The following is a 112052-nucleotide window of genomic DNA, read 5'->3' on the forward strand; positions in this document are numbered from 1 at the left end:
CTATGAAAGGCCTGGGCCTGCGTCGCATCGGTCACTCGGTTGAACTGGAAGACACCCCTGCCGTTCGCGGCATGATCCACAAGGTAAATTACCTTGTGCGTGTTGAGGGAGAGTAATCCATGAAACTTAATACCTTAAGCCCGGCCCCGGGCTCCAAACCCGCTGAAAAGCGCGTTGGTCGTGGTATCGGTTCCGGTCTTGGTAAGACCGGCGGCCGTGGCCACAAAGGTCAGAAATCACGCAGTGGCGGTAGCGTCAAGCCTGGTTTCGAAGGCGGTCAGATGCCCATGCAGCGTCGTTTGCCGAAATTCGGTTTTACGTCTGCTAAATCATTGGTCTCTGAAGAAATACGCCTGGCTGAACTTGCCAAGGTTTCCGGTGACGAAGTCACTATGGAAACGCTGAAGCAAGCCAACGTGCTGAAGGATGCAACGCTACACGCGAAAATCATCCTTTCAGGCGAACTGAACAAGGCAGTTACCGTTCGTGGAATCAAGGTCACCAAAGGTGCCCGTGAAGCGATCGAAGCTGCTGGCGGCAAGGTAGAGGACTAAATGGCCAAGTCAGGAAATATGCCGGCGATGGGCAGCGGTCTGAGTGAACTGTGGGCGCGTTTGCGCTTCGTGCTCCTCGCCATCGTGGTGTACCGTATCGGTGCCCACATTCCCGTTCCCGGTATCAATCCTGACCAGCTTGCTGCCTTGTTTAGGGAGCAACAGGGCACCATCCTGGGCATGTTTAACATGTTCTCGGGTGGCGCCCTGGAGCGCATGAGCGTCCTCGCTTTGGGCATAATGCCTTATATTTCTGCGTCGATTATCATGCAGCTGATGACTGCGGTCTCACCCCATCTTGAACAGCTCAAGAAGGAAGGTGAGTCCGGCCGCCGCAAGATTAGCCAGTACACCCGCTACGGCACGGTGATACTGGCTCTTGTCCAGGCTACCGGTATGTCGGTCGGTCTGGCTAGCCAAGGCATCGCTTACAGCGCTGACTTCAGCTTCTATTTCACCGCCGTGATTACGTTTGTGTCAGGCGCGGTGTTTATGATGTGGCTAGGTGAGCAGATTACCGAGAAGGGCATCGGCAACGGTATTTCGTTGCTGATCTTCGCTGGTATCGTCGCTGGGCTGCCCAGTGCCGTGGGGCAAGCGTTTGAACTTGCTCGTAACGAAGGGGCCTGGAATGTCCTTCCGCTGTTAGCGCTGTCAGTGCTAGGTATTGCCACCGTCGCGTTTGTGGTGTTCATTGAGCGCGGTCAACGCCGCTTGAAAGTGAACTACCCACGTCGCCAGGTTGGCAACAAGATGTATGCAGGCCAAAGCAGCTACCTGCCTTTGAAAGTGAATATGGCGGGTGTTATTCCTGCGATCTTCGCGTCCAGTATCCTACTCTTCCCGGCTTCTATTGGTCAGTGGGTAGGTGCAGGTGAAGGTATGGAGTGGTTACAGCGTGCATCACAAGCATTAGCCCCTGGGCAACCGCTTTACATCTTGCTTTTCGCGGCGGCAGTGGTATTCTTCTGCTTCTTTTACACAGCGCTGGTCTTCAATCCGAAGGATGTAGCTGACAATTTGAAAAAGTCAGGTGCGTTCCTGCCGGGCATTCGCCCCGGCGAGCAGACCGCTCGCTATATCGACAAAGTCATGACGCGTCTGACTTTGTTCGGTGCCCTGTATATCACTGCGGTTTCCTTGATGCCCCAGTTCCTGATCGTTGCGTGGAATGTGCCATTCTTTTTTGGCGGCACCTCGCTCCTGATCGTGGTGGTGGTCATCATGGACTTCATGGCTCAGGTGCAGTCACACCTCATGTCGCATCAGTATGACTCGGTGATGAAGAAGTCCAACCTGAAAGGCTACGGTAGCGGCGGCATCATGCGCTGAGGCGCCGCCTTACGATTGGCGCGCCGCGAGCCGTTTTTGGAGAAAGAACGATGAAAGTTCGAGCTTCCGTAAAGAAAATGTGCCGTAACTGTAAGATCATTCGTCGCAATGGCGCTGTTCGCGTCATCTGCATCGAACCACGGCACAAGCAGCGTCAGGGTTAATTCCTACGTTGTTTTAAGTGGGTGTTCGGCATACCCCTTGCCTTAGGGCATTTAAAGGGGTATGCTGTTGCGCCTTTTGTAGATGAATAAACGAGCAAGCCGCTCAAATTTCGGAGTAAGCTGATGGCCCGTATTGCAGGCGTCAATATCCCGGACAACAAGCATGCGGCGATCTCGCTGACCTATATCTTCGGGATTGGCCGTACTCGCGCGCAGCATATCTGTGCTGCTGCCGGTATCGCGCTGACTACCAAGATCCAGGACCTATCTGGCGAAGAGCTGGATACCCTGCGTTCTGAAGTTGGTAAGTACACCGTAGAAGGCGACCTTCGTCGTGATGTTACGCTGAACATTAAGCGTCTCATGGACTTAGGCTGCTACCGTGGTCTGCGTCATCGTCGTAGTCTTCCGCTGCGTGGTCAGCGGACCAAGACTAACGCGCGCACCCGTAAGGGCCCGCGTAAGCCGATCCGCAAATAATACGCAGGCTCTTTAATAGAGAGCCGGCGTAACGACAGGAATAGACATCAACATGGCTAACCCGCGTAGTAACCGTAAAAAGGTTAAAAAGCAGGTAGTGGACGCCGTTGCGCATATCCATGCCTCTTTTAACAACACGATCGTGACGATCACAGACCGCCAGGGCAATGCTCTTTCTTGGGCAACTGCCGGTGGTTCGGGTTTTCGTGGTTCTCGCAAGAGCACCCCGTTCGCTGCTCAAGTAGCAAGCGAGCGTGCAGCGACTGCTGCAGCCGAGTATGGTGTGAAAAACGTAGACGTACTGGTTAAAGGCCCAGGTCCCGGTCGTGAATCCGCCGTGCGCGCACTCAATGCCGCAGGCTTCCGCGTGCAAAGCATCGTAGACGCGACGCCCATTCCCCATAATGGCTGCCGTCCGCCTAAGAAACGCCGCGTTTAAGGAGACAGATTCATGGCTCGTTATATTGGACCGAAGTGCAAACTGTCTCGTCGTGAAGGCACCGATCTCTTTTTGAAGAGTGGCGTGACTCCCTTCGAGAAAAAGTGTAAATCCGAGCAAATCCCGGGTGTACACGGCCAGCGTCGTCAGCGTCTTTCAGACTACGGCTTGCAGCTTCGTGAGAAGCAAAAAGTACGTCGCATGTATGGCGTACTCGAAAAACAGTTCCGTAACTACTACAAAGAAGCTGCTCGCCTGAAAGGTGCGACCGGTGAAGTATTGTTGCAGTTGCTTGAATCCCGACTGGATAACGTCGTCTACCGTATGGGTTTCGGCTCGACTCGCTCTGAAGCGCGTCAGCTCGTTAGCCACAAGGCGATTTCCGTGAACGGCCGCACCGTTAACGTTGCTTCCTACCAAGTGAAGCCGGGTGACGTTGTTGCTATTCGCGAAAAGGCGAAGAACCAGGCACGTATTCAAAACGCGTTGACCATTGCGGCCAACCGTGGCGATATCCTCTGGATTGAAATCGACGCCAAGAAGATGGAAGGCACTTTCAAGGCTCTGCCTGAACGCGGTGACCTGACTGCCGACATCAACGAAAACCTGATCGTCGAGCTGTACTCCAAGTAAGCGGCGTTAATTAATCTGCTTCTTGAAGCCTGGGCGGGATAGCAAAGCTAACCGCCCAGATGCTCTTGAGTACGGTTCTTAAGAACTCAGTATCCGTTTGGCAGCCTGAAAGGTGTTCATATGCAGCGTTCAGTGACAGAGTTTCTTCGTCCTCGCGACATCAAGGTCGAAGAAATCAGCGCACATCATGCCAAAATCGTTCTCGAACCGTTCGAGCGTGGTTTTGGTCACACCCTGGGGAATGCACTGCGTCGCATTCTGCTTTCGTCTATGCCCGGCGCTGCCGTGGTAGAGGCTGAAATTGCGGGTGTAGAGCACGAGTACAGTGCGCTCGAAGGGGTGCAGGAAGATGTCATCGAAATCCTCCTGAACTTGAAAGATGTTGCGATCAAGATGCACAGCCGCGATGAGGCGGTGCTCTCGCTGAACAAGCAGGGCCCAGCCGTCGTCACTGCTGGCGACATTGCGCTTGATCATAGCGTCGAAATCGTCAACCCGGACCACGTCATTGCACACGTCAATGAAGGTGCCGAGCTGAAAATTCAGCTTAAGGTAGCGCTGGGTCGTGGCTACGAACCGGCTGACGCCCGTGGCTCTGATGAAGAGACCCGTGCTATTGGCCGCCTGCAGCTGGATGCCACCTTCAGCCCTGTCCGCCGCGTTTCCTACTCGGTTGAAGCCGCTCGTGTTGAGCAGCGCACCGACCTCGATAAGCTGATTATCGATCTGGAAACCGACGGTACTTTGGATCCGGAAGAGGCTATCCGTCGCAGTGCGACCATTCTGCAAGAGCAGCTGGCCGCCTTCGTCGACCTTGAAGCTGATAAAGAGCAGGAAGTCGAAGAGGAAGAAGATCACGTTGATCCAATCCTATTGCGCCCCGTAGACGATCTTGAGTTGACCGTTCGCAGCGCGAACTGCCTAAAAGCCGAGAATATTTACTATATCGGTGATCTTATCCAGCGCACAGAAGTTGAGCTGTTGAAGACACCGAACCTCGGTAAAAAATCCTTGAATGAAATCAAGGACGTTTTGGCGGCGCGCGGCTTGTCCCTCGGCATGCGGTTGGAAAATTGGCCGCCCGCTAGCCTGAAGGACGACAAGGCCACCGCGTGAGTGTCGACTTGAGTCCCAGTTTGGTAAGGAATTACAACCATGCGTCATCGTAAGAGTGGTCGTCATCTGAATCGCACCAGCTCGCATCGTCAGGCCATGTTCAAGAACATGTCTGTCTCGCTGGTCGAACATGAAGTCATCAAGACAACCCTGCCCAAGGCCAAGGAACTGCGTCGCGTTATCGAGCCGCTGATCACCTTAGCCAAGCAGGATAGCGTTGCGAACCGTCGTTTGGCGTTCTCTCGCACACGTTCCAAAGAAGCCGTTGGCAAGCTGTTCAATGAGCTGGGTCCGCGTTACGCCGAGCGTCCGGGTGGCTACATCCGTATTCTCAAGTGCGGTTTCCGCACCGGCGACAACGCGCCTATGGCGTACGTTGAGCTAGTAGACCGTCCGGTTGCTGAAGAAGCCGCTGCTGAAGAGTAAATCTTTAGTTGCTGCCTCTTTAAAGCAGAATGAAAACCGACCCAGCTGGGTCGGTTTTTTTATGCCTGGCGTATCGAGTAATGCCGCTATAAACGTTAAATTGTCCGACGAGCGTGCTAGTCTAGAGTGAATTGACGGGGCCATTGGCGCTGCAGTTGTTTACCCTTGGGAACTGATTCATGGCGCATTATTCAATGCGGGGGTGTACGCGTGCAAGCCGAGGAAGAAGTGTGCGTCTCGTTTCCAGCGTAAATGAATCATCAAGGGGCAGACATGGTGACGAGGGGAGTAAACGATAACAAGGCGTCGAGGGCATGGCTAGCGGTAACGATGTTACTGCTATTGATCATCACCACCTCGACCGTGCAGGCGAATCCACGTTACGCAGGTATTGTGGTCGACCTTGATAACGGTGAAGTTTTATACGCAGAAAATGTGGATGCACCGCGTTATCCTGCTTCGCTGACCAAAATGATGACGCTGTACATGACCTTTGAAGCGCTGGAAAGTGGCACTTTAACGCTCAATGAGCCCCTCGCTGTTTCTGCCCAGGCCGCGGCCATGCCCGCTACCAAATTATGGCTTTCTGCGGGCAGTACGATTCCTGTCGATACCGCTATCCGCGCCCTGGCTGTGCGTTCGGCGAATGATGTCGCCGTTGTGGTGGCTGAAGCATTGGGCGGTAGCGAGCAGCGCTTTGCGCGGCTTATGACCGAAAAGGCGCGAGAGTTAGGTATGACAGCCACGACCTTCCGCAACGCCTCGGGACTTCCTGATGACCAGCAAATTACCTCCGCGCGGGACATGCTCACACTTTCGGTGCGTGTCATGCAGGATTTTCCACAGTATTACCATTACTTCGGTCTTCAGGAATTTACTTATCGCGACAAGCGCCACACCAGTCATAATCGGCTGGTGCGCGACTATCCCGGTGCCGATGGTTTAAAAACCGGCTTTATTCGTGCCTCTGGCTTTAACGTCGCGACGACAGCGGTGCATGATGGCCGGCGGCTGGTTGCCATTGTGATGGGAGGGTTTAGCTCTTCATCGCGTGATACTCATATGGCCGATTTACTCGACCGAGGCTTTATGCGCGCTGAGCTGCGCGATCAGCGTACATGGGTCGCCAATACCAGTTTCTCTCAGGAGTTTATGGGGTTTGGTGGTTCTACACCTCCCGTGGCACCCCCCAAGGCGCCAACACCTGCGCCAAGCCAAATGCTTGCCAGTATTGAAACGACCACGCTGTCACCTGCCCCCAATACCAGCGTAGACGAGCAACTGGCCACGATCACCGTTGAAGGCCCGGCCGAGGCGTCCCGCGCGTCTAACGCTGACCCTTTGCAGGACTTTATTCAAAGAGAGCGCTTGGTGGAAGCTCCCCCGACCGGCGCCTGGGGTATCCAAGTGGGTGCATTTAGCCAGCAAGGGCAGGCTCAACAGCTGGCCCAACAAGCGGCCCAGCGCTTAACGCAAAACTTGGCCGGACGCGTGGAGGTGGATACGCTTGAAGGCCAAACGCCGGTATACCGTGCTCGCCTGGTGGCTTTGGATGAGCACCGCGCCCGTGAAGCCTGCCGTGAACTACAACTGCAAGGCATGGAGTGCATGGTGGTCAACGCAAGCCTTTAAGCCTTGTTTTAAATGTCAAAAAACCCCACCAGCTTTTATGAGCTGGTGGGGTTTTTTTATGGTTGATGTCACGACCCACTACGGCTTTTCACCAGTGCACACGTACGCGCGCAATCGCTTAGGCTAGGCAAAGGCGTACGCGTTCATTGCCAGCACGCCATGCTCAACGCTGCGGTGGAGCGGTGTGACATCACCGCCTGCGCCCATGGCTACCAGTAACGGCTGAAAATGCTCGGGCGTTGGATGATTCCTGCTCGCTTCGGGGGCCGTTTGCCAGGCAAGCAACGCCTCACGGTCATTGTTCACAAGCTGGGTGTCGACCCACTCTGCAAAAGCGCCGACCCAGTTGGGCATTGGGTTATCAAGCGGCATGGTTTCGTAAAGGTTATGGGTCAGGCTGCCCGACCCGATCACCAGAATACCTTCTTCACGCAGTGGCGCCAGGCGCTTACCCAGCTCAACCAGCTTGTCGTTGGACCAACGCACAGGCAGCGATAGCGTAACGACAGGAATATCCGCCTTGGGAAACATCAGCGAAAGAGGTGCCCAGGTGCCGTGGTCAAACCCTCGTTCCACTTCTGAGGCGCCCAGTAATTTGGCCAAGCGGTTGGCCAGTGCAGGCTCGCCAGGTGCTGGGTACTGCTGCTCGAACAGTTCGCGGGGAAAGCCGCCGAAGTCATGAAGGGTTTCTGGCCAAGGGCTGTTACTGACTTTCAGCGTCTGACTTTCCCAGTGCGCCGAAACCACAATGATCGCCTTGGGCGTCAGTCGCTTGCCCAGCGAACGTAAAAAGTGATGGGCAGGCGTAGGGGTGAGGATCAGCATGGGAGAGCCGTGGGATATAAAAAGACTGGGTAGCATAACAACGTCTCCTGGCAGAAGGCCCTGGCAGTGACCAGGGCGCGAGCAAAGGCATGGCGGAGAAAAGGTGATAGATAAACTCGTTTGGGTGCGCCTAACGCGATTAGCTAACGCGGCGGTTCAGTGTAAAGCTGCCGCCGCCTAAACCTGCCTGCACGAGCAGGGCAACGGTCCAGAATGCCGGGAACTCCCAACCACCGCCAGCGTTGGTAAACGCCCAGCCGTTGCCAAGATGCACGGACGTAGCACCCAGCAGCAGAGGAATCATTGCAAGGCTAATCCAGCGCGTATAAATACCCAGAATCAAGGCCAGGCCGCCGCCAACTTCTCCCAGAATCGTTAAGTAGGCTATAACGCTTGGTAGGCCCAGTGACTCAAAGTAGGCGACCGTGCCCGGCAGGGTAAACACAAACACCTTGGTCAGGCCATGGGCGAGTGCCATCACGCCAAGTGATAGTCGCAGCAGAGCGATGGCGTGGGGTTGAAGGTTCGTGCTCATGGTGGAAGAAGATGCATTCATGGGGTATCTCCATTGGGCAGTGCTGAAAGTTCAATGGGGACACTTTACGTTCATTGACGGCAGAGATAATCCACGCGTACCAAACATCACTGTTGCGAAATAGGCGACAATCCCATCTCCTGCTCCCAGTAAGGCGGGCTACCCCAGGCGTCCGTTAACAACTCAATAAACCGCTCTACCTTGGCAGGTAAAAAGCGTCGCGCAGGGTAAATGGCATGAATATCCAGCATCTTGGGGGGGATGTGCGGCAGTACCTGAACCAGCCGCCCAGCGATAATGCTCTCCGTTACCAAAAAGCTGGGTTGATGAGCGATACCGATGCCTGCCTCGGCGGCATGGGTTAAAACATCGCCATTGTTGCTTTCAAGCGGGCCTTGGGGTGTCAGTGTCATATGTTCAAAACGCCAGTTGCTATTGGCTAAATCGCTGCGGTAACGCAGGCAGCGGTGGTGCGCAAGCGCCTCTGCATTTGCCGGCACGCCATGGGTTTCAAGGTACGCCGGAGATGCGCAAAACAGCATTTGACAGCGCGTCAGGCGCCTGGCGATCAGGCTTGAGTCGGGCAGGTTGCCAATACGAATGGCCACATCGTAGCCCTCTTCGAGAAGATCCACGCGGCGGTCACCTAAATCCAGGCGTACATCCAGGCCAGGATATGCCACCATAAAGCGCGCCACCAGCGGGGAGAGGTGGCGCATGCCAAAACTCATGGGGCCGTTGATGCGTAAACGGCCGCTTATTTCAGAAATGCCGCTGCCTACGTCGGCGGCAGCCTCATCAAGGGCCTGTAAAATCGCTTGGGCATGCGCAAGGTAGCGCTCGCCCTCGGCGGTTAAATGCAGGCGCCGCGTGGTGCGCTGAATAAGCCGCACCCCGAGCGTCTCTTCAAGGGCCATGACAACGCGTGATACCCGCGTGCGGGAAAGATCCAACGCCTCAGCGGCCCGCGTGTAGCTGCCAAGCTCGGCAACTTTGACAAAAGCGGCAATATGGTCGAGCTGGTTCATGGCCGAGCCAACGCCCGTGCGGCCTGGTAAGGGTCAGGCTGGCCACAAATGGCGGAGATAACCGCCAAGCCATTGGCACCGGCTGCAACGACCTGCTGGGCGTGTTCAGCCTTGAGCCCGCCAATGGCCACGCTTGGCAAGGTGCAGGCCGCGGCTAATTGAGCCAGGCCTTCAAACCCCAACGGTTTAGCATGGTCCTGCTTGCTTTGGGTGGTAAACACCGGGCCCAGGCCCACGTAGTCGAGCAGGGCCACGGGGGCTGCGTGAAGCTGCTCAAGCGTATTAATCGAAAGCCCGATAATTGCCTCTGGCCCCATGGCTGCCCGTGCCTCTTGAACCGCTGTATCGCTTTGGCCGACATGCAGCCCATCGGCGCCGCTTTGCAAGGCAACGTTCAAGCGGTCATTAATCACCAGCGGTACCCCGCTACCCGCCAGGGCGGCTTTCAAACGCTTGGCCTGTTCAATCATGTCGGGATCGCTTGCGTGTTTATCGCGCAGTTGAACAAAGCTGACGCCCCCTTTGACGGCCTCAATCACGGTGCGCTCTAGCCCTGCGGCTTTACAGAGTTGAGCGTCAGTGACCAGATAAAGCGAAAGATCAAAACGCATTAGCCTTCCTCCAGCCCGGTAAACTGACGGACGTCTGTAGGTGTTAGCTGATACAAGGCGTCCAACAGGGCTACCTGAAAACTACCCGGGCCTGCCGCCTGTTGTCCAGCGCGGCTACCCGCGATAGCAAAGCTTGTAAGTGCGGCTAACGTGGCGTTCAAGGGAGCTCCGGGGCTGGCCGCTACAAAGGCGGCAACGGTGGCACTTAACGCACAGCCAAGCGTAGTGACACGCGGCATAAGCGCATGCCCGCCGCTCAGACGCCAGTGCTGAGTGCCATCGGTAATAAAATCCTGCACGCCGGTCATCGCGACAATACAGCGCTGCTGCTTGGCGAGGTTAATGGCGGCCTCACGCGCTTCATCCGTAGAGGCCGTGGCATCCACCCCACGGCCCGCGTGGGTCAAGCCGGAAAGCGTCATGATTTCTGAGGTATTGCCACGGATCACGCTGGGCTTAAAAGCCAATAGCGTTTGTGAAAGCGTTTGACGGTAGTAGGTGGCGCCCACCGCAACCGGGTCCAATACCCAAGGGGTATTGCGCTCGTTGGCCGTTCTGGCGGCAAGCTGCATACCTTCTGCCCAGTGTGGTGAAGGTGTACCGATATTGATCGAAAGTGCCCCGGCCAAGCGAGTAAACTCAGCGACTTCCTCAGTTGAATGCAGCATGGCTGGGGAAGCGCCAACAGCCAGCAGGCAGTTAGCCGTGCTGTTCATCGCTACAAAATTGGTAATACAGTGCACTAACGGCGTGGTGCGTTGTACAGCGGAAAGCGCGTCGCTCAGCGGGAGTGATGTCATGGCCACCTCACAGCGTAGATCGGGTGTGATGACACCGCGACTTCCTACGCCGGTATTATCCGGTTCAGGTTCTAAGGGTGCATCTCAGCTTGAGAGTCTCAAGCGCCCCTGTCGTCAGGCTACTATCCTTGCCTTGGGCGGTGCTGTAAAGCGCAGACGATGTGTAAGGGGAGGCCGGTAGGGTAAGCGGGGCTGGAATAATGGCTGTTCTGCCCTCATGGTATGTCATCACAACGGCATCATGCGGTGTGAAACGGTTAGCGATAGGCTTGTACACGGTATGGTTTTTGTCAAAGATAACCGCTCAATCAATTCATTTAACAGCATAATTCCCACAAGGAGCCCAAGATGACTTTGCAAGGTGAACAGCATAAAGGCGTTCGTCCGGCCCCTGCGAAAACCCAAGGGTTTCGCTTAAACCATACGATGCTGCGGGCGAAAGACCCCGAGCGTTCATTGGCCTTTTACTCCCAGGTATTTGGCATGCAGGTGCTGCGTCGGCTGGATTTCGAAGAGATGCAGTTTTCGCTCTACTTTCTGGCGAACCTGGAAGCCAACGACCAGGTGCCGGAAGATACCCAGGCGCGTACGGCCTGGACCTTCAGCCAAAAGGGGCTGTTAGAACTTACCCATAACTGGGGCACCGAAGACCAGGACGATTTTGCCTACCACGATGGCAATGCCGAACCGCAGGGCTTTGGACATATCTGCTTTAGCGTGCCGGACTTGGAAGCGGCCCAGGCGTGGTTTGATGAGCACGATGTGACGTTCATAAAGCGGGCGGACCAAGGCAAAATGCAGGGCGTCATTTTTGTGAAAGACCCGGACGGCTACTGGATCGAAGTTATCCAGGCCGACCTAATGGCGGCGATGGGCGACTGATATGGCACACTTGCTGTTTCGGCTGCGCTACGTTACCGATGAAGAAGCCATGGAAGTCCGCTCACTACTGGCAGAACATGGTTTTGATACCTATGAAACGCAGGCCGGTTTTTTCCGCTTAGGGGTGGACGCTATCTGGCTGCGTGATGAAACCCAGCGTGAGGCGGCCGAAGCGGCACTGGCGGTGTATCAAGCCGAGCGCTTCACCAAGGCTCGGCAAGCGCACGCCGAGGCCGTGAGCCAAGGCGATGCACCTACCTTATGGCGCCGCTTGGCGGCGCATCCCTTTCAGGTCACCCTGGTAATAGTGGCGGTCGTCATGGTGGTACTGCTTACGCTGCTGCCATTTCTTGGCCTGACACGTTAATCAAGCCGCAGGTGCCCGCGTTTTAAGTAGAGTTTGACCCCTTCGCTGCCCGCGCTAAGTTGGGGAGCGGCGCCGGGAGGGTAGCGACACCAGCTGCCCGTCGGGTATTCGGTATCGCCGTCGCACAAGGTGCCTTCCAGAACAAACGCTTCCAGGCCACCGCCCAGCGTCGGGTAGGCAATCGTCACGCCCGCCTCCCACCGCTCCAGGCTGGCGCGCTCCTGGTGAAAGGTATGCAGCATTTTATAGGTAATGCCTAGGCGACGGTCCGGCTGCCAAGGTAAACGGTGAGCAGGAACGGCCAGTTGAAGAATGTCATTGGCTGCAAACTGGTGAAGCTTCACCAGGATGAGCGCGCCCTCATCGCCTATGTGCGGGGTGTGGCCCGTACCGATAGGATTACGCAGATAGGTGCCCGCGGGGTAGCGGCCGTGTTCATCACCGAACACGCCCTCTAGTACAAGGATCTCTTCCCCGCCGTCGTGGGTATGTGCGGTGAACTGACTATTGGGCGCGTAGCGTACCAGGCTGGTCGCTCTGGCGACTTCCTCGCCGATGCGATCAAGCATCATGCGTGTGACGCCTGCACTGGGCGAATCGACCCATTGATATTGGTCCGGCGTTACGCAGGCAAAGTGGCTAAAGTCGGCGTTAAGGCGCATGGTGTTGGCTCTTTGCAGTGGGGGGATCGCGGTAGTGCAAGTCTCCTTATCCACCACCCAAAATGCAATGCATAAAAGAGCGCTTTAATGACGAGCCTTTAGGAAGGCTCGTGGCATAAAGGCGGTTTTTTTTCAGGGCGTCGCCGCAAGCGTCGTCAGAATATGGTGGGCGGCCTCAATACGTGCCTGGTTGGGATAATTGCGGTTGGCGAGCATCACGATGCCTATTTGCTGGCTGGGTACAAAGGCGACATAAGCGCCAAAGCCATTGGTTGAGCCCGTCTTGTTAAACCACACATCGTCATCTGCCGGTAACGGTGGCTGAAGCTGCTCGGCCTCGTTCGCCTCCAGCACCATCTCCATTGAATTGCCTGCTTGTAGCTGGTCAAGCGACACAGGGTAGGCATAGCGCTCCCAACCGAGGCCTTGGGTCATATCGCCCACGTTGACGTAACCCATCCGGGTTGCTTCCAGTGCTTCGCGCAGCGGTTCATCCACCGCTGAGTTGTCCATGTTGGCGTTAATGAACGCCAGCATATCGGCGCTATTCGACTTTACCCCGTAGGCCTCTGCATCCAATACGCCGGGGTTCACCCGAATCGGCTCACCCTCTTTTGAGTACCCGAAGGCGTAGTTCGCCTGCGCGTCTTCAGGTACCTGCAAGTAGCTGTGTTCAAGGCCGAGTGCTGAAAACACGTGCGCTTCCATCAACTGGGCGTAAGGTTTTCCAAGCCGCTGGGCGGTCAGGTAACCGAGTAATCCAATGCTCGGATTTGAATAGAGTCGATGGGTGCCGGGCGCATACGTCGGTGCCCACTGGCGGTAGTAGGCGACCATGTCGTCTTCGTTGTTGACGCTATCTGGAAACTGCAACGGCAGCCCACCCGCCGTGTAGGTGCCCAGTTCCAATAGGCTGATGTTATCAAAGGCGCTTCCTTCAAGGGCTGGCAGGTACTGGCTGGCGGAGTCAGAAAGTGACAGAGCACCGCTGGCCTGAGCGTAAGCCGCCAGCGTCGCCGTAAACGTCTTGCTGACGGAACCCAGCTCAAACAGCATATCGGTAGTTACCGGCACGCCAGCCTCTTGATCGGCGACCCCATAATTAAAGTAATAGGGTGTGCCCCTAACGCTCACCGCTACGGCCATGCCCGGGATACTGTGCGCGTCCATCAAGGCTACGATAGTGTCGTTGACCACCGACGCCACCGGCAGACTGCGCGGATCATCATTCGCATAGCCAAAAGCGCTGATAAGAAACGAACCTGCCACAATAAGCGCATTCTTTGCTGTTAACATCTTGTTCATCAGAAAACCCGTTACGTGTTGTTGGTTAACATCGGGTGTTGGCCCCGCTGATTCGTTGCTTACGTTACGGCGAACCGTACAAGGTGACAAACAGCGATATTTTGCATAAGCCATTAGAAAAATTTGGGGGTCTGTGTCGTGCGTCCCTACTTACCACTAAAAGCCCTGCGTGCCTTTGAAGCGTCGGCCAGGCACCTGAGTTTTACCCGAGCGGCTGCCGAGCTATGCGTGACGCAAGCGGCCGTAAGTCATCACGTAAAACTGCTGGAGAGCCAGTTGAAGGTAGCGCTGTTCACCCGCCTGCCGCGCGGGCTGATGTTAACGCAAGAGGGCGAAATGCTACTGCCGGTCCTCAAGGCGTCGTTTGATCAGATTACGCACACGCTGGATCAATTAGGCGAGCAGAACTACCGGGAGGTATTGAATGTGGGCGCGGTGGGCACGTTCGCCGTCGGCTGGTTGTTGCCCAGGCTTGCTGACTTTAAGGAGCGTTATCCGTTTATTGATCTGCGCCTTTCGACCCATAACAACCGTACGGATATGGCTGCGGACGGGTTCGACTTTGCTATCCGCTTTGGAACGGGCGCCTGGCACGGTATTGCGGCCCAGCCCTTGTTGCCAGCCTCGCTGTCGGTCATGTGCACGCCTGACATCGCCACCCGGCTAAAGACGCCGGCTGATGTCGTGGGTGAAACATGGCTACGCTCTTATCGCACCGATGAGTGGACGCAGTGGCTACTGGCGGCGGGGTTATCAAGCAGTGTTTCTGTGCCAAGAAGTATCGTGTTTGACTCTTCTATTGCCATGATAGAAGCCGCACAGCAGGGTGCAGGCATTGCCCTGGCGCCGCCTTCAATGTTCTCACGCCCGCTCACCAGCGGTGCTTTGGTACAACCGTTCAGCACCGCGGTGAGTTTAGGCGGGTACTGGCTGACGCGCTTACAGTCGCGGCCAGAAACCCAGGCCATGGCCTGTTTTAGAGAGTGGCTGACCCTGGCAACCAATGCCTAGTGGCTATGGCTATGCTCGCTGTGATCATGCCCGTGGTCATGGTCATGGTCATGGTCATGATCGTCATGTGCATGGTCGTGGCCGTCATGCGCATGGTCATCATGGCCCGGTTGGGCCAGTGCTTCGTGCAGCACTACCGCATTGTGGCGCATCATGCCAAGGTAAGTGCTCGCTTCGCCCTCGGAAGAGAGCGCATCGGCATACAGTGTTCCGGCAATCGGCAGGCTCGTCTCTTCAGAAAGTTGCTGAATGACCGCAGGATTGGTCATGTTTTCATGGAACAGGGCTTGTACGTTCTGGTCGTTGATCACGTCCACCAGCTCGGCCATGCTGGCGCCGCTGGGTTCTACTTCGGTTGATAAGCCGGTAGGTGCCAAAAAGTTGACGCCGTAAGCATTCGAGAAGTAGCCAAAGGAGTCGTGGCCAGTAATCACGCTGGTTGAGGCCGGGATCTCGCTGATGAGCTCACGAATTTCAGCATCGACTTCTGCCATGCTGGCCAGGTAATTATCGGCGTTAGCTTGGTACTCATCGGCGTTAGTTTCATCGGCCTCAATCAACCCGTCACGAATATTGGCAACGTAAATCCGCGCTTGGGCCATATCCTGCCAGGCATGAGGATCAAATTCACCATGCGCATGGTCGTGTCCGTGATCATGGTCGTGTCCGTGATCATGGTCGTGGTCATGCCCGTGGTCGTGCCCATGATCATGGTAGTCGAGCTTGTTAATGCCATCGGTGGCCGTTATCAATGCGCCGTTGTAGCCGCTGGATTCAATGAGCCGCTCCATCCAGCCTTCGAACAGTAGGCCGTTGAATACCACAAGATCCGCTTCTGTCAGTGCGCGTGCATCGCTTGGGCGAGGGGAGTAGACGTGCGAATCACCGTCAGGCCCCACCAGCGATGTTACTTCAACGTGCTCACCGCCCACGTTCTCGACCATATCGGCCAGGATGGAGAAGCTTGTCACCACCTGAACGCGGTCTGCTGCGATGGCCGCGGGCAGTGCCAACATGGCGGATACGCCAACCAATAAGCGCGAAGATAACCGTAAAGACATACCGACTCCTGTTGAATGATGTTACGTAGATGCCTCAGCACTGAGCGGGGCTGTTTTACGCCTTAGCCGGGCAGCCAGGCTGTGGTAGCGCCCAAACATCGCCGAGAAAAGATAGCCCACGCCGGCCAGCAGAATAATGCTCGGCCCCGAGGGAATATCCAGATGAAAAGAGAGCAGCAAGCCACCGGTACTGGCGACCATGGCGATCACAACGGCAATCGCCATCAAGCCTTCAAGGCGCCTACTCCAAAAACGCGCGGCAGTGGCGGGCAGCATCATTAAACCTACCGCCATCATCGTGCCCAGCGTTTGAAAGCCCGCCGTCATGTTGAGCACCAGCAAGGCTAAAAACACGCTGTGCACCCAGCCGTTGCGGCGGTTTTGGCCGCGTAAAAAAAGCGGGTCCAAACACTCCACCACCAGCGCGCGGAAGATGATCGCTAGGGTCACCAGAATCAGCGTGCTGATGCCTGCAATCAGTAGTAATGCAGTGGCGTTAACGGCCAAAATCGACCCAAACAGAACGTGGGTTAAGTCAACGCTGCTGCCTCCCATCGAGATCAGCATGACCCCCGCCGCCAGCGAGATAATAAAAAAGCTCGCCATGGCCGCATCTTCACGCTGGCCGCCTATCTTCGATACTGCCCCGGCAAGTAGCGCCACCATTAACCCGCACAATACGCCGCCAATACTCATAATGGGCAGCGAGAACCCGGCCAGTAAAAAGCCGATTGCCACGCCCGGCATAATGGCGTGCGCCAAGGCATCGCCGATCAGACTCATGCCGCGTAGCACCAGAAAAACGCCCAAGGGCGGGGCCGCAATGGACAGCGCTAACCCACCGACCACCGCGCGGCGCATAAAGCCGTAATCAAACGGCGCAATCAGCCACGTATTAAGCAGTTCCAGCATGGTGCTCCCCCAGTGTAAAAGGTACTGCCTGGGCGGGCAGTGGCTGATGATGTAGTTCACTGGGTGCCACCCAGCGGGCATGGCCGCCGTTTAACATCAATATTTCATCGGCCAAGCGGCGTAAATGGTCCATATCGTGCAGAACAATAATAATCGTCGTACCGTCATCGGCCATCTGGCGCAGGATACGGATTAAAATATCGACCGTGTCGCTGTCCACGTTGGCAAAAGGCTCATCCAGCAGTAACAGCTCGGCTTCCTGCATTAACGTACGCCCAATCAAGGCCCGCTGGCGCTGGCCACCGGAAAGCTCGCCTAACGGGCGGTGAGCCAAGTGCGAAATACCCAAGCGCGCCATGATGTCGCGACCTTTACGGTAGTGCGCCGCACAGTAGCCTTTTAGTGCCCCATGGCTTGGCCAACTGCCGGTCATGACCAACTCCTCCACGCTCATGGGAAAGGTTAAGTCCAGCGCCAACTGCTGGGGCAGCCAGGCACGGCGCTCAGAAGGAACGCTGCATATGACGTTGCCACCTGCCGGGCGAAGTTCGCCCATAATGGCCTGGATCAGAGTGCTTTTACCGGCCCCATTGGCACCCACTAACGCCGTAATAGCCCCCGGCCTGATATCGCCATCCACATGCTCAAGCACGGTGCGATGCCCCTGGGCCAAGTGCAAATTCTTAAGCTGTAAGCGTGATGTTGTGCGCTGACTCATTTAGGCCACCCACCAGCCCACACCACCAGCGCCCACAGCGCCACAAGCGGTATCGTCACCAGTAGCAGCCGTTTCGTGGCCGACAATGACATTAAAGAGAAGTGGCAAGGCCCCTCCCGGTTATGGCGGTGCGTGCGATGACTCACAGAGTACCCTCTTAATAATAGAATAAGTTATAACATAACAATTGGCGAAGCCAAAAAAATTGCTGAATATTTTACGTGCTTACCGCGTCGTGACAATGACAAACGCGCTCACACACTCATCCCAAAGTAACTTATCCACAGGGCGTTTTAGTAACGCCATGTAGCGCTAATCTGCTGGGGAGAGACCAGCAGCGCATATTCACCGTCCATCGTCACTGGGCCAAGCGAAACGCGGGCGGGCTGAAAACGGTTAATAGCGGATGACGCCTGGTTGGGCTGGGTCCAAATCTGAAGCTCATTGACCAGCATGCCCATGGCAAAGTTCATCGCCCCGTCGCGCTCGCGGCCATCGGCCGCAATAATACCGCCCGCAATGCTGTTGATCACCAGTGAGTTCACCCGCTCACCCCAGCCACGGCGTGCCCGCTCGGCCTGGGCAAGTTCCAACCCCAGCGCTTGCACACCGCTTAGCTCACCACGGGCTTTTAAACGCTCGTACTGCGCCAACGCCGCCTGGTGTGGCTGGCTATCCAGCAACACCCCGCCAAGCGCCAAGGCTGATTTCACCACACCGATCCGCGCATCAAAACGGTCATCGCGGTCGCTTGCTTCGCTGGCCTGGTAAGCATCCACTACAAGGCTTGCGCCATAAATACCTGTCCAGCCCCACTCCCACATATTGGCCTGCCGCGCACCGCGCTCAAATACATCGTCGTAACCCGCCCACTCATCGGTTGTTTGCGCCAAGGCTGGCAGTGCCACAACGCACAGCAGTACGCCTAAAAGAGGGTGTAAACGCATCGGGAAAGTCCTGTCATCAAAGGGGGATGGCATTAAGCGTAGCATGTACGTGAAAGGCGGTTTGCGCGGCGGCTAATCGCTAAGTATGACTAAGGTCAATGGCGCTTAAAGGCGATCCCCGCACAGGCGGGGATGAACCGTCAGTAGTCGATATGAGCGATAATGGAAAAGTTGATCCCTGCGCGAGCGATAATGAGTTGGGGGTATTTAGATGGCCATCCCTCCATCGCGGGTGCGCTAACGGTTACTGCCGCGCTGCTTGAATGGGTTAATACTTGAAAGGTGGCGAGGCTTTAGCGCTGCCTTGAAATTAACGCTAGCGTTCAGCTTTAAGCAAAAGAGCCTCAATGGAGGCTCTTTGTCATAACGGTGCTGGAACCGCTTATTTGTCCTTGTCCCAGTGTTCAAAGGCGCGCTTGTCATCGGGGAGCCGGACAATGTCACCGATGTTGAGATCAGGAAGGCCTTTAATATGGTGGCCTTTGGTGTCCATGATGGCGGCAACGCTGCCAATACTAACGGCGTCTTCTTCTCGGTAGGCTTCCACTTTTACGTGGACAATTTTGCCTTGGTAGCGGGCGGATAAAATATCGCCGGTGCCAATGCGGGCGTGTTCATGGTGGTCGTTAGCAAACAGTTTGGATACGCTGTCTTTGCCGGGGTCTTCCCATTCGATATGTCGATGCATCGTGGTTTCCTTGTAAGTGGGCCGAAAAACACAAGTGTAGTTTGGTTTTTATTAGTTTTGCTAGTTATGGGTTAATGGGACCTTTGCCAATATGCTGAAACATAAAGGTTAAGGCCGCAGGTAGACTGGCACGCCAAACGCGCCAAGTGTGCCCGCCGGGGTAGAGGTCCAAGCGTACATCATTAGGTTGAATGCGTTCCATGGCTTGGCGTAGCTTACGGGCGTGAAACTCGGCGTCGTACACATCGCTGCGGCCTGCGCTAATGTAAAGTGGCACGATCGGGATGTCGCTCTCTTCTGCGCTGGGCCGGGGCGTTACGTTAATGCGATACGCTTCAAGGTAAGCGGGGTAGTTGAGCTGGTCCCATAAAGCCGTATCAAAATGGCCTTGTTCATCCAAGAACGCGGGATGGCGGTGTGCTGAGGAGTTGCTCGGCGGATACGGAAGATAGCTTGCCGGGCTTAGCGCTGCGGCGGCGGCAAACATCTCGGGCTTTTCCAGGGCAAAATTAAGCGCGCCAAACCCTCCGGCGGATAGTCCGCCTACGCCGCGAAGCGCTCGCGTGGCGCCCACTCGGTACTGGTTTTCAACATGCGGCATCAAGTCGTTAAAAAAGGCGCTGCGGGCGGCCTCATTATGGCCGTCTACCCACCAGCTGCGACTACCGGGCATGATGAAAACGGCCGGCGGAATGTGTCCAGCGCGAATCAAACGATCAGCAGTTTGGGCAAGGTTGCCCTTGGCTAGCCAGTCTCGTTCGTTGCCAAAAGAGCCATGGAGCAGATAAACCACTGGGTAAGGCTCGGCGGCAGTGGCGTCATAATGGTCGGGTAGATACACGGTGTAAGGGTAGGCGTGGCCCAGCGTGGGCGAGTCAAAGGTGGCGTAGTGCACCTCGCCAGCAACGGCGGTGTTAAACAGGCTCCATAGGCCCGCCAGGGCTGCCAGGCTGGTCAACAAGGAACGTAACAACCCGTGAAATACACTTGAAAATGAGAAGAGCGACAAACAGCCTCCGGGAATTATCGCAAGGTTATAGCGTCGTACACCGTACCCGCCGAGACTGTTCAGCGCAGGCGAATGTCAGGCATACACGGAGCAGGTATGCATAAAAGGATAGAGGAAATTTACTGGTTGCGTGCATACGGCTGCGTGGCCGTGTTTTTATTTCATTTGCTGGACCACGTTAATCAGCGTGTGGATAACCTGGCCACCGACCTGATGCGCCTGCCGCTGGTATTGGGCACGCCGATCTTTTTGTTCATTTCAGTGTTTGTGTTTGCCATGCGCTATGGCAAGGCAGTGCCGCCTGGCTTTTTGGCCCAACGGGTGAAGTACGTCATGCTGCCTTATCTGGTATATGGCTTTATCTACTCGACGGCCGAGTGGGTTCAGCTGTATATGGCAGGGGAGCCAGTAGGCTTTGCCGCCAATGCGCTGGAATACTTTGTTTTCGCCGGGTGGCACGGTTATTTCTTGATTATCGCCATGCAGTTTTATATCGCTTATTGGCTGTTTACCCGCTGGCAGCTGTGGCGCTTTAACCCGGTGCCGTGGCTGTGGGTGAGTTGTTGGGTGAGTATGACGTACTGGGGAGTAGCGTATTGGCTGGGTGTGGCGCTGCCGGGGTATCTGCTCTGGGTGGCGCCTCTGGGCTGGATATATCTGTTCTTTCTGGCCCTGGTGTTGGTGCGTTACTACCCCTTTGATAGTGGAGCCCAGGCACCGCTGCGGCCTTTATGGATGCAGTACCTGTCGTGGCCTTTGTGGTTGGTCGTGTTGGTTTGCTTGCTGGTCGCGGCCAGTGTGGCGGGGTGGTTGCAGTTCTCCTCCAAGGAGGTGTGGGTGATACCGCTGTTCATGCTCTCAACGCTTGTAGCGATGCGTTATTTAAAAGACATTACAGCGCCTCGCTGGGTGCGCTATATCAATCAGTATTCGTTTGGTATTTACCTGGCGCACCCCATGTTTTTTGCCATTACCGATGCGTTGGTGATGCCGTTGGCGTTGCCTATCACGGTTTACGTGCTGTTGCTGATAGTGATGGGTGCCACGGGCTCTATCCTGCTCAATAAAATGGCGAACACCACAAAAGCCGGGGCCATGATGTTTGGCAAGCGGCTAAAAGTGTAGGGCGTTGACGCGCCGTGCGGTGGGCTGGAAGCTGAGAGGGGCGCTCAATGTCTTTTTATGCGCCAATTAGGTGCGCTTATACTTATATTTGATCTATTTTGGGTCAAAAAAACAGGTCAGCGTGTGTTTAGAAGCCTCGGGAAATATTTATGCGTCATAGAGAGGCATGCAGGCGCATTTTTTATATACTTTAAAACAACAGGTTAGTGATTTCGTAGGACATGTTGGTGCAGGGTTGGCATGTTCTCTGCATTATATTTGTCAGCGGCTAGCCACCGTAGGCAGATGCCTCTCGGCGTGCTACAACAATAGCCGGTTTGAAATGATCGCTAGGCGATGTGTGATTCAATTTCAGGCAAACGTTAAGCGAATAAAAAGGATAGGCCTGTCAGGCACGCACTTTATTAAATGACGGGGTTTGTCTAATAACACTTTTATCGATAGCTTACTGTTACATGCTTTAAGCCACGCCCATATCGGAGGCACAATGTCAGCCAAGACTCTCGCGCTAATTGAAGAACATGATGTTAAGTGGGTGGATCTGCGTTTCACCGATACTCGTGGTAAAGAGCAGCACGTTACCGTGCCTGCCCGCGATGTAGACGAAGAGTTCTTCGAGAATGGCCAAATGTTCGATGGCTCCTCAATCGAGGGCTGGAAAGGCATTAACGAATCCGACATGATCCTGCGCCCGGAAGACGGCACTGCTTTCCTCGACCCCTTCACCGAAGACGCTACTCTGATTTTGCGTTGCGATATCATCGAGCCTGCCACGATGCAGGGCTATGACCGTGACCCGCGTTCTATCGCTAAGCGCGCTGAGGCGTACCTGGAGTCTACCGGCCTGGGCGATACTGCTTTCTTCGGTCCGGAGCCTGAATTCTTTATTTTTGACGAAGTACATTGGAAGTCTGATATTCAGGGTTCCATGTACAAGATTTCTTCCGACGAGGGCGCCTGGGCGACCAGTAATCAGGTAGAGGGCGGCAACCTGGGGCACCGTCCGCGCGTTAAAGGCGGTTACTTCCCGGTTCCTCCGGTCGACAGCTTCCACGATATCCGTGGCGCTATGTGTAACACCCTGGAAGCGATTGGTCAGACCGTTGAAGTTCACCACCACGAAGTGGCGAATGCGGGGCAGAACGAGATCGGCGTTAAATTCAATACGCTGGTGAAGAAGGCGGACGAAGTTCAGGAAATGAAGTACGTGATCCACAACGTGGCCCACGCGTACGGCAAAACCGCGACCTTCATGCCCAAGCCGCTGGTTGGCGACAACGGTTCTGGTATGCATATTCACCAGTCGTTCTGGAAAGATGGTCAGAACCAGTTTGCCGGTGATGAGTACGCAGGCCTGTCGGAAATGGCGCTGTATTACATCGGCGGTGTGATCAAGCACGCACGCGCTCTGAACGCCTTCACCAACGCCTCTACCAACTCGTACAAGCGTTTGGTGCCGGGGTTTGAAGCGCCGGTTATGCTGGCTTACAGTGCCCGTAACCGTTCCGCCTCTATCCGGATTCCCTATACGGTAAGCCCCAAAGGCAAGCGCGTTGAAACCCGCTTCCCTGACCCGACCGCTAACCCGTACCTGTCGTTTGCTGCCCTGCTAATGGCGGGTATCGATGGCATCAAGAACAAGATTCATCCTGGCGATGCCATGGACAAGAACCTGTACGACCTGCCACCAGAAGAAGGCAAGTTGGTACCGACCGTTGCCAACAGCCTGGACCAGGCCCTGGAAGCGCTCGACGCTGACCGTGCGTTCCTGACCGAAGGTGGCGTGTTCACCGACGATATGATTGATGCCTACATCGGACTCAAGATGGAAGAAGTGGAGCGTATTCGCATGACCACGCACCCCATCGAATTTGATATGTACTACAGCTGCTAATAGCGGTGTAACGCGATAGCTTTGAAACCCCGCTTCGGCGGGGTTTTTTATTGCACTTAACCAGTGAAAGGGTGCGCCTTAACGGTGCTCCATGCACTAAAATGGTGCATGTGATGGATCGACCATGGCAGGCTGCGCGCTTAACGCTCGTTGAATCAAGGCCTGGCGCGCTTTTTGCAGTTTCTCTTAAGCATTGAACATTTTTATCAGCGATATTCAGGACACGTCATGTATCAGCGTTTACTAGAACATCTCTCCATGGCAGTGCTGCTGCTGGACGGTGAGCTCCGCGTACGCTGGATGAACCCTGCCGCCGAAGCGCTGTTGGCAGTAAGCTTTAGCCGTGTGCAGGGGAGCAGCCTGGATACCCTGCTGGGCGGTGATGAAAGTATCGACCAGGTGTTGGCCAAGGCGCGGGATGCCTTTCATCCCTACACCCAGCGCGAGGCGCGCATTACCCCGGTTAACGGTGACGCGCTGACGGTGGATTACACCGTGACGCCCCTGTCGGCAGACGAGCTTCTGCTGGAAGTAGAGCCTCGTGACCGCTTGATGCAAATTTCCCGCGAGGAAGCGCTAACCACGCGCCAGGAAACCATCAAAGTGCTAGCCCGAGGCTTGGCCCATGAAGTGAAAAATCCGCTGGGCGGCATCCGCGGGGCGGCTCAGCTATTAGAGCGTGACCTGGATAAGCCTGAATTGCGTGAGTTTACCCATATCATCGTGGAGGAGGTTGACCGCTTGCGTGATCTGGTGGATTCGATGCTTGGCCCGAATCGCATTGTTAAGCACGCGCCGGTGAACATCCACAAAGTGCTGGAGCGGGTAAGAACGCTGCTGGTGGCTGAACATCCGAATATCACCATCCACCGCGATTACGACCCTAGCCTGCCGGACCTTTCCGGGGATGAGGCGCAGATGATCCAGGCCGTGCTTAACGTGGCCAGGAACGCCGTGCAGGCCATGAGCGATGCCGAGACCCCTGTGCCCGAATTGATGCTGCGCACCCGTGCCCGGCGTCAGTTCACCCTGGGTGCTGAGCGCCACCGGTTAGTGAGCGAGGTGGGTGTGATCGATAACGGCCCTGGTATCCAGGAAGGACTTAAAGAGACGCTCTTCTACCCGATGGTGTCAGGGCGTGCTGAAGGCAGCGGGTTGGGGTTGTCCATCGCTCAGTCGATCCTGCATCAGCATCAAGGGTTGATTGAATGTGACTCACGTCCCGGGCACACCGAGTTCCGCTTACTGATTCCATTGGTTATTAATTGTACCGGAGAAGCATCATGATAGAGGCGACACGTAACGAGGTTGCACGGGTGGTCGTTGTGGATGACGATCGCGCTATCCGCTGGGTGCTTGAACGTGCATTGGCACAGCCGGATCTTGATGTAGAGTGCATAGAACGCGCCGATACCGTACTGGAACGACTGCTGACAACCCCACCGGATGTGCTGGTGACTGACATTCGCATGCCGGGCATTGATGGGCTGGATCTTATGTCGCACATCCGTGAGGCGCACCCGGATTTGCCGGTCATCATCATGACCGCTCATTCGGATCTCGACAGCGCAGTGGCCTCTTATCAAGGCGGTGCGTTTGAGTACCTGCCCAAGCCGTTTGATGTGGATGAAGCGCTGGCGCTTGTGCGCCGGGCGGTGGCTCATGCGCGCGAGCGCCAACGGCCGATCAGCGTTCCCGAAGGTTTGAACGCAGAAATCATTGGTGAAGCGCCGGCCATGCAGGAGGTGTTTCGGGCCATTGGGCGACTCTCTCATTCGCATATTACTGTGCTCATCAATGGCGAGTCGGGCACCGGTAAAGAGCGTGTAGCCCAGGCACTCCACCAGCACAGCCCCCGGGCGGGCAAGCCGTTTATTGCCCTGAACATGGCGGCCATCCCGCGTGATCTGATTGAGTCTGAACTGTTTGGCCACGAGAAAGGTGCGTTTACCGGGGCCGCTGCCCAGCGCCAGGGGCGCTTTGAGCAGGCCGACGGCGGCACGCTGTTTCTGGATGAGATCGGCGATATGCCGGCTGAAACCCAAACTCGCTTGCTGCGCGTATTGGCCGACGGTGAGTTCTACCGAGTGGGCGGGCACACCCCGGTCAAGGTTGACGTGCGGATTATCGCCGCGACGCACCAGAACCTTGAGTCGCTGGTGGATGACGGGCGCTTTCGTGAGGACCTTTTCCATCGCCTGAACGTTATCCGCATTCACTTGCCGCGCCTTGCCGAACGCCGTGAGGATATCCCACGCCTCACACGGCATTTTCTTGCTGAAGCCGCCAAAGAACTTGCCACCGACATCAAGGTACTCACGGCCGAAACCGAGGAGCACCTGACGCGCCTGGCGTGGCCGGGTAACGTGCGCCAACTGGAAAATATCTGTCGCTGGTTAACGGTAATGGCGTCTGGGCGTGAAATTCTGGTGGAGGATTTACCGCCAGAGCTACGCTCCCCCCAGGCAACTGAAAGCGGCGGTCATGGCGAATGGCGCAGCGCCTTTCGGGAATGGGCCGACCGTGCTCTGGCCGAAGGGCATACACATCTGTTGGAAGAGGCCGTACCCGACGTTGAGAAAATTCTGATTGAGACGGCGTTAAAGCACACCGGTGGGCGTAAAGGAGAAGCAGCAGAATTGTTAGGCTGGGGGCGCAATACACTAACGCGTAAATTAAAGACGTTGCTACCCGCCCTGGCAGACGAATAACGCTGCCACTGTGCGCGCTAAACGAGCATTGATTGCTTGGTAAGCGCTTGGCACTGCGTTAGAAAACGCTCAAAGTCGCTCAGTATGGTGTCCAGGCTAGCGTGAAGACGATGGTCGTCATCGACCATCCGTAACGAGAGTTGCTGTAATCGGGCGCGTTCAATAACGGGGCCGGGCAGCACGACATCATCCTGCCTGCCGTGGATGATATGGGTAAGCTGAGCCTGAATCATCGGCGAGGTTTCAGGGTACGCCGGTAAGCCAAGCGCAGGGGCAAGTAAAAAACAACCTAAAAGGGGATGCTGAGCGCTAACCGCAGCGCTCAGCCATCCTCCCAAGCTAGAACCCGCTAGCACACACGCTGCGGGATTATCATTGCGTTTTGACAGAGTATCCAACAGGTGATCCAGCCGCCTGGGGGGCTCTGCCATGCCACGGTAATCCATAACGACCGGCTCACAATCATCGAGCGTTTCGGCGATCCCTTTGAGTGCCTGAATTTTCAAGGCACCAGGCCCGCTTTCCATGCCGTGTGAAAGATAGACGGTCATCATTATGGTTATTCCGCTGCTCTTTCAATCGCCTGGCCGCCTTCCGAGATATCCTCTCCCGCGCCATGAATCGTATTACAACCGCTGATCGCCAGCAGTGTGGTTAATAGCACTACACCCATCGCCCATGTGCGTTTCATTGAATGATCCCTTCTTGTTGATCAGAAATAGTCGTGAGTAGAAACAGTCCTGCGTAAAACCATTCTTGCATAAAACAGTAAGGCTGCCATCAGCAACGCAGTAGCCCATACCAAGCGCGCCTTCGAAGTATCTTGCCTTCTCTTTATATTAGCCAGCAATAACACGTTAGGGTAAGAAGTAGTACGTTTTTGCCGAAATAAAGTGAGCAATAGCCAAACGTTCAGCTTCCCAAGTGGTGATTGGTGTCACGGTGACCATTCGATGAGCAGGTATTTTTGTCGCATGTGCCTTTTTTACACACGGCTAAAGAGGGTTTTCGTTGTTTTTAGGAAAGTGTTTTTTATTTCAAACTTTTGATTTTGTTTGTTTTTTGTTTTTATGTTGGCAGTTGGCCTAAAGCCTGCAGTATTATGAGTAGGAACAACATGAGCGGATTGATAGGAAGCAAGGGAAGGCAGGAGCCAAGTAGAAGAACAGGACGTTAAAGGACATTCACCCGCTCATTTGTATTAGCATAAGGATATGCTAATCGTCGAGGCCAGGGATTGGCTGAGATGCAAAATGACCATTTCGCGTAAGCGTTGTGGTTTTTTTGCGTTGTGTGTGTTTTTTAAGTTGTTGAAAATTATAAAATTGTTGATTCCTGGCTATAATTTGCAAAAGATTTGTACAGATGACGCCGCCGATTTAGTCTATCCTTGCAGCACACTAAATCTAAGCGGTTAGAACATGCCAATGCAGTAGCCGCGCATTTCAGGAACAAGCGTTATGGCGATGGGATTGATGTTATGCATGTTTGTGCTGTTCTTGGTGTTTTCCGCCATCGGGTTATACATGATGTTTAAAAGTTCTTTTATGGTCACAACAGACAACCACGAAGACATACCGCCCGATATTTGATGGTTACCGCCCAACGGCGCGTTCTAAAAAGAATACGTACACTAAGCGATCATGCCCACGCAAGTGGGCATGATCGTTTGGGGTGAGCATAACGCGGCGGGCTACTGTTTCTGCCAGCGGCCACGGCCTCTGTCGGGCACCATGCGTCCGAAGTACAGCAGGCCAAAGACTAACCAGCCGACGGTTAAAATAGCCGAAAATCCCAGTATGGCGAGCGCACCAAACTCGCCTATCAAGGGCAGAGCAGCAGCGGTAAATAACCCACCACCTACCACCGGTTCAAACATAAGCTGCTTATAGCCAAAGCTCTCAAGCGCGCCGGATTTATTGCTGGGGTCCGCCATTCTCATCAGCAATAAGCCCGTCACCGTGACCCCCATGGATTGTCCAAAGTCTCCAATGCCCCGCTCAAACCAGCCTTCTGGAATCACTCGGGGGGCAATCACGATAAGAACGAATAACCCCCAGGCAATGCCGGCGACGGCAAGCAGTAAAAAGGGCAGGAAGTATTCCCCCAGGGTGGTGAGTGACAGCGTGGCAAGTGCTGCGACAATGGTGAAATCAAGCGCGGTGCCAGCAATTCGCGCCATGGTGCGTGTGGAAACATGGTGCTCCAGGCCAAAGCGCGTGATCACTAACTGGACGATGACGCCGCCAATCATCGCGATAGGAAATAGCGGCACGTGCGCTAATATCTCAAGGCCTCCATTGCTTGCCCAGGTGACCTGCTCGATCCACTGTAGGCCAGAGAGCAGCAGCCAACCTATTAAAATGGCAATGCCCACCAACCCAATATGCAGGCTAAGCGGGTCAGTAGTTCCTGCTTCATGCATGAGGTCTTTTTTAAATTCGCTAAACTCTTCAGTAGAAGGGCGACTGTCCTCACGGATCATGTCATCAGGTTCATCGTTCTCGTTGCTGGGCGTAATGATGTTGCGGCGCGCGGCAATGTTAATCATGAGCGTGCCAATGAGTACACCGGAAACAATGCCCACGGTGGCGAGACCAAGTGCAAGGTCAGCGCCTTCTTCAAACCCCAAGTCAGCGAACGTATCGGCCATGCCAGCGGCCGTACCATGGCCGCCTTCAAAGCCAATTTCAATAAGGGCACCCGCCATGGGGTTCATATTAAACAAGGGGGCAAGTATCAACAGCGCCAGCGTCAGACCCACCACGTATTGGCCCCACGCCATTGTTTGTCCAACAACGACCTGGGGGCCTGCGCGCAGCCAGATAGTACGAATGCCAGGAATCGTTTTACCGATAAAGAGGGCAGCAAATACCACGTTGATCAAAAGGCCAGGTAGCGCAGACCAGCTCTCTTGTACATACGCGGGGAAAAGGCCGGGGCTCTCTTCAAAAAAAGTAGGCAGCAAGCGGCCGATAACGTCCGGGCCCATCAATAAAAGCACAAGACCAGCAATGACGGAACTGGGTAAGAACAGCCTACGTAGCCAACCAATCCGAAGCCGCAGCGCATTACTTGCGACGAGCGCGAGAGAGATAATCACCAGTGCAATAAAAAGTTCACCAACCGTCATGGTCATCACATCACTCCTTAATGAATGCGAGAGGACGTATGCCGTCTTCACAAGACCAAGTAAATGACAGGGTTGGTTTTAACGTAGTGCGTCGTGGTTAAATTGGCGAATAGTTAATGCTTAGCCTGCCCAATAGAGGCTAAGTAGAGCAAAGCCATAACCCATAGCGGCGCCTGCAAGAACATCGCTAATGTAGTGGAGCCCGAGGCCAACACGGGAAACGGCAATTAGCAGGGCCAGTGGCACCACCAAAGGAAGTAGCCACGGCGTATGAGCCGCCACCAGTACGCTAAACATTACGGCGTGCATGGTGTGGCCACTGGGGAAACTGTAACGGTCACGCGCAGGCTCACCGCAATGCACGCCACCCAGGTAGGTAATAAAGGGCCGCTCGCGGCACAGGCGCGTTTTGATTAAGCGATAAGCCGCCATCGCCAGCAGTGCGATGCTGGTGTATTGCACCATACGCCAGATTCCATCCGGCTGTAGCCAAGGCTGAGCGGCTATCAGCAGTACCCAGATAGGCCAGTCACCTATTCGGCTGGCGGCTTGCAAGAGAATTCGCCACGGGCGAAACAGGTTGAGCCGTGTCACCCGCTGGCAGAGGCGCCACTCCAGTAAATCAAGACGATCGAATACGACAAGCGGGCGCGGACGCATGGTAATTCTCCTGGGCTTGCTGAAGGTACTGTATAAACTGGTCTGCAATGCCCGACCAGCTTTGCTCAAGTGCGCGAAGGCGCGCAACACGCCCTAGCCGTGCATGGTCGGCGGGGTGTTGGCAAAGCTCGACGGCCGCTTGCTGAAACGCGTCGCCATCATCAAGCGCTATCGTCATTCCGTTTTGATCATTTTCGATCAGTTCAGCGCTTGCTGCGTATCGATAGGCCACAACAGCCAGACCACTGGCCATGGCTTCCGTAATCACATTGCCCCAGGTTTCTGACAGCGAAGGGAAGACAAAGATATCGGCGCTGGCATAGTGGCGGGCTAATTCATGTTTATCGACGAACCCGGTGAAGTGTGCATCAGGTAGCGCCTTTTCAAGCTGCGCACGCGCTGGGCCATCACCCACAATGACCTGGGCCATATCCGGGCGCACTTCACGCATGGCTTGCAGTGTTTCCTGGAGTAGCGTGAGGTTTTTCTCAGCGGCTAAACGACCGACATAAATGGCCACGGGCTGATGGTCACTCACTCCCCATTGACGGCGTAACGCGCTATCTCGAAAAGTGGGTGAAAAGCGCTCTCCGTCGATTCCACGCGACAGCACTTGAACGCCGTGGATGCCTTGGCGGCGTAGCGTCTCGGCTTGTAAATGGGTGGGGACCAGCGTGGTGGTACAACCATTATGAAAGTAGCGCAAATAGCGCCGCGTGGCAGAGGATAACCAGGACACGCCGTAATCGTGGCAGTAGTGGTCAAAGTTGGTATGCCAGCCCGCCACCAGAGGAATATTGAGTTGCCTCGCCGCATGTCGTGCCGCCCAGCCAAGCGGGCCTTGGGTAGCAAGATAGATCGTATCAGGACGGTACTTACGCCAGAAGCGGCGCAGCTTAGCGGGCGTTACCAAGCCTACCTGTACTTCCGCATAGCCAGGTAAAGCGACAGATTTAACCTGCATTTCCTGGGCAATATGCGTAGCGCTTCCGGGTACTTTGGGGCGTGGGCGAATCACATCGACCGTTACGCCCTGCTGGTGCAGTTCGTGGTTAATGCGGCTTAGCGTGTGCGCAACGCCATTGATATCGGGTGACCACGTTTCACTCACAATACATAGCCGCATAAACGATATGCCCCTTAATCATATTTTAACTTAGTGTGGTCGGTAACGATGACATTGCCAAGTCAGGACAGTGAAAAACTAGTGACATAAATATCAATCGCCGTTTATTTAACTATTGATAGGCCTGCTTTTAACGACGTTATTATTAAGAGATTACAACCTGATAAAAGCGACTGAAAGAGGAATTTTATAATAAAAGATTCGTTGGTTATTTTTTTACCGCTGGGTGAGCTGCAGTGTTATTAGGACAATAGGGTTGTCACGGACAACTAAAAAGAGTCGTGGCGCATGCCACTACGTTTTGTGATTTGGCTTGAGCATATTGGTAGTGCGTTGCTAAGAAGTGATATGTTTAATTAGGCTCTAATAACGTTTTAATAAAGAAGATTTGCCATGCCCGGATGGGTATTTATGAATGAACACGGGTTTACATGGCGATGAAGCTGGGCGAAATTGGCGGCGCCTGGAACAAGGAACGGAAACATGATGATCAACGACTGGATAAATGCGGGGCTCTTGATAGCTTTTCTGACGGTCGCGCTGGCCTCTGGTTTTATCATGCGGAAAAGAAAGAGCTGGTCCCACAGCATCTCCGTTCACGTTGTTCTGTTCGCCGCGAATGCGGGTTTCCTGCTGACTCTGAACAAGACCATCAATCAGATACTGGTCGACAGAAAGGTCTCCGCCATAAAGCCGGATATCATTGACGACCTGACCTTGGTGGCTATTGGTCTGACCGCCATGCAGCAAACCTTCCTGCTGATTAACCGCCTGACGGCCGATCAGGTAACGAAGGGAAGCGATAAAACCTCGGCCACAAGCATCGCTCGCATCCTTAAACTTGCAATGGTGCTGGTGTTACTGCTTTTGTTCGGTGAACATCTGGGCCTGAGCTTTTCGGGCCTCTTGGCCTTTGGCGGCTTCGGCGGTATCGCCATCGGTATTGCCGGACGGGATGTTCTAAGCAATGTTTTCTCCGGCGTGATGCTCTATTTCGACCGCCCCTTCAAGTTTGGCGACTGGATTCGTTCTCCAGACCGTAATATTGAGGGTACCGTCGAGGAAATCGGTTGGAGAATGACGAAGATCATCACCTTCGATAACCGCCCGCTCTTTGTTCCTAACTCCGTTTTCTCAACGATCAGCGTCGAAAATCCGGGGCAGATGCATAACAGGCGCATCAGTACTACGGTCGGCCTCAGGTACGAGGATGCCGACAAGGTTGCCGCCGTCGTCAACGATATTCGCGCGATGCTTCAGAAGCACGACGGCATTGATTTCACGCAGACTCTCCTCGTCTACTTCAACGAATTTGCGGATTCCTCACTAAATATTATGGTCTATGGTTTTACCAAGACCACGAAATGGGCGGAATGGCTGGCGATCCAACAAGATATCTACCTTAATATCATCACCATCGTGCATAGTCATGATGCCGATTTTGCCTTCCCCTCTCGGACTGTCTATCTTGAGAAGGATTAAACTCATTTAAGGCCCTTCGGTAGGCTTGCCGGTGAAATCCGTCACCGGTTTGTCTATGGGCTGGTCCAGCCGCTCGGAAAAAGCCCGTAGGCCAGCCAGAACCGGTTTAAGGGCATACCACAGCTCGTCATCTTTGAGCATGTGATATACCCCGGTGATGCCGGGGGCGGTGTCTTTTTCTTTGTCTTGGCTTCGTGCTTGCTCCTTGTGCTTGGCCTTGTCCTCATGGCGATGGTTACCAACCTGCTCAATTCCCTCTTTAAGCGCAAACATCACTTGGTAAAACCGATCTGGCGGTAGCGTTGAAAGCGTCATCACGATGACCGATAAGTTTTGAATAGTGTTAAGCGAGCCAGGTTTATTTAACCCGTCTACCACAATACGCATTAGCTCATGATTAGAGGCAACCATGTCATTGGCAAACCGCAGCAGACCGTGCTCATGGAGCGTTTGCACCAGCCTATCAAGTTCCTCCTGAGCATCCGGGCCGATAGTAGGCGGCGGCACGTCGTAGGAAATTCGTTCGGCCATCACATTTTCCTCGGATTGGTTTGCTGGGCAGGCGGAAGCTGGTAGTCATCCTTTGCCCATTTGACCTCGACCGCAACGCCCTTATTGGGCGTACGGTGGCCGTAGCGGTAGTTGTTACTGGGGAGCGGGAGGGCGGTGTGTTTGTCGAGCACTTCAAGCTTTACGGCAACTTCCTTATAAGCAGGTGTTTGCACATCAGGATCGTTATGCTCCCCGGTCAGCGAGTTAACCCCCAGTTTGCCGAAGTGAATGGGCATAAAAAGAGTTTTCCCTGCGGCACGCTCAGTGACAATAGCTGGAAACTCAATGCTATCCCGACGTGAAGCTATCTTGACCCACGTACCGTCTTCGATCCCGCGCTCGGCGGCAAGCTCGGGGCTAACTTCAACAAACCCATGGGCTACCTGGTCACAAATACCCGGTGAGCGGCCAGTCTGATTGGTTCCCTGAAACTGTTCCAACAGACGACCGTTGTTCAACATCAGGTCGTACTCTTTATCCGAGGCCTCTGAAGGCTCTTTCCACTCCAGCGGAAACAGGCTAGCTTTGCCATCCTCCGTCGGAAATCCATCGGTATACCGCAGTGGCGTATCGGTGCCGTCCTCGGCAACCGGCCAGAGCAACGACTTCCAGCCTTCCAGGCGCTCGTAGCTGACCCCGGCGAACATGGGGGATATAGATGCACACTCTGCCATGATTTCGGCGGGATGGTTATAGCCCCAGTCGTGGCCCATTCGCGCGGCAAGGTCCGTTAAAATACGCCAATCCGGGCGGCTGTCGCCCAGTGGGTCAAGCACTTGATAAAAGCGCTGAATACGCCGCTCGGTATTAACAAAGGAGCCGTCTTTCTCGACGCTGGGGCAGGCGGGCAGCACGACATCGGCAAACTCCGCGGTACGGCTTAAAAACATGTCCTGCACGACCATAAAGTCGAGGCATTTCAAATGCGGAATGGACGTTATGGGTATTGGAGTCGGAGAAGGCCGTTTCCTCGCCAATAATGTACATGGCTTTAAGCTTGTCCTCGGCGGCGGCTTGCACCATCAGGAAGTTGCCATAACCGATTTCACTGGAGAGCTGTTCAGGCTTAACGCCCCAACCTTTGGCCCACCGCTTACGGGCATCTTCGTCGGTGACCTTTTCATAGCCTGGGTACATGTTGCGCAAGCAACCAAAGTCGCTGGCGCCTTGCACGTTATTATGGCCGCGCATGGGATAACCGCCGGTACCTGGCTTGCCGTAGTTACCAGTGACCAGCAGCAAGTTGGAAAGCGCGGTGCTGGTATCCGAACCGTGGCTATGTTGAGTAATTCCCATGGCCCATAGCAGGCAGACACGTTTTGCCCGGCCGATTAATTCAGCGGCCTCAATCAATTGCTGTTTGGGAATGCCGGTTTTCTGTTCCGCAAAATCAAGCGTAAACGGCGCCAGCGATTCACGATACTCATCGACGTTATTGACCCAGCGCCCGAGGAATTCATGGTCGGCCAGGTCGTTATCGAACATATAGCGTGATAGCGCCGACGCCCAGATTAAATCGGTGCTGACATTGGGGCGCATGAAAAGATTCGCCCGCTCGGCCATTTCATGTTGGCGCGGGTCGAACACCACCAGCTTTTGGCCGTGCAGCTTCTGTGAGGACTTGATGCGCGAGGCAATCACTGGGTGGTTTTCGGCGGTATTGCTGCCTACCAGCATCACTACTTCAGCCTGCTCTATATCCTTGATAGTACCGGCATCGCCACCGTAACCCACAGTGCGGAAAAGCCCTTTAGTCGCCGGGTTTTGGCAGTAGCGGGATGAGTTATCCACGCTGTTGGTGCCAATGATCAGCCGGGCAATTTTCTGCGTTAGGTAGGCCTCTTCGTTGCTGGCTTTACTGGAGCCAATAAAGCCCACACTCTGTGGGCCGTGGGTGTCGCGCACGCTTATCAGTTGGCTCGCCACCAGATCCAGCGCTTCGTCCCAACTGGCTTCACGGAACTGACCCTTTTCCCGAATCAGCGGTGTCGTGAGGCGTTTTTCACTGTTTACAAAGTCCCAGGCAAATTTGCCCTTGATGCAGGTGGAGATACCGTTAGCCGGGGCATCTGGCGTGGGCTGAACCTTAAGAATGTTGCGATCACGGGTCCACATCTCAAACGCGCAGCCTACACCGCAGTAGGTGCATACCGTTTTTGTACGTTTGATGCCCGGCTCGCGCAAAGCGGCATCCAGTTCTGAAACACCGGTGATGGGTGTGGCGCTGGTGGTGTTTTCGACTTCCTTAACTATTTCAATCATCGGCCGCTTAAGCGACCAGGGCAGTGCGGTCAGCGGGCCTGTCTGGCCGTACATGCTGTTTTCCTGCAGCGCATTACACGGACAAACCGTTACACAGTGGCCGCAATGTACGCAGCTTGAGTCGTTGATCTTTTCGCCACCGTCCCAGAGTACGCGCGGGTCTTCGCTGGAAAAGTCGATGCTCAGCGTCTCATTAACTTCGACGTTTTGGCACGCTTCCACGCATTGGCCGCACAGAATGCACTGGTCCGGGTCGTAGGTATAGAAAGGGCTAGAAGTATCTTTTTCATGAGGCTTGGACGTGAATTCGTAGCGCTGGATGGGGATCTGCATTTCTACCAGCGCATTGTGCACCGTGCAGTCGCCATTGTTGTTCTCGCACACGGTGCAGTAAAGCTCGTGCTTGGCTAACAAGCGATCCATTCCTTCATGGCGAGCGGCTTCGGCCTCTCTGTCTTGGCTGGAAACGTTAAGACCCTCTTCGGTACGCAGCGTACAGCCTCGTTTTATCTCGCCGTTAACATGGACCCAGCACGTATCGCAGGTTTCGATAGGCCCCAGGGAGGGGTGATAGCAGACGCTGGGTAAGTTAATGCCTTGGGCTTTTAGAAAGTCGATTAGCGGTTCATCGGCGTTGCCGGTTAATGTTTTATCATCAAACGTAATCGTGCACGGTCGGTTCATGTGGGCATTCCTCCATGGATCCCTTGTTTTTATCCTGGTATCAATCCTCTTTAATGCGCAGATGTATTGGTCAAAAGGTAGTCAAGGGGGGGAGGGTTGTAAAAGCGGGCGGCCCGGGATTGAACTTAAGTTAAAGCGTGAAAGGGGAATAAAAGTGGCATGAATGAGTATTCCGGAGATGCCGCGGCCTTCTGTATTAGCGCATTTATAGTGACAGCCAACGGCGATTTTAGATAAGTAAGCGCTTATATTTGATTGTTCGCTAAATCACTCGTTTCCGGATTTGTGAGGACAATTGCTCAAAGGCAATCACGACCACCAGAATGAATAAAATAATAGTCAGTGCGCGATCAAAATTGAAAAGCCGCATGGCAGCAGCTAACTCAACACCGATGCCGCCAGCCCCGACCAGGCCTAACGTAACCGCTGAGCGCAGGGCCTTTTCGACGCTATATAGGCTAGTCGCGGTCATGGAAGCCAACGTCTCCGGCAAAATTGCGCCGCCGATCACTGAAAGCTTACCCGCACCGGTAGCGCTAAGCGCTTCAGAAGGCCCTGGGTGGACTTCTTCGATACGCTCCGAGAAAAAGCGCGCTGCAAAACCAATGGTGTCCATGATGATCGCCAACACGCCGGCCATGGGGCCCAAGCCAACGGCCACCACGAAAATGAGCGCCCAAATCAGGTCCGGAATGGTGCGCATCGTCGAAACAATAAACCGCGTTAGGGTACGAACCCAGGAGGCGGGGGTGGTATTACGTGCCGACAGCAAGGCAAACGGTAGGCTAAGTATTACCCCAATGGTCACGCCCACAATGGCAATGTTTAGCGTTTCAAACATCGACCATGCCAATACATCCAGATTGCTGAGATCGGGGGGGAAGGCGCGACCCAAAAAATGGCTCAGATTGACGACCCCGCGCAGCAAGCGCTCAAGCGTGACATTGGTCGCCATAGCCCCTTGAATAAACAGGGCTAAAAACGCCAGGGCAATACCCCAGGTAAACAGTGACGGTCGCTTAAATCGGGGCGGCAACGCCGTCGCAAGCGGACGATTAGTAGGCATGGGCTGCTCTCGGCAGTTAGTGGGTAACGGGTGTTAAACGAGTAGGGGTCGAAAGCAGTGGTTGATCGACACGGGTCTCGCCTTGATACAGTTGCTGCATATCGTCTAATTCGACCTGTTGGCGTGGCGAGTCCAGAACAATTCTTCCTGCTTTCATCCCTACAATACGGTCGCCGTATTGCTGGGCGAGCTCTAGCTGATGCAACGTGCAGAGCACCGTCATGCCTCGCTCTGTCACGACATCCAGCAATAAATCCATGATTTCACGGCCGGCTTTAGGGTCGAGGCTGGCAACAGGCTCATCTGCAATAATAATTTCGGCATCCTGCATAAGTGTTCTGGCGATGGCCACGCGCTGCTGTTGGCCGCCTGAAAGTGCCCGACACTCAGCCTGTGCTTTATGCGCCAACCCTACTCGCTCAAGCGCCGCCATCGCCCGTTCGCGCAGCTCATCACTGGCGAAACAGGCAAGGCTGGTGAGAAGTCCTAAACGCTGCTGGCCAAGTGCACCGTATAAAACGTTTTGAAAAACACTCACGTTTTGCACCAGATTGAACTGCTGGAACACAACGCCTATTTTCTGGCGCAGCCTGCGCATTTGGGCTGTCGACAGGCGCGTTAGCGGCTCGCCAAGGATGTGGATACTGCCTTGGTCGTGAGGTGCTAAACCATTGAGACAGCGCATCAGTGTCGATTTTCCGCATCCATTGGCGCCCAGCAAAATAACGCATTCGCCTTGGGCAACACTGAGATTTAAGCCGCGTAGTACGTGAAGCTTTGCGTAGTATTTATGCAAGTCAGTAATCGTGATCGCATTCATACAAAAACCTCCTGCGTTACTGCCAGGAGGGGGAAGTTATAGGCTATCATGTTGAAACCTTTAAACGGCACGTCCCTGTGCATGTTGGGTACCTAACCGTTAAAGGGGAATGCCCGCGGCTTCGTACGCTTGACGGACTACGTCGTAATCTTCATTGGTGCGGTCAAAGCCCAGTGATGAGTCTCGGTTTAAGAATTTGCCTTCGTTGCGCTCTGTGGCAATCAGTGCACTCCACAGCGTATCGGCATTGGCATTTAGCGTGTCACGCAGTGCTGTTTTGCAGGCATCATCTAAAGAACCCCGCATAACCACCGGGTCGCCAGGTAGTACGTCGCTAGTGGCGATAACACGGTATTCGCCGTTAGGATCCATGGCTTGAATCTCATCAATGTCGCGATTGCCGCCGCCCATGGCATCGACATCGCCATTGATCAGAGCAGCAATACGCGCGTCGCCAGCCATGATGATTTCCAGGTCCCGGTTAATATCCAGCCCGGCATCCACCAGCATTTGGCTTGGGAAAATATGTCCACTGGTAGAGCCAACATCCTTTAGCGCTACGCGATTGCCTGCTAAATCTTCAAGAGATTCGATATCGCTATCGGCGGGCACATAGAAGCTGCTGCCATAGTGTGGGCGCTCGATGGCGAACAGGATTTCAATATCGCTTTCGCGATCGAACAGCACGAACTCCGAAGGACCGGCAAATACCAGGTCTACATCGTCATATTGAAGCGCTGTGCCCGCCGCTGTACGGTTGCTTAGGCTAAACATTTTAAGCTCAAGGCCGGTCGTTTCCTCAAACGCCTCAGCGAAGGGGCCAAACGCTTCTGCCAGTGGCCCCATGCCTTCAATACCCGTATCGGCCATGCGCAGTGGGTTAGGGCAAATGCCGCTTAAATCTTCATTGGCATAGGTGGTGGCGGTTGTTGCCAGCGTTGCGGCGGTGGAGAGTGCAAGCGCGAGGAGTGACTTGTGCATTGTGAGCTTCCCAAGAGAGGAGATATCAGAGGCGACGCAGCTGTAGCTTGCCTAGCATGGAGTGATGGCTCCATAGAGTGGCAGCTGTTGATGACACTTTGGTGTAGCGAAGATGACGGTCTTGTCTCTATCTCATGACATGGTGGTTGGAACAGTGAGGGCTATTTAGTCTGCCTGTTGCCGTGAGTGAAATGAGGTAAAAGGCTATTTTTGTATCACTTAAGCTAAGGTAAATGAGTGCGCTGAAATGACATGCATAAGGACCGTCACCAATTTGTCAGGCTTTTAGGGCACGCTATCGTTTTGCTATAACGCTTATATAAAAGGAACCATACTGATGCGTCTTATTCCTCACAGTATTGCGCTAGGGATAGCGGCGGGGCTGCTGACTACCTCGGCGTATGCTGCGCCCTATACGCTGACCATTTTTCATACCAATGACCTGCACGGACGTACCGACCACTACCCTCAGCTCATCACCACGCTGGACGAGGCGCGCGAGCAATTCGGCTATGGCTTGCTGCTGGACGCTGGGGATATCTTTTCGGGTACGCTCTATTTCACCGAATACCAAGGGCAGGACGCCGTTGAGTTCATGAATTTGATGGGCTATGACGCTTTCGTGCCCGGTAACCATGAGTTCGACCTGGGCGATCCGGAAGAGGGCCATCAGGCTCTTGCGGCTTTCTTTGCTGCCGCAGACTTTCCTATTGTGGGCGCGAATCTGGATTTCTCTACCTCGCCGGAGTTTGCCGAGCTATTAGGCGGTTCGATCAGCGCTGGGATCGAATATAAGCCTAAGCCCGGGCATCTGTACGACGGCATTGTGGTAGAGCAAGGTGGCGAGCGAATCGGCATCTTCGGGCTAAGCACGCAAGGCAGCGAGATCGTCTCCAGCCCTGGTAAGGTAACCATTGACGATTATAGGGCGGCCGCTGAAGCGATGGTGGAAACGTTTGAAGCCCAAGGGGTCAATAAGATCGTCGCGCTTACTCACCTGGGTTACGACAGCGACCCGAGTATGGGCAACGACCTGTTACTTGCCCAGCACGTGGAGGGGGTGGACGTGATCATCGGTGGGCACAGCCATACTCACTTGCAAGCCCCTGTTATGCTGACCGAAAACGACCGGGGCGAGCCGATGGCGCCCACCGTGATTGGTCAGGCAGGCGAGTACGGTCAGCATCTGGGCGTCATGCAGGTAACGTTCGATGATAATGGCAACGTACTGGAGGCCAACGGGGAGCTGCTTGCCACCGCCGAGCGCGAGCCAGACGCCGAAGCTGCTGCCCTCTTGGCGCCGTATACCGCGAAAATTGAAGAAGTACGCGATACACAGGTGGGCGCTCGGGTGGTTTCAGCCCTGCCTAACCCCCGCCACGGCAAGGGTGATGAACAAAGCGTGCGTGCCGATGAAACGGCGCTGGGCAATCTGATTGCCGATGGTCAGCTTGCTGCTGCCCGCAAGGTGAACCCGGAAACCGTGCTGGCCATTCAAAATAGCGGCGGTATTCGTGAGCCCGTCGCCCAGGGTGATGTGAGTGTGGGTGAGCTGGTTGCCGTGCAGCCGTTTGGCAATCGCCTGGCGCTGGTGAGTGTGACGGGCGCGGAGCTTTTGGAAACGTTCGAGATCGGACTGGCAAATGCCCCGGATGAAAGCGGCGGTTTTCTGCAGGTGTCGAACGGTACCGAGTTGGTATATGACAGCCGCCAACCCGTTGGTGAGCGCGTTGTAAGCTTGAAGGTGACGCAGAATGGCACGTTGCAGCCGGTAGACCCTGAAAGTACCTACACCATCGCCACCAACCATTTTACCGCAGCTGGTGGCGACAGCCATACCGCGTTAGAAGCCGCCTATGAGGATGAGCGCAGCACCATTGTCGGCAATACCGACTGGGAAATGTTGCGTGACCATATGGTTTCGTTAGGTGACGTGGATTATCAGGTTGAAGGGCGCATCACTGACCAGGCTCGCCAGCATTAAACGTGGATGACGGGCCGTCCGGACGTTACGCAGAGGCGGCCCTTATTCAGAGTCATGAAAGCCAGGCAGAAGCTTGGTCACTCATCGATAAGCGTGGCAAAACTACCGAATATCGCCCGCTTGCCATCAAACGGCATTGGATTGATATCCGGCTGTAAGCGCGGGTCCTTCATGACCTTGGGCATCGCCTCATCATGCACGGCGCGGGATGGCCATTCGATCCACGAAAAGATAATGGTTTCATTATCCTTGCGCTGAACAGCCATGGAGTAAGAGGTGATTTCCCCTTCGGGGACATCCTCGCCCCAGCACTCGACTACCCGCAGCGCGCCATGCTCTTTGAAAACTTCGGCAGCAACACGGGCGTGCTCGATGAATATTTCTTTATTAGCCGTGGGCACGGCCGCGACGAAACCATCAATATAGCGTTGAGTGGTGGTGCTCATGATGCTTCTCCAGTCTGGGCTTTGGGCGGGAGTTCTCGAATGGGGCGTACTTCAATGCTGCCGAGTCTCGCGGGTGGAATGCGGCTGGCTAGCTGTAGTGCCTCGTTTAAATCACGCGCTTCGAGCAGGTAAAAACCGGCCAGCTGTTCTTTGGTTTCCGCAAACGGGCCGTCGGTAATCACTGTCTCGCCATTGCGTACACGCACCGTGGTAGCAGTGTCTATTGGCTGCAGCGCTTCACCGGCTAGGTAATTTCCTTGAGCACTCAATCGCTCTACCCCCGCGATGCACTCCTGATTAAGGTCATGCCACGCCTGGTCGCTCATGGCACTAATAAGTTGTTCCTGGTAGTACACTAAGGCCGCATATTTCATGGCGTTTCTCCTTCAGTAGAAAGGCAACTATCCGCCGACACATTGATCATCCACTGCACGCCAAAGCGGTCAGTGGCCATGCCAAACCCTGCAGACCAGAATGTTGGTTCAAAAGGCATGATCACCTCTCCGCCTTCGGCAAGCCGTGTAAAGGTTAGGGAGGCTTGCTCGATCTCCTGATACTCCAGCTGAATCTGCACGCCTTGTGGTGGCATGTACTGTTCAGGCGCCATGTCGGCGCCCATCAAGCGACGACCGCGTAGGTTCAGCGAGGCGTGGATGATGCGGTCATGCAGTGAAGGGGGGACATGTTCCGCTGCTGGGGTTTCTGCGTAAGTCAGCAAGCACTCTATGTGGCCGCCGAGCACGTCGGCATAGAACTGCATGGCTTCCCGGCAGGTGCCAGGAAAGGCGACATACACATTCATGGCATCCGGTACGCGAGCATGGTCGTGATGCTTATCCAGGCCTGCGCCGGGCTCAAACTCCTCAAGTGTAAAGTAGCGCCTTAGCTCAAGGAGTACGTTGCCGTCGGCATCCAGCGTTGGCCACTGTTGTGCCCACTCCAAAGCGACGTCAAGTGAAGGTGTCTCCAGCACGCTATAACCAGCGATACGCTCACTGGCAGGAGCCAGAGGGCCGGGGAGGATAGTGGGAGTGCCGTTATTGAACTGGATCAGGCAGCCATCGCTTGTTGGATGTAAGCCGTTGCCGCTTACGAGTACACCGGCTTGCATCATGCGCTCGTTGTAATCAGCCATGGCGGCAAGCATTTCCTGGGATGGCATAACGCCATTTTCGGTGGCCGCATCGGCACGCCGTATCAGCATGAATTTCATTGAGAGTCTCTTTTATTGTGGTGGATACTCTCTAGACGTCTGGCGTGTTCGCAAATCGACAGGCCTGCAGATTATTTTTTTATAACAAGGTTTTTATAACGATGTTTTATAACGATGCTTAAAGTTCGGCTAATTTACTAAGCAAAAAGCGTTTTTCCGGATCCTGAGTAGTTAGTGTCAGCGCCTTTTGGTAGGCATCGCGCGCTGCGTCATTGTTACCCTGTCGACGTAGCAAATCCGCCTGTGCCGCATACAATAAATAGTAGCGAGAGAGTTGAGGATGATGAGATAGCTCATCAAGCAGGCTCAATCCGGTTGCTGGGGAATCATGCATGGCAACGGCCACCGCGCGATTCAAGGTCAGGACAGGCGATGGGTAATGGCGGCATAAAGCGTCATACAGCCGGACAACCCGTGCCCAGTCGGTTTGCCCAGGGTCATGGGCTTGGGCGTGTACGGCGGCAATTGAGGCTTGGAGGGTATAAAAACCAACAGGGGTAAGGGCGAGTGCCTGTTCGAGCCACTCAATACCTGTGTGAATTTCCTTCTGGTGCCATAAGCGCCTGTTTTGCGCTTCCAGTGTGACCAGGCCGCCTTGTTGATCCTGGCGGGCATCCCGGCGGGCGTTAGTAAGCAGCATGAGTGCCAGTAGCCCAAACACTTCACCCTGGGGTAGCAACGCTGCCAGTTCCTCGCCAAGACGTAGCGCCTCGCGGGTCAGGCTGATATCGACCACCGCCGTGCCGCTACTGCTTGAATAACCTTCATTGAAAACCAGGTAAATAATCTGGAGTACGTCCGGCAAACGCTCGGGCAATGCCTCCGGCGCAGGTACCGCATAGGGAATATGCGCATCGCGAATCTTGCGTTTTGCCCGTACGATGCGCTGTGCCACGGTTGAAGGTTTCATCAGTAGGGCACGGGCGACTTGTTCGGTGGTTAGCCCGCACATCTCTCGTAGTGTTAGCGCAAGGCGTGCTTCTATGCTTAAGCTTGGGTGGCAGCAGGTAAACAGCAGCCGCAGTGAGTCATCTGCGATAGCGACATCGTCGAATTCCCAGGTTTCTTCCATCGGTAATAGCAAATGTGCCCGGCGTCGTGCTGTACTGCGTCGACGAATTTGATCGATTCCGCAGTAATAGCCGGTGCGGATCAGCCACGCCTGAGGGTTATCGGGGGAGCCTTTGGCAGGCCACTGTTGAACCGCGGCTACAAAGGCATCTTGCATGGCTTCCTCAGCAAGCTCGAAATCGCCCAGCAGACGAATCAGGGTCGCCTGAACACGTCTGGCATGAGTACGATAAAGGGTGTCGAGTAAGGAGGGGGGAGCACGCATGGTAGAAGACCCATTCGCATCTATAAACGGGGGCGCTAAGCCCGAGAGGAATCAATGCTGCTTTTCAAACCTAGCCCATAGAACCCCTTTTTCGTACTGTTTTTATTTAGGGCCTTCGTAAAAGGTCGAATCAAACTTCTGCGCGCAGGCTAGTTTGTCTGTTTCTTGGGGGCTGCGCTTTGGAAGTAATGGGAAGGCCAGGTTAGGAGATTAGGGGCAGATTACGCCTCGTTGAGCAAGGCAAGAAGCTGTTGATGACTTTGGGAAGGGGCGATCAGTAGGCTCTGCCTTAAACAGGATGCCTCCGCCTGTCCCTGTATGTCGGTCACCCTCAAGCCAATTTCCTGTGCTATCAGAATGCCAGCGGCCACATCCCACCATTCAAGTTTAGCGCCTTGCGACCAGAAGGCATCAAAGCGGCCTAACGCGACGTAAGCAATTTCCAAAGCGGCAGAGCCCGGGCTTCGGATACCCGATACGTGCGGCATGATGGCAGCCTGTTGGCGTATGCTGAGGTCGCAATCGCCCTTCCCATGATAGGGCGGGCAGGTTGCAACCAGCATTTCTGTCAGTGGGCAGGCGCTTGGGCATATTAAACGGTGGTCATTTAAATAGGCACCCTGACCTTTTTCAGCCCAGATAAGCTCATCCAGCAACGGGTGGTAAACCGCTCCCATGATCAGTTCGTTGTTCTGTTCTACTGCAATGGAGACGGAGAAAAACGGCACGCCGTGGAGAAAATTGTTGGTGCCATCCAGCGGATCAATAATGACGGTCACATTGCTATTGTTAGCGGGCGAGGCGCCACTCTCTTCCCCCAAAAAGCCAACCGCAGGGAAATGCTGGCGTATGTGGTCAATAATTAACCGCTCTGCGGCTTGATCATGGTGCGTTACAAAATCCGAAGCGCCTTTGCGCTCGAAGACAATTCTATCAATGCCTGAGTAGCCTTCGGCCAACAGGGCGCCCGCTTCCCTCGCTGCCTGCTTGACGGTAGCTACTAATAAACGCGTGTTCTCATGCATCTGGATGGCCTTTGGAGAAGGTAGGTTAATGGGCCCGGATTACATAGCCATGCTTGCTCCTGAACGTAAAGAAGAAGGCGTTTGCCTACTCTGGCCGTGATGTGTGGCCTTGGTCACCTTCAATCCCCCGTGCGCAGGCCGGTCGCGCTATTAAACGGGTGCAGCGCTTTGCGGGTGACATAGAAACGTAGTGTTTCGCCTTCGTTGACCGGCGGCTGGCCACTCACCCGAATCACAGTGGGCTGGTCGCTGTCGGCGAGCCGCACGTAAAGGTGGCTTTCGGCGCCGGCGGCTTCAAAAAGCTCAAGCGTGGAGTCGACCACCAGGTGGGGGGCATTGGGTGGCGATAGGCGCATATCGTCCGGGCGAATGCCGACTGTGTCGGTCTCGGCGGGAAGATCGTCTAGCAGGTCATGGGTGCCGCGCGTTTGCAGGTATTCAAGCGGCACCATGTTCATCGCAGGCGAGCCGATAAAACCTGCTACAAACATCGACGCAGGGCGCGCGTAGATCTCCATGGGCGTGCCTACCTGCTCGATTTTGCCAGCGCTCAGTACCACCAAACGGTCGCCCAGCGTCATCGCTTCTAACTGGTCGTGGGTGACGTAGAGGCTGGTGGTCTTCAAGCGCCGTTGAAGCTGCTTGATCTCCACCCGCATCTGCACACGCAGCTTGGCGTCCAGGTTGGAAAGCGGTTCGTCGAACAGGAAGGCCGCGGGCTCGCGCACTAATGCCCGGCCCATGGCCACCCGCTGGCGCTGACCGCCGGAGAGCTTGCGCGGTTTGCGCTCCAGATACTCTTCGATTTCAAGCATCTTGGCTGCTTTACGTACCCGTTCTTCGATCTCGGGCTTTTTAAAGCCACGGTTTTTCAACCCGTAAGCGAGGTTGTTGTACACCGTCATATGCGGGTAGAGCGCGTAGTTCTGAAACACCATGGCGATATCGCGCTCGGCGGGTTCGAGATTGTTGACCACTCGATCACCAATCTTGAGCGTACCGTCGGTAATCGTTTCAAGCCCGGCCACCATGCGTAACAGTGTGGATTTACCGCAGCCCGAAGGCCCTACCAGCACCACAAACTCACCGTCTTCAATCGCAAGATCGACGCCTTTCACTGCCTGAACATCGCCAGCGTAGGTCTTTCTAAGCCCTTCCAAGGTAATGCTAGCCATCTTATTTCTCCGTCTCGGTCAGGCCTTTCACGAACAGTTTTTGCATAAACAGCACCACTAATACCGGCGGCAGCATGGCAAGCGTCACCGTCGCCATAATGAGGTTCCAGGCGGGTACGCGGTCGGACGAGGCCATCAGGCGCTTGATGCCCAGCACGATGGTGTAGAAGTCTTCGTCGGTGGTGACCAGCAGTGGCCACAGGTACTGCACCCAGCCGTAAATAAACATGATCACGAAGAGAGCGGCGATATTGGTGATTGATACCGGCAGCAATATGTCCTTGAAGAACTTCATCGGCCCGGCGCCATCTACCCGGCTGGCTTCCATCAGCTCTTCGGGCACGGTCATGAAAAACTGACGGAACAGGAAGGTCGCGGTCGCCGAGGCAATCAGCGGAAGCGTAAGCCCCGCATAGGAGTTCAGCATGCCCAGGTTGGCCACAACGGCGTAGGTGGGGATGATACGAACTTCGACCGGTAGCATCAGGGTGATGAAAATGATCCAGAACGCCAGCATGCGAAACGGGAAGCGGAAATAGACAATCGCAAAGGCGGAAAGAATCGAAATGGCGATCTTACCGATCGCGATTGTCAGCGCCATGATCAGCGAGTTACCCAGCATCAGCCAGACCGGCGGCGTGCCGCCTACCTGCCAACCGGAGCTGAGCATCTGTCGGTAGGATTCAAACATGTTGTCGCCGGGAAGCAGCGGCAGCACTCCACGCACGAAGGCGCTGGATTCGTGGGTTGAGGCGATAAAGGCCACGTATACCGGAAATGCCACCACCAATACGCCTGCGATGAGCACTAGGTGGGTCAGAATGTTTAGAAAGGGTCTGTTTTCAACCATGTTTACTTCCTTAACGCACTAGTAGTTGACCCGGCGTTCCACGTATCGGAACTGGATAAACGTCAAGATAATCACGATGCCCATCAACATGACCGACTGGGCGGATGAGGAGCCTATATTCAGTCCCGCTACGCCATCGGTGTAGACCTTGTAGACCAATGTCATGGTGGCTTGGCCAGGTCCGCCAGCGGTGGTGGCATCGATCACCCCGAAGGTGTCGAACATCACGTAGTTGATGTTGATGATCAGTAGGAAGAAGGTGGTGGGCGATAGAAGCGGGAGCACGATGGTCCAAAAGCGCTTAAAGGGGCCCGCGCCATCAATGGCTGCTGCCTCCATGAGCGACTGCGGAACCGACTGCAGCCCTGCCAGGAAAAACAGAAAGTTATAGGAGATCTGCTTCCAGGCGGCGGCAATGGTGATCAAAATCATTGCTTGAGTGCCCGAAACGCGGTGATTCCAGCTGATACCGAACCAGTCGAGCAGATGCGGCAGGAGGCCGATGGTGGGGTTGAACAGAAACCACCACAACACACCTGCTACCACAGGGGCGACGGCGTAAGGCCATACCAGAAGCGTGGTGTAGAACTTGGCGCTCTTCAGCACACGATTGACGCAAACGGCCAGTAGAAGCGCCAGACTCATGGAAAGCACCGTCACCGAGATAGAAAAAATCGCGGTGCGCCCCAGCGCATTCAGGTAGCTGGGGTCGGCTAGAACGCGTGCATAGTTCTCCAGACCGACAAACGTTGTTTTAAAGCCGAATGCATCGGTGCGCTCGAAGCTCGATTTAACCGCTTGGCTTGCCGGCCAGATAAAAAACACCAGCGTAATCGCCAACTGCGGCGCTAACAGTAAGAAAGGGAGCCACCGGTTTTGATAGGTGGAACGTTTGGTCTGCATGACACATCCTGTCGTACGGGCGTTGGTGCGGCTGGCCGCTGTGCTCAGCTGCCAAGAAGTAAGCCATCCCATAGGCCCCGGTGACTTGGGCGTATGGGATGGCTCCTATAACAAACCCCGGCTATAAAAGCCGGGGTTTGTTGACAAGTAACGAGAAGCGCTTAGTTATTGGCTGCCTCAAAGTCGCGCAGGATCTGATTGCCGCGGCTTGCCGCGTCATCCAGGGCCTGCTGGCCGCTCTTGTTGCCCGCCAGCACGGCCTGGAACTCTTCATCCAGAACCATGCGCACTTGGGGGTAGTTACCAAAGCGCAGGCCTTTGGAGTTTTCCGTCGGCTCGTTCAAGTTGATCTGCTCAATAGCGATATCCGCGCCTGGGTTCTCATCGTAGTAACCCTGCTCTTGGCTCAGCTCATAAGCGGCAGTGGTAATCGGCAGGTAGCCGGTGCCCTGGTGCCACTCGGCCTGAACGTCAGGCAAGGAGAGGTACTCAAGGAATTCAGCAACGCCGGTGTACTCGTCGTCTTCATGGCCTGAAAGCACCCACAGAGTCGCGCCGCCGATAATCGAGTTTTGCGGTGCGCCGTCTACGTCGTCGTAGTAGGGCAGCATGCCAAAGCCTACGTCGAAGTCGGAGTTAGCCAACACATCGGCGCGTGACGCTGACGAGTTCATGTACATCGCGCAGTCGCTGGAATAGAACGAGGGTGCCGCGTCCGGGCCGTTTGCTGGGCCTGCGTAGCTGTAAACGCCGCTATCAGACCACTCTTTCAACTGGTCCCAAAAGCGCGCCTGTACGTCGCCGTTAAAGGCAAACTCGGTATCCATCCCGCCGAAGCCGTTTTCCTGGGTGCCGATGGACTGATTGTGCAGCGCTGAGAAGTTCTCAAGGCCGACCCAGTTGGCCGCATAGGCCATGGTGAAGCCGCAAGAGGCTGCGCCTTCATCGACAATCTGTTGGCCCATCTCGCCCATCTCAGCCCACGTAGTAGGCGGTGATTCAGGGTCGAGGCCAGCCGCTTCAAAAATGGTTTTGTTGTAGTAAAGGATTGGCGTGGACGAGTTGAACGGCATGGAGAGCATGTTGCCGTTGGTGTCGGTGTAATAACCGGTTACCACAGGCAGATAATCAGCCGGGTCAAAGGTGTTGCCGTGCTCTTCCATCAGCTCAAACACCGGATAGATAGCGCCTTGGGCGGCCATCATGGTGCCGGTGCCCACTTCGTAAATTTGTACGATGTGAGGCTGCTCGCCTGCGCGGAAAGCGGCAATGGTGTTAACCATGGTTTGTTCGTACTCACCCCGGTAGGAGGGCGTAACACGGTACTCATCCTGAGTGGCATTGAAGTCTTCGGCAAGCGCGCTCAAGCGCTCGCCCAGCTCGCCGCCCATGGAGTGCCACCAAGTGATCTCGGTAGCGGCGTGGGCGGAAACACTCAGCGTAGCCGCGGTGATACCGGTAGATAACGCGCGTAACATAAAACGAGACATGTAAGCTCCTTTTGGGCCTGGCGCGAGCCAGGTGGCACAATGCGTTTTTTAAGATTTGTGGGTGCACTGAACAATAATGAGTGTAGATGACATTTTGATGAATGCTAACTGGACCAAGGTTTTATAAAGGCTTTGGGTTTTATCCAAGGGCGTTGGTAGTAGGCGCACTGCGAGGGCGGTGATAGGGTTGAGACAACGTGCATAACCAATGAGAGTCGTATGAGTGACGCAATAGCGCTATTAACCAAACTGGTCTCTTTCGATACTACCTCCCGTGGCTCTAACCTGGCGCTGATCGAGTTTGTCGAAGCTTATCTTGAAGAGTACGGCGTCGCCTCCGAACGGGTGATGAGCCCCTGCGGCACCAAGGCGAACTTGATTGCCCGTATAGGCCCTGACGCGCCGGGTGGGGTGATGCTCTCCGGCCATACCGATGTGGTGCCGGTGGAAGGCCAGCCCTGGTCGACAGATCCTTTCGCCCTGCATGACGGCCAAGACGGTAAGCTTTACGGGCGTGGCACCTGTGATATGAAAGGCTTCATTGCCTGCGCTCTTGCCATGGTGCCCACGTGGGTGAAGGCGCCCTTGCAGCAGCCGGTCTATTTTGGTTTTTCCTATGACGAGGAGGTTGGCTGTGTCGGTGCGCCTGCGCTGATCAAGCGCTTCTACGAGCACTACTCAACCACCGCGCATGTCATTGTCGGTGAGCCGACCAGCATGCAGCCCGTAGTGGCCCAGAAGGGCGCCACCAATCTGCGTACCACCGTCGTAGGGCGCGAAGCGCACAGCAGCCAGGTCAATCAGGGCACTTCGGCCATACATGTAGCAGCACGCTTGGTTACCTTTATCGAAGACACCATGGCGGCGTTGGTGAAAGAGGGCAAAGTGGATGAGGCGTTCAACGTACCCCACACCAGCCTCCACGTTGGCAAGATCAAGGGCGGTACGGCGATCAATATCATGGCGCGTGAGTGTCAGTTCGAGTGGGAAATACGCCACCTGCCCACCGAGACGTTTGATGAGGTATTCGCTCGTTTTGAAGCGTATGCCGATACGTTAAGTGCCGAGCTAAGGGCGCGTGGCAAGGACGTACAGATTGTGACCGAGCCGCTGAATGTAACGGTGCCAGGCCTGGCCGACCGAGATAACCACGCCGTACTGCGCTTGGCTAAAGACCACCTGCCCGGTACCTGCTGCAATCACGCAGTGGCCTACGCCACCGAGGCGGGGCAGTTTCAAGGCCAAGGGTTGCAAACGATTATTCTGGGTCCGGGCAGTATCGCTCAAGCGCATCAGCCGGATGAGTATATTGAGAAAAGCGAACTTGAGGCATGCCTAGCGTTTATGGGCCGCTTGGGAGACGCGCTACACCAACCCTATCATGCTGATTAGACAAGCACTTGGAAACGTCGTGGGGAAAGGTAGCTGGGAACGTGTTTGAAAACGGTGTGAATGGACGCATTTCAACCCACCCGCTCAACGGGTGGGAGCCTCCTCCACGTTAATGATGCTGGTGGTTCTGTTCGAAAAGCTCGGCTTTGGCATTGCGCATCACATCTTCACACGCTTGCTGATGCGCCAACTGGGTTAACAGCTGCTGGGTCACTTCAAACCCTTTGCCCAAGCAGGTATCCATTTCCTCTTGGCTGACCTGAGGAGAAACATGACAATTAACCTTCAGCGTCCGACCAACACCGTCCAAACGGTCGGCTATCGCCCGCAGTCGCCAAGCGACTCGCTCTTTCCAGTTGGCTGATTCTTCTGCGCCTTCGTTTACGCTAAACGTGCACTGCCATTCGGGTTTATAAACCTTCATGAGAACCTCCGCTGCATTTGGAAAGAATATTGGGGTCGTGTTTCGTACTCCGTAAGTCAAAAAAAAATCTTGCTCAATCACTATACGCTTAACATGGGGCCAAAATCGAACGAAAACATGGGCCATGTGTAGGACGGTTTTAAGGATTATCGGTTAGGCTTAAGTGACCGTGATATATGAGCCTTTCTATGATGTCTCTAATTGAAAAAAGTTGCCCTTGCGGTACAGGATTGTCGACTGACGCGTGCTGTGGCCGTTACCACGATGGCGCGCCAGCCCCTACCCCGGAAGCGTTAATGCGCTCTCGCTACAGTGCCTTTGCGCTGAATCTATGCGACTACGTGCTTGCCACTTGGCACGTGAGCACTCGCCCTGAAGCGCTATCACCGGACCTTAACACCGAGTGGAAAGCTCTCACCATTGTTAAAGCAGCATCCGAAGAGACGCCCCCTGATGCTGATAAAGGTTGTGTTCATTTTCGCGCTTATTTCAAAGAGCGTGGCCGCTGGCACATGCTTGAAGAAAACTCGCGTTTCGTGTTTGAGCAGAGCCGGTGGTGGTACGTGGATGGTACGCCTGAGGTCGTGCGTCTCAAGCCGCGGCGTAACGATCCCTGCTTTTGTGGTAGCGGCCGAAAATTAAAGCTATGTTGCAAAGAGTAGCTATGCGTTAACTAATAAAAACGAGGGCTTGATGTCATGGCATATAGTGGCAGGGGACTCGCTCGTTATTGCATCACATTAGGGTTTGTCAGTGGGTTGTTATTGTGGGGAACGACGTTCGCGTTTGCTGAAAATCGGTACCCGGATAGAGAAATTACCGTTGTCATTCCCTTTGGTTTAGGAGGGGCGACCGATGTGTTGTTTCGGGATATTTTTGACACGGCACAAATTTATCTAGACCAGCCTGTGCTTGTGGTTAATATGCCCGGTCGTGAAGCCATGCGGGGCGCTCAGTATGTCAAAAATGCCTCGCCCGACGGTTATACGTTGCTCGGTAGCCATCAAACGATTGATCTTTCGTACTTGGCAGGGCTCGCTTCGTTTTCCCACGCTGACTTTGCGCCGGTGTCACTGCTGGTTCGCACGATTAATATTCCCGCCACGTATGCAGGGCATGCGGCTCAACAAGCCAGTGATATTGACGCGTTAGTTCAGACTTCCTCAGCCCCGCTCAAGTTTGGCGTTATCGCTAACTCCACCGACCACTTGTTCTGGCTGCAGTTTTTTGAACAAAGCGGTATCTCGCTCTCGGATGTACAGTTGGTTCATTTTCCTGATACGGCCTCTGAGGTAGAAGCTTTGGTGGCTAGAGAAATTGATTTCGCCATGCTTAACCTGCCCTCGGCGGGCACTCTTTTTGTCTCGGGTGCCCTGGTACCGCTGGCCGTAGCGGGAAGCGAGCGACTCTCTGGGTTGCCTGACGTTCTTACGCTTCGTGAGCAGGGAATTGATCTGGTCCATACGAGCGACCGAGGTGTGTTTGCGCCTGCAGGAACACCGCCGGGAGAGCTTGCCGTTTTGAACGATGCGTTAGCTTATGCGCTTGCCAGCGAGCCATTACGTCATCGGATTACACATGAGTATGGCTCATTAATTGATTATCGATCGCTAGGCACTTATCGCGATTATTTAGATGAGCAATTTAATGAGCTGGTATCACTCACAGAACGGGTACACTTTGGACGATGAAAGATATCAATGCCAAGGCCTGATGGGGCGTAGAACCATGCGGATAAATACGCGCCAATTGGCGTTGGAAACCCTGCTACTTATGATATCGGCAACCCTCGTTTGCATGGGAGTCGTCGGGGTAGTGGTAGGTCTCAGTGTGCCGACACGGCCATTTTTTGCAACGCTAGTGCCGGATGGAGCACTGATCACTCTGCTGGTCGGTACTGCGCTGATAGCGTCGCTTCAGGGGTGGAGAAAAACAAAAGTTATCAGCATTTTATCTCTGTTTTCGGTCATCACTTACACCTTGGTACATAATAGCCTGGAAGGCGGTCGAGGCGACTCATGGCTCAGCAATGGGCCGCGTATCACCAGCTTGTCGGCTGGCTTTTTTTTAATGATTGGGGTGTGCTTTTGGGTGGGGCTTTCTAGCGCATGGCGGCGCTGGTTATGGATAGCCGGTGGGCTAAGCCTGTGGGGGCTTGCCCTTTTTGTGGTTGGAAAGCTATGGCTTGCGCTAAGCAATGCTTCTCCTCTCTTTTCATCGTCGCCCATGACCGCATTGGTCATTATCTGCTTTTTAGGTACCGCCATGCTGGCAGCAGGCTTACGGGGTAAGCCGCAACGTCTAAATCCAGGCCGGGTGACCGTCGTCGCCTCGCTATGGGGCGTTACGATCAGTTGTTTTATCTGGCTATTGTTAAACGCCTATCAACAAACGTCGCTGCAACAGCAAGCCGCCTATCTATTGGATAACGTTCAACTCAATATCGAGCGGGCAACACAAGACCGCTTGCGATTAATGCAACGAATGGCAGAGCGGCTGAGCGCCATGGGCACAGACTGGGATGTGAACCTGCTGGATAATGACGCACAACACTACCTGCGGGACATCCCCAGTATTAGCGCCATTGCGATAGTTGATCAGCAGCAGTTGACCTGGGAGTGGGGAGTGGGGCGGACGGCTGAAATGGAACGATGGCTACATCAGCAGTTGGAGGAAGAGCAAACACGTGCCTGGATGCAAATTCCGCTCGGTCGTCCAAGGATGTTGATGACGGATACCAGCCGACCCCACGAAGCAATATTTGTTATCCCGGTTCCCGCTAACAATCATTACCTATTCGCCAGTTTTAACCTGGCCACCATGTTGGAAAACGAGTTGCGCCTTGAGGTGGGCCCTTTCCAGGTGAGAGTGAATCGTGATGACATGCCGCTGATGAAGTTACACCCCGCTGGTTTTGCTGCCGACCGTATGGAAACGCCAGAGCTCGCGCTGGCGTCACGCTATATCGGCTTGCCCGGCGGCATTAACTTGGCGCTTTATGCCTACCCAGGTAACCAGTACAACTGGCATCAATTGAACCTGCTGTCGTTTGCAGTTGCGTTAGGCAGCTTGCTGCTTAGTGGTTTGTTGGCTTTTAGTCTTGGCGTTGTGAGCGTCAGTGTTTCTCGTGCCCGCGAGCTTGTTCAGACGCGTCAGTCACTGGAAGACCAGCAGGCGATCCAGCACATGATTGCCCAAGAGCAGCCCCTAAAGGAAACGCTGGAAAGCCTGTGTCTTATGTTGGAGCGCGAGTTACCTTCGGCAATCTGTTCTGTCATGTTGGCTAACGATACAGGTGCTCACCTGGAGTTCATCGCGGGAAACCGACTGCCCGCCGCCTACCGCAGCGCGATACAGCGCATTTTGATCAGCGCAAATAATGGCGCTTGTGGTAGTGCCGCCTACCAGGGGGCAACGGTTATATGCGCTAATATTGCTGAGGACGAGCGCTGGCGGGGCTATCATAGCGTTTCCAAACAGGCCGGGCTTGCCTCCTGTTGGTCGAGCCCTGTCTACGGTGGCGAGGGCCAACTGGTGGGCACTATTGCGGTTTACTACCCAAAGTCCAGCACCCCAAGCAGTGCCGATACGGTGCGAATTGAAAAAGCGGCTGGCTTGATGGCGCTGGCTGTTGAGCGTTTTCAGGTGCGGCGCTCGTTAGAGGAGAGCGAGCAGCGCTATCGCTCATTGTTTACCCATCATCCTGATGCGGTATTTACCCTGGATGAGGCGGGCTGCTTTGTAACGGCCAATGCCACCTGCGCGTCACTGACCGGTTACTCGGTTGAGGAAATGCTCGGCAAGCCGTTCACCTTTTTTATTGCTGAACAGGATGTGACGCGCGTAGAGGCCTATATCGAAACGGCCCTGCAAGGGGGGATTTACCGATATGAACTCAATCTGAAAGACCGCGCGGGTCGTTTGCATCAATTGGATATTATTCATCTGCCGATGGTGGTGCATAACACCGTGCAAGGGGTGCATGCCATTGCTCAGGAGGTGACGGCTGCTCGTCAACAGGAGTCTCGCCTGCGTATCCTGGAACGCAGTGTGGAAGCCAGCGTTAACGGCATTGTGATCGCCGATGCTGGACAACCTGATTTGCCCATTATTTATGCCAATAAAGCGTTTACGTTAATAACGGGATATCGCCAGGAGGAAATCCTTGGTAAAAACTGTCGCCTGCTTCAGGGGCCTGGCAGCGATCCGGCGGTTATCCAACGCATTCGTGCTTGTATTAATGAGCAGAAAGACGTCAACGTCACTATCTGCAATTACCGCAAAGATGGCACGCTATTCTGGAATGATCTGTATATAGCGCCGGTACGCGACCAGGACGATCAGGTAACGCACTTTGTCGGCGTGCAGCAAGATATTTCCGAGCATAAAGCGTACGAGGCGCGTTTGGCTCACAATGCTTCACATGATGACCTGACCCGCCTGCCTAACCGTACATTCTTTGAGGAAATGCTGTTAAAGCAGTTTTCTACGCTGGGTAAGGATAAAAAGCGTCTGGCCGTGCTGTTTGTGGATCTGGATGATTTCAAGCCCATTAACGACAACTTGGGGCATGCAGTGGGTGATCAGGTGTTGGTCGAAGTCGCCCGTAGGCTTATCAATGCGGTCAGGCCTGAGGATACGGTTGCCCGTATGGGCGGGGATGAGTTCGTTATTCTGCAAACGGCGATTAACGACGAGTCTGACGTTGTTGATTTGGTGGAGCGGTTGCTGCCTATGTTAGCGCGCCCTTACCGTATTGAATCCCAAGAGCTTTACCTGACCGCGAGTATCGGTATCGCGATGAGCCAGCCAGATACACTTCAGCCAAAAACGCTGATTCAACAAGCCGATATGGCGATGTACAAGGCCAAGCAGCAAGGGCGTAATGCCTACGAGTGGTTTACCCACGCGTTTACCGATACGGTTAGCGAGCGCATGGTGCTGCGTAATGATCTCCAGGAAGCCATTGAGCGCGAAGAGTTCGCACTGCATTACCAGCCGTTAATGAATCGGGAAGGAAAGCTTGCCGGTGTAGAAGCGCTACTGCGCTGGGAGCATCCGGAAAAAGGCTTTATCTCTCCCGCGCGGTTTATTCCGCTGGCAGAAACCACCGGGCAAATTATTCCGATCAGTGAGTGGGCACTCCAACGTGCTTGCCAGGATATGCAGTCACTGGCGCAACAAGGGCTGGGTAAAATACGTGTGGCGGTTAACCTTTCACCGCTCCAGTTCCAGCGCTCCAATTTTCTTGCCACGCTGCGCCAAACCCTGCTAACCACCGGCCTACCGGCTGAACAGCTGAGTCTGGAACTGACCGAAGGTATTTTGACGGATAACGCCGAAGGCGCGATCGATACGCTGCATGCCCTGTGCAGTATGCATATTGGCGTGTCGATTGATGATTTTGGTACGGGCTATTCAAGCCTTAGTTATCTTAAGGACCTGCCTATTAGCACGGTGAAAATTGACCGCAGCTTTATTAATGAGCTCACCAATAGCTACGATGACGCAGCGATTGTGCAAGGGATTATCTCCATGGCTCACCACTTGGGGCTCAAGGTCGTGGCTGAAGGAGTGGAGACTGAAGAGCAGTATCAGCGCCTGCTGGGCTATCAGTGTGATATTTTCCAGGGCTATCTACTGGCCAAGCCGATGCCAGTGGAAGCCCTGCAAGCCTTTATTGCCCATTTATCCCCCTAAGGAGCTGGGATGTCGTTACCCTCAACCCCTTGGTATGTTTACTTATTAGAGTGCCGACGCGGGACTTATGTGGGCATCACCAACAATATCGCCAAACGCTATCGCGCCCACTGTGCGGGCAAAGGGGCGCGTTATACCCGTGCTAACCCACCGGTTGCTCTGCTGGGCGCCCAGCCGTTTGAAGATAGGGCCGCCGCCAGCCGGGCAGAGTATCAGTTGAAACAGCAAACCTCTGTTCAAAAACGTCATTGGGCAACGCGCTGGCCGCTTTCGATAGAAGTGGATTAAGCTAACGTAAAGCTAAAGCGCTCGTTTTTATACGAGCCTGCCCGCCTTTCCCGGTTATTCAGGAGCCAACATGCTGACGTTTTTCTCTGAGGATAGTCGTTTGCGCCAGGCGCGAACGGAGCTTCATGACGGGGCACTTGTCAGCCCCTTTGAGTGCCCCGAGCGTGTTGACCTGGTGCTCGAACAACTGCGCCAGGCCGGTTTCGAAGTGCGCGCTCCTGACGCCTATGGCCTGGAGCCGGTATGTGCGGTTCACGATGCCAGTTACGTCAGCTTCCTTAAAACCTGCTGGCAGGCATGGCAAACAGCCGGGCATAGCGGTGAGGCGATCCCCAATATCTGGCCAGCGCGCACCCTGCGTCAGGATAAAATTCCGCTCTCGGTGAGTGGCCAGCTTGGCTACTACGCGCTTGCGGCGGAAACCTCTATCTGTGAAGGCACCTTTGAAGCGGCCATGGCGAGTAAGGACGCCGCGTTGGGTGCTGAGGAATATACCTTGGCCACGGGAGAGCCCAGCTTTGGGTTGTGCCGCCCGCCGGGGCACCACGCTGCATTTGACCAGTTTGGTGGCTACTGCTTTTTTAACAATGCCGCGATTGCTGCCCAGCACGCGCTGGATGCAGGCCGACGCCGCGTGGCGGTGCTGGATGTCGACTTCCACCATGGCAACGGCACCCAACAGATTTTCTATGCGCGTAACGACGTTCTATTTGCTTCGCTACATGGCGACCCTGATGTGACCTTTCCCTACTATCTAGGCTACGCCGATGAAACCGGTACGGGCGAAGGGCAGGGCTTCAACCTCAACTACCCGATGGCGCCTGGCACCAGCGTAGCCACCTGGATGCAAACGCTGGAGCAGGCGCTTATTGCCATCAAAACCCATGAGTGTGAGCTGTTGATCGTATCGCTCGGCGTGGATATCTTCGAAGGCGACCCTATTAGCGCGTTCACTTTCAAGCGCGATGACTTTATTGCCTTGGGCAAGCGTTTGGCAGAAGCCGGTCTACCCACCACCTTTTTAATGGAGGGAGGCTATGCGGTTGAAGAAATAGGTGTCAACGTCGTCAATGTGCTACAAGGGTTTGAGCAGATAAACTCGCGAGATAGATGACAGCTGGCCTTTATTAGGGCAGGCTAACGCCCCCACTAACGGGCAGGGAGCGCAGGCGTGGCAGTTTACGGCGGTATTCAGGGACATGAATTGGAGCGTTGGCTTAATGCGTTAACCAACGCGGCCTACGACCGGCGCTGCCCGCTTTCCAAGGTGCATGGCGGCAATGCCCGTGCGCGCACCGCCCGGCAGGATTTACTCTACCTTGCCCATGCCTTTCGCGGTGGTAAGTGCAGCCGTGAAGTCGTGGCCGACGGCCTGGGTCGTTGGTGTCAGCACTATCTCACCGAAGCCGAATGGTACGTACTGGTAGGTGATAGTGCGAAGCCTCGCACCACCCGCCAATCCCCCGTGTCTTCCAGCGTTTCCCATGACGAAGTGGATGATGCACTTGAGGTGTTAAGGCAGCACCGCGTGGGCTGAAATAGCCCATGACGCGGGGCAAATCGCGCTGATACAATGGATGCATGAACAGTGCTTCTGCCACTTCCGTTACTGCTTCGCTCGACGACCCCTTCTACTACCTGACGAACTTCCGCTTCGTGCTGGGGTGGGTGGGTGAGCGCCACGCTGACCTTCTAGATACCGACGAACTCACCTTTATAAGCCGCTTTGATACGCTGCCGCGCTCTTCCCAGGCGTTGCTTACCCGTATGGTAATGCGCAAGGGCGAGCTGTTCCGGCTTTACAAACTCAACTACCCGGAAATAGGCGACACGGCAGATGCCCTCGCACCTTTGGCCTCGCTTGGTTGGGTGGATACTGCCCCGGCGCTGAGTGTGAATGAGCTGTTTCATCAACTGCGCTTGGCCGAGCTGCGCTCAGCCTTGGCAACGCCTATACGCGATGCGGGGCTGCCCGCGTCTGCTGGCAAAGCGGTACTCCAGGCCACGCTAACGCCCCAGCTCACTGAGATAAAACCGTTAACCGAGTGGTGGCCAAAAGCGTCGGACAGCATCGTGCGCCTTAACGTAATGGACGTGTGCGACCGGTTACGGCTGATGTTCTTTGGCAACCTGCGCCAGGACTGGGCCGAGTTCGTGCTGACGGAGCTTGGGCTTCAGCGGTTTGAAAAGGTACCGTTCACCGCCGCCTCGCGTGCCTTTCAGAAACGCGAAGAAGTGAATGCTTACTTCGTCTTGCATAGGCTTAGGCAGCGTCTTGAAGAGGGCGAGCCACTTGAACATCTACAGCATGAGCTACCGCCCAAACCCGCTAACGCCTGGTTAGCGACTCGGCATGCCCGCGTGGTGTTGCAGATGGGCCGCGAAGCGGAGCGCAGTGGCCAAACCGAGCAGGCCATTTTACTTTATGCACAAGCGGGTAGCAGCGAAGCCCGCGTTCGCCAGCTGCGCGTATTGGAGCGGTTGGGTAGGTATCAGGAGGCATTTGAGCTGGCAATGGATGCCCAGCGACTTACGCCCAATGAAACCGAAGCTCAGGCACTCGCACGGTTGCTGCCTCGGCTGCGTAAAAAGTTGAAAATGGAGGCGCAGCCGCCGGTGCATGAGCCCGCCTACACGCGCTGGGAGTTAACGCTTCCCGGCCCTCAGCCGGTAGAGCGCGCCGTTGGGCAGCACGTCGGCACGCCTGAAGCGCCGGTGTACTATGCGGAAAACATGCTAATCACCGGCTTGTTTGGCCTGCTCTGTTGGCCCGCTATCTTTGCTCCTCTGCCCGGGGCGTTTTTTCATCCGTTTCATAGCGGGCCCGCAGATCTTTATCGTGAAGATTTCGTCGCCCGACGGCGTGGTTTATTTGATGAGTGCCTGGCACAGCTAGAGGATGGCAGCTACCGGCGGACGATTCACACCACCTGGCAGCAAAAACACGGCCTGGCGTCCCCCTTTGTGCACTGGCCATTGCTGGATGAAACGCTTTTAGCGCTGGCGCTTGAGTGCCTGCCCGCCGCCCACTTGAAAGCCTGTTTTGAACGGCTTTTACAAGACATTAAAGCTAATCGGGCAGGGCTGCCTGACTTGATCCAGTTTTTACCCAACGCACCGAAGAATGAACCCCGCTATCGGTTTATCGAAGTGAAGGGTCCTGGTGACCGGCTTCAGGATAACCAGCGCCGCTGGCTGGCATTTTTTCATCAGCATCGTATTCCGGTTGCAGTATGTTACGTGCAGTGGCTGGCTGACTCGCCAGGTACGTTATGAGTAGCGCTGCGGAGTATCGGATAGCCGTTCGCGCACTGTGTGATTTTACCGCCCGCGAGGGTGACTTGGACCACCGCTTTACCCCGTCACCCAGTGCTCAGGAAGGTATGGCCGGGCATCGCCTGGTCGCCAGCCGCCGAGGCGATGACTATATTGCCGAAATGCCGCTTTCCGGTACCTACAAAAGCCTGGCCGTCACCGGACGCGCTGATGGGTACGATCCTGCCGAAAACCGTTTGGAGGAGGTCAAGACCTACCGCGGTAGCCTTGAGCGCATGGCCGATAACCAGCGCGCGCTGCATTGGGCGCAGGTGAAGATCTACGGCGCGCTGTTATGCAAAGCGCGCGAGTTGGAGGAGGTCACGCTCACGCTGGTGTATCTGGATATCGCCACTGAAAAAGAGACTTTGCTTAGCCAGAAAGCGCGAGCATCTGAGCTTGAGACGTTTTTTATCACCCAGTGTGAGCGCTTTATTGCCTGGGCCGAACAGGAAGCAGCGCATCGTGAAGCCCGCGATGCAGCGTTAAACGACCTTCAATTTCCTCATACTACGTTTCGCCCCGGCCAGCGCGAGCTAGCCGAAGATGTTTACAAGGCCGCCAGCACCGAGCGCTGCCTACTGGCCCAGGCGCCTACCGGGATCGGCAAAACGTTGGCCACGCTGTTCCCCATGCTCACCGCCATGCCGCGCCAGCAGCTTGATCGGATTGCTTTTCTGACCATGAAAACGCCCGGGCGCCGCTTGGCGTTGGACGCCCTGGCTCAGCTTCGCCCTTCTGGACAATCCGCCGAACATTCTGATAACAGCGCGCCGCGTGTGCTGGAACTCATTGCCCGTGAAAAAGCCTGCGAGTACCCCGGAACCGCCTGCCATGGTGATGCCTGCCCGTTAGCGGCGGGCTTCTATGACCGCCTGCCCGCTGCACGCCAGGCCGCCGTGGCTGAAAGCGGGTGGGACCGCGAAACGCTGCGCAAGTTAGCGCTTACTCACAGTGTCTGCCCTTATTACTTGGGCCAGGAACTGGCGCGCTGGGCCGATGTGATTGTGGGCGACGTTAACCACTGGTTTGATCGCCATGCGCTGCTCCATGGCTTGGCACAAGCTAATGATTGGCGAGTGGGACTCTTGGTGGATGAAGCGCACAACCTGGTTGAGCGGGCACGTGGAATGTACAGCGCCGAGCTTGACCAGCAGCGTTTTAATCGCGTTAAGCGTAGCGCCCCGAAAGCCCTGAGCCGCTCATTGGCAAGCCTGGGTCGGCAGTGGCAGGCCGTGGTGAAAGACGTCGCCGAAAGTAAGCCGGATGATACGGAACGGGAAGGCTATCACCTGCTTGAGTCGCTACCCGATAAACTGGTGGGCGCCCTTCAGAACGCTGCCGCCTCGATCACCAACCACCTGGGCGAGCACCCCGAAGATATCTCTTATGAGCTCCAGGAGCTGCTGTTTGAGGCGCTGGCCTTTTGCCGCTTGGCAGAGAGTTTTGGCGACCACTCGCTGTGTGATGTAACGCTAAAAGGGCGAGGGAAGGCGCTAATCGGTCTGCGTAATCTGATACCGGCGGACTTTTTAGCGCCACGCTTCAAGGCCGCGCATAGCACCGTGCTGTTCTCCGCCACCCTAACGCCTGCCCATTATTACCGTGACCTGCTGGGCCTGCCAGCGAACATGGTATGGCGCGAAGTGTGCTCGCCCTTTGTGGCCCGCCAGCTTGAAGTGCGCATTCGGCGGGATATCTCGACGCGCTTTCGCGACCGGGAGGCGTCGCTTGCGCCGATGGTGGCCGAAATGGCCCAGCAGTACGAGCAGGCGCCGGGCCACTACCTGGCATTTTTTAGCAGTTTCACCTACCTCAATGCCGCGCTTAAGCGGTTTTGTGAACAGCACCCTGACATCCCTGCATTTGCCCAAACGCCGGGCATGCGTGAAGCCGAGCGCGAAGCGTTCTTGCAGCGTTTTACGCCGGGTGGGGAGGGGGTCGGCTTTGCGGTGCTGGGCGGCGCCTTTGCTGAAGGCATCGACCTGCCCGGCGACCGACTGATTGGCGCGTTTATCGCAACGCTTGGGCTGCCGCCGTTTAATGCTTTCAACGAAGCCCTTAAAGCGCGCCTCACGGCACGGTTTGGCCAGGGCGATGACTACACCTACCGCATTCCGGGGATGATCAAGGTAGTACAAGCCGCCGGACGGGTGATCCGCAGCCCCTCTGATGAAGGGGTTGTGGTATTAATGGATGATCGTTTTGCCCACACCCGCGTGCAGGCGCTGTTACCCAGCTGGTGGGCGGTAGGCGGATCATCATTTTGATAACCAACGTGATAACCAGGGACGCAAGTGAATGGCGGATTTGTTGTGGTATCAGTATGCGTTGATCGGGCTGATTTTTGCCTGGAGCGGTTTTGTTAGAACCAGCCTGGGGTTTGGCGGTGCTGTGCTGGCGTTGCCGTTTCTACTGCTGGTCGTTAACGACCCGCTGCTTTTCCTGCCGATTATCGCCATTCATCTACTGATCTTCTCCAGTTGGATTGCCTGGCAGGGCAACCGTCAAATAAAGCGGGAGAGTAGCAACGCGCCGGTACAAAGCAATATTGATTGGGGCTATTTACTAAAAGCCCTCAAAATCATGATCATTCCCAAGCTGGTTGGCGTGGTGGGCCTGTTAACGCTGCCTGCCAATATCATGACCAGCATCATTTTCGGCATCGTGCTGGTCTATGCCATTGGCTATGTGCTCAATAAACCGTTTAGAAGCAACAACAAGTACGTCGACTATATACTGCTGGCCCTGGGCGGCTATGTCAGCGGTACGTCGCTGATTGGTGCGCCGCTGATCGTGGCGGTGTTTGCCTCGCATGTCGCCAAGGAGCAGTTGCGCGATACCATGTTCGTGCTGTGGTTCATTCTGGTCGTGATCAAGATGATCTCGTTTGTGTTTGCCGGTGTGGACCTACAGCTGATCCACCAGCTATGGCTATTGCCCTGCGCGTATGCCGGGCACCTGTTGGGTGAGCGGGCGCACCGCTATATCATCAAAGCCGATACGGGCGTGTTCTTCCGGGTGCTGGGCGCGGTGCTGATCTTTGTCAGCATCATTGGGCTGGTATTTTCGCCTTCTTGATTCTCGCCTTCTTGATTATCGGCTTGGCATGAAAACGTTGCTACCGCTTAAAGCGTGCTGTCGGCGCGTAGCAACGTCCTGCTCAGGATCACCAGTATCACCGCCAACACGCAGCAGAGCACGGCCATGCCGGTATAAACATTGCGCAGTGACTCAAGCCAGGTAACCGCAGGGGCGACCGCAATGGGCGAGATAAACTGACCAAGAAAGAAGGTAGCGGTAAAGCCACCAAACACGCGGCCACGCACTCGCTGTGGCGTAATACGCATTAGCCAGGCCGTGGTGTTGGGCATAAAAGCGCCCAGGCCAAGCCCCGAAATGGCCGCACCGACAATCGCCATGGCATAACTCTGCGTAAGGCCCACCACCATAAAGCCCAGCGCGGCCAGTACAAAGCCCGCTATATAGATCGTCATGACCGACAAAAAGGGTTTGTAGTTGCCATAGCAGAACGACACGATGCTGGCGGTAAAGGCAGCGGTCGAGAGCGCAATGCCGATGGCTAAACCGCTGACCTCACCCTGCTCTGAAAGCAAAAAAGGCAGCTGCGCCGGGAACATATAAAACATCATCATGCTCAGCATGCCCGCCAAATAGGCAATCCCGGTGCGCATATAGTCGACCTTGACCGGCGCGTTGACGCTGCCTGCCTGCGCATTGCTCTGGAGCTTAGGCGCCTTGAGCATCGTCCAGGCATAAGGCAGTAGAAACACCCCGGTTAGGTAAAGCAGGAAAGGCCCCCGCCAGCTCCAGTCGGAGAGTAGCCCACCCAGATTAATAAACACCACGCCACCGAGCGCCATGCAGCTACTTTGCAGACCCAAAAAACGCACTCGCTCGGGGCCATCAAAATAGTCGCCAACTAACGTAGTACTAATACTTAAAATACCGGCCACGGCGATGCCCATCAGCGCCCGTGATGCTAACAACAGGTTCACGCTATCAATCAAGAAGCCCGCCCCACCCGCCAGGCCATAAATGGACAGCATCATCAGGAGTAGCGGCTTGCGCCCAAACCGGTCGGCCAGATAGCCCATTAGCGGGCTGAACAGCGTAATCATCAGCGCAGGAAGCGTCAGGATCAGTTGAATCAACACCTGCGGATGATCCGAAAAATGGCGGCTGATACCCGGCAAAGCAGGCGCAATAATCGCGCCCGACATCACCGTCATGGTGCTGGCAAACAGCAGTACGGCTTTGGTATGGGTTAAATGGTTGATGGTGAGCTTCCCTGGATGAACATCAAGATGGCAAAGGCACTGATGATAGCACTGTCGTTAGCAAGCTACTATTTTACGTCAGGAAGTAAGGGAGGGGGCGGCCCGCGTTGGCGAGTGTTAGTCGAGTTGCATAAAAGAGAGGTTGGGGAGACTGCGAATTTCAAGCGAACTTGCGTGTGCACAGAGGCTGATGGTCCAGCCTTGCTGCTGCCATTGCCAGGCATGAACATTGCCCCTAGGGGCTAGCCGCTCAAGACGGGTGCTCAATACATGGCTTGAAGGAGTGCCGGACAGGCTATCCAGCTTGAACAGCGCTTCGTGGAGTGTCCATGCGCGGTAAAAGGCGTCTAGAGGTACAGCGGACTGATGTATCTTGCGGCGTACGTCGGCCTCAGGCAGGCACGCCACCAGCTCGGGTAGGCGTTTTTTATGTCGCAGGCGAACATGCTCTATATCAATGCCCACAGGGACCGTGGCGATACCGGCAATCACGCGGTTGTCGCGGTGGGCGAGACATGCTTTCCACGGAGGCGGAAGTGCTGGGTGCCACGGCGCACCGCCGCCTCTAGGCGACCACTCGCTAACAGGGCAGCGGTAGCCGCGAGCGTCGGCAAGCTGGGAGAGAAGCTCTCTGCCCAGCGCCGATAAACAAGCCCCGCTGCTGTGAGCGGGGGCTTGGGCCAACACAATGTCTAAATACGCGGTCATTAGTCGGCTAGCGTGACAACGTCACCTCGCAGCGCGACACCGGCCATAAGCGCCCCTGCATGGCACTCATACTCACTGGTCGAGGACATCGGCTGACGGTCATAAAAACTCTCAATGTTAACCACCGCATTACCGCCTTCCGCTTTGACGCGGTCTTGCAAGCTAAGAAGCGCCGAGAGCATGACCCACTCGCAGGCTTCTACATCAGACTTGTTGAAAGCATTGGTCTTTTTATTTGTGACGGCAGGACCATGCTCGGCGGTAATCTCGCCGTGCGGAGTGTCGCCAAAGATAAATTGAATATTGGAATCAAGCCGTGCTCTCGCATCGGGCGTGTTCATTGCGTCCTCAATAGAGAGCATGTGTGTCGTGTCGCGCGCATGGCTCGTCGTGCTTACTAGTAGAGCGCCTAGTAGCACCCCCATTAACATCATTCCTCGGCTCATTTAGCGTTCCTTCTTGCTGGGTTTAAGTACCTGAGAGCAGGTAGTGTGAGTGGCACTGAGTCGTAAGCGATATCAGGGCCAGCGGCGGAAGATCAACGAGGTGTTGATGCCTCCAAAAGCGAAGTTATTGCTCATGACATAGTCACAGTCAATGTTCCGTCCTGGGCCGTTCAAGTAGTCGAGTTCTGCACAGGCATCATCAAGGCGGTCAAGATTGGCGGTGCCGTGGAACCAGCCTTCCTGCATCATCTTGATGGCGACCCAGGCTTCCAGCGCACCGCAGGCGCCTAGCGTGTGGCCGGTGAAGCTTTTAAAAGCGCTAATGGGCAGGTTTGAGCCGAACACCGCGTGTGTCGCATGACTCTCGGCAATATCGCCCCGCTCGGTGGCCGTGCCGTGGGCGCTGACATAACCAATCTGCTCGGGCTGCAAATTTGCATCCTCCAGTGCCTGGCGAATCGCTTGCTCCATCATGCTGGCATCCGGCTGGGTAACGTGGCGGCCATCGCTGTTGGTACCAAAGCCCACAAGCTCTGCGTGAATGGTGGCTCCCCGTGCTTGGGCGTGCTCCAGTTCCTCAAGGATCAGCGTGCCTGCCCCTTCTCCGATCACCAGACCGTCGCGCTCGGCGTCAAAGGGGCGCGGCGAGGTGTGCGGCGCGTCATTGCGCGTACTGGTCGCAAACAGCGTATCGAAGACGGCCGCCTCGGAAGCCGAAAGCTCCTCGCAACCACCGGCAATCATGGCGGTCTGGCGTCCGAAACGGATGGCTTCGTAAGCATAGCCGATGCCTTGGCTGCCAGACGTGCAGGCACTTGAGGTGGTATAGATCCGCCCGCGCACCCCGAGAAAAACGCCGATATTGACCGGTGCGGTGTGGGCCATCATACGAATATAGGAGTTGGCGTTCAGGCCATCGGTCGACTTATTGATCAACATGTTGCCAAAGTCGGCAATGGCGTCGGGCTCCCCAGCGGAGGCGCCGTACGCGATCCCCATCTGGCCACTGCCTAAGAGCGGCGTATCCAGCAGGCCTGCATCTTCCAGCGCCAGCTCACTGGCACGCGTGGCCATCTGCGCGCCGCGGCCCATGCTGCGCAGCGCCCGGCGATGATAATGCGCAGGCAAGGTAACGTCGCGCACGGGCGCCCCAAGGCGCGTATTGAGGCCGTCATAACTTTCCCAGTCATCCATGTGGATAACGCCGTTTTGCAAACGCTCAAGGCGAGCCTTGATGCTTGGCCAGTCGTTGCCGATCGGCGAGAAACCGGCCATGCCGGTCACTACCACACGGCGCCCCAGCCCGCCCTGGCGTTGTACATTACTTGCCATCAGCACATCCCTCCGTTGACGGCGAATACTTGCCGAGTAATATAGCCAGCATCGGCTGAACATAAAAAGCCCACCGTGGCTGCGACTTCTTCGCTGGTACCGGTGCGTTGCATGGGAATTAACTTGAGCGCTTCCTCGGTAACCAGGTCGTCGGTCATGTCGGTGTCGATCAAGCCTGGGGCAACGCAGTTGACCGTAATGCGGCGTTTCGCCAGTTCCACGGCCAAGGCTTTCATGGCACCGATCAGCCCGGCCTTGGCAGCGCTGTAGTTGACCTGGCCACGGTTGCCCATCATGCCTGAAACCGAGGACATCACGACGATGCGGCCGGGCGCCCGGCGGCGAATCATCGGCATGACGAGGGGCTTCACAACGTTATAGAAACCGTCGAGATTGGTGTGGATCACGCTGTCCCAATCCTCATCAGAGAGCGCGGGGAAGGCGGCGTCGGCGGTAATGCCCGCATTGCAGACAACACCGTAGTAGGCGCCATGCGCTTCGATATCGGCGTCCAGCGCCTGCTGCGCCGCGGCCCTGTCGGCAACATCAAAGCACAGCACGCGGGCGTTGCGGCCCATATCACGAATCTGGTTTGCGACGGCTTTTGCCTCTGCCTGACGCTGACGGCAATGTACGACGATATCGAAGCCATCCCGCGCCAAGCGTAAGGCGATGGCTTGGCCGATACCGCGGCTTGAACCGGTAACCAGGATGGTATTCGTCATTGAGTTTTTCCTTGTTGCATCATTTCCAGCGCCTGTTGCGTATCGGGCTGAAACACGTTGAGTGTGGCGTTAGCGATCAGCTGTTGCTGAGCATCCAGCAAGCGCCCCTGAAACGCGCCCAGGCCATTATCTGCCCGAAAATCGAGCTCTACTTCGATGCGTATCGGCTGGTCGAAGTTAAAAAACGGCTGCTGGCACTGATAACGGCGCGTGCCGAGTAGAAAGCCAATTTTCGGCGTATCGCCTGACGTCACGGACTGCACACCCGCCCACGCGGCAACGGCCTGGGCAAGCCACTCTAACCCGACCCAGCCGGGAATGCCGTCTGGTGTGGCAAACAGGTCGTCGGGTTGAGGTACGACGCGGGCATGCAGGTGTTCGTCACCCACGGCCAGTAGCGTATCCAGAAGGCACATGCCTAAGCGGTGTGGCACGTACGGCGCGATATCGCAGGGCAGGTCAAGCCGTGCGGGGATAAGTGAATCATTCATTGAAACGTTCCATCAACAAGGCGATGTTATTACCCCCAAACGCGAAGGCATTGCTGATCGCGCGACGGCCGTGATGGGTCGTCGCCTTGGCGTAATTCAGTAACGGAAGTTCTGGGTCGACGTCACTATCGTGAACCTGGGGCGGCAGGCGCCCCTCATTGAGCGTCAGCCAGCAGAACGCCGCTTCGAGCGCGCCGCAGGCGCCTAGCGTGTGCCCGGTCAGGGCCTTCGTTGAACTGCACGGTAGCGTATTGCCGAAAAGCGTTGCGACTGCCTTGGCTTCCATGCTGTCGTTCTGGCGCGTGGCGGTGCCGTGCAGGTTGAGATAATCAATGGCCGTGGCGGGCAGCTGTGCCATAGCAAGCGCGGCTTGCATCGCCTGAATGGCCCCCTGGCCATCTGGCCGTGGAGCGGAAATATGGTAAGCGTCGCTGCTTTCACCGTAACCACTGAGCTGAATGCCGCCGGTTTCTGCCGTTACCAGAAACAGTGCGGCGGCTTCTCCAAGGTTGATACCGTCACGCTCGGCCGAGAAAGGCTGAGAAGGACGGTCGCTAAGCGCCTCAAGCGAGGCAAACCCGTTGACGGTCAACCCGCAAAGACTGTCAGCCCCACCGGCGATAACCGCATCGCACATGCCGCTCGCCAGCAGGCGTTTGGCGCTTGCCAGGGCGCGCGCACTCGACGTACAGGCGGTAGAGAGCGTGTAGGTTGGTCCGTCCAGGCCGAGCCACTCGGCAACAAAGCGGGCTGGCGCGCCAATTTCATGGCGCTGGTAATGAAAGTCGTCGGGCCAGTGGCCATCTCTCTGGCGCTCGGCCAGCGCTGTTTCGGTTTCGCCGATGCCGGAGGTACTGGTGCCGAGCACCACGCCGATACGCGGCTGGGGGTGCCGCTTGCGAAAAGCCTCAAGCGTCGGTGCCAACTGCTCCAGGGCGGCGGCCAGCAGCTGGTTATTGCGCGAACGGTGCGCTGGCGGTAGCGCCTGGGCATCGGGCAGGGAGGTCGTGACTCGGCCTAACGGTAAAGGCCGCCCGGGGGTAAACACGTCGTCATACTCAAGCCCACGACGGCCAGTAAACAGGGCGTCGGCTATGGTGGCCAGATCGTCACCGATCGAACAGACCAGGGCCGGTGGCAGGAGGCGACAAGGAGGCATCTGAGACGCTATCAAGGGGTTAAGCATGGGGCGGTTGTCTGGTCGGTGTCACTAAGGGGCATGATATACAGGCGGTAGCCTGCCTCAACGTCGTCAATGAACGTGCATGCCGAATTACCGCTGATCCGTGCCACGATACGCTGCCGGTAGCGCATCGTGCGGCCCGTCTCATCCTCCTGGATTGACCAGGCGCTGGACCCAAAGGCTTGTTCAATAGCCGGTGCGGGCCACAGGTTCCAGCTCAAACGGCTGGCCAGCCACTCAGCGGTAAAGGGCGGCTCAAAGGCGGCATCCTGTAGAAAGCGGCTGCCGCTATCGTCGTGTATCAGAGTCAGCAGGCGCTGGCCTTGTGGGCTTAGTATGACCAGGCGCAACGTCTTGTCGTCGTGGCGCAGAACGCCAATCATCTCATGGCGCTGGTCATTATGTTCAAACGTCAGGCGCTGCCGCTGCGTTTCCATCGCCGGTAGTGTCGCGAGGCTGGGTACGGTCGCCACCGGCCGCCCGGCACAGCCGAACAGCAGAAGCAGGGCGCTGAGCAGTCCTGCCTGACATGCGAAGCGAAACAACGTGGTGGTCATTTTTCCTTCCCTGCGGTATCGCAGCGCATATCGGTACAGGCCTCTGCCAGACTGTCTAACCGCCGACGGCTGGCGGCAACGAACGGGTTTTCTTCATCCCAGGCGTAGCCGGCGAGCACTGAGCTGATCATGGTGCGTATGCGCGGTATCTGTTGGTCATTGAAGATGATGCGCGGTAGGCGGCCATCGTACCAGGCCTCCACGAATTCACGGAAGGTGGCAACGCCGCGTCGTAGGGGCTGTTCAAACTGGCTATTCCAATCGACGTGCTCACCGGCGAGCTGGCGCTCGACCAAGGGGGCGGCACGCAGGGCCGAATCCAGGGCGATGGTGACCCCTGAAGAGAAAACCGGATCAAGAAATTCACCCGCGTTACCCAGCAGGGCAAAACCGGGGCCGTGCAGTTGCTCGACATCTGCTGAATAACCCTCTAAGCGGCTAACCGCGCGAATGGCGTTCGCATTGGCCAGTAGTTCGGCGAGCCTCGGTTCGGCACGTATGAAGTGCCAGAGGCGCTCCTCATCATTGATACCTGCAGCTTCCAGCGTTGCCCGATCACCTACTACGCCGACCGATGCCCGCCCATTCGTGAAGGGAATCAGCCAGTACCAGATGCCGGGATGCTCAGGGTGCAAACCGATCAGGATCTTCTCGCGGTCGTAACGCGAACAATCAATGTGATCGTCAATATGGGTAAACAGCGCGCAGCGTGATTCAAGCGTCGAGGGGCGGGCAAGGCCGGTGAGGCGCGCCAGGACGCGACCATAACCACTGGCGTCGAGCACAAAGCGTGCGTGTAACGAGCGCTGCTCACCGTTGGCATCGACCAGCGTAAGGCTGGGGCGTTCGGGATCGGCGACAAAGGCTTCAACGCGGGTGTCAAACTCAACCTGGGCGCCCAGCTGGCGCGCGCCTTCGATCAGGCGCTGGTCAAAATCAGCGCGTTCGATCTGCCACGTGGTGCCTGGGCCTGGCGTGAACTTGTCGCGAAAATCGATGGCCGCATAGCGATCCCGCCAAGTGAAGGCCGCCCCGTTCTTGGTTTGAAATCCGCCTGCCTTGGCGGCATCCAGCAGGCCACAGGCTTCAAGATGGACCATGCACTGTGGCAGTAAACTTTCGCCGATGGAAAAGCGCGGAAAGCGGCTGCGCTCAATCACCCGCACATCCAGACCCCGCTGGGCAAGCCAGGCCGCTGCAGCCGCTCCGGAAGGCCCGGCGCCGATGATGGCGACATCGGTGGTATCTTGGATATTCATGTGTTGCGTTGTTTCTATAGCCATCAGGGAGTGTCCTGTCGAGAAGATAGAGGCCTGGTGCCCGCCCTGGCAAACGGCACAAGTGCCCAAGCTGATGCAAGGCCAATGAGGCAAGTGAGCCCCAGGTAGTGAAGCGCCGGGGTAGCACTGAACGCCAGTAGGCCAAAGGCCAATAGGCTTGAGACACACGACAGGCTAATGGCCAGCCAGGCAGCTGGGCTGTTGGGGTGTTCGGTGCTGAAGATACCCGCGTCGAGACCGATACCCAGTACCAGCAGCAATCCCAGCAGGTGGAAAAGCGTCAAGCCGATATTAAAGGCGCTCAACAGCGCGATGGTTGACAGCAGTGCGCCCAGCGGGGGCAATAATACGCGCCAGGCCCGCCTGCGATAGCGAACGCCAAATATCACCGCAAGCCCCGCCACGGCGATGGCCAGGCACAGGGCGATCTGGTCGCGGAGCTGCGACAGGTGGCTGGATAGCGTTGCCACGCGGTCCTGGTAGAGCACGTATTCCGGTGCAGCAAGGTGAGTAAATGCTTGCTGAGCAGTACTGTCGGCATCACCCAGCGTTATCAGAGCCGCCATATCTGTACGCTCGGCATCGGCGGCTGCGCCTAGCCAGAGCATGGCATCGGCTTGCCCCACCGGAGTGTCGAGCCACGTGGTGATCGTCAGCAGCGGCACGCTTTCAAGCGAGCGCTGCGCGGTTTCCAGCAAGGTCGAAGGAAGGCCTGCCTGGGCGATCAGCTCGGGCAGGGCGTTACGGTAGGCCTGGCGCACACGTTCAAGGGTGGCGTCTTGTGTCGCTGGAGAGGGCACTGCTTGGGCCAAGTGGCGGTAGTGGGTCAAGTGCCCTTGCGTCTCTAAATCGGCAAGCGCTGCGTCCAGAGCTTCAAGGCGCTCCAATAGTTCGCCTTCCTGCTCGGCGGTGACAAGCAGGTAGCGGCTGGCGGTCGGGCTATCCAGCAGTATCTGCACGCGTTGCTGCTCGCTAATCAGCTCGGCCGGTGACGGATTGAGCTGGCGAAGATCATCGTCAGCGGACAGCCGCGTGGCGATCATGACGACTGCGAGAACCCCAAGCAGGGCGAGTAGCCCCCAATACCTGGGCGCGTGAGGCGGTAAACGTAGACGGTTCAACTGAGTGGCAATACGCGTAGTGGCGGCATGAGGGCGCGGGGTGAACCACGGCAGCCAAAGCCGCACCGTTAGCCAGGCGCCAATTAGCCCCAGTGCCACGAACGTGGCCATCTGGCGCAGCCCCGGCAGCGGCGTGGCAAGCTGGACAAGATAGGCGACCAGGCTGGATATCAGGCCGAGTAATAGCCCCGGCCAAAGCCTGGCCAGCGGCTGTTCGGGCGCCAGCTGGCGAGCGCATTGAAAATGCAGGGCGTAATCTATCGCAATGCCGATCAAGCTAGCGCCAAAAGCCAGCGTCAGCAGGTTGAGCGTACCAAAAAGTAGCCAGGTCAAGGGCAGTGCAAACAGAATGCCACACGCCACCGGTAGCAACAGGCTGGCCAGTATCGAACCGCGCCGAAAGGTGATCCAGAGTAGCAAGGTGATACCCAGCAGCGAGCCAATGCCGATGGTCAAGGTTTCGCGCTTGGCCTGCTCGGCACCGGCGGCGGCGTGAAACACCAGCCCGCTTCGCAACAGCTCGGCTTCTGGATGAGCATCGCTAAACTCCGCCAGCGCTGTGACAAGGCGTTGCTGCATGGCCATATCATAGGGGCTGGCCGTGAGTTGACCGCTGATGATGAACCAGTTACCGCTCTCATCCCTGACGGCAGGCAGGCCGTCGATCAGGCGAATGGGGCCCGCCAGGCGTTGGTCCTGCCAGGCATCCAGCAGGCCAAAGGGGTCCTGGCGTGGGTCAGCGCCACTTCCCGGCGTGAACAGCTGGCGCAGGCCTCGTTGCACCCAAGCGTCGTTATCGGCAGCGGCCAACGAGGGCGATAGCAGCCGATAACGGTACGCTGATAAGTCGCTGTCGGGGGTGTGCAGAAGGTCATCGTCGAAGGCTGTGACGCTAGCCGATTGTTTAAGACGGGTCTTGAGATCCGCAACCAGCTGAGTCGGCGATTCGCCCTGCAACAGCAGCACGAAGCGGTCCTCGAAGGCCTGCGTTAGGCGCTGTTCGGCGTGTTCGAGCAGCGCTCCCTGCCGGGTGTCCGGCAACAGCGTGGTAATGCGCGTATCCAGTGCTGCGCCCCTGCTCAGCAGGCTCGCCAAGAGCAAGGCGCAGCCCAGCAGCAGCCCCGCCCAGCCGATAGCTGCCAGACGCTCCAGGCGGCCGGGACGCGTTGCTTCACTCACGATGTATGCTGATCGTCTTCAAGACGCTCGCAAGCCGCACCGCTCAAGGTAAGCTCAAGGCGGTCATCATTGGTGAACATGATCTCGACACGCTCTACCTGCTGGTTGCCGTGAACCAGTAACTGGTCAAGCCGTTGGGCGATGTTCGCTTCACTGGGCGTCAGCTTGGCCTGCCACTCTTCCTGGGTGCCGCTGAGTTCGATGGTGAAGTATCTCTCCAACGCCTGCCAGTCACCTGAAAGCAGGCCACCAAGCACCGGTGCGACCGCCTGAAAACCCATCGGTAGCTCGTCGTTGTCCGCGCTCATCACCACGCGGTCATTAATGGGGGAGGTCGTTTGCCAGACAAGCCCTGCGTCTTGATGTTCAAAGGTTCCACGGCTTTCCAGCTGACTGTCGAGATCGGCTAGCCAGCGTGTCTGCTCGAATCGCCCGCACTGCGGTGCATTGTCGGCCAGGCGTGCGGCAAGCTCGTCAGCGTCGGGAGCCGCCCAAGCGGCAGCGCTGGCGCTGATGGCTAGAAGGGTAAAGACAAAAAAAGCCGCTTGGTGAATAGCGCGCATCATTGATTGGCCTCCTGCCAGGCGAGCAGACGTTCCCGCAAAACGGGGGGCGATTCCAGGCGCATTTCGCGGTCTTCAATTCCGACGGCCACCTGTACGCTCCAGGCGCGCGTCAGGCGTTTGCGGGTGTGTGCATCGCGAATGGTGTAGTCGATCTTGAGGCGGTTCTCCCACTCGCTCAGGCGCGCTTCGATTGCGATTCGCTGGGCGAATAGCACCGGTGCCGCGTAGCGCAGGCGTAAATCGATCACCGGCCAGGCAAATCCTGAGGCCTGCATTTGGGGGTAGTTGTAATCGAGCGCATCGAGCAGCGTGCAGCGGGCAATTTCCAGGTAGCGCACATAGTGGCCGTGCCAGGCCACCTGCATCATGTCGATATCGTGAAACGGTATCGTCAGTTCGGTTTCGTAACGGGGCAGTTTGCCATCATCAAGCGTCATATAGGCTCCAGTGGCGTTGGCGAATCACGTCACACAGAGTGCGGAGTTCGTGTTCCAGGGCGCGGTCTTCGCCAAGTGCCGGAAAGATCTGGCGGCAGTCGGTCAGAAATTCAGCCAGGCGGCCGGGCAGCGGTGGCGCATCGCCTATCTGGCTGCGTAGCTCAACACCCTGACAGGCCGCGTGCAGCGTGGCGGCCGCGACCTGTTCTACCAGGGTAAGCACACGCAGCGCATCGCGGGCGGCAATCGTGCCCATGCTGACCTTGTCCTGATTGTGGCATTCGGTGGAGCGCGAGAAAACGCTGGCGGGCATGGTCAGCTTCAGCGCCTCGGCGGTCCATGCGGACGCACCGATCTGCACGGCCTTGTAGCCATGATTAAGGCTGGCTCGCTCGGGGGCGGCACCGCTTAAGTTGCTGGGCAAACCATGATTAAAACGAGCATCCACCAGCAGCGCCAGTTGGCGGTCGAGCAGATCCGCGAGGTTGGCGCAGGCCTGCTTGAGGCTATCCATGGCGAAGGCGACATGGCCGCCGTAAAAGTGGCCGCCGTGCATGACCTTGCCTTGTTCGGCGTCGATCAACGGATTGTCATTGGCGCTGTTGAGTTCGTTCTCAAGAAACTGGCGCCACCAGGGCAGGGCATCTTCCACTACGCCGATCACATGCGGGGCGCAGCGCGTCGAGTAGCGATCCTGAAGGCGCGATGAGTTGCGCGGCGTGTCGGGCGCGTGGAGATCCTCGCGCAGGCGTTCGGCGACTTTGTTCTGCCCCGGATGCGGTTTGGCGGCGAAAAGCTCGGCATCAAAGTGGTAGGGGTTGCCGTTCAGCGCATGCACGGAGAGCGCCGTGATGCGGGTGGTCAGGCGCGCCAGATAAGTGGTGCGGGCGAAGGCGAACACGCTCAGCGCTGTCATCACCGCGGTGCCGTTCATCAGCGCCAGGCCTTCCTTGGGCTTCAGGCGATAGGGGGTAAGCCCATGCTCGGTAAACACCTCCGCCGTAGGCCGCCGCTGGCCGTTATGAAATACGTCCCGCTCACCGCACAAGACGGCGGCCAGGTAAGATAGCGGCGTGAGATCCCCGCTGGCCCCGACAGAGCCTTCTTCAGGAATCACCGGTATCACGTTATGTTCAAGCAACCATGCCAAGCGCTCAAGCAGCTCGACGCTGACGCCGGATACGCCACGACAAAGCGAGACAAGGCGTACCATGATCACCGCCCGCGCGGCCTCAACCGTTAGCGCCTCGCCCAGCCCGCAGCCATGAAAGGTGTACAGCTGGCGGGGCAGCTGCTCCAGGTCGGAGGCGGAGACTTCGCGGGTGCAGGAGTCGCCGTAACCGGTGGTAACGCCGTAGACGACGCCCTCTTCCTCGAGCAGGCGCTCAAGAAAGGCATTGCCTTTGGCAATACGCTTACGAAAATCGGGTGCCGTCGACAGAGTGACGCGACGGCGACCTTCGGCAACGGCCAGCACGTCTTCAAGGCTGACCATCGATCCATCCAGAATGAGCGGCGCGCTAGTGAGGGGCCCCGCCGTCGGGTCACGCAGTATCGTCATGAAGGTATCCAGTATCATTTATCCAGAAGGGATAAAAATTGAACCATTGCAGCGGGTGCCGCCGAACGCGTTCGGCCAAGTGGTCGGCATGTGCCTGCATGGTATCGGTAATCCACGTTTCACGCTGACGACGAGGCAGGTCCCGGGTGTCGCCAAGAAGCTCAAAGTCGATTCTGAAGTGGTCATCATCGCGCACGCAGGCCAGCGTATAGAGGGGGCAACGCAGCAAGGTGGCCAAGCGGAAAGGGCCTTCCGGGAAGCTTGCCTGGTCGCCGAGAAAATCAAACGACTGGGTTCGCTCTCCTGACAGGGGAAGGCGGTCGGCGGCGATGACCACATAGCCACCGGCGTTAATACGCTCGGCCAGCGTCTGGGCAGTGGCTGGGGTGACTTCGCTGACTTCGAGAATCTGTGGGCGCGGCTTGCCCGTGACGCGTTCAAGCAGAGCATTGAACTTGCGTGCATTGCGGGTGTGCATCATCACCGTCAGGTCGAGGTTGGTATGGCGTTCGGTCAGCGCATTCACTACGTCAAGATTGCCGTGGTGGGCGACAAGGATCAATCCGCCTTGACCGCCAGCGATCGCTTGAGTGAAGCGCTCGACCCCGCTACCCACCAGGCGTTCGTCGGCAATATGGCCGCTCCACGCTTCGACCTTGTCCATCAGCGTTTCGCCAAAGGCCAGAAAGTGGCGATAGCTGTGCCACCAACGGGCGACAGGCTGCTGCTTGAGCATGGGGTAAAGGCGTTGCAGAAAAGCCTGGGAAGCACGTCGCGCCGTGGTGTGGACGAGAAAATACCAGAGCATCACTGGCCATAGTGCCAGCCGAAAAGGCCAGCGGCCCAGGCGCCGCTGTATAGCCACCATCAGGGTCATCCCCAGCAGCGTGCCGCGTTCGCCGATCCGCGCCCAGTGGTAGTTCATGGGCTCGCCTCGCGGTGTGGCTGAAAGCGCCGGGCGAGCAAGCGTGGCAGGCGCCACAACATGCCGAAAAACAGGCGCGTATGCATCAGCGATATCTGCCGGTTATCACGCCATACGGCAAAATGGCTGATACCGTCGCGGGGGTAGTGCACGCGTACCGGCCGGTGCATCATGGCGCCTTGTTCCCAGTGCCAGCGCACCAGCACTTCGGTATCGAAGGTCATGCGATTGCCACAGGGGTGGCGGGCCAGCATTCGGTTGAGCGGTGCCACCGGGTAGAGCCTGACACCACACATCGAGTCGCGAATATCCAGCGATAAGGTATTTATCCACACCCAGATATGGGTGGCGTAGCGGCCATAGAAGCGCACTCGGGGCACGCTAGCGTCATATCGAGGATAACCCACTACCAGCGTGTGCTGGGCTACCGTTAGCGTGGCGAGAAACGCGGGCAGATCATCGACCCCGTGCTGGCCGTCGGCATCGACCTGAAGTGCATGGCTGAACCCCAACTGCTCGGCGTAGCGTAATCCGGCACGTACAGCCGCCCCCTTACCCTGGTTAGTCTCAAGGCGCAGCAGGTGATGGCCCTGTTCAGCCAGGCGATCCAAAACGGCGGCACACTGTTGATCACTGCCGTCATCGACCAGCAGCAGCGGTATCTCCAGCGCTGTTAGTTCCTCGCATAGCGGGGTGATTGTCGCTGGATGGTTATACACAGGGATAAGGATACAGGGCCTTGGCTCAGCCATGCTGATCTCCCTTGGGCGTTTGCAGGCGAACCTGCCCGGTGCAGTGGCGCCCTTCCTGGGAGTCAATGCTAAACGCGATGCCATCCTCGCGGCGGGTCAGCTGTAGGGTGAAACGAGTGCCAGGCAGTAGTGCGCGCGTAAACTTCAAGCGCTCGATACCCAGAAACAGGCCTCTGTGGCCAAAGATATCGTGGGCATAATGGATGGCCCACTGCACCATCACCACGCCCGGAACCAGCGGGTATTGATCAAAGTGGCCTTCCAGAAACACCAGCCGCTCCGGAACTTCCAGGGTGAGCAGGCGACTATTGGCATCAAGAGGGTGCTCTCCCAGCCAGCGCGGCACTTTCGGGTCGTCCAGGTCGGCAAACAGGCGGTTGATCAGTGTGCGGTCCAGCTTTCCCTGGGCATTGCTTGGCAGCGTTTCAACAAAGCGCCAATAGCGGGGCACGGCAATAGGCTCCAGGTGGTCGGAAAGGTTTTCGCGCATACGCTGGATCAAATGCTGCCGAGCATCACGCTGGTGCGGAATCGATGGTTTGTCCAGCACGATCACGGCGCCCAAGCGGCTGTCGGCGCGGTCAAGGTCGACACAGCGTACCTCGCTGACCGCTTCCACTGCCGTAAGAATGCGCTCGACATGGTCGAGCGAGATGCGCTTGCCGCCAATCTTGACCAGGCGATCCGCTCGGCCCAGCAGCGTGAAGCCGTCATCTGCCGGCGCCGCCTGGTCAGGCTGATGCCACCACTGTTGAGGCGTCTCCAGAAACGGCGACCGCAAACTCAGGCTACCGTTTTGAAACGATAACTCCACGCCGGGCAGCGGCTGCCAGCTGGAACGGCGTGTTTGGCGACGCTGGGCAATGCCGCCCGTTTCGGTACTGCCATAAATCTCGATGACCGGCGCCTGTAACAGGCGTTCAGCAAGCTGAGCATGTGCCAGCGCCAAGGGTGCACCCGATGAGAACACGCGGGCAGGCGGCGTAGCGGCGTGCCAGGGCAGGTGTTCAGGCAAGCGCGACAGCTGCGCAGGGGAGCTGACCACGACCGGGTGCAGGCCTGCTGTATCGGCTTCCTGCAAACGGGCCATTAGCGCTTCGGGATAACGGCTTTCACCACCGCAGAACGGCGCGCCCGCACATAAGGGGTGCAGTATGCCGGTGAGCAGCCCGTAAATATGCTGGTGGCTGACCTGGGAAATAACCCCGCTGTCTACCAGTGGCCAAAGCCTGGCGTGGGCTGATAACTCTGCCTCCAATTGATCAAAACGCTTGGCTAACTGAACGGGGTTGCCGGTGGAGCCTGAGGTGGATAGCACAACGGCGGTAGCGCTCGGGTCCAGAAATGCCGTGCGGGGGCGTGTTTCAGCGCCCTGCGGGAGCCGCGGCTCAGGCATATCGGGCAGGGTGCCATCGACTTCGCTTGCCAGCCGGGAGAGCGTTTCGGGGCGATCATCGGCGGGTAGCACGGCGACCCGGCCGCTTTCCCATAAGGCGATCAGTGCGGCGCAGAACGCTAGCGGTTGCTGCTGGCACAGCAGCCAACGGCCGGCGGGTTTGTCCGCCAGCCAGTGGTGCCATGCATCAATATGCGCCGTAAGCGAAGCGCCACACACCCAGTGGCTGGGAAGTGACTCATGACGGGGAGCGGATCTACGCCAGGGTAACTGAGTAAGCGAGATAAAGGTCATGTCAGGCGGCTCCGCAGCTGATGACGTATTAACCATTCACCGGTAAACATGACGGCGATTAGGCCATAGCTGATGGCACCGTTGTACAGTGTCCATGTTGCCAAGCTTGCGTACAGCGCTGTCCAGCTTGCGATGGCACCGTTGAGTATGAAAAAGCCACACCATGCCCAAGTGACATTTCGGGTATAGCGTATGCCGGCGGCGGGCAGCTCGGGCTCGCGCAGGCGCGCCAAACGTTCGATGACCGGCACTCCTCGCCACAGGCTAGAGAGAAAAATAGCCAGCATGACCGCGTTTACGGCCACGGGGTATGCGCGCATGCCGAGTTCCGCGTGCCCCAGCCCGCCCAGGGCGACCAGCAGAACCGCCGCAGCGGCTGCCAGATAGCGCGCTTGAGGCATTCTCCAGGCGAGTAGTGCCGCACCGATGACCAGTAACGGCCAGCTGCCAACGTCATCATGCAAAAGCAGTACCAGTAGTGGCCACATCAACGCGCACGCCATGCTTGCGTATTTGGACATGGTTACTGCTGCATCAAGTGTTCGACGGCAGTGACAACATCGCTGATCGTGCGCACTGATTTGAAATCCTCAGGCTTGATGCGTCGTCCAGTGAATTGCTTTAGCTCGACGACAAGGTCCACCGCGTCGATGCTATCGATATCCAGGTCCTCATAGAGGCGGGCGTCGGGCTCTATTTCGCTGGCATTGAGGTCAAACAGATCAACCAGTGTCTTGCGAATATGGGCGAGTATTTCTTCGCGCTGGTGATCAGCGGTTTCAATTGACACGGCGGGCCTCCACGAGTGCTTGCAGCGCCGCGAGGCTTTCGAAATGGCGACGCGTCTCATCGGCCTCGGAATCAAGCTTGATACCGTACTGCTTTTGCAGTGCCAGCCCGAGTTCAAGCGCATCGATAGAGTCAAGTCCTAGCCCTTCGCCAAACAGGGGAGCGCTTGGGTCAATATCGGCAGGCGTAATATCTTCAAGCTCTAGCGCGTCAATGATGAGACGCTTGAGTTCAAGTTCCAGCGCCTGATTGCAGGTTTCTATCATGATGGAAGTGTTCCAGTTCTCTGTTGAAGTGGTCGCTCAGCCATTGAGTTAGTTGTCTAGCGAGCTGGCCGGTTGGTTGTTGGCTAGCGGAATCAACGTGCAGGTCGTCAAGCACGCTAAGCTCCATTAAAACCCTGGTAGCGGGGATGTGGTACCAGGGTTCGTGTTTTGTCAGTGTGGTCGGCGTGCAGCGTATCAGGACAGGGGTGAGCGCTGTACCGGTGCGTAGGGCGATATTTGCTCCCCCGCGACGAAATTTGATCGGGCGTTTCGGGCTAGTGCGGGTGCCTTCAGGAAATAGAATCAGTGAGTCACCTCGTTGCAGGCTCTGACGGGCAGCCTCCAGCACTGACTCGGGGTCATCGTTGGTGATATAGCCCGCAGCACGAATAGGGCCGCGGGTAATAAAATTGCGGGTCAGCCGACCCTTTACAATGCAGTTGGCATGAGACGTGTAAGCGATTAAAAAAATAACGTCGATGAGCGAGGGGTGATTGGCAATCACAAGCAATCCAGGGCGTTTGAGGCGCTCAGGGTTGTCAACGCGGTAATCAAGCACGCCAAGGCCTTTCATCAAATTGATGAATCCGAGAAAGCAGACGCGGATAAGGCGGCGCGCCAGGTAGCGGCGCCGCTCAGTATTACGCACGCAGAGATTCAACAGTGGCGCAATCACCAAGCCAATGAAAAGGCCACCGATCCCGAAGACGGTGAAGGAAATAGCCGTACCCAAGCCGCGATACAGTTGGTTGATACTCATTCCTGCTCCAGATGCCAGCGCTGTCGACCGTTTAGGAAAGCGGTCTCCCCACTAAGCCACTGCAGCACATTGACCGGTGTCGGAGAAGCGCTGTGGGCTGATGTAGATGCCGTGATGGCGCGACCTCGTTGCAGAGTTAAGCGCATGCCAATAACACAGGCTGTGCCTGGGTGCTGTGTTTCGCCCTGATAGGCCGCAGGAAGACAGCTTTCTGAAAATGCGGCAACTACGGCAGGGTAGCCCGCTTGCAAATACCCATACGACTCGTGAAGAAGCGCATCAAACTCATCACCACAAGCGCCTAACGCCTGCAAGGGACGGTGATGCGATTGCGCAATAGAGTGAACGCCCAGAATAGCGTTATGCACTGACATTGAGAAGCGGGTAGGGGAGATCGGGTCGCCCCGCTGCAGACTCTCCAGCATTGCGAGCGTATGCGTCGTATCGCCATGCCGTGAGGCATGCACCAAGGGGGCGTTAGCCTGTGGGTCGAGTTCTCGCAGAATATCGCAAGTGGCGCGCCCCGTATCATCAAGCCGTCGCCGCAGCATAGCAGGCAGTTCGCTACTCAGCTGGGCCGAAATAAGACGATTTGGCTTAACGGTTGCCATTGCCTCTTCAGGAAGCCAGCCCCGCCAGTCTTCGATATATAGAGAAAAGGACACCACTAGCAGCCTGCTCAAAAAAGGCGGCTACTTTAACTTAATTATAGGGTGTGGAAAAGGAATGTGGCTCAAATGATGCGAAACGGTGAGGTGATCTCAATAGGCAGATCGTTCAAGGCTTGAGGCAATAATGCTGACTTTGTCTAAGTTGACATAGCCTCCTCCAAGGGGGAAGCTTTAACTCTTGGTAAATAACTTTATTAGATAAAAACTAATCAAAGGGGATAAGGCATTGAGACTTAACATATATTCAGGGGTAGTGGCGGTTTTTTGTCTGGCGTTGCTGTCAGGGTGTGCTACTAGCCGCAGCGAAATAGCGCTGACACTGCCAGAAGAAAATACGAGTCAATATATTAGTGAAGGGCAAGAAGTAATAATAGGCGAGGTGATAGATCGCAGGGTTTTTGAGGAGGCGCCAAGAGAGCCGAGTACTCCTTCGCTTGGAAAAGGAGGGGTAAGCAAAGCTTCTGATGAGACCAAGGCAAGAGCGGTTGGGCGAAAAAGGAACGGTTACGGTAAAGCGTTGGGGGACGTTCTGTTAGAGAATGGACAGACCGTTGATGAAGTCGTGCGTAGCAGCTTGACGCTCGCCTTGCGTGAGTCTGGTTATAATGTCCTCACTCATTCAACTGGCGTCGTCGCAGATACTCCCATAATCGATGTTTACATCGATGAGTTTTGGGCATGGTTCAACCCAGGGTTCTGGGCCATCACTTTGAATACCCGCATCGCAACTGTCTTGGAGCTTCGGTCTAGCGAAGCACAAGAAAATGTCTCTGTTCATACCCTTCAGCGGCGACAAGTCGCAACGGAAAGCGCTTGGATTGAAATCATTGAAAATGCACTGAATGACTATAGAAGCGAGGTTATCAGCGTCGCGCCTGACCTGCTCGAAGAATAGGCTAGCGGAAGTGTAGATTAAAAAAACGGCCACTTGCTGTGTAAGCTAAGTGGCCGTTTTTAATAGTGTTCTTGGTCGGAATAGCAGGATTCGAACCTACGACCTCTGCCTCCCGAAGGCAGCGCTCTACCAAGCTGAGCTATATTCCGAAGGTTGTGAGCGGTGCTCAACAACGGGACGTATCTTACACAAAGGGACGCTTTTTATCAAGCCTCAGCGCCTCTGTTGTGCGAATTTATGCTTGCCTGTCAACGGCCAAGCGGGCGAGTTGCGCCATGCTATCGTGATACGGGCTAGGCGAGAGTGCCTCTAATTGCGCCAGTGCCTTATCGGCCATTTCATTGGCGCGTTTACGGGTGTACTCAAGCGCGCCCGTGGCGTGAACAATGGCGAGTACGTCATCCAACTGTTCAAGGCCGCCTTTGCGGATCACCTGGCGAATCAGCTTGGCCTGCTCAGGCGTGCCCTGCTCCATGGCGTGAATCAGCGGCAGGGTGGGCTTGCCTTCGGCCAGGTCATCGCCGACATTTTTACCCATGGCGTCGGCATCGCCCTGGTAATCCAGCAGGTCATCAATCAACTGGAAGGCAAGGCCCAGGTAACGGCCATATAACTGTAGCGCCTGGGCTTGCTCAGGTGTGGCATCAGCAAGTACGGCACCGCTGTGGCTGGCAGCTTCAAACAGCATGGCGGTTTTACCTTGAATGGTTTCAAAGTAGTCCGCTTCAGAGACGCTGGGGTTGCCAATGTTGGTCAGCTGTAGCACTTCGCCTTCGGCGATGGTGCAGGTGGCGCTGGAGAGAATCGCCATGATCTGCATCGACCCAACATCGACCATGAGCTGGAACGAGCGCGAGTAGAGAAAGTCGCCGACCAGTACCGAAGGCGCATTGCCCCAGGCGTCGTTGGCGGTTTTCTTGCCGCGGCGCATGTGAGACTCATCCACCACATCGTCGTGCAGAAGTGTGGATGTGTGCATGAACTCAATCAGCGTGGCCAGGGTAATGTGCTTGTCGCCCTGGTAGCCCAGTGAACGGGCTGCCAGCAGTACCAGCATGGGCCGCAAACGCTTGCCGCCGCTTTCAATAATGTATTGGCTAATGGTCTCGACGAGCGGGACTTTCGAAGTGAGCTGCTCAACAATCGTCCGGTTGACGGCTTCAAAGTCATCCGCCACCACGGCGTGCAGCGGTGAGGGCGTAGGGCTGGCAGTCGGGGTTGGGGAGACGTTGGCGGTCATGGGTTCCGTTCATCGCGGCAGGTGGAGGGGTACGCCCCTGAATTGAGGTCATGCTATGGGGCTACCGGGAAAGCGTCAAGGCGCGTGCAGGGCATCCATTCGACGTGCGACAATAATCATCAATTGACAACGGCCTGTCGTCTTGTGGTAGAAGGCGATTGTCGTTATAATCCGCGACCCACTCATCATGCTCCCTGTCAGATGGCTCCAAAAGGGGCGCCACTCGCAGCAGGTCAATAAGAGCGTCAGGCGATGAGCGCTGGTTATGCAACGCATAACGGCATTACCGACAAGTCCGGAGAGCGACATGTACGCAATTATCAAAAGCGGTGGCAAGCAGTACCGCGTTCAAGAAGGTCAGACCCTTAAACTCGAGAAAATCGAAGTCGCTACCGGCGAAACGATTGAGTTTGATGAAGTGCTGCTGGTTGCAGACGGCGACGACGTAAACATTGGTGCTCCGCTGTTGAGTGGCGCCAAGGTTTCCGCTGAAATCGTTTCCCACGGCCGCGGTGACAAGGTGACGATCATTAAATTCCGTCGCCGTAAGCACAGCATGAAGCGTCAGGGCCACCGTCAGTGGTTCACTGAAGTCAAAATTACCGGAATTTCCGCGTAAGCGGTTCATTCCCTGAAAGGAGAATTTTGCAATGGCACATAAAAAGGCAGCCGGCTCCACGCGTAACGGTCGCGATTCCGAATCCAAACGCCTCGGTGTTAAGCTTTTCGGTGGCCAAGCAGCGAACGCTGGTAGCATCATCGTTCGTCAGCGCGGCACGCGTTTCCACGCGGGTACTGGCGTTGGTCTAGGTCGTGATCACACTTTGTTCGCACTGAACGAAGGCTTTGTGAAGTTTGAGACCAAAGGCCCGAAAAACCGCAAATTCGTTAGCATCGTTTCTGAATAAGCAACTCTGGTTGCGTAGAACGTAGTTAATGAAAAAAAGCCCCGCTATGGCGGGGCTTTTTTGTCTGTTTAAACCCTCTTGCCCAATGAATGGAGGCAGGAGCGTTGCATATAGGGCGGCGGAAGCGGCCGGGAGAAACTATGCAGTTCGTCGATGAAGCCTCGATTATTGTTGAGGCGGGAAATGGCGGCAATGGCTGTCTGAGCTTTCGCCGCGAAAAATATGTGCCCAAAGGTGGCCCCGATGGTGGTGACGGTGGGCACGGGGGGTGCGTTTACCTGATCGGTGACGATGCGCTCAATACGCTGGTCGACTTCAAGTTTCAGCGTTTTTACAAGGCTGAAAACGGCCAAGGTGGCATGGGCCGCCAGATGAGCGGTAAAGCCGGTGAAGATCTGCACGTTAAGGTGCCGGTAGGCACCACCGTTGTGGACGTTGATACGCTGGAAGTCATCGCGGATGTCACCGAAATTGGCCAGGTGGTACTGGTCGCGGAAGGTGGTCGGCGTGGTTTGGGTAACATCCACTTCAAGTCATCCACTAACCGTGCACCGCGGCGCACCACGCCAGGTACCGAAGGCGACCGTCGCAACTTGCGTTTGGAAATGAAGGTAATGGCGGATGTTGGCCTGTTGGGCATGCCCAATGCCGGCAAATCCACCCTGATTCGCTCGGTATCGGCGGCCAAACCTAAAGTAGCCAACTACCCGTTTACCACGCTGGTGCCTAACCTGGGTGTTGTGAAGCTGGGTATGCACGAGCACTTTGTGATGGCGGACGTGCCGGGGTTGATCGAAGGTGCCTCTGACGGTGCGGGCCTGGGGCTGCGCTTTCTTAAGCACCTGACCCGCACGCGACTGCTATTTCATGTAGTCGACGTGGCGCCCTTTGATGAGTCTGACCCGGTGGAAACCGCTCAAGCGATCGTGCATGAGCTTGGCCAGTTCTCTCCGGCGCTTTCCGAGCGCCCGCGCTGGCTGGTGTTGAACAAGTTTGATCTGCTGCCGGAAGAGGAGCGCGAAGAACGCGCCCAGGCGATCATTGACGCGCTTGGCTGGGAAGGCCCGGTGTTCCGTATCTCGGCGATTAGCAATGAAGGCACGGACAAGCTGGTTCAGGCCGCGTACCGCTGGCTGACCGAGCAGCGTCGCCTTGAGAACGAAGACGAAGAGGCGCTGGCCCGCGAGCAGGAAATGCGCCGCCGCATGGAAGATGAGTCGGTCGCCCGTATCGAAGAGCGTCTGGGGCGTCGCCGTAAGCGGCCTGCTGAAGAAGCCGACGACGATGACTTCGATGATGATGATTACGACGTTGAGATCGAGTACGCGCCCTAACGGCCGAAACCGGCAGGCATGCTCAGCCTGTCAGTAATGGCCGACGTTGAATATTGTTGTCGGATATCATCGCTGAATAGCGTTGCTGAATAGTGTTAATAATGTGCCTGATAAGGTAGAAACGGATGGAGAGTCATGAGCAGGGGATGGGCCGCGAAGCGTTAAGCCGTGCGCGCCGTGTGGTAGTGAAAATCGGCAGCGCACTGCTGACCAACGATGGTCGTGGCCTGGATGAAGCCGCTATTGGCGGCTGGGTTGACCAGATTGCCGAGCTTCATCAACAGGGTGTTGAGGTGGTGCTGGTCTCCTCGGGCGCCGTGGCAGCAGGCATGGTGCGGTTAGGCTGGCAAGCACGCCCGAGCGCGGTGCATGAGCTGCAGGCCGCCGCGGCAGTGGGCCAGAACGGCCTTACTCAGTGCTATGAGCAACATTTTGCTCGCCACGACATGCTCACTGCGCAAATTCTGCTCACTCATGACGACCTTTCCAACCGCAAACGCTACCTCAATGCGTTGTCGGCCCTGCGCACGCTGGTGGAAATGCGCGTGGTGCCGGTCATCAACGAAAACGATACGGTGGTGACCGACGAAATACGTTTTGGCGATAACGATACGCTGGGCGCGTTGGTAGCCAACCTGCTGGAAGCGGACGCGTTACTGCTGCTTACCGACCAGGAAGGCCTGTTCGATGCCGATCCACGCCATAACCCCAATGCCCAGATGATCGCCGAAGGGCGTGCAGATGACCCGCGCTTGGCAGCGGTGGCGGGCAGCGGCGGGGCGCTGGGGCGGGGTGGCATGAGTACCAAGGTACGTGCCGCCAAACTTGCCGCACGTTCAGGCGCCGTTACAGTGATTGCCAGTGGTCGCCAGCCAGGCGTCATTACCCGGCTTATCAGTGGTGAAGCGTTGGGAACGCTACTGCATCCGGAGCAGGCACCGATGGCGGCGCGTAAGCGCTGGCTGGCGGGGCAACTTCAAGTGCGTGGTACGCTGATGCTGGATGCCGGGGCGGTAAAAGTCCTGCGCGAAAAAGGCTCCAGCCTGTTGCCGGTGGGAGTGCGGGGTGTAAAAGGCACGTTCAAGCGGGGCGATATGGTGGTGTGTGTTGATGAGCAGGGCACGCCGGTTGCCAAAGGGCTGGTCAATTACGGCGTGGATGAAGCACGCCTGTTGGCAGGTCAGCCGAGCCACCAAATTGAGGCTATTTTGGGCTACGTAGAAGCCCATGAACTGATTCACCGCGATAACCTGGTCGTGATCTAGCGCCTGATTTTGTCCGGGTATTGGTTGAAACAGAACGTCATCAAAACGCCGTTTACTGTGATCAGTAAGCGGCTTTTTTATGCGTGCGCTACCTTGCTCTGGGGGCAATGGGTACTTGGCGGGGCCAGTCGTTGGGCACTATGAATACTCGTTCAATGCGCTGCTGGTGGGGCAGGTAGAGCATTATTTGCTGGGGCCCGTATTGTTCGATGAGTCGCTCAATGCCAGGCATTACGGCGGCCACTGGTTGAAAATCTTCCGCTCTGGGCGGTGCTAGCCAGTGCGGTTTTCGTAACCAGACCATGCGTAACGACGCACCCAGGCTATCGCGCAGCGCAGGCCAGTCACGCAAAAAACACCACATGCCGCGGTGATGGTTCGGCGTAGCGCCCTGGGGGGAAGGCAGCGCCGCATGCCACGGGTAAAACAAGACGCCCGGCATGGCGAGACGATGAGTAAGAAGCTCTTCTACCGTGGACGAGCAGGTGGCGATGTCGCGGGGTGTTAGCCAGTGAGCAAGCGTGGCCAGTGCCCCGGGCGTTATGGAGCGCGGCAGTTGGTGCTGGCATAAATGAGCGCATTTTAGCGCCAGGCTATCCAGCCCACCAGGACCGATCCAGCGGCTTGGGCTGTCGGCCGGGCCGGGGCCTTCAGGCAGGCCCAAATAAAACTTGATCGCCACTTCCAGATGCACGGGCGCCGGGTTATCGCGGGTGCGGTAAAGCATATCCAGCTCGCCAAGCGTCGTGCGCTTTTTAAAGATGCGCACATTTTTGGCGAGTAGCCGCGTATTAGGCGCGTTATCCAGCAGGAGATGCCACAGCCGCTCGTGGTAGTGCCCCATGCGGCCTGTCTGTTGGCGGTTAACGCCTGCGAGTAGCGGCGTTATTTGCTGTAGCCAGTCAGCAGTGCCTGTGGCCAGGCCCAACTCCTGACACGTCGGGCGGCCACCGTTTGGCATGGGCGGCGGGAGCGTGACCAGATCGGGCGCTGTTATCAGCCACGCCAAATCATGCGCTATTTGGGCCACCCCCGGCGCTGTCATCTCTTCGATTTTCTCTGCGCGATGCCTTCTTGCTTCCACGTTATCAGTTCCACGATGTTCTCCCCTTGCCAAAACTGTCGCTAGGTAGTGGTAAAAACACAAGCGGACCCTGTAGGGCCCGCACCGTGTAGTAACACATAGCCAGCGATAGGGCGCTACCGCTAGCAGTTATTAATCACGGTCAATTTCAGTAATCTCGTAAGAGCCTTGACGCAGGCTTATTTCCAGCTCGCGGCCATTCTCATCCCGGCCTTCGATATCAATAATGCCGCCCTTATCGATGTCGATATCCTCAAACTCGCTCATACCCTCTTTTCGTGCTACTTCCAGCGCCTGGCGTACGTCCTCTTCGCTCATTCCCCACGCACCGGTAATTAAGCGTTTACGCTCTTCTTTCAGGGTTTCGCCGTTACCCAGAGAAAATTCAACGTCGGCGTACCACTCATCATCCAGCCAGCCTTCTACTTCTGCGCGTCCACGGCTTTTAATGCTGATCTCTTCATAATGGGTGAATCCATAATCGACGGCAGGTACCAGCACCTCGTCAACCCGATCCATGGACAGCGCGTCTGCTTGAGCGCTGCTTGCGGCGGCGGTAAGAAGCAGAGCAGAGGCGGGGATCAACAGCATTTTTTGCATGGCGTTCATATCAAATTCCTTCTTTGCTTAATGAATGGCATTGCCCGATGAATGTGGTCTGATACAGATCACTCAGCGAATGCGACAGAGGATTTATAGCACTGCGGTTATTTCCCCAAGCTGAACAATCCATTCATCTAGCGTTCATGTTGCTTCTGGCATTCTAGTTCAATGAAGTCACTCCGCCATCGATTCAAGCACCGACTCTTTTACTGCTTCCACTCTTCTGCCAAGTGGATGGGCGGGGCGCTGCTGGCTGCCATATTGATAGGCAGCGCTGTAGGTGACCAGCACTGGGAAACACTGCACAGTGAAGTGCGCCGTGGGGAGGTGGTGCCCTTGGAAACCATTTTAGACTGGCTGGAAGCGAACTATCTGGGAGACGTGCTGGAAGTGGAGGTAGAGCGCGAGCAGGGTCTGGTAGAGTATGAAATCAAGCTGCTGGGCCCACAAGGTCAAGTGGTTGAGTTTGAATTTGATGGTCACAATGGTCAGTTAATGAAAATAGAGGGTGTGCGTATCAATGAGATGCGCCGCCCACAAGGTATGACGCCATGAAGTGTTTGCTGGTAGAGGATGATCAGGCGATTGCCCGCGAGCTGAGCCAAGCGCTGCGTGACGGTGACTGGGTCGTTGAGCACGCCGAAAATGGCCAGGAGGCCGACTTTCTGGTGCGTACCGAAACCTACGATACGGTAATACTCGATGTAGGTTTGCCCGACGGCGACGGCACGCGTTGGCTGGCCGCCTGGCGTGAAGACGGCATTGATCTGCCTGTGCTGATTCTGACCGCTCGAGAGCGCTGGGCCGATAAAGCGGCGGGCTTTACCGCAGGTGCCGATGACTACGTTACCAAGCCTTTCGAGCCGGGTGAGGTGTTGTTTCGGCTACGGGCATTGGTGCGGCGTACCCACGGCCATGCTCATCCGGTACTCAAAGTGGGCGAGCTTAGCCTCGATACCCATACCCAGCACGTTGCCTTGGCAGGCCGCCCGGTAAGTTTGACTGCCCATGAGACACGCTTGCTTAGCTACCTAATGCATGCCGCGCCTCGGGTTGTCAGTCGAAGTGAGCTTTCTGAACACGTTTACGACCGTGACCACGAGCCCGACTCAAACGTAATTGATGTGCAAATCAGCCGACTACGTCGCAAGCTGGGGGCCTGGCGGTTTGCCACCCTGCGTGGGCAGGGTTACCGGCTCTTGGCAGAAGTGCCCGGCGGCGAATGAGCAAGGTAACGCCCACTTGGCGAACGCGCTGGGCAGGCCGCTCGATTAGCCTTCGCTTGCTGCTGGCCGTTTTAGTCATGATCGGAGTGGCCTTGCCGCTCGCTGGAATGCTGCTCTCGCATCATTACCGAAACGCGGCGACCGAGTCGTTTGATGAACGCCTTGAAGCAACGCTGAACGTGATTATTGCAGGCGTTTCCGTTGACCCGCTAAGTGAGCAGTTGCGCTATGACCGCGCTCTTGGGGACCCACTTTTTGACCAGGTCTTCTCGGGCTGGTACTGGCAAATTACCGATCAACAAACGCACACGATCACCTCGCGCTCGCTGTGGGATCAACGCCTGCCGGTCATCGATAACGAAGAGGTGAGCGCGCGCTCGTTGCCCGGCCCACGTGGGCAATCACTGCGTACCGTCGAGCGAGATATTTACCTGGCCCCTTTAGAAGCCCCTTTGCATATTAGCGTAGCGGCCCGCGATGACGAGCTGAAGGCCGATATACGCGAGTTCCAGCGCTTGCTCTGGCTGGGCCTGGTCAGTCTTGGAGCATTGCTGTTAGGCGTGTTGGGCCTACAGGTGCGCTGGGGGCTTGCGCCGCTGCGGCGTATGCAGGCCAACTTAAAAGACGTTGAGCAGGGGCGCGCAGCAGAAATGACAACGGACCTGCCTAACGAGCTTGCTACGCTTGCGGCTTCCATGAACGCCGTACTGGCCCGCGACCAGCGCCTGATTGAGCGTGGCCGTCACACGGCAGGTAATTTGGCCCATGCCCTGAAAACCCCCTTAAGCGTTATGCGCTTGCTGGTCCACCAGTTGCCTGACGCGCATCGCGCCGCCTGGGAAGCCGAGTTAACCCGAATGGACAGTGCCGTTCGCCATCACCTGGCACGGGCCTCTGCCGCCGGTGACGGTGGCCGCTTTGCGCCGATTTCGCTGCACGATACGCTATCGCCACTGCTCAACGGGCTGGGTCGGCTGGCTCAGCGTCGCTCGCTTACCCTGCATCAAATCTGGGAAAATCACCCGCGTGTGCACTTGGATGCCCAGGATATTCAGGAGCTTATCGGCAATGTGCTGGATAATGCGCTGCGCTGGGCAAGCCATGAAGTGACGTTTAGAGTGTGGGTTGTCGACCAGACACTTTGGTTGAGCGTCAGTGATGATGGCCCTGGAATGACGCAGCAAGAGAGCCAGGAGGCACTTGAGCGCGGCAAGCGCCTGGATGAGCAGCGCTCCCAAAGTGGCTTGGGTCTTGCCATCGTAGCGGACCTGGTCACGCTCTATCATGGCCAAATGCGCCTTCAGCGCGCAGAGGCTGGGGGGCTTGAGGTCACTGTTGAACTGCCGGTGGTGGCGCATGGCTAAGGGAGAACAAATGCAATGACAATGGATGATGCGTTGCCGGATGTATTGGTCGGCCCGCTATTGCGCCGTATTAGCCCCACACGCCTGGTGTTGTGGTTAGTGGCAACGCGCCCGCTTGATATGTCGCTGGTGCTTTTCCCGGGCGGCAGCAATGAGCAGCGCTTCCACTTAAATGATCATCACCAGTGCCTGCCTATCGGTCGGCACGCGTTTATTCACTTGATTGACCTGCGCTTGCCGCAGGCGCTACCCATTGATGAACGCATCGAATACGACCTGCGACTTCAAGCGGCGACGGGGGAGTGGCAGGCGCTGCCCGAGTGGGCGCCTTGGCTGTGCCATGAAGGCGCTGCTTATCCTGCCTTTGTCATTGCCTCACGCCATCACCGGTTGATGCACGGTTCGTGCCGTAAGCCTCACCATGCGAGCGCCGATGGGTTAGTGCGCGCCGACAGCTGGCTGACGGACAAGCAGCAAGCGCCGAAAGAGTGGCCAGCATGGTTGTTAATGACCGGCGACCAGGTGTATGTGGATGATGTTGCAGGCCCCATGCTGCGTGCGGTGCATGCACTTATTGAACGCCTGGGGCTAGTCGATGAGCGGCTGGAGGGCGCCACGGTGGAGGATAGCCAGGCGCTTTATGCCTCGCCTGATAGCTATTACCAGCGTGAGTCGCTGCTGCCTGATGTCACCAGCAACGTGGCGCTGCGCGAGCGATTTTTCGGCGGCGTTAAAAAGCCGGTGTTTACCTCGGCGAACGCCTCCAATCATCTAATGACACTGGCGGAAATGCTCGCCATGTACTGTTTAGTGTGGTCGCCGGTTGCTTGGCAAATGATTGCCCCGGAGATGCCTGCCCTTAACGATAAAGCAGCCCAACGTTATCGCGAGGAGCAGGCGGCTTTGGATGATTTTGTGGCCGGGTTACCGCAGTGCGCTCGGTTAATGGCGCATTTGCCCAGCTTGATGATCTTTGACGACCACGATGTTACCGACGACTGGAACCTGACCGCCGATTGGGAGCGCTGTGCGTATGGCCATCCGTTCTCAAAGCGCATTATTGGCAATGCGCTGGTGGCCTATTTGCTCTGCCAGGGGTGGGGCAATGCACCGGATAAGCTTAACCCGCTGGTCGAACAGGCGGCCGAATTGTTCCGTGAGCCAGGGCTGCCGCTTTCGTGCGCCAGGCAGGATGCATTGATCGAACGGCTACTGCGTTTTCAAGGGTGGGAGTTTCAGGTGCCCGGTACGCCTGCGCTGATTGTTTTGGATACCCGCACCCGCCGCTGGCGTAGCGAGCGTAGCCCCCAACAGCCATCCGGATTAATGGATTGGGAAGCGCTGATGGAAATGCAGCAGGCGCTATTGGGTTGCAAAAGCGCTGTCATCGTCTCGCCAGCCCCCATGTTTGGGGTAAAGCTGATTGAAGGCGTTCAGAAGATGTTCACCTGGGCGGGCAAGCCGCTGGTGGTGGATGCCGAGAACTGGATGGCCCACCGTGGCGCCGCCAATACATTGCTGCAAATCTGGCGTCATTCCAAAACGCCGGGCAATTACGTGATTCTCTCTGGCGATGTGCACTACTCATTTGCTTACGACATTATTGTGCGTCGCCAAAAGCGTGCGCCACATTTATGGCAGGTGACCTCCAGCGGCATCAAGAACACTTTCCCTGTGCAGCTGCTAAATACCTTTGACCGGCTTAACCGATGGCTCTACGCGCCCTGGTCGCCGCTTAACTGGTTTACCAAACGTCGCAAGCTGAGTATCCACCCGCGTGACCCCAGCGGGGCAAGCGCGGGCGAGCGGCTTTGGAACGCCAGCGGTATTGGCCTTGTAACGCTGGATATCGAGGGCCGCCCGGTGGATATTCGCCAGTTGGACGCCAACGGCAGTGACGTTGTCTTCCCCCCGCCCGCTGACCTTCCCTTTATCTGATGACATGTATCTGACGTCAGTGCATGGCAAACAACAGGGCTGTTCGCTGGAATAGCGTGTAGCGCGGGCGGCGGCATAGACAGCCGCGAACCGCGCATGCCATAGTAAGCATGCTTAGGGGACGGCATGCACCAGGTGCATCGCCTCATCAAGATCGAACAAAAGTAAAAGGCCCTGTTGGGCACTATTTTGATAGGGGCAGATTTGATAGGGGCAGACTGCAATGAATAGGAGGCTCTGGTGCTGAGAGCAGGCGCTGCCAGGAAAGAACGGCTGCTGAAAAGAACCTTTCTGGCGATCCTTTTGTTGATGGCAGCCACTCCGGCCTTGGCAGCCGCTCCGGCTGTCGGCATGTTTGGTAGCTTCTTTCCTTACTGGCTAATCTCGCTGTTTATCGGTGTGGTGGCAACGATTTTTATCCGTGTCATTTTCGTGGTGACGAAGCTTGATGACATCATTCCGTGGCGTGTCTTGGTATATCTGTCTCTGACGCTGGCCATGACGCTGTTATCTTCTCATCTTTTTTTTGGACGCTGAATCATGAAAGGTCATGCTTCCAAGCGGGTAGCATCCATTGTCGGAGCCGTGATCGCCATTGCCATCATTGCGGGCGCTGCTGTTCTGGCTTACCACAGCTACGAGAATGCGCGCGCCAATCCGCTGTCAGATGATGCCACTCTGAGGGCCGATATTGTCCACATTGCTCCGTCGGTCGCGGGCCGCATCGTGGCCTTGCATGTTGAGGAAAATGACTTTGTCCGCAAGGGCGATCTGTTGCTGGAAATTGATGACACTGCCTATCGGCTGGCCCTGAAACAGACACAGGCCGACCTGGCCATGGCAACGGCGGCCAGTGGTGATCAGTCTCGCACTATCCGCGCGGAGCAGGCCAATGCAGAAATTGCCGAGGCCCAAGTCAATCGAGCCACGGCAAACCTGGCGCTGGCGAACCAGACCCTTGACCGCCTGCTGCCGATGGAGTCCAAGGGGTATGTTTCTCAGCAGCAGATCCACGACGCGCGCACTGTTAAACGCAATGCCGAAATCAGCTTGCAGGAAGCGATTCAGCAGCGTCAGGCCGCTGAGGCGCTGGTGGGTAATGATGAAGCAACCCTGGCGTTGATTGAAGCGCGCCGGGCCGCTCAGGACATTGCCCAGCATGAGCTGGACGGCACTCGGGTCTATGCGCCTGCCGACGGTCGGGTTGTCGGAGTGACCGTTTCTGTGGGTGACTACGCGCTGCCTGCCCAGTCCCAGTTCAATCTGGTCAAGACGGACACCTGGTATGCTTCGGCCAACTTCACCGAAACCATGCTGGGCAATATCGCTGTCGGTGACTGCGCCACGGTATATGCGCTGGCTAACCGCGACCGTGCCATTAAAGGCACGGTGGTGGGGATAGGTTGGGGCGTGGCCTCGAAGGACCTGATCGACCTGCCGTTATCGCTGCCGATTGTGCCGAAATCTCTTGATTGGGTGAGAGTTCAGCAGCGCTTTCCCGTCCGCATTCGGCTGGATGACCCGCCAGCAGAATTGATGCGTGTCGGCGCATCGGCGGTGGCAACGGTTCACCACCACGATGGCTGCTGAATCTCCGTGGGGGAAAATCGCCCGCCAGGCGTGGGCGGATATCCAGCCCTTTCCCGGAAGGATGGGCCTGACCTGGCGCGTGGCGCTACTGTGTGCTCTGGTGTCTGCAACGGCCATGCTGCTGAAAATACCTGAGGCCGCGATTAGCTGCTATCTGATCATTTTTCTGTCCAAGCAGGATGCCGTCAAGAACTGCATTATGGCTTTGGGCGTCATTTTGATGGCGTCTACCGTGGTGGTGCTGATGATTCCGATCATCAACGTTAGCATCGACAGCCCTGCCATGCGGCTGGCAGTCATGTTTTTTGCCTCGTATATCTTTCTGTTCCTCAGTTCAGCGACTCCGCTGGGCGAGCAGGCGGCCATTGTTGGCTTGGTGATCGCCTTTATCATGACGCTGGTAACCATGGTGCCGGTTGGTGAGGTCGCTGACAAAGGCTTGCTGATGGCATGGAAAATGGCCTGCATGCCGATGTTTTTGATGATCCTTTTTAACCTGCTGTTCGGCACTCCTTCGCAAACACTGGTGCGTAACCGGATTGTCGAAAGACTGCGCTGTGCGGCAGACCGCATCGAGACACAGCAAGCATCAACGGCTTTTAACATCATGGTGAGCGAAGGTAATGATGGCTCGTTGCAGCAAATGCAGCTCGTTAAGCTACTGCACCTGATATCGACGGCACGCTCTCGCTGGCTCAGCGGAGCCACTGAGACAAGTTATCGCATCCTGATTATCGCTGAGGCCCTGCCTGAAAGCCTGAGTCGTGCAGCAAGGAGTGACTTGGCGGTTGAGTTACGCCAAGCGGCGGATGCTATCGCCAATGATGCGTGCCCGGTGCTACAGGCGGCGCCGGAGGCGACAGAAGCCGGCTTACAGCCGCTTTATGTCGCCTTACAGGGTTTGTCCCAGCCGGATGGAGGCGCGGCACAGCCACCGCGTCCGAGAAAAATACCTTTGCTGGCTGCCGATGCGTTTTCTAACCCGATACATCAGCGCTATGCGCTAAAGACATCCGCCGCGGCGGTGCTTTGCTATTTGATTTACACCGGCATGCAGTGGGATGGCATTCATACGGCGATGATCACCTGTTATGTGGCCGCGCTCGGCACTACGGGGGAAACACTGCGCAAGCTGACGTTGCGGATCGTCGGTTGTCTGATTGGCGCAGCGATGGGGATCTTTTCGTTAGCCTTTATCATGCCGCACCTAAGCTCCGTCGGTGGCCTGATGGGGCTGGTGTTCTTTGGCGTGCTGATCGGTGCCTGGGTGTCATCAGGTACTGAGCGGATCTATTATGCCGGTGTGCAGATCGCCTTGGCTTTCTTGCTGACCACCCTCAACGGGTTTGGCCCCAGCTTTGATATCTCCCAGGCCAGCAACCGTATCTACGGCATCCTGCTGGGTATTTTTGTCATCTATGTGATTTTTACCCAGTTCTGGCCGCGTAGCGTCATCAATCAAGTGGCACGGCAGCTCAACGATGCGTTGGATGCCTTGAGCGATCTCAGTACGCTTTCCAGGCAGGATCAACAGTTGCGCACCCAAGCGGCATCTACTGCATATTTTGCACTGGGCCAGGCCGAAGAGCTGCTCGATATGGTGCCTTTCGAGCCGTCGCGTCTGCGTGCCAGTGCTGATGAGCTGAAGCGCGTGGAGAGAATTGTTGAAGAACTCAATGACCTCACCGGCCAGCTTTACATGGCAGAACAGGATGACGGCACTATCAAAGAGCGCCTGCAGCGACTCAAGTCACAGCTGGTCACTGAGCTTGAAAACCGACGTAACAGGGCGTCTTCGACTTACGAGGGCTCTCCCCTCGACGACGGCGCGTATAGTGATATAGAACGGCAACTCACTCGGATAGAGCGGATTGTGCATGTTGAGAAAAGCTAGCGTGTTTAGATTAGCCAAGCTCAGAACCTGTATTGCTCTGGGCGTTGTTCTTGGCACTATAGGGGGCCTGCAGGGCTGTGCAACGGATGCGCTGAAGAATACTTCCGCCTCCCCCAGCACACCCTGGGTGCCTCAAGGTCAGTCCGTGCTACCTGGCGATTTTTCCGTGTCAGGTTCAGCTGATATCGGCTTGCTGCCAGACCCGGTGTCACAGGATCTACAGTCGGACAAGGTGTATCAGTTACCCGAACTGATAAACTTTGCGCAACGCCATAACCCGTCAACCCGAATTGCCTGGGAGCAGGCGCGCCAGCTGGCGCTGGCCTCTGGAATGGTTGAAGCCACGTTTCTGCCGATCCTGACCGCCAATGTGTTTGCGGGCAGGCAGCAGACCAGCATTCCTTATCGCGGATTGCTGGATGGTGACACTCACCATGTCGATACCACCGTCAGCGGTGTGGCGCCGAACCTTGCTTTGCAGTGGCTAGTGTTTGATTTTGGTCGGCGCGAGGCGCTCAGCGATGCCGCCCGACACAATGCCTATGCGGCCAACGTCAACTTCAATGGTGCCCACCAGGCGGTGATCTACAACGTGACGCGTAGCTATTACCAGTACGGTGCTGCCAAGGACAGGCTGGCAATTGCTGAGGAGGTGCTGGTCAACAACCGCCTTCTGCAGGATGCGGCTGAGTCCCGCTACGCCAATGGCACCGGCACCAGTATCGCTGTTGCTCAAGCCCGTCAGCTTGTCGCCCAATCTAACCTGCGGATGGTGCAGACACAGAGTATGCTGCGCGATCAGTATCAGGAGTTGCTGAGTGCTCTCGGCGCTTCGCCGACGACCCAGATCGAGGTGGCCGGCGCGTCGAATCGCCCGCTACCGGGTATTGACGAGTTGGCATCGGTGGATTCTGCGATTGAGGCGGCACTCAGCAAGCGGCCGGATGTGCTGGCCAGCTATGCTGAGCTGCAAGCTGCCAAAGCGACAGAGCGTGCCGCCGATGCCGACTTCATGCCCCGGGTATTTGTTGCCGCCGCCACGGGAACCAACAAGAAAAATCTGAGCATTGGTCATTTGCCCAGTATTGGCAACCAGACCACAGGCACCGGGGTGTTCCTGGGGGTGACAATGCCTATCTATGATGGCGGCCTTCTTGCCGCCAAACGCCAGCAGGCAGTCTCTGTCACGGCTTCAGCCGAAGCGGCATTCGAGAAAATTCGCAACACGGCGATGCGCGAGATGGTCGTTGCTGCTGATGCACTGCGCTCCTCACTGGCAGCTTTTGACGCCGCTGATGCGTTGACCGAAGCGGCAGCGGTGACTTACGACGCGGCCTTTGATGCTTATCGCAACGGGGTAGGCACTATCACTGAGGCTACTGCGGCGGAGTCCGGCCTTCTGGATGCAAGGCTGGCACGCTCCGAGGCACATGCGGCAAGCTTGATTGCAGCATCGACGCTTGCGTTCACGCTTGGCGCCATGACCTCAAGCACGTCCCCTTTAGAGGCTATTCCCTGACGCTTGTCCGCCCACCACCCTTCACACGTAAGCTATTTTAGCGCGCTAACTGTTGCGTCAGTGTCATAAAAAAAGCCGCACGCTTGCTAACTAGACAGTCCTCGTAAAAAGCCTTTGCGAACCGCCTCTAACACCGTCTCTAATACAAGAGGCATTCAGCCGTTGACCACCCAGGAAGCTCAATGGCTTAACCGTGTTATTGAATCAGAAGGTCTGCACGTGTTGTTTCAACCCATCGTGGATGCCAGCCAGCACTCTATTTACGGCTATGAAGCACTGATACGTGGGCCTAAGACATCGCCGCTGCACTTGTTTGATGTGGCCATGCAGGCAGGCTATTGGTAGAGCTGCATTAAGTGTTTTGAAACCGTCATTAAGTGGTCACTTAAGTGTCGCGGTGTTGTCATCTAGCGTCGGCAGGATGGCGCTATCTTTGAACAACATTCTAGGTGACGTATGCATGCTGTGACTCTTCCCCGTACTTTGATCAGCGCTGCTGTTGTCAGTGCCTTTGCTCTGGTTGCCGTTAATGCATCGGCAGACCTCTCTGCGCGCTATGTTGATAACGACGGCGATATGGTAGCGGATGCACCCACGGACGAGTCGCAGTGGGTCGACCCCGATACGTTGGTATTTGCTTATACACCGGTTGAAGACCCGGCTGTTTACGCGGATGTTTGGGCCGGTTTTTTGGACCATCTGAGTGAAGCCACAGGCAAAGACGTTCAGTTCTTCCCGGTGCAGTCCAACGCGGCACAGCAAGAAGCGCTGCGCGCTGGCCGCCTGCATGTAGCGGGCTTTAACACCGGTGGTGTTCCGGTTGCCGTGAACTGCGGTGGCTTCCGTCCGTTTGCCATTATGGCAGCAGACGACGGCAGCTATGGCTATGAAATGGAAATCATCACCTACCCAGGTAGCGGTATTGAGTCGGTTGAAGACCTCGAAGGCCGCCAATTGGCGTTTACTTCTGAGACCTCTAACTCAGGCTTCCGGGCACCTTCTGCGCTGCTGCGTTCTGAATATGGCATGGAAGCAGGGGAAGCCTTCGAGACAGCGTTCTCGGGTTCCCACGATAACTCCATTCTGGGCGTTGTGAATCAAGACTACGACGCAGCGGCCATTGCTAACTCCGTTGGCACGCGCATGATTGCCCGGGGCGTAGTGAATGAAGGCGATTACGACATTATCTACACCTCAGAAACCTTCCCCACCACAGCGTACGGTTTGGCGCATAACTTGAAGCCTGAACTGGCCGAGCAGATTCAAGACGCGTTCTTCAGCTACGACTGGGAAGGTTCTGCGCTACAGGCTGAGTTTGCCAACTCGGGTGAAGCGCAATTTATGCCGATTACCTATGAAGAGCACTGGTCCGTTATCCGCACGATCGCCGATGCCAACGGTGTGACGTACGAATGTGACTAAGTAAGCCCTTAATTTTGCAGTTACTCGGCCAGAAGGTTAATCCCTTCTGGCCGTTACATTATGTAGATGAGGTAGAGCGATGTTAACACTCAGCGGCGTTACCAAACGCTATCCAACCGGGGACCGTGCGCTTACCGATATCGAACTAACCCTGCCTAAAGGCCAGGTGATGGCGCTTATCGGCCCCTCTGGTGCGGGTAAAAGTACCCTGATTCGCTGTGTAAATCGCTTGGTAGAGCCGACGGCGGGCAGCATTTGCCTGGAAGGAACAGAGCTTACCAGGCTTTCGGGCAGCGGCCTGCGTAAGGCACGCCGCTCAATGGGCATGATTTTTCAGGAGTATGCGTTGGTTGACCGCCTGACCGTGATGGAAAACGTGCTTTCCGGACGGCTTGGCTACGTGGGCTTCTGGCGTAGCTTTTTGCGTCGCTATCCGCAGGATGCCGTCGCTGAAGCGTTTCGTCTGCTTGAGCGGGTAGGCCTGCCTCACGCTATTGATAAGCGCGCCGATGCGTTGTCCGGTGGCCAACGTCAGCGAGTGGGGATTGCCCGGGCATTGTTACAAAGCCCCAAGCTGTTACTGGTAGATGAGCCAACCGCCAGCCTGGACCCCAAAACCTCACGCCAGATTATGCGCCTGATTCGTGAACTGTGTGCTGAGCGCGAGTTGGCGACGATTATCAATATTCATGACGTGGCGCTCGCCCAGCAGTTTGCGGACCGTATTGTGGGCCTGCGGGCTGGCCAGATCGTGTTTGATGGCCGCCCTGACGAGCTAACCAGCGAGATTCTCACCACCATTTATGGCGAAGAGGATTGGGATACCTCTCCTGAACCTGCCGATGAGCCTGACAGTGAAGCCGTTTCCTGTGAGCGTCGCTCTATCGCAGTTGAGATGGCTGGGGTAGCGCCATGAGTGAGCAGCGCTCTGCGTATTTTGAAGCCCGCCAACACGCGGCCCGCCAGGGGCATTGGCGTCGGTTACCTCTTGTGCATAGCCAGTGGTTGCGTTGGGCTATTGCCTTGGGGGTGGTGGCTTACCTGGTGTTGGCGCTGGCCTCTGTTGAGGTGAATTGGGCACGTGTGGCGGAAGGCACCAGCCGAGGCCTGCGTTTCATTAGCGCGTTTGCGCAGCCTGATTTTTTCAGCCGTGGTAACGATATTATCAATGGGCTGGTCGAGAGTTTGACCATGACGCTTACCTCCACGGTCATTGGGGTAGCGCTCGCGATCCCGGTGGGGTTAGGCGCTGCACGCAACATTGCGCCGCTGCCGATTTATTTCGTGTGCCGTAGCATCATTGCTGTCTCACGTACCTTTCAAGAGATCATTATTGCGATCCTGTTTGTGGTGATGTTTGGCTTTGGCCCGCTGGCGGGGATGATTACGCTGGCGTTTGCGACTATCGGCTTTATGGCCAAGCTGTTGGCCGAAGATGTTGAAGACCTCGACTGGCGCCAGGTAGAAGCGGTGAGAGCGACCGGCGCCAGCTGGTGGCAAACCATGAATCACGCTATTCAACCCCAGGTCATGCCGCGCTTAATTGGCCTTTCCATGTACCGTTTGGATATCAACTTCCGCGAATCGTCAGTGATCGGCATTGTTGGTGCAGGCGGAATAGGCGCCACGCTGAATACCTCGCTTAGCCGCTATGAGTACGACACGTCAGCCGCCATTTTGTTGATCATCATCGCGATTGTGCTGCTGTGTGAATACAGCTCAAGCCACGTCCGCCGTTGGACGCAGTAATCTCCGGAGAATCTATATGCCTGTTTCAACCTCCCGGCAAGGGGTCCCGGTATGGCGGCTACGTACCACGCGTGCCCAGTGGCTGCAATTTAGTGCGTGGCTAGTAGGGATTAGCCTGTTCTTGTTCTGCTGGAAGGTGATTTCCGACAACACCATGTGGGTGTTTGTTGAGGATGCTGGACGCCAGGGCAGTGATCTTTTAAGCCGGATGATGCCCCCTAAATGGGAATACGCCAATGTGCTGTGGAAACCCATGTGGGATACGCTGAACATTGCCACGCTGGGCACCGCCTTGGGGATTGTTATGGCGTTTCCTGTGGCGTTTCTCGCCGCGCGTAACACCACGCCGCATCCACTAGTGCGAAGCCTGGCGTTGATGGTGATCGTGTCGTCACGCTCTATCAATTCGCTGATTTGGGCCATGCTGTTGGTAACGATCTTGGGTCCAGGCGTCTTGGCGGGCATCATCGCCATTGCGCTGCGCTCGATTGGATTTGTGGGCAAGCTTCTTTATGAGGCCATTGAGGAAATTCACCCGACGCCTGTCGAGGCCATTAGCGCAACCGGTGCCAGCCGTTTACAGGTCATGAACTACGGCGTTCTGCCTCAGGTCATGCCAGCGTTTGCGGGTATCAGTGTTTACCGGTGGGATATCAATATTCGTGAATCCACCGTGCTTGGCCTGGTGGGCGCTGGGGGGATCGGGCTTCAGTTGAATGCCTCTATCAATATGCTCGCCTGGAATCAGGTCAGCGTTATTTTTGTCATGATCTTCGCCACGGTATTGGTCTCGGAATGGATATCCGCCCGTGTCCGCCACGCGATTATTTAACCCACGGATTGATAAATCGCCAAGCGAGGAGTTCTGAATGCGCTTTCCTGATGCTGATGTCACCACTATTGATTTGCTGCGCCATGGCGAACCCGTTGGCGGGCGTATGCTGCGCGGTTCCACTGACCACCCGCTGAGTGAAACTGGCTGGCAGCAGGTAACGGATGCCATCATGCGCCATACCGTTGACGGCAGGCCGCCTTATGATGCGGTGCTTACCTCGCCGCTTATGCGCTGTCGTGAGTTTGCGCTGTGGTTAGGTGAAGAGTTTGAGTTGCCAGTACAGATTGAAGACGATCTCGCCGAATTGCACCTGGGACGCTGGGAGGGCAAAACCCACGCTGAGGTGTTTAGCGAGGAGGGCTCCGCGCCGATGAGCGCTTTCTGGAACAGCCCTGAGGCCGTATCACCACCGCAGGGCGAGGCGATGGATGTTTTTGATTCACGGCTTGCTGAAGTATGGCAAAACGTGCTGGCAAACCCGCCTGGTAAGCATGTATTGGTAGTGGCGCATCTGTTTGTTTGCAATGGCCTGCTGCGCCAGGTGCTGGGGCAACCGTTAGGGCGTGTATTGGCGATGGATTTGCCTTACGCTGCGATGAGTCGTGTACGCCACGAACGCCATGCGTTAGGCGAAACCAGCTTTATTGAGTGGATTGGCCGTTAGTTGAACTTGGCGCTGCCCTCCCGTTTGCGCCATGATAAGGGCATTGCCACAAGGAGAGCTGCTAATGCCCATCACGCTGGGAAGGTTTACGTTCGCTTTGATGATGTTAATGTGGCTTTCGGGCTGTGCCAGCCGTGATGTCGCTATCGCACCCCCTTCATCGCCCGCCGAATCCCGCGAAGGGCTCTCCATGGAGCGCGTGCTGATCCTGGCCCATGCTCAGCAGGCCATTGGCACGCCTTACCGCTTTGGCGGCAATACGCCCGACGGCCTCGACTGCTCGGGGCTTGTTGAAATGGCGTATCGCGCGGCCGGTATGCGCGTACCGCGCACCGCAGACGCACAGTTCCGTGCGCTACCTTCAGCCAATACCCCCAAACCTGGCGATCTGCTCTTCTTTGGAGAGCGTAGCAAGGCCACGCATGTAGGCATCTATCGCGGTAACCAGCAGATGATCCATGCACCGGGAAGTGGTCGCGCCGTGGTCAGCGTTCCCTTGGATGTCGACTACTGGCAGCAGCGCTTTTTAGGCGCCGCTGCACTTGCTCCTTGATACCTGGCCTGCACCTTTAACGCACCTACTTACGATTACATCCCACCTTATGGGACGTAAGGTCGCTTTTTAATGAGTTCTCTCCGGGCCGAAAAAGTAGCCCTAATGCTTGGCTTTTGCGATGGCCGTTACGAGCCGATTGGCAGTCGCTTACATAACTTCCATAAGCGCTGCGGCTTCGGGGTAGCAATCACCGTCTGCATTTTCTTGATAGTGGCCTGTGAGTCACCCAGGATGGGGCCGTAATCGATAGGCACTTCTCTCGCAACGGCGTACTTCTTTCCATCAGGTCGCGTGGGGACAGCCGCCTCATCACCTGTTAAATAACCCACATGGCATTGCTATTGTCTATATAATTACGTCATCTCATAAGCGGTATCCCTCGCTTATGCCGTTAACGCGATCAGGCTTATCCACCGGGTCGTTTACAACCTGCTTACCCAGCATTGGTTGTGGTTATATCAGGAGATATACCATGTCTGCCTCACCTGTCACATTGATGGTAGCTCGGCGCATTGCCAGTGGCCGTTACCATGATTTTAATCGGTGGTTGAACGAAGGTCGCGAGCTAGCGGCTGATTTTCCAGGTTATCTGGGCTCAGGAGTGCTTGCGCCACCTGAGCATCACGATGAATATCAGATTATCTTCCGCTTTAGCAGCAGTGAAACGCTCCATGCATGGGAGCACTCGGCTTCACGGCATGCCTGGCTTGTGCGCGGCAAGGGGCTTTATGATGCGCCTCATGAGCACCGTGCCACGGGGTTGGATGCCTGGTTTCAAACCGGCTCAGGCAGTGTGCCGCCTCGCTGGAAGCAGGCCGTGGCCGTTTGGTTGGCCTTTTTTCCTATCTCGTTACTCTTTCAGTGGGTATTTGGCGGTATGTTGGCCGATTGGGCGCTGATCCCGCGCGTGTTAGTAAGCACTCTGATACTAACGCCAGTGATGGTATTTGTGTTTATTCCACTCTCCACACGGCTACTGTCGCCCTGGCTGCAAGGGAAGTGGTCACCAATGGATAAGTGGATGCATGTGCGGCGCATTACTCGAACATAAGACTTTTTTTCCCCGGATATATGTACTCCATGAGGGGCAACGCTGCTACGCTAACTAAGCTTGCAGTAAAAGGACAACTGCTGCAGGCCTAGCGTCTGCGTGTTACATCGCCTTCATGGAGTACTGTATGATTCACGTCCATCATTTGGAAAAGTCGCGCTCATACCGAATTTTATGGCTTCTCGAAGTGCTTGCGTTGGACTATGACATCCATGTATATCAGCGTGATCGTAAAACTCCGCAGGCCCCTGCAGCACTAAAAAACATTCATCCTTTAGGTAAGTCGCCAGTCATTATGGATGGTGAATTAGTGATTGCAGAGTCAGGGGCAATCATTGATTACTTACTACATACCTACGGCAAAGAGCGCTTGCAACCCTCTGCCGATAATATCGCCGACTGGGTTGATTACCGCTATTGGCTACATTATGCCGAAGGCTCTTTAATGCCACTGCTGGTGATGCAACTGGTGTTTAAAAAGATACCCGCACAGTCTCCCTGGTTAATTAAACCGCTCGCTAAAGGCATTGGCGATAAGGTTAGTCAGCAATTTCTAGCGCCTCAGCTTAAACAGCATCTGGGCTTTATCGAAGATCATTTAGCGCGTAAAGAGAACTTTGCAGGTGAGTGGCCAAGCGGGGCTGATATTCAAATGAGCTTTCCTCTTCAGGCCATAGCTGCCACCCAAACGCTGACAACGTATCCCGCCATTATGCGGTTTGTAGCGCGTATTGATGCTGACCCTGCCTGGCAGCGTGTGGTCGAGCGCGCAGGCCCGCTCACTATGCCAGGCGAGTAACAGGACGATGCAGGATAAGGCTGGATACGTTACTCACCCGCTGTGGTTGATGCCAGGACGACTGCTTGCTCGTACACGTAGAGGCGCTATTAAGGCCGCTGCGTTGCTGGGCCTCTGGAGTTTGGCTTTTTCAAGCATGGCCAGCGACACCTTATTGGTGGGCGTTTATAACAATCCACCAAAAATATTCGTGGATGACCAGGGGCATTTGCGCGGTATTTTGGGTGAGCTGCTTGCAGCGATTGCACAAGAAGAGGATTGGCAGCTTGAGAGTATTGCCTGCGAATTCCACCACTGTCTTACCCTGCTTGAACAGGGGGATATCGATATATTGCCCGGGACTGCCTGGGGTGAAGAGCGTGGTGAGCGTATCGCGTTTCATCGTGAACCGATTATCCAAAGCTGGTCGCAGATTTATCAGCGCGAAAACGAGCGGGTCGAGGCGATTCTTGACCTTGAACAAAAACGCGTCGCCATTGTAGATGGCTCTATTCAACAGAACTACCTGAGCGCCGTGACAGAACGCTTCGGTGTTGCGGTCATCTGGCTGCCCGTTGATAGCTATGCGGATGCTTTTCAAGCAGTGGCCATGGGGGATGCGGACCTGGCGGTTACCGACCACATCTTCGGAGACTGGCGCGCGCAGGACTATGGGCTATATGAAACGCCCATCATCTTTCAACCTATCCGGCTGTTCTATGCCGGGTCGCCTACTTTGTCGGCAACCATACTGAACCGTATCGACGATGTGTTGCTTGGTTGGAAGCAAAATCCACGTTCAGCGTATTTTAGGATACTGCGTTCCTGGCGTGCCGAAACGCCACCCGATACGATCTCTGCCTGGTTATGGGGCGGGCTTGGTCTGTTAACGGCGCTACTGGCTGTGGCACTAGGCAGTGCATGGTGGCTTAAACGGCGTGTCACGCTAAATAGGGCACAGCTCGACGCCAATGAGGCCATGCTGGCCACTATTCTTAATAACGTGGACGCCTGCATCTATATCAAAACACCCTCGTTACATTACCAGTTTGTCAACCAGCGGGTGGTTGAGCTCTTTGGGCTGCCGAAAGAGCACATTCTGGGTAAAAGTGATGAAGCATTTTTTGATAGCACAACCGCGAATGAAATAGCTCAGATTGACCGCAGTGTGATGGAATCAGGCAAAAAAATAACGCTCGAAGAGGGGAACGTACTACAACACAACGATAAGGTTCGCACGTTTGTTACTATTAAAATGCCGTTGTCCCTCTCCCTAGGCGAGCCCGCGAGCCTGTGCGGGATTTCCACTGAACTAACCGATTACCTTGAGTTGCAATCGCGTACCAATCATCTGGCGTTTTACGATGCGCTGACAGGCCTGCCTAATCGACGCTTATTGATGGAGTCGTTAAGTGGGAAAATTGAGCAGGAGAATACGTCCCATCTCTACAGCGCACTGCTGACCATTGATCTGGATAACTTTCATCTCGTTAACGATATTCAGGGCCATGAAAGTGGTGACCAATTGTTAATTGATGTGGCCAATCAGGTGCGGCTGTTGTTACCGGAAGGGGCTGTGTTGGCCCGCTTTAGTGGGGATGAGTTTGTTGCGCTACTGGCAAAGCAGGGCGAGCACCAGGCGGATGCTGCGCTAAGCGCTGAACGTACAGCCAAGCAGTTGTTGGACGCTATCACCAGACTGCGAGCGGGTCGTTCGCTGCCCGTCAGCGCCAGTATTGGTATTACACTATTCGATGGCGTTGACCATAGTATGAACAGCGTGCTCCAACAGGCCGATTTGGCACTTCAGCAGGCGAAAGCAGCGGGTGGGAATACGCTGCGCTTTTTTAATCGTAGTATGCAAACACGCTTGATCGAGCGGGCCAGCCTTGAAGCTGATTTACACCATGCGCTGGCACGTCATGAGCTGACGTTGCACTATCAAACTCAGGTGAACCATCAAGGCATTACCACCGGTGTGGAGGCGCTTTTACGCTGGTATCACCCTCAGCGTGGCTGGGTGCCGCCCTCGACCTTTATTCCTCTAGCAGAAGATAATGGGCTAATTATACCCATTGGTTATTGGGTGCTTCATTCTGTCTGCGAGCAGCTTGCCAAATGGGCCAGCCAGGCCCCTTATGCTGCGCTGACGATTTCCGTTAACGTGAGTTCGGCACAGTTTCAGCAGCCTGAATTTGTACGCAATTTGGAAGGTCTTCTTGCTCAGACCCAAGCGCCACCGGGGCGGCTGGTGTTGGAAGTCACCGAGAGCCTGTTAATGCATGATCCAACACGCGTGCGCAATACAATGCTCAAATTGCGCGCGCAAGGGGTTCGCTTTGCGATTGATGACTTTGGTACTGGCTACTCGTCGTTAAGCTATCTTAAACGACTGCCCTTGGATGAACTAAAGATTGATCAGTCGTTTATCCGCGAGCTTTTAACCGATAAAGCGGATGCGGCCATTGTCGATACCACCATTTTGTTGGCAGTGAGTCTTGGGTTAACGGTGGTCGCCGAAGGGGTCGAGAAGCAGGAGCAGTTGGACTGGCTAAAGGGTCATGGCTGTTATCATTATCAGGGTTACCTGTTTGGCCGCCCGACATCCATTGATCGCTTGTTTGAAAGCTATTAAAAGCTAAACGATAACGCCCTGGATAAGGGCGCTATCTATTATGGTGAGGAGGTGTGTTAAAAAACAGCGTATCAATCTGTCTTAAGCGGCGGTAAAGCTTCCTGCATTAAGCCATAAATGAACGGCAATACTGGCGATGTAGCCCAATAGAATAACCGGCGCCCAGCGCAAGTGGCCCATAAAGGTATAAGCGCCGCGTGCTTGGCCCATAACTGCAACGCCAGCTGCTGAACCAATCGAGAGCAGGCTGCCTCCAACACCAGCGGTTAGGGTGATTAACAGCCACTGCCCGTCAGACATTTCAGGCTGCATGGTGAGCACCGCAAACATTACAGGAATGTTATCCACCACAGCGGACACCACACCCAACACAATGTTCGCCCACGTAGCATCCCAATTGGTATAAAGCGCCTCGGACAGCAAGCCAAGGTAGCCCATAAAGCCAAGCCCACCTACGCACATCACTACGCCGTAGAAAAACAGCAGTGTGTCCCACTCGGCCCGCGCCACGCGGTTAAATACGTCAAACGGTACCACGCTACCTAACTGCGCCAGTTTCTTGTTATCCCCACGACGACTGTAGCGTTCACGCTTACGCTCCAGCGAACGGGGCAGGCTCTTGCGTAGGTAGAAGCCAAAGAACTGAAGATAACCAAGCCCTGTCATCATGCCAAGCACGGGCGGCAAGTGTAAGAAGGTGTGGCAGATGACGGCGGTTAAAATGGTCAGTAAGAAAAGCACGATAATCCGTCGTGCACCGCGTTTCAGTTGGACATCCTCATATACGCTACCGGGCTTTTGGTCCTTGATAAACAGGCTCATGATCATGGCTGGAATCAGGAAGTTAACCAACGAAGGGAGGAAAAGAGTAAAAAACTCCTGGAATTGAAGAATGCCTGCCTGCCATACCATCAGCGTGGTGATGTCTCCAAATGGGCTAAAGGCACCCCCCGCATTGGCGGCGACCACAATATTAATGCACGCCAGGTTAATAAAGCGCTTGTCACCTTCGGCCACCTTGGTGATGACGGCACACATTAGCAGCGCGGTGGTTAAGTTATCGGCAATCGGTGAAAGAATAAATGCCAAGCCGCCGGTCAGCCAGAAAAGCGTGCGATAGTTAAATCCTTTACGCAGCATCCAGGAGCGCAGAGCATCAAATACTCGACGCTCTTCCATGGCGTTGATATACGTCATGGCCACCAGCAGGAACAGCATCAGCTCGGTGAACTCTAAAAGGGTCATGCGAAACGCATATTCTGAGGTTTCTGACATGCCGTTTTGAACATACACCCAGCCGATGAGGCTCCAAATAATACCTGCCGCTATTAGCACTGGCTTTGATTTACGCATATGAATCTTTTCTTCTGCCATCACCAAGGCATATGCCAAAACAAAAATGGCGACAGCAAAAAAACCGATAAAAGATGTCGTTAAATCAATCTCACCTGTCACAGCAAAGGTCGACACGCTATAGAAAAATAGTAAGGGGGCTAACAAAAAAAGCCAGCGACGAGAAGATCTCGGCTGGCCTAGGTCGCAATCCTGCGTCAACATGATACGTTTATCCTTATTTAAAGGTGGTAGGAAGGGTTAATAAGCGGCGTTAAGTATAACAAATTGCCTGTTTTCTAAATAAAGAATAAAACCGAATAAAGGTCGTTTGTTAACTCGCTATGGCATATTTTTTTAGCAAATTATCCATTTAGCTAATGGTAAGTTTATTGATAAAGTGCGATACATTTTAACAGCGATTAATCTTTATGGTAATAAACCAAAGTTGCAAGCGATAAGCGATGCAGTAAGACGAATGCTGAGTGCCATCCTCTGTTTGCCATTATTGCCCGTCAGTGTTGCCTATGCATCGAATTCAGTGCTGGATAGGGCTGTCTTGGTAAGGCTACTCCGTTGGAGGCACAGCGTTCCTGCTCGGCGTATTACATGCTAATGTTAGCGGCGCTAGGCGGGGCACTGTTCACGACCTGGCCCGCTGGCGTTTATTATTCTTTCAGCGCGACAAAAAAATCAGGCCGTTGAGGTCGCTGGATACCAGGAATTGACACATGCTCCCCTTTATACGCTCTGCTTTATGCACGCCCTTACTCGTAGCCACCACGCTTTCACTTAGCCTGGCTGCCCAAGCGGAAACCCGCGTTACCTATAAGTCGGCAACGGCGGGAACGGCTTATTATCAGATGGGCGTCGAGTTATCAGAAGCCATTCGCCAAGGCACGGATGACGCTATTATTCTTACCCTGGAAGAGAGCCAAGGCTCGGTGCAAAACGTGATGGAAGTCATGGCGCGCCAGGGTAACTATGTTTTTACCACGCCGCCGGCATTGGTTGACCAGGCCATGGCGGGTGAAGGGCCTTTTGCTGAACGTCAGAACCCACGTTTTCAGGAGATCCGCGGCCTGTTTCCCATCCCAGCGATTACCATGCACTTCATCCTGAGCGAGGATAAAGGTGTCGTGGGTATTGAGGAACTTGAAGATAAGCATATCCTGATTGGCCGGGGCACGTTCGGCGCACGTGAAGCCGCGCGTTACCTGGCGCTGTTTGGATTGGAAGAGAGCGTACAGGTCGCCGATGCTGCCTTGGGCAGCGGCCCCGACGCGTTGAAAAACGGACAGATTGACGGCTTTGTAACCGCCAGCTCTTACCCAACGCCCAATATTATCGAAGTGGCTGCGGGCATGCCGATTTCGATGGTGAGTCTCACTGACGAGCAGATCGACATGACCGGCGCGCCGCGTCAGGTAATTCCTGGCGGCACCTACCCAGGTATTGATGAGGACGTACAAACCACGTCGCTGCCGGTCATGGCGTATACCACATCACAAATGGATGACGAAACCGCGTATACGTTGACCAAAACCTTCTGGGAACGCCGTGACGCCATGGCTGAAGAGACCGCGTGGTGGGGCGGTATTACTCCGGACCAGCTCGACAATATGGCAGGTATGCTGCACCCCGGTGCTCTGCGCTATTACGAGGAAGCCGGTATCGACGTTCCCGAATCGCTGCGTTAATTCTCTCCCAGGCAGTGCCGACGCCACGAGGTCCGCTTCGTGGCGTCGCTATTTGTTGTTGACTCGTTTCTGATAGGCATAGGGCATGACACTTTTTTCAACTTCGACGCTAGACGACGAGGCGCCCGCTGCGCGTGGCTGGGTAGCGCTGGGCACCTTAAGCGTGGTTTTCCACATGGGGCTTATCTTTTACGGGTTAACGCCTGCGTTAATTAGTCGACCGCTGCATATGGCATTACTGCTGCCCTGGGTGCTGATATTTATGGCCAAAACGCCTTGGCAGCGGGCGAGTGGCTGGGTGCTGACACTACTGGGTGTGGCGGCCTGTGGCTATATCGCCCTTAACGAAGCATCATTGGCCAACCAGTACGGTTTTATCGATAGCCATCTGCAGATGGGAATTGGGCTTTTTTTGATCGCTCTGGCGCTTGAGGCGGCGCGCCGTGCTATTGGCTGGCCCTTACCGTTGGTTGCGTTGCTCGCTTTGCTGTATGGCGCTTTTGGACAGTATGTTCCTGGCACGTTTGGTCACCCAGGTATTCCCCTGCCAAGCATG

114 protein-coding genes, 1 tRNA gene and 1 riboswitch (2 of these 116 running past the window's edge) are annotated in these 112052 nt (G+C 55.9%); of the genes, 54 read left to right on the plus strand and 61 right to left on the minus strand.

The window, feature by feature from the left end; translation table 11 throughout:
* The 10 genes from rpmD to ACT3RQ_RS06780 form a co-directional block, all read left to right on the plus strand.
* Positions 1 to 116, plus strand: the 3' portion of a protein-coding gene (gene rpmD / locus ACT3RQ_RS06735; protein ID WP_087108933.1) for a 50S ribosomal protein L30. It extends 67 nt beyond the left edge of the window; the window shows 116 of its 183 coding nt (coding positions 68–183); its start codon lies beyond the left edge, outside the window; the stop codon is at positions 114 to 116.
* Between the two features lie 3 nt (positions 117 to 119).
* Positions 120 to 554, plus strand: a complete 435-nt coding sequence (gene rplO / locus ACT3RQ_RS06740; RefSeq protein ID WP_193053640.1) for a 50S ribosomal protein L15 — start codon at positions 120 to 122, stop codon at positions 552 to 554.
* Positions 555 to 1886, plus strand: coding sequence for a preprotein translocase subunit SecY (secY, locus tag ACT3RQ_RS06745; protein WP_087108929.1), 1332 nt, complete (start codon positions 555 to 557; stop codon positions 1884 to 1886).
* A 50-nt stretch (positions 1887 to 1936) separates the two neighbouring features.
* Positions 1937 to 2050 carry a 50S ribosomal protein L36 gene (rpmJ, locus tag ACT3RQ_RS06750; RefSeq protein WP_009099023.1) on the plus strand — a complete coding sequence of 38 codons (114 nt, stop codon included), beginning with the start codon at positions 1937 to 1939 and terminating at the stop codon, positions 2048 to 2050.
* 123 nt (positions 2051 to 2173) lie between these two features.
* Positions 2174 to 2530 carry a 30S ribosomal protein S13 gene (rpsM, locus tag ACT3RQ_RS06755; protein WP_192536496.1) on the plus strand — a complete coding sequence of 119 codons (357 nt, stop codon included), beginning with the start codon at positions 2174 to 2176 and terminating at the stop codon, positions 2528 to 2530.
* A gap of 52 nt (positions 2531 to 2582) precedes the next feature.
* The gene (rpsK, locus tag ACT3RQ_RS06760; protein WP_009099028.1) at positions 2583 to 2969 is read left to right on the plus strand and encodes a 30S ribosomal protein S11; all 387 of its coding nucleotides are present in this window, start codon (positions 2583 to 2585) and stop codon (positions 2967 to 2969) included.
* 12 nt (positions 2970 to 2981) lie between these two features.
* On the plus strand, positions 2982 to 3602 hold the full coding sequence (gene rpsD / locus ACT3RQ_RS06765; protein WP_087108925.1) for a 30S ribosomal protein S4: 621 nt from the start codon (positions 2982 to 2984) through the stop codon (positions 3600 to 3602).
* 120 nt (positions 3603 to 3722) lie between these two features.
* Complete coding sequence (locus tag ACT3RQ_RS06770) at positions 3723 to 4718, plus strand: DNA-directed RNA polymerase subunit alpha (protein ID WP_172117703.1); 996 nt, start codon at positions 3723 to 3725, stop codon at positions 4716 to 4718.
* A 39-nt stretch (positions 4719 to 4757) separates the two neighbouring features.
* Positions 4758 to 5144: a 50S ribosomal protein L17 gene (gene rplQ, locus ACT3RQ_RS06775; protein WP_018917717.1), complete on the plus strand. Its 387-nt coding sequence runs from the start codon at positions 4758 to 4760 to the stop codon at positions 5142 to 5144.
* Positions 5145 to 5474: 330 nt separating this feature from the next.
* Entirely contained in the window at positions 5475 to 6776 is a 1302-nt protein-coding gene (locus ACT3RQ_RS06780; RefSeq protein WP_172117806.1) for a D-alanyl-D-alanine carboxypeptidase family protein, read from the plus strand.
* 123 nt (positions 6777 to 6899) lie between these two features.
* Here ACT3RQ_RS06780 and ACT3RQ_RS06785 read toward each other — a convergent pair whose 3' ends face one another.
* The 5 genes from ACT3RQ_RS06785 to thiM form a co-directional block, all read right to left on the minus strand.
* Complete coding sequence (locus ACT3RQ_RS06785; protein WP_172117702.1) at positions 6900 to 7637, minus strand: DODA-type extradiol aromatic ring-opening family dioxygenase; 738 nt, start codon at positions 7635 to 7637, stop codon at positions 6900 to 6902.
* A 103-nt stretch (positions 7638 to 7740) separates the two neighbouring features.
* Positions 7741 to 8157, minus strand: coding sequence for a DoxX family protein (locus ACT3RQ_RS06790; protein ID WP_193053638.1), 417 nt, complete (start codon positions 8155 to 8157; stop codon positions 7741 to 7743).
* Between the two features lie 86 nt (positions 8158 to 8243).
* Complete coding sequence (locus tag ACT3RQ_RS06795; RefSeq protein WP_193056587.1) at positions 8244 to 9164, minus strand: LysR family transcriptional regulator; 921 nt, start codon at positions 9162 to 9164, stop codon at positions 8244 to 8246.
* Positions 9161 to 9775, minus strand: a complete 615-nt coding sequence (gene thiE, locus ACT3RQ_RS06800; RefSeq protein ID WP_444680169.1) for a thiamine phosphate synthase — start codon at positions 9773 to 9775, stop codon at positions 9161 to 9163. Before thiE ends, ACT3RQ_RS06795 begins: the two co-directional genes overlap by 4 nt.
* Positions 9775 to 10575, minus strand: coding sequence for a hydroxyethylthiazole kinase (gene thiM / locus ACT3RQ_RS06805; protein WP_444680170.1), 801 nt, complete (start codon positions 10573 to 10575; stop codon positions 9775 to 9777). Before thiM ends, thiE begins: the two co-directional genes overlap by 1 nt.
* A 24-nt stretch (positions 10576 to 10599) precedes the next feature.
* A riboswitch (TPP riboswitch) is annotated at positions 10600 to 10695 on the minus strand.
* 228 nt (positions 10696 to 10923) lie between these two features.
* Between thiM and gloA the strand changes: the two genes are divergently transcribed.
* Together gloA and ACT3RQ_RS06815 are read left to right on the plus strand one after the other, a co-directional pair.
* Positions 10924 to 11457, plus strand: coding sequence for a lactoylglutathione lyase (gene gloA / locus ACT3RQ_RS06810; protein WP_444680171.1), 534 nt, complete (start codon positions 10924 to 10926; stop codon positions 11455 to 11457).
* Between the two features lies 1 nt (position 11458).
* Positions 11459 to 11824 carry a DUF6164 family protein gene (locus ACT3RQ_RS06815; RefSeq protein WP_444680172.1) on the plus strand — a complete coding sequence of 122 codons (366 nt, stop codon included), beginning with the start codon at positions 11459 to 11461 and terminating at the stop codon, positions 11822 to 11824.
* Here ACT3RQ_RS06815 and ACT3RQ_RS06820 read toward each other — a convergent pair.
* Both ACT3RQ_RS06820 and ampC read right to left on the minus strand, forming a co-directional pair.
* Entirely contained in the window at positions 11821 to 12486 is a 666-nt protein-coding gene (locus tag ACT3RQ_RS06820; protein WP_444680173.1) for a cupin domain-containing protein, read from the minus strand. The genes ACT3RQ_RS06815 and ACT3RQ_RS06820 overlap by 4 nt on opposite strands.
* 132 nt (positions 12487 to 12618) lie before the next feature.
* A complete protein-coding gene (ampC, locus tag ACT3RQ_RS06825) occupies positions 12619 to 13782 on the minus strand; it encodes a class C beta-lactamase (RefSeq protein WP_444680257.1) in 1164 nt (387 codons plus the stop codon).
* A gap of 147 nt (positions 13783 to 13929) precedes the next feature.
* Between ampC and ACT3RQ_RS06830 the strand changes: the two genes are divergently transcribed.
* On the plus strand, positions 13930 to 14802 hold the full coding sequence (locus tag ACT3RQ_RS06830; RefSeq protein ID WP_444680174.1) for a LysR family transcriptional regulator: 873 nt from the start codon (positions 13930 to 13932) through the stop codon (positions 14800 to 14802).
* Here the strand turns inward: ACT3RQ_RS06830 and ACT3RQ_RS06835 are convergent.
* From ACT3RQ_RS06835 to ACT3RQ_RS06860, 6 genes are all read right to left on the minus strand, one after another.
* Entirely contained in the window at positions 14799 to 15863 is a 1065-nt protein-coding gene (locus tag ACT3RQ_RS06835; protein ID WP_444680175.1) for a metal ABC transporter substrate-binding protein, read from the minus strand. The two genes, ACT3RQ_RS06830 and ACT3RQ_RS06835, sit on opposite strands and share 4 nt — an antisense overlap.
* A gap of 21 nt (positions 15864 to 15884) precedes the next feature.
* The gene (locus ACT3RQ_RS06840; RefSeq protein WP_172117693.1) at positions 15885 to 16775 is read right to left on the minus strand and encodes a metal ABC transporter permease; all 891 of its coding nucleotides are present in this window, start codon (positions 16773 to 16775) and stop codon (positions 15885 to 15887) included.
* A complete protein-coding gene (locus ACT3RQ_RS06845; RefSeq protein WP_444627991.1) occupies positions 16759 to 17493 on the minus strand; it encodes a metal ABC transporter ATP-binding protein in 735 nt (244 codons plus the stop codon). Before ACT3RQ_RS06845 ends, ACT3RQ_RS06840 begins: the two co-directional genes overlap by 17 nt.
* Before the next feature lie 293 nt (positions 17494 to 17786).
* The gene (locus ACT3RQ_RS06850; protein ID WP_444680176.1) at positions 17787 to 18440 is read right to left on the minus strand and encodes a hypothetical protein; all 654 of its coding nucleotides are present in this window, start codon (positions 18438 to 18440) and stop codon (positions 17787 to 17789) included.
* Positions 18441 to 18822: 382 nt separating this feature from the next.
* On the minus strand, positions 18823 to 19128 hold the full coding sequence (locus ACT3RQ_RS06855; RefSeq protein WP_087108882.1) for a hypothetical protein: 306 nt from the start codon (positions 19126 to 19128) through the stop codon (positions 18823 to 18825).
* Positions 19129 to 19192: 64 nt separating this feature from the next.
* Positions 19193 to 20068: an alpha/beta hydrolase gene (locus ACT3RQ_RS06860; RefSeq protein ID WP_444639446.1), complete on the minus strand. Its 876-nt coding sequence runs from the start codon at positions 20066 to 20068 to the stop codon at positions 19193 to 19195.
* A 165-nt stretch (positions 20069 to 20233) separates the two neighbouring features.
* Between ACT3RQ_RS06860 and ACT3RQ_RS06865 the strand changes: the two genes are divergently transcribed.
* The 4 genes from ACT3RQ_RS06865 (at position 20234) to ntrC (ending at position 25867) form a co-directional block, all read left to right on the plus strand.
* Entirely contained in the window at positions 20234 to 21262 is a 1029-nt protein-coding gene (locus ACT3RQ_RS06865; RefSeq protein ID WP_444680177.1) for an acyltransferase family protein, read from the plus strand.
* A gap of 487 nt (positions 21263 to 21749) precedes the next feature.
* Positions 21750 to 23156 carry a glutamate--ammonia ligase gene (gene glnA / locus ACT3RQ_RS06870; protein WP_444680178.1) on the plus strand — a complete coding sequence of 469 codons (1407 nt, stop codon included), beginning with the start codon at positions 21750 to 21752 and terminating at the stop codon, positions 23154 to 23156.
* A gap of 228 nt (positions 23157 to 23384) precedes the next feature.
* On the plus strand, positions 23385 to 24443 hold the full coding sequence (gene glnL, locus ACT3RQ_RS06875; RefSeq protein WP_444680179.1) for a nitrogen regulation protein NR(II): 1059 nt from the start codon (positions 23385 to 23387) through the stop codon (positions 24441 to 24443).
* Positions 24440 to 25867: a nitrogen regulation protein NR(I) gene (gene ntrC, locus ACT3RQ_RS06880; protein ID WP_444680180.1), complete on the plus strand. Its 1428-nt coding sequence runs from the start codon at positions 24440 to 24442 to the stop codon at positions 25865 to 25867. The genes glnL and ntrC overlap by 4 nt, the downstream gene beginning before the upstream one ends.
* 17 nt (positions 25868 to 25884) lie before the next feature.
* Here ntrC and ACT3RQ_RS06885 read toward each other — a convergent pair whose 3' ends face one another.
* The 5 genes from ACT3RQ_RS06885 to ACT3RQ_RS06905 form a co-directional block, all read right to left on the minus strand.
* Positions 25885 to 26421 carry a YqiA/YcfP family alpha/beta fold hydrolase gene (locus ACT3RQ_RS06885; protein ID WP_444680181.1) on the minus strand — a complete coding sequence of 179 codons (537 nt, stop codon included), beginning with the start codon at positions 26419 to 26421 and terminating at the stop codon, positions 25885 to 25887.
* Between the two features lie 5 nt (positions 26422 to 26426).
* Positions 26427 to 26558 (minus strand): entericidin A/B family lipoprotein, encoded by a 132-nt coding sequence (locus tag ACT3RQ_RS06890; RefSeq protein ID WP_087108872.1) that lies wholly within the window; start codon positions 26556 to 26558, stop codon positions 26427 to 26429.
* Positions 26559 to 27560: 1002 nt separating this feature from the next.
* A complete protein-coding gene (locus ACT3RQ_RS06895; RefSeq protein WP_444631882.1) occupies positions 27561 to 29006 on the minus strand; it encodes a sodium/glutamate symporter in 1446 nt (481 codons plus the stop codon).
* A 114-nt stretch (positions 29007 to 29120) separates the two neighbouring features.
* On the minus strand, positions 29121 to 29660 hold the full coding sequence (locus ACT3RQ_RS06900; protein WP_172117678.1) for a phosphatase PAP2 family protein: 540 nt from the start codon (positions 29658 to 29660) through the stop codon (positions 29121 to 29123).
* Positions 29623 to 30786: a glycosyltransferase family 4 protein gene (locus ACT3RQ_RS06905; RefSeq protein ID WP_444680182.1), complete on the minus strand. Its 1164-nt coding sequence runs from the start codon at positions 30784 to 30786 to the stop codon at positions 29623 to 29625. The genes ACT3RQ_RS06900 and ACT3RQ_RS06905 overlap by 38 nt, the downstream gene beginning before the upstream one ends.
* Positions 30787 to 31269: 483 nt before the next feature.
* Here ACT3RQ_RS06905 and ACT3RQ_RS06910 point away from each other — a divergent pair, with 483 nt between their 5' ends.
* Positions 31270 to 32268 (plus strand): mechanosensitive ion channel family protein, encoded by a 999-nt coding sequence (locus ACT3RQ_RS06910; protein WP_444680183.1) that lies wholly within the window; start codon positions 31270 to 31272, stop codon positions 32266 to 32268.
* A gap of 6 nt (positions 32269 to 32274) precedes the next feature.
* Here ACT3RQ_RS06910 and ACT3RQ_RS06915 read toward each other — a convergent pair whose 3' ends face one another.
* The 6 genes from ACT3RQ_RS06915 to phnD (ACT3RQ_RS06940) all read right to left on the minus strand — a co-directional run bounded on the left by ACT3RQ_RS06915 (position 32275) and on the right by phnD (ACT3RQ_RS06940) (position 38633).
* Entirely contained in the window at positions 32275 to 32799 is a 525-nt protein-coding gene (locus ACT3RQ_RS06915; protein WP_444680184.1) for a DUF1641 domain-containing protein, read from the minus strand.
* Positions 32799 to 33710: a molybdopterin oxidoreductase family protein gene (locus ACT3RQ_RS06920; RefSeq protein WP_444680185.1), complete on the minus strand. Its 912-nt coding sequence runs from the start codon at positions 33708 to 33710 to the stop codon at positions 32799 to 32801. Before ACT3RQ_RS06920 ends, ACT3RQ_RS06915 begins: the two co-directional genes overlap by 1 nt.
* A complete protein-coding gene (locus tag ACT3RQ_RS06925; protein WP_444680186.1) occupies positions 33628 to 35766 on the minus strand; it encodes a molybdopterin-dependent oxidoreductase in 2139 nt (712 codons plus the stop codon). Before ACT3RQ_RS06925 ends, ACT3RQ_RS06920 begins: the two co-directional genes overlap by 83 nt.
* A gap of 262 nt (positions 35767 to 36028) precedes the next feature.
* Positions 36029 to 36832 carry a phosphonate ABC transporter, permease protein PhnE gene (phnE, locus tag ACT3RQ_RS06930; RefSeq protein WP_172117673.1) on the minus strand — a complete coding sequence of 268 codons (804 nt, stop codon included), beginning with the start codon at positions 36830 to 36832 and terminating at the stop codon, positions 36029 to 36031.
* Positions 36833 to 36848: 16 nt separating this feature from the next.
* Complete coding sequence (gene phnC, locus ACT3RQ_RS06935) at positions 36849 to 37652, minus strand: phosphonate ABC transporter ATP-binding protein (RefSeq protein WP_444680187.1); 804 nt, start codon at positions 37650 to 37652, stop codon at positions 36849 to 36851.
* Between the two features lie 99 nt (positions 37653 to 37751).
* Positions 37752 to 38633, minus strand: coding sequence for a phosphate/phosphite/phosphonate ABC transporter substrate-binding protein (gene phnD / locus ACT3RQ_RS06940; RefSeq protein ID WP_444680188.1), 882 nt, complete (start codon positions 38631 to 38633; stop codon positions 37752 to 37754).
* A 337-nt stretch (positions 38634 to 38970) separates the two neighbouring features.
* Here phnD (ACT3RQ_RS06940) and ACT3RQ_RS06945 point away from each other — a divergent pair, with 337 nt between their 5' ends.
* Positions 38971 to 40617 carry a bifunctional metallophosphatase/5'-nucleotidase gene (locus ACT3RQ_RS06945; RefSeq protein ID WP_444680189.1) on the plus strand — a complete coding sequence of 549 codons (1647 nt, stop codon included), beginning with the start codon at positions 38971 to 38973 and terminating at the stop codon, positions 40615 to 40617.
* Between the two features lie 77 nt (positions 40618 to 40694).
* On the opposite strand, the gene ACT3RQ_RS06950 is transcribed toward ACT3RQ_RS06945, so the two are convergent.
* The 9 genes from ACT3RQ_RS06950 to ugpB all read right to left on the minus strand — a co-directional run bounded on the left by ACT3RQ_RS06950 (position 40695) and on the right by ugpB (position 49055).
* Positions 40695 to 41063 (minus strand): DUF1428 domain-containing protein, encoded by a 369-nt coding sequence (locus tag ACT3RQ_RS06950; protein WP_193053616.1) that lies wholly within the window; start codon positions 41061 to 41063, stop codon positions 40695 to 40697.
* The gene (locus ACT3RQ_RS06955; RefSeq protein WP_193056565.1) at positions 41060 to 41437 is read right to left on the minus strand and encodes a YciI family protein; all 378 of its coding nucleotides are present in this window, start codon (positions 41435 to 41437) and stop codon (positions 41060 to 41062) included. The genes ACT3RQ_RS06950 and ACT3RQ_RS06955 overlap by 4 nt, the downstream gene beginning before the upstream one ends.
* Positions 41434 to 42276: a YciI family protein gene (locus tag ACT3RQ_RS06960; protein WP_193056564.1), complete on the minus strand. Its 843-nt coding sequence runs from the start codon at positions 42274 to 42276 to the stop codon at positions 41434 to 41436. The genes ACT3RQ_RS06955 and ACT3RQ_RS06960 overlap by 4 nt, the downstream gene beginning before the upstream one ends.
* Before the next feature lie 118 nt (positions 42277 to 42394).
* Positions 42395 to 43612 (minus strand): RNA polymerase sigma factor, encoded by a 1218-nt coding sequence (locus ACT3RQ_RS06965; protein ID WP_444680190.1) that lies wholly within the window; start codon positions 43610 to 43612, stop codon positions 42395 to 42397.
* A 221-nt stretch (positions 43613 to 43833) separates the two neighbouring features.
* The gene (locus ACT3RQ_RS06970; RefSeq protein WP_444680191.1) at positions 43834 to 44637 is read right to left on the minus strand and encodes an inositol monophosphatase family protein; all 804 of its coding nucleotides are present in this window, start codon (positions 44635 to 44637) and stop codon (positions 43834 to 43836) included.
* Between the two features lie 119 nt (positions 44638 to 44756).
* On the minus strand, positions 44757 to 45812 hold the full coding sequence (locus tag ACT3RQ_RS06975) for a sn-glycerol-3-phosphate import ATP-binding protein UgpC (RefSeq protein WP_444680192.1): 1056 nt from the start codon (positions 45810 to 45812) through the stop codon (positions 44757 to 44759).
* Position 45813: 1 nt separating this feature from the next.
* Entirely contained in the window at positions 45814 to 46662 is an 849-nt protein-coding gene (ugpE, locus tag ACT3RQ_RS06980) for a sn-glycerol-3-phosphate ABC transporter permease UgpE (protein WP_087108845.1), read from the minus strand.
* A gap of 18 nt (positions 46663 to 46680) precedes the next feature.
* Positions 46681 to 47565, minus strand: a complete 885-nt coding sequence (gene ugpA, locus ACT3RQ_RS06985) for a sn-glycerol-3-phosphate ABC transporter permease UgpA (RefSeq protein ID WP_444680193.1) — start codon at positions 47563 to 47565, stop codon at positions 46681 to 46683.
* A gap of 161 nt (positions 47566 to 47726) precedes the next feature.
* A complete protein-coding gene (ugpB, locus tag ACT3RQ_RS06990) occupies positions 47727 to 49055 on the minus strand; it encodes a sn-glycerol-3-phosphate ABC transporter substrate-binding protein UgpB (RefSeq protein WP_087108841.1) in 1329 nt (442 codons plus the stop codon).
* 219 nt (positions 49056 to 49274) lie between these two features.
* Between ugpB and argE the strand changes: the two genes are divergently transcribed.
* On the plus strand, positions 49275 to 50447 hold the full coding sequence (argE, locus tag ACT3RQ_RS06995) for an acetylornithine deacetylase (RefSeq protein WP_444680194.1): 1173 nt from the start codon (positions 49275 to 49277) through the stop codon (positions 50445 to 50447).
* Between the two features lie 109 nt (positions 50448 to 50556).
* On the opposite strand, the gene ACT3RQ_RS07000 is transcribed toward argE, so the two are convergent.
* The gene (locus ACT3RQ_RS07000; protein ID WP_172117661.1) at positions 50557 to 50871 is read right to left on the minus strand and encodes a hypothetical protein; all 315 of its coding nucleotides are present in this window, start codon (positions 50869 to 50871) and stop codon (positions 50557 to 50559) included.
* 188 nt (positions 50872 to 51059) lie between these two features.
* Between ACT3RQ_RS07000 and ACT3RQ_RS07005 the strand changes: the two genes are divergently transcribed.
* The 9 genes from ACT3RQ_RS07005 to ACT3RQ_RS07045 all read left to right on the plus strand — a co-directional run bounded on the left by ACT3RQ_RS07005 (position 51060) and on the right by ACT3RQ_RS07045 (position 63255).
* Entirely contained in the window at positions 51060 to 51533 is a 474-nt protein-coding gene (locus ACT3RQ_RS07005; protein ID WP_444630357.1) for a YchJ family protein, read from the plus strand.
* A 36-nt stretch (positions 51534 to 51569) separates the two neighbouring features.
* Positions 51570 to 52562, plus strand: a complete 993-nt coding sequence (locus ACT3RQ_RS07010) for a tripartite tricarboxylate transporter substrate binding protein (RefSeq protein WP_444680195.1) — start codon at positions 51570 to 51572, stop codon at positions 52560 to 52562.
* Positions 52563 to 52599: 37 nt separating this feature from the next.
* Positions 52600 to 56571: an EAL domain-containing protein gene (locus ACT3RQ_RS07015; protein WP_444680196.1), complete on the plus strand. Its 3972-nt coding sequence runs from the start codon at positions 52600 to 52602 to the stop codon at positions 56569 to 56571.
* A gap of 9 nt (positions 56572 to 56580) precedes the next feature.
* Positions 56581 to 56859 carry a GIY-YIG nuclease family protein gene (locus ACT3RQ_RS07020; protein ID WP_087108829.1) on the plus strand — a complete coding sequence of 93 codons (279 nt, stop codon included), beginning with the start codon at positions 56581 to 56583 and terminating at the stop codon, positions 56857 to 56859.
* A 70-nt stretch (positions 56860 to 56929) separates the two neighbouring features.
* Positions 56930 to 57973, plus strand: a complete 1044-nt coding sequence (locus tag ACT3RQ_RS07025) for a histone deacetylase family protein (protein ID WP_444680197.1) — start codon at positions 56930 to 56932, stop codon at positions 57971 to 57973.
* Positions 57974 to 58030: 57 nt separating this feature from the next.
* Positions 58031 to 58396 carry a hypothetical protein gene (locus ACT3RQ_RS07030; RefSeq protein WP_444680198.1) on the plus strand — a complete coding sequence of 122 codons (366 nt, stop codon included), beginning with the start codon at positions 58031 to 58033 and terminating at the stop codon, positions 58394 to 58396.
* Positions 58397 to 58440: 44 nt separating this feature from the next.
* Positions 58441 to 60135 carry a VRR-NUC domain-containing protein gene (locus ACT3RQ_RS07035; protein WP_444680199.1) on the plus strand — a complete coding sequence of 565 codons (1695 nt, stop codon included), beginning with the start codon at positions 58441 to 58443 and terminating at the stop codon, positions 60133 to 60135.
* Positions 60132 to 62444: an ATP-dependent DNA helicase gene (locus ACT3RQ_RS07040; protein ID WP_444680200.1), complete on the plus strand. Its 2313-nt coding sequence runs from the start codon at positions 60132 to 60134 to the stop codon at positions 62442 to 62444. Before ACT3RQ_RS07035 ends, ACT3RQ_RS07040 begins: the two co-directional genes overlap by 4 nt.
* A gap of 31 nt (positions 62445 to 62475) precedes the next feature.
* Complete coding sequence (locus ACT3RQ_RS07045; RefSeq protein WP_444680201.1) at positions 62476 to 63255, plus strand: TSUP family transporter; 780 nt, start codon at positions 62476 to 62478, stop codon at positions 63253 to 63255.
* A gap of 47 nt (positions 63256 to 63302) precedes the next feature.
* Here the strand turns inward: ACT3RQ_RS07045 and ACT3RQ_RS07050 are convergent, their stop codons facing one another.
* The 21 genes from ACT3RQ_RS07050 to ACT3RQ_RS07150 form a co-directional block, all read right to left on the minus strand.
* On the minus strand, positions 63303 to 64475 hold the full coding sequence (locus ACT3RQ_RS07050; RefSeq protein WP_444680258.1) for an MFS transporter: 1173 nt from the start codon (positions 64473 to 64475) through the stop codon (positions 63303 to 63305).
* A gap of 117 nt (positions 64476 to 64592) precedes the next feature.
* Positions 64593 to 65183, minus strand: a complete 591-nt coding sequence (locus ACT3RQ_RS07055) for a 4'-phosphopantetheinyl transferase superfamily protein (RefSeq protein ID WP_172117653.1) — start codon at positions 65181 to 65183, stop codon at positions 64593 to 64595.
* Entirely contained in the window at positions 65183 to 65629 is a 447-nt protein-coding gene (locus ACT3RQ_RS07060; RefSeq protein WP_226912060.1) for an excinuclease ATPase subunit, read from the minus strand. Before ACT3RQ_RS07060 ends, ACT3RQ_RS07055 begins: the two co-directional genes overlap by 1 nt.
* A gap of 72 nt (positions 65630 to 65701) precedes the next feature.
* On the minus strand, positions 65702 to 66961 hold the full coding sequence (locus tag ACT3RQ_RS07065) for a beta-ketoacyl-ACP synthase (RefSeq protein WP_193056558.1): 1260 nt from the start codon (positions 66959 to 66961) through the stop codon (positions 65702 to 65704).
* On the minus strand, positions 66961 to 67686 hold the full coding sequence (gene fabG, locus ACT3RQ_RS07070; RefSeq protein ID WP_193056557.1) for a 3-oxoacyl-ACP reductase FabG: 726 nt from the start codon (positions 67684 to 67686) through the stop codon (positions 66961 to 66963). The genes ACT3RQ_RS07065 and fabG overlap by 1 nt, the downstream gene beginning before the upstream one ends.
* The gene (locus ACT3RQ_RS07075; protein ID WP_444680202.1) at positions 67683 to 68177 is read right to left on the minus strand and encodes an ApeP family dehydratase; all 495 of its coding nucleotides are present in this window, start codon (positions 68175 to 68177) and stop codon (positions 67683 to 67685) included. The genes fabG and ACT3RQ_RS07075 overlap by 4 nt, the downstream gene beginning before the upstream one ends.
* Complete coding sequence (locus ACT3RQ_RS07080; protein WP_444680203.1) at positions 68170 to 69336, minus strand: beta-ketoacyl-ACP synthase; 1167 nt, start codon at positions 69334 to 69336, stop codon at positions 68170 to 68172. The genes ACT3RQ_RS07075 and ACT3RQ_RS07080 overlap by 8 nt, the downstream gene beginning before the upstream one ends.
* A gap of 11 nt (positions 69337 to 69347) precedes the next feature.
* Complete coding sequence (locus ACT3RQ_RS07085) at positions 69348 to 69917, minus strand: DUF3261 domain-containing protein (RefSeq protein WP_193056554.1); 570 nt, start codon at positions 69915 to 69917, stop codon at positions 69348 to 69350.
* Positions 69914 to 71176, minus strand: a complete 1263-nt coding sequence (locus ACT3RQ_RS07090) for an NAD(P)/FAD-dependent oxidoreductase (protein WP_444680204.1) — start codon at positions 71174 to 71176, stop codon at positions 69914 to 69916. Before ACT3RQ_RS07090 ends, ACT3RQ_RS07085 begins: the two co-directional genes overlap by 4 nt.
* A gap of 23 nt (positions 71177 to 71199) precedes the next feature.
* A complete protein-coding gene (locus ACT3RQ_RS07095; protein ID WP_444680205.1) occupies positions 71200 to 73497 on the minus strand; it encodes an MMPL family transporter in 2298 nt (765 codons plus the stop codon).
* On the minus strand, positions 73494 to 74063 hold the full coding sequence (locus ACT3RQ_RS07100; RefSeq protein WP_193056551.1) for a LolA family protein: 570 nt from the start codon (positions 74061 to 74063) through the stop codon (positions 73494 to 73496). Before ACT3RQ_RS07100 ends, ACT3RQ_RS07095 begins: the two co-directional genes overlap by 4 nt.
* Positions 74060 to 74500, minus strand: a complete 441-nt coding sequence (locus ACT3RQ_RS07105; RefSeq protein WP_193056550.1) for an acyl-CoA thioesterase — start codon at positions 74498 to 74500, stop codon at positions 74060 to 74062. Before ACT3RQ_RS07105 ends, ACT3RQ_RS07100 begins: the two co-directional genes overlap by 4 nt.
* Positions 74490 to 76061 (minus strand): HAL/PAL/TAL family ammonia-lyase, encoded by a 1572-nt coding sequence (locus ACT3RQ_RS07110; RefSeq protein WP_444680206.1) that lies wholly within the window; start codon positions 76059 to 76061, stop codon positions 74490 to 74492. The genes ACT3RQ_RS07105 and ACT3RQ_RS07110 overlap by 11 nt, the downstream gene beginning before the upstream one ends.
* Complete coding sequence (locus tag ACT3RQ_RS07115) at positions 76045 to 76986, minus strand: LpxL/LpxP family acyltransferase (protein WP_193084791.1); 942 nt, start codon at positions 76984 to 76986, stop codon at positions 76045 to 76047. Before ACT3RQ_RS07115 ends, ACT3RQ_RS07110 begins: the two co-directional genes overlap by 17 nt.
* A complete protein-coding gene (locus ACT3RQ_RS07120) occupies positions 76983 to 77738 on the minus strand; it encodes a glycosyltransferase family 2 protein (protein ID WP_193084790.1) in 756 nt (251 codons plus the stop codon). Before ACT3RQ_RS07120 ends, ACT3RQ_RS07115 begins: the two co-directional genes overlap by 4 nt.
* The gene (locus tag ACT3RQ_RS07125; RefSeq protein ID WP_193084789.1) at positions 77731 to 79428 is read right to left on the minus strand and encodes an AMP-binding protein; all 1698 of its coding nucleotides are present in this window, start codon (positions 79426 to 79428) and stop codon (positions 77731 to 77733) included. Before ACT3RQ_RS07125 ends, ACT3RQ_RS07120 begins: the two co-directional genes overlap by 8 nt.
* A complete protein-coding gene (locus tag ACT3RQ_RS07130; RefSeq protein WP_226930563.1) occupies positions 79425 to 79949 on the minus strand; it encodes a hypothetical protein in 525 nt (174 codons plus the stop codon). Before ACT3RQ_RS07130 ends, ACT3RQ_RS07125 begins: the two co-directional genes overlap by 4 nt.
* A 2-nt stretch (positions 79950 to 79951) precedes the next feature.
* Positions 79952 to 80218, minus strand: coding sequence for an acyl carrier protein (locus ACT3RQ_RS07135; protein ID WP_319022683.1), 267 nt, complete (start codon positions 80216 to 80218; stop codon positions 79952 to 79954).
* On the minus strand, positions 80208 to 80483 hold the full coding sequence (locus tag ACT3RQ_RS07140) for a phosphopantetheine-binding protein (protein ID WP_172117640.1): 276 nt from the start codon (positions 80481 to 80483) through the stop codon (positions 80208 to 80210). The genes ACT3RQ_RS07135 and ACT3RQ_RS07140 overlap by 11 nt, the downstream gene beginning before the upstream one ends.
* Entirely contained in the window at positions 80449 to 81243 is a 795-nt protein-coding gene (locus tag ACT3RQ_RS07145) for a lysophospholipid acyltransferase family protein (protein ID WP_193056544.1), read from the minus strand. The genes ACT3RQ_RS07140 and ACT3RQ_RS07145 overlap by 35 nt, the downstream gene beginning before the upstream one ends.
* Positions 81240 to 81908, minus strand: coding sequence for a beta-ketoacyl synthase chain length factor (locus ACT3RQ_RS07150; RefSeq protein WP_444680207.1), 669 nt, complete (start codon positions 81906 to 81908; stop codon positions 81240 to 81242). The genes ACT3RQ_RS07145 and ACT3RQ_RS07150 overlap by 4 nt, the downstream gene beginning before the upstream one ends.
* A 232-nt stretch (positions 81909 to 82140) precedes the next feature.
* Here ACT3RQ_RS07150 and ACT3RQ_RS07155 point away from each other — a divergent pair, with 232 nt between their 5' ends.
* Positions 82141 to 82809 (plus strand): hypothetical protein, encoded by a 669-nt coding sequence (locus tag ACT3RQ_RS07155; protein WP_442346308.1) that lies wholly within the window; start codon positions 82141 to 82143, stop codon positions 82807 to 82809.
* A gap of 72 nt (positions 82810 to 82881) precedes the next feature.
* On the opposite strand, the gene ACT3RQ_RS07160 is transcribed toward ACT3RQ_RS07155, so the two are convergent.
* Both ACT3RQ_RS07160 and ispB read right to left on the minus strand, forming a co-directional pair.
* A tRNA-Pro gene (locus ACT3RQ_RS07160) sits at positions 82882 to 82958 on the minus strand.
* 86 nt (positions 82959 to 83044) lie between these two features.
* On the minus strand, positions 83045 to 84049 hold the full coding sequence (gene ispB / locus ACT3RQ_RS07165; protein ID WP_444680208.1) for an octaprenyl diphosphate synthase: 1005 nt from the start codon (positions 84047 to 84049) through the stop codon (positions 83045 to 83047).
* Between the two features lie 307 nt (positions 84050 to 84356).
* Between ispB and rplU the strand changes: the two genes are divergently transcribed.
* From rplU to proB, 4 genes are all read left to right on the plus strand, one after another.
* Complete coding sequence (gene rplU, locus ACT3RQ_RS07170) at positions 84357 to 84668, plus strand: 50S ribosomal protein L21 (protein WP_087108812.1); 312 nt, start codon at positions 84357 to 84359, stop codon at positions 84666 to 84668.
* A gap of 31 nt (positions 84669 to 84699) precedes the next feature.
* A complete protein-coding gene (rpmA, locus tag ACT3RQ_RS07175; RefSeq protein ID WP_018917617.1) occupies positions 84700 to 84957 on the plus strand; it encodes a 50S ribosomal protein L27 in 258 nt (85 codons plus the stop codon).
* A gap of 140 nt (positions 84958 to 85097) precedes the next feature.
* Complete coding sequence (gene cgtA / locus ACT3RQ_RS07180) at positions 85098 to 86291, plus strand: Obg family GTPase CgtA (RefSeq protein ID WP_192527349.1); 1194 nt, start codon at positions 85098 to 85100, stop codon at positions 86289 to 86291.
* A gap of 125 nt (positions 86292 to 86416) precedes the next feature.
* Positions 86417 to 87556: a glutamate 5-kinase gene (gene proB / locus ACT3RQ_RS07185; RefSeq protein ID WP_192527350.1), complete on the plus strand. Its 1140-nt coding sequence runs from the start codon at positions 86417 to 86419 to the stop codon at positions 87554 to 87556.
* A gap of 88 nt (positions 87557 to 87644) precedes the next feature.
* On the opposite strand, the gene ACT3RQ_RS07190 is transcribed toward proB, so the two are convergent.
* Together ACT3RQ_RS07190 and ACT3RQ_RS07195 are read right to left on the minus strand one after the other, a co-directional pair.
* A complete protein-coding gene (locus ACT3RQ_RS07190; protein ID WP_192527381.1) occupies positions 87645 to 88601 on the minus strand; it encodes a DUF1853 family protein in 957 nt (318 codons plus the stop codon).
* A gap of 171 nt (positions 88602 to 88772) precedes the next feature.
* Positions 88773 to 89249, minus strand: a complete 477-nt coding sequence (locus ACT3RQ_RS07195; RefSeq protein WP_444680209.1) for a PepSY domain-containing protein — start codon at positions 89247 to 89249, stop codon at positions 88773 to 88775.
* A gap of 228 nt (positions 89250 to 89477) precedes the next feature.
* Here ACT3RQ_RS07195 and ACT3RQ_RS07200 point away from each other — a divergent pair, with 228 nt between their 5' ends.
* The 15 genes from ACT3RQ_RS07200 to ACT3RQ_RS07270 all read left to right on the plus strand — a co-directional run bounded on the left by ACT3RQ_RS07200 (position 89478) and on the right by ACT3RQ_RS07270 (position 103997).
* Positions 89478 to 89798 carry a PepSY domain-containing protein gene (locus tag ACT3RQ_RS07200; protein ID WP_087108801.1) on the plus strand — a complete coding sequence of 107 codons (321 nt, stop codon included), beginning with the start codon at positions 89478 to 89480 and terminating at the stop codon, positions 89796 to 89798.
* Positions 89795 to 90469 carry a response regulator transcription factor gene (locus ACT3RQ_RS07205; RefSeq protein WP_444680210.1) on the plus strand — a complete coding sequence of 225 codons (675 nt, stop codon included), beginning with the start codon at positions 89795 to 89797 and terminating at the stop codon, positions 90467 to 90469. The genes ACT3RQ_RS07200 and ACT3RQ_RS07205 overlap by 4 nt, the downstream gene beginning before the upstream one ends.
* Complete coding sequence (locus tag ACT3RQ_RS07210; protein WP_444680211.1) at positions 90466 to 91833, plus strand: sensor histidine kinase; 1368 nt, start codon at positions 90466 to 90468, stop codon at positions 91831 to 91833. The genes ACT3RQ_RS07205 and ACT3RQ_RS07210 overlap by 4 nt, the downstream gene beginning before the upstream one ends.
* Positions 91834 to 91848: 15 nt before the next feature.
* Positions 91849 to 93771, plus strand: coding sequence for an alkaline phosphatase D family protein (locus ACT3RQ_RS07215; protein WP_444680212.1), 1923 nt, complete (start codon positions 91849 to 91851; stop codon positions 93769 to 93771).
* 240 nt (positions 93772 to 94011) lie between these two features.
* On the plus strand, positions 94012 to 94308 hold the full coding sequence (locus ACT3RQ_RS07220) for a YtcA family lipoprotein (RefSeq protein WP_444627949.1): 297 nt from the start codon (positions 94012 to 94014) through the stop codon (positions 94306 to 94308).
* Positions 94309 to 94311: 3 nt separating this feature from the next.
* Positions 94312 to 95361, plus strand: coding sequence for a multidrug transporter subunit MdtN (gene mdtN / locus ACT3RQ_RS07225; protein WP_172117630.1), 1050 nt, complete (start codon positions 94312 to 94314; stop codon positions 95359 to 95361).
* Positions 95351 to 97255, plus strand: a complete 1905-nt coding sequence (locus tag ACT3RQ_RS07230; protein WP_444680213.1) for an FUSC family protein — start codon at positions 95351 to 95353, stop codon at positions 97253 to 97255. Before mdtN ends, ACT3RQ_RS07230 begins: the two co-directional genes overlap by 11 nt.
* Positions 97239 to 98774: a TolC family protein gene (locus ACT3RQ_RS07235; protein ID WP_444680214.1), complete on the plus strand. Its 1536-nt coding sequence runs from the start codon at positions 97239 to 97241 to the stop codon at positions 98772 to 98774. Before ACT3RQ_RS07230 ends, ACT3RQ_RS07235 begins: the two co-directional genes overlap by 17 nt.
* Before the next feature lie 162 nt (positions 98775 to 98936).
* Positions 98937 to 99119 (plus strand): hypothetical protein, encoded by a 183-nt coding sequence (locus tag ACT3RQ_RS07240; protein ID WP_444680215.1) that lies wholly within the window; start codon positions 98937 to 98939, stop codon positions 99117 to 99119.
* Positions 99120 to 99230: 111 nt separating this feature from the next.
* Positions 99231 to 100196: a phosphate/phosphite/phosphonate ABC transporter substrate-binding protein gene (gene phnD, locus ACT3RQ_RS07245; protein WP_172117627.1), complete on the plus strand. Its 966-nt coding sequence runs from the start codon at positions 99231 to 99233 to the stop codon at positions 100194 to 100196.
* Between the two features lie 79 nt (positions 100197 to 100275).
* Positions 100276 to 101112, plus strand: coding sequence for a phosphonate ABC transporter ATP-binding protein (phnC, locus tag ACT3RQ_RS07250; RefSeq protein ID WP_444627946.1), 837 nt, complete (start codon positions 100276 to 100278; stop codon positions 101110 to 101112).
* Positions 101109 to 101945, plus strand: coding sequence for a phosphonate ABC transporter, permease protein PhnE (gene phnE, locus ACT3RQ_RS07255; RefSeq protein WP_172117625.1), 837 nt, complete (start codon positions 101109 to 101111; stop codon positions 101943 to 101945). Before phnC (ACT3RQ_RS07250) ends, phnE (ACT3RQ_RS07255) begins: the two co-directional genes overlap by 4 nt.
* A gap of 16 nt (positions 101946 to 101961) precedes the next feature.
* Complete coding sequence (gene phnE, locus ACT3RQ_RS07260; RefSeq protein ID WP_172117624.1) at positions 101962 to 102777, plus strand: phosphonate ABC transporter, permease protein PhnE; 816 nt, start codon at positions 101962 to 101964, stop codon at positions 102775 to 102777.
* 37 nt (positions 102778 to 102814) lie between these two features.
* Complete coding sequence (locus ACT3RQ_RS07265) at positions 102815 to 103444, plus strand: histidine phosphatase family protein (RefSeq protein ID WP_087108773.1); 630 nt, start codon at positions 102815 to 102817, stop codon at positions 103442 to 103444.
* 64 nt (positions 103445 to 103508) lie between these two features.
* Entirely contained in the window at positions 103509 to 103997 is a 489-nt protein-coding gene (locus ACT3RQ_RS07270) for a C40 family peptidase (RefSeq protein ID WP_172117623.1), read from the plus strand.
* Between the two features lie 128 nt (positions 103998 to 104125).
* Here ACT3RQ_RS07270 and ACT3RQ_RS07275 read toward each other — a convergent pair whose 3' ends face one another.
* Complete coding sequence (locus ACT3RQ_RS07275; RefSeq protein ID WP_444680216.1) at positions 104126 to 104329, minus strand: putative metalloprotease CJM1_0395 family protein; 204 nt, start codon at positions 104327 to 104329, stop codon at positions 104126 to 104128.
* Between the two features lie 143 nt (positions 104330 to 104472).
* On the opposite strand from ACT3RQ_RS07275, the gene ACT3RQ_RS07280 reads away from it, so the two are divergent.
* The 3 genes from ACT3RQ_RS07280 to ACT3RQ_RS07290 all read left to right on the plus strand — a co-directional run bounded on the left by ACT3RQ_RS07280 (position 104473) and on the right by ACT3RQ_RS07290 (position 108464).
* Complete coding sequence (locus tag ACT3RQ_RS07280; RefSeq protein ID WP_444680217.1) at positions 104473 to 105051, plus strand: antibiotic biosynthesis monooxygenase; 579 nt, start codon at positions 104473 to 104475, stop codon at positions 105049 to 105051.
* Between the two features lie 127 nt (positions 105052 to 105178).
* A complete protein-coding gene (locus ACT3RQ_RS07285; protein WP_444680218.1) occupies positions 105179 to 105850 on the plus strand; it encodes a glutathione S-transferase in 672 nt (223 codons plus the stop codon).
* A 7-nt stretch (positions 105851 to 105857) separates the two neighbouring features.
* Positions 105858 to 108464: an EAL domain-containing protein gene (locus tag ACT3RQ_RS07290; protein ID WP_444680219.1), complete on the plus strand. Its 2607-nt coding sequence runs from the start codon at positions 105858 to 105860 to the stop codon at positions 108462 to 108464.
* 81 nt (positions 108465 to 108545) lie between these two features.
* Here the strand turns inward: ACT3RQ_RS07290 and nhaD are convergent, their stop codons facing one another.
* Entirely contained in the window at positions 108546 to 110021 is a 1476-nt protein-coding gene (nhaD, locus tag ACT3RQ_RS07295) for a sodium:proton antiporter NhaD (protein WP_444680220.1), read from the minus strand.
* A 506-nt stretch (positions 110022 to 110527) separates the two neighbouring features.
* Here nhaD and ACT3RQ_RS07300 point away from each other — a divergent pair.
* Both ACT3RQ_RS07300 and ACT3RQ_RS07305 read left to right on the plus strand, forming a co-directional pair.
* Positions 110528 to 111496, plus strand: a complete 969-nt coding sequence (locus ACT3RQ_RS07300; RefSeq protein ID WP_444680221.1) for a TAXI family TRAP transporter solute-binding subunit — start codon at positions 110528 to 110530, stop codon at positions 111494 to 111496.
* An 85-nt stretch (positions 111497 to 111581) separates the two neighbouring features.
* Positions 111582 to 112052: the beginning of a TRAP transporter permease gene (locus ACT3RQ_RS07305; RefSeq protein WP_172117617.1), read on the plus strand. The gene runs 1320 nt beyond the window's last position; the window shows 471 of its 1791 coding nt (coding positions 1–471); the start codon lies at positions 111582 to 111584; its stop codon lies off the right edge, out of view.

Origin of the sequence: Halomonas sp. AOP43-D1-4, assembly GCF_052446175.1 — a bacterium.
In the GTDB taxonomy this organism is placed as follows: Bacteria; Pseudomonadota; Gammaproteobacteria; order Pseudomonadales; family Halomonadaceae; genus Vreelandella; species Vreelandella citrativorans.

Excerpts from the sequence above, each read along its gene's own strand:
- ACT3RQ_RS06970 (WP_444680191.1), bottom strand. The coding sequence starts at position 44,637 with ATGCATGAGAACACGCGTTTATTAGTAGCTACCGTCAAGCAGGCAGCG.
- ACT3RQ_RS07060 (WP_226912060.1), bottom strand. The coding sequence starts at position 65,629 with ATGAGCCGAGGAATGATGTTAATGGGGGTGCTACTAGGCGCTCTACTA.
- ACT3RQ_RS07075 (WP_444680202.1), bottom strand. The coding sequence starts at position 68,177 with ATGAATGATTCACTTATCCCCGCACGGCTTGACCTGCCCTGCGATATC.
- ACT3RQ_RS06925 (WP_444680186.1), bottom strand. The coding sequence starts at position 35,766 with ATGAACCGACCGTGCACGATTACGTTTGATGATAAAACATTAACCGGC.
- ACT3RQ_RS06890 (WP_087108872.1), bottom strand. The coding sequence starts at position 26,558 with ATGAAACGCACATGGGCGATGGGTGTAGTGCTATTAACCACACTGCTG.
- ACT3RQ_RS07025 (WP_444680197.1), top strand. The coding sequence starts at position 56,930 with ATGCTGACGTTTTTCTCTGAGGATAGTCGTTTGCGCCAGGCGCGAACG.
- ACT3RQ_RS07300 (WP_444680221.1), top strand. The coding sequence starts at position 110,528 with ATGCTCCCCTTTATACGCTCTGCTTTATGCACGCCCTTACTCGTAGCC.
- phnD (WP_172117627.1), top strand. The coding sequence starts at position 99,231 with ATGCATGCTGTGACTCTTCCCCGTACTTTGATCAGCGCTGCTGTTGTC.
- ACT3RQ_RS07190 (WP_192527381.1), bottom strand. The coding sequence starts at position 88,601 with ATGACAGCGCCGGGGGTGGCCCAAATAGCGCATGATTTGGCGTGGCTG.
- ACT3RQ_RS06895 (WP_444631882.1), bottom strand. The coding sequence starts at position 29,006 with ATGACCATGACGGTTGGTGAACTTTTTATTGCACTGGTGATTATCTCT.
- ACT3RQ_RS07100 (WP_193056551.1), bottom strand. The coding sequence starts at position 74,063 with ATGATGCGCGCTATTCACCAAGCGGCTTTTTTTGTCTTTACCCTTCTA.
- ACT3RQ_RS06975 (WP_444680192.1), bottom strand. The coding sequence starts at position 45,812 with ATGGCTAGCATTACCTTGGAAGGGCTTAGAAAGACCTACGCTGGCGAT.
- ACT3RQ_RS06780 (WP_172117806.1), top strand. The coding sequence starts at position 5,475 with ATGTTACTGCTATTGATCATCACCACCTCGACCGTGCAGGCGAATCCA.
- phnE (WP_172117624.1), top strand. The coding sequence starts at position 101,962 with ATGCCTGTTTCAACCTCCCGGCAAGGGGTCCCGGTATGGCGGCTACGT.
- ACT3RQ_RS07290 (WP_444680219.1), top strand. The coding sequence starts at position 105,858 with ATGCAGGATAAGGCTGGATACGTTACTCACCCGCTGTGGTTGATGCCA.
- ACT3RQ_RS07090 (WP_444680204.1), bottom strand. The coding sequence starts at position 71,176 with ATGAATATCCAAGATACCACCGATGTCGCCATCATCGGCGCCGGGCCT.
- ACT3RQ_RS07265 (WP_087108773.1), top strand. The coding sequence starts at position 102,815 with ATGCGCTTTCCTGATGCTGATGTCACCACTATTGATTTGCTGCGCCAT.
- ACT3RQ_RS07015 (WP_444680196.1), top strand. The coding sequence starts at position 52,600 with ATGCGGATAAATACGCGCCAATTGGCGTTGGAAACCCTGCTACTTATG.
- ACT3RQ_RS07005 (WP_444630357.1), top strand. The coding sequence starts at position 51,060 with ATGATGTCTCTAATTGAAAAAAGTTGCCCTTGCGGTACAGGATTGTCG.
- ACT3RQ_RS07205 (WP_444680210.1), top strand. The coding sequence starts at position 89,795 with ATGAAGTGTTTGCTGGTAGAGGATGATCAGGCGATTGCCCGCGAGCTG.
- ACT3RQ_RS07280 (WP_444680217.1), top strand. The coding sequence starts at position 104,473 with ATGTCTGCCTCACCTGTCACATTGATGGTAGCTCGGCGCATTGCCAGT.
- gloA (WP_444680171.1), top strand. The coding sequence starts at position 10,924 with ATGACTTTGCAAGGTGAACAGCATAAAGGCGTTCGTCCGGCCCCTGCG.
- ACT3RQ_RS06915 (WP_444680184.1), bottom strand. The coding sequence starts at position 32,799 with ATGGCCGAACGAATTTCCTACGACGTGCCGCCGCCTACTATCGGCCCG.
- ugpA (WP_444680193.1), bottom strand. The coding sequence starts at position 47,565 with ATGCAGACCAAACGTTCCACCTATCAAAACCGGTGGCTCCCTTTCTTA.
- ACT3RQ_RS07270 (WP_172117623.1), top strand. The coding sequence starts at position 103,509 with ATGCCCATCACGCTGGGAAGGTTTACGTTCGCTTTGATGATGTTAATG.
- argE (WP_444680194.1), top strand. The coding sequence starts at position 49,275 with ATGAGTGACGCAATAGCGCTATTAACCAAACTGGTCTCTTTCGATACT.
- phnE (WP_172117625.1), top strand. The coding sequence starts at position 101,109 with ATGAGTGAGCAGCGCTCTGCGTATTTTGAAGCCCGCCAACACGCGGCC.
- ACT3RQ_RS06820 (WP_444680173.1), bottom strand. The coding sequence starts at position 12,486 with ATGCGCCTTAACGCCGACTTTAGCCACTTTGCCTGCGTAACGCCGGAC.
- phnD (WP_444680188.1), bottom strand. The coding sequence starts at position 38,633 with ATGCACAAGTCACTCCTCGCGCTTGCACTCTCCACCGCCGCAACGCTG.
- ACT3RQ_RS06845 (WP_444627991.1), bottom strand. The coding sequence starts at position 17,493 with ATGAGTCAGCGCACAACATCACGCTTACAGCTTAAGAATTTGCACTTG.
- ACT3RQ_RS06790 (WP_193053638.1), bottom strand. The coding sequence starts at position 8,157 with ATGAATGCATCTTCTTCCACCATGAGCACGAACCTTCAACCCCACGCC.
- ACT3RQ_RS07210 (WP_444680211.1), top strand. The coding sequence starts at position 90,466 with ATGAGCAAGGTAACGCCCACTTGGCGAACGCGCTGGGCAGGCCGCTCG.
- ACT3RQ_RS07120 (WP_193084790.1), bottom strand. The coding sequence starts at position 77,738 with ATGGCTGAGCCAAGGCCCTGTATCCTTATCCCTGTGTATAACCATCCA.
- ACT3RQ_RS06840 (WP_172117693.1), bottom strand. The coding sequence starts at position 16,775 with ATGCTGGAACTGCTTAATACGTGGCTGATTGCGCCGTTTGATTACGGC.
- ACT3RQ_RS07020 (WP_087108829.1), top strand. The coding sequence starts at position 56,581 with ATGTCGTTACCCTCAACCCCTTGGTATGTTTACTTATTAGAGTGCCGA.
- nhaD (WP_444680220.1), bottom strand. The coding sequence starts at position 110,021 with ATGTTGACGCAGGATTGCGACCTAGGCCAGCCGAGATCTTCTCGTCGC.
- rplU (WP_087108812.1), top strand. The coding sequence starts at position 84,357 with ATGTACGCAATTATCAAAAGCGGTGGCAAGCAGTACCGCGTTCAAGAA.
- ACT3RQ_RS06965 (WP_444680190.1), bottom strand. The coding sequence starts at position 43,612 with ATGCGTGCTCCCCCCTCCTTACTCGACACCCTTTATCGTACTCATGCC.
- ACT3RQ_RS06795 (WP_193056587.1), bottom strand. The coding sequence starts at position 9,164 with ATGAACCAGCTCGACCATATTGCCGCTTTTGTCAAAGTTGCCGAGCTT.
- rplQ (WP_018917717.1), top strand. The coding sequence starts at position 4,758 with ATGCGTCATCGTAAGAGTGGTCGTCATCTGAATCGCACCAGCTCGCAT.
- glnL (WP_444680179.1), top strand. The coding sequence starts at position 23,385 with ATGTATCAGCGTTTACTAGAACATCTCTCCATGGCAGTGCTGCTGCTG.
- ampC (WP_444680257.1), bottom strand. The coding sequence starts at position 13,782 with ATGTTAACAGCAAAGAATGCGCTTATTGTGGCAGGTTCGTTTCTTATC.
- phnE (WP_172117673.1), bottom strand. The coding sequence starts at position 36,832 with ATGCCTACTAATCGTCCGCTTGCGACGGCGTTGCCGCCCCGATTTAAG.
- fabG (WP_193056557.1), bottom strand. The coding sequence starts at position 67,686 with ATGACGAATACCATCCTGGTTACCGGTTCAAGCCGCGGTATCGGCCAA.
- glnA (WP_444680178.1), top strand. The coding sequence starts at position 21,750 with ATGTCAGCCAAGACTCTCGCGCTAATTGAAGAACATGATGTTAAGTGG.
- ispB (WP_444680208.1), bottom strand. The coding sequence starts at position 84,049 with ATGACCGCCAACGTCTCCCCAACCCCGACTGCCAGCCCTACGCCCTCA.
- rpmJ (WP_009099023.1), top strand. The coding sequence starts at position 1,937 with ATGAAAGTTCGAGCTTCCGTAAAGAAAATGTGCCGTAACTGTAAGATC.
- ACT3RQ_RS06785 (WP_172117702.1), bottom strand. The coding sequence starts at position 7,637 with ATGCTACCCAGTCTTTTTATATCCCACGGCTCTCCCATGCTGATCCTC.
- ACT3RQ_RS07130 (WP_226930563.1), bottom strand. The coding sequence starts at position 79,949 with ATGTCCAAATACGCAAGCATGGCGTGCGCGTTGATGTGGCCACTACTG.
- ACT3RQ_RS07215 (WP_444680212.1), top strand. The coding sequence starts at position 91,849 with ATGACAATGGATGATGCGTTGCCGGATGTATTGGTCGGCCCGCTATTG.
- ACT3RQ_RS07000 (WP_172117661.1), bottom strand. The coding sequence starts at position 50,871 with ATGAAGGTTTATAAACCCGAATGGCAGTGCACGTTTAGCGTAAACGAA.
- ACT3RQ_RS06850 (WP_444680176.1), bottom strand. The coding sequence starts at position 18,440 with ATGCGTTTACACCCTCTTTTAGGCGTACTGCTGTGCGTTGTGGCACTG.
- ACT3RQ_RS07055 (WP_172117653.1), bottom strand. The coding sequence starts at position 65,183 with ATGACCGCGTATTTAGACATTGTGTTGGCCCAAGCCCCCGCTCACAGC.
- ACT3RQ_RS07145 (WP_193056544.1), bottom strand. The coding sequence starts at position 81,243 with ATGAGTATCAACCAACTGTATCGCGGCTTGGGTACGGCTATTTCCTTC.
- ACT3RQ_RS07105 (WP_193056550.1), bottom strand. The coding sequence starts at position 74,500 with ATGACGCTTGATGATGGCAAACTGCCCCGTTACGAAACCGAACTGACG.
- ACT3RQ_RS07080 (WP_444680203.1), bottom strand. The coding sequence starts at position 69,336 with ATGCCTCCTTGTCGCCTCCTGCCACCGGCCCTGGTCTGTTCGATCGGT.
- ACT3RQ_RS07200 (WP_087108801.1), top strand. The coding sequence starts at position 89,478 with ATGGGCGGGGCGCTGCTGGCTGCCATATTGATAGGCAGCGCTGTAGGT.
- phnC (WP_444680187.1), bottom strand. The coding sequence starts at position 37,652 with ATGAATGCGATCACGATTACTGACTTGCATAAATACTACGCAAAGCTT.
- ACT3RQ_RS07065 (WP_193056558.1), bottom strand. The coding sequence starts at position 66,961 with ATGGCAAGTAATGTACAACGCCAGGGCGGGCTGGGGCGCCGTGTGGTA.
- ACT3RQ_RS06815 (WP_444680172.1), top strand. The coding sequence starts at position 11,459 with ATGGCACACTTGCTGTTTCGGCTGCGCTACGTTACCGATGAAGAAGCC.
- proB (WP_192527350.1), top strand. The coding sequence starts at position 86,417 with ATGGAGAGTCATGAGCAGGGGATGGGCCGCGAAGCGTTAAGCCGTGCG.
- ntrC (WP_444680180.1), top strand. The coding sequence starts at position 24,440 with ATGATAGAGGCGACACGTAACGAGGTTGCACGGGTGGTCGTTGTGGAT.
- ugpE (WP_087108845.1), bottom strand. The coding sequence starts at position 46,662 with ATGGTTGAAAACAGACCCTTTCTAAACATTCTGACCCACCTAGTGCTC.
- mdtN (WP_172117630.1), top strand. The coding sequence starts at position 94,312 with ATGAAAGGTCATGCTTCCAAGCGGGTAGCATCCATTGTCGGAGCCGTG.
- ACT3RQ_RS06945 (WP_444680189.1), top strand. The coding sequence starts at position 38,971 with ATGCGTCTTATTCCTCACAGTATTGCGCTAGGGATAGCGGCGGGGCTG.
- thiM (WP_444680170.1), bottom strand. The coding sequence starts at position 10,575 with ATGACATCACTCCCGCTGAGCGACGCGCTTTCCGCTGTACAACGCACC.
- phnC (WP_444627946.1), top strand. The coding sequence starts at position 100,276 with ATGTTAACACTCAGCGGCGTTACCAAACGCTATCCAACCGGGGACCGT.
- ACT3RQ_RS07285 (WP_444680218.1), top strand. The coding sequence starts at position 105,179 with ATGATTCACGTCCATCATTTGGAAAAGTCGCGCTCATACCGAATTTTA.
- ACT3RQ_RS07035 (WP_444680199.1), top strand. The coding sequence starts at position 58,441 with ATGAACAGTGCTTCTGCCACTTCCGTTACTGCTTCGCTCGACGACCCC.
- rpsM (WP_192536496.1), top strand. The coding sequence starts at position 2,174 with ATGGCCCGTATTGCAGGCGTCAATATCCCGGACAACAAGCATGCGGCG.
- ACT3RQ_RS06905 (WP_444680182.1), bottom strand. The coding sequence starts at position 30,786 with ATGCGGCTATGTATTGTGAGTGAAACGTGGTCACCCGATATCAATGGC.
- cgtA (WP_192527349.1), top strand. The coding sequence starts at position 85,098 with ATGCAGTTCGTCGATGAAGCCTCGATTATTGTTGAGGCGGGAAATGGC.
- ACT3RQ_RS06885 (WP_444680181.1), bottom strand. The coding sequence starts at position 26,421 with ATGATGACCGTCTATCTTTCACACGGCATGGAAAGCGGGCCTGGTGCC.
- ACT3RQ_RS06835 (WP_444680175.1), bottom strand. The coding sequence starts at position 15,863 with ATGTCTTTACGGTTATCTTCGCGCTTATTGGTTGGCGTATCCGCCATG.
- ACT3RQ_RS07110 (WP_444680206.1), bottom strand. The coding sequence starts at position 76,061 with ATGACGATACTGCGTGACCCGACGGCGGGGCCCCTCACTAGCGCGCCG.
- ACT3RQ_RS06770 (WP_172117703.1), top strand. The coding sequence starts at position 3,723 with ATGCAGCGTTCAGTGACAGAGTTTCTTCGTCCTCGCGACATCAAGGTC.
- ACT3RQ_RS06865 (WP_444680177.1), top strand. The coding sequence starts at position 20,234 with ATGCATAAAAGGATAGAGGAAATTTACTGGTTGCGTGCATACGGCTGC.
- ACT3RQ_RS07140 (WP_172117640.1), bottom strand. The coding sequence starts at position 80,483 with ATGATAGAAACCTGCAATCAGGCGCTGGAACTTGAACTCAAGCGTCTC.
- ugpB (WP_087108841.1), bottom strand. The coding sequence starts at position 49,055 with ATGTCTCGTTTTATGTTACGCGCGTTATCTACCGGTATCACCGCGGCT.
- ACT3RQ_RS07045 (WP_444680201.1), top strand. The coding sequence starts at position 62,476 with ATGGCGGATTTGTTGTGGTATCAGTATGCGTTGATCGGGCTGATTTTT.
- secY (WP_087108929.1), top strand. The coding sequence starts at position 555 with ATGGCCAAGTCAGGAAATATGCCGGCGATGGGCAGCGGTCTGAGTGAA.
- ACT3RQ_RS07040 (WP_444680200.1), top strand. The coding sequence starts at position 60,132 with ATGAGTAGCGCTGCGGAGTATCGGATAGCCGTTCGCGCACTGTGTGAT.
- ACT3RQ_RS06855 (WP_087108882.1), bottom strand. The coding sequence starts at position 19,128 with ATGCATCGACATATCGAATGGGAAGACCCCGGCAAAGACAGCGTATCC.
- ACT3RQ_RS07010 (WP_444680195.1), top strand. The coding sequence starts at position 51,570 with ATGGCATATAGTGGCAGGGGACTCGCTCGTTATTGCATCACATTAGGG.
- ACT3RQ_RS06920 (WP_444680185.1), bottom strand. The coding sequence starts at position 33,710 with ATGTTTTTAAGCCGTACCGCGGAGTTTGCCGATGTCGTGCTGCCCGCC.
- ACT3RQ_RS07195 (WP_444680209.1), bottom strand. The coding sequence starts at position 89,249 with ATGAACGCCATGCAAAAAATGCTGTTGATCCCCGCCTCTGCTCTGCTT.
- rpsD (WP_087108925.1), top strand. The coding sequence starts at position 2,982 with ATGGCTCGTTATATTGGACCGAAGTGCAAACTGTCTCGTCGTGAAGGC.
- thiE (WP_444680169.1), bottom strand. The coding sequence starts at position 9,775 with ATGCGTTTTGATCTTTCGCTTTATCTGGTCACTGACGCTCAACTCTGT.
- rpsK (WP_009099028.1), top strand. The coding sequence starts at position 2,583 with ATGGCTAACCCGCGTAGTAACCGTAAAAAGGTTAAAAAGCAGGTAGTG.
- ACT3RQ_RS07235 (WP_444680214.1), top strand. The coding sequence starts at position 97,239 with ATGTTGAGAAAAGCTAGCGTGTTTAGATTAGCCAAGCTCAGAACCTGT.
- rplO (WP_193053640.1), top strand. The coding sequence starts at position 120 with ATGAAACTTAATACCTTAAGCCCGGCCCCGGGCTCCAAACCCGCTGAA.
- ACT3RQ_RS06950 (WP_193053616.1), bottom strand. The coding sequence starts at position 41,063 with ATGAGCACCACCACTCAACGCTATATTGATGGTTTCGTCGCGGCCGTG.
- rpmA (WP_018917617.1), top strand. The coding sequence starts at position 84,700 with ATGGCACATAAAAAGGCAGCCGGCTCCACGCGTAACGGTCGCGATTCC.
- ACT3RQ_RS07125 (WP_193084789.1), bottom strand. The coding sequence starts at position 79,428 with ATGACCTTTATCTCGCTTACTCAGTTACCCTGGCGTAGATCCGCTCCC.
- ACT3RQ_RS06910 (WP_444680183.1), top strand. The coding sequence starts at position 31,270 with ATGATGATCAACGACTGGATAAATGCGGGGCTCTTGATAGCTTTTCTG.
- ACT3RQ_RS07115 (WP_193084791.1), bottom strand. The coding sequence starts at position 76,986 with ATGAACTACCACTGGGCGCGGATCGGCGAACGCGGCACGCTGCTGGGG.
- ACT3RQ_RS06960 (WP_193056564.1), bottom strand. The coding sequence starts at position 42,276 with ATGAAATTCATGCTGATACGGCGTGCCGATGCGGCCACCGAAAATGGC.
- ACT3RQ_RS07085 (WP_193056554.1), bottom strand. The coding sequence starts at position 69,917 with ATGACCACCACGTTGTTTCGCTTCGCATGTCAGGCAGGACTGCTCAGC.
- ACT3RQ_RS07230 (WP_444680213.1), top strand. The coding sequence starts at position 95,351 with ATGGCTGCTGAATCTCCGTGGGGGAAAATCGCCCGCCAGGCGTGGGCG.
- ACT3RQ_RS06900 (WP_172117678.1), bottom strand. The coding sequence starts at position 29,660 with ATGCGTCCGCGCCCGCTTGTCGTATTCGATCGTCTTGATTTACTGGAG.
- ACT3RQ_RS06955 (WP_193056565.1), bottom strand. The coding sequence starts at position 41,437 with ATGAAATATGCGGCCTTAGTGTACTACCAGGAACAACTTATTAGTGCC.